96 protein-coding genes and 2 pseudogenes (1 of these 98 running past the window's edge) are annotated in these 114,717 nt (G+C 72.4%); 47 read left to right on the top strand and 51 right to left on the bottom strand.

What is annotated here, in order from left to right:
- Positions 1–704 carry the 5' portion of a helix-turn-helix transcriptional regulator gene (locus Sm713_RS23990; RefSeq protein WP_212911607.1) on the bottom strand. 49 nt of this gene lie to the left of the window's left edge, so the window shows 704 of its 753 coding nt (coding positions 1–704); it begins with the start codon at positions 702–704; the stop codon falls past the left edge of the window.
- A 54-nt stretch (positions 705–758) separates the two neighbouring features.
- Here Sm713_RS23990 and Sm713_RS23985 point away from each other — a divergent pair, with 54 nt between their 5' ends.
- On the top strand, positions 759–1,982 hold the full coding sequence (locus Sm713_RS23985; RefSeq protein WP_212911606.1) for an MFS transporter: 1,224 nt from the start codon (positions 759–761) through the stop codon (positions 1,980–1,982).
- A 246-nt stretch (positions 1,983–2,228) separates the two neighbouring features.
- Positions 2,229–3,374 (top strand): glycoside hydrolase family 88 protein, encoded by a 1,146-nt coding sequence (locus Sm713_RS23980; protein ID WP_212911605.1) that lies wholly within the window; start codon positions 2,229–2,231, stop codon positions 3,372–3,374.
- A 99-nt stretch (positions 3,375–3,473) separates the two neighbouring features.
- Here Sm713_RS23980 and Sm713_RS23975 read toward each other — a convergent pair whose 3' ends face one another.
- On the bottom strand, positions 3,474–5,168 hold the full coding sequence (locus Sm713_RS23975) for an ABC transporter family substrate-binding protein (RefSeq protein WP_212911604.1): 1,695 nt from the start codon (positions 5,166–5,168) through the stop codon (positions 3,474–3,476).
- Between the two features lie 179 nt (positions 5,169–5,347).
- Here Sm713_RS23975 and Sm713_RS23970 point away from each other — a divergent pair, with 179 nt between their 5' ends.
- The 3 genes from Sm713_RS23970 (at position 5,348) to Sm713_RS23960 (ending at position 9,559) form a co-directional block, all read left to right on the top strand.
- On the top strand, positions 5,348–6,328 hold the full coding sequence (locus Sm713_RS23970; protein WP_212911603.1) for an ABC transporter permease: 981 nt from the start codon (positions 5,348–5,350) through the stop codon (positions 6,326–6,328).
- A 76-nt stretch (positions 6,329–6,404) separates the two neighbouring features.
- On the top strand, positions 6,405–7,259 hold the full coding sequence (locus Sm713_RS23965; protein ID WP_283249813.1) for an ABC transporter permease: 855 nt from the start codon (positions 6,405–6,407) through the stop codon (positions 7,257–7,259).
- A complete protein-coding gene (locus tag Sm713_RS23960; protein WP_212911601.1) occupies positions 7,256–9,559 on the top strand; it encodes an ABC transporter ATP-binding protein in 2,304 nt (767 codons plus the stop codon). The genes Sm713_RS23965 and Sm713_RS23960 overlap by 4 nt, the downstream gene beginning before the upstream one ends.
- Positions 9,560–9,789: 230 nt before the next feature.
- On the opposite strand, the gene Sm713_RS23955 is transcribed toward Sm713_RS23960, so the two are convergent.
- Complete coding sequence (locus tag Sm713_RS23955) at positions 9,790–10,209, bottom strand: OsmC family protein (protein WP_212911600.1); 420 nt, start codon at positions 10,207–10,209, stop codon at positions 9,790–9,792.
- 196 nt (positions 10,210–10,405) lie between these two features.
- Positions 10,406–11,908, bottom strand: coding sequence for a cryptochrome/photolyase family protein (locus Sm713_RS23950; RefSeq protein ID WP_212911599.1), 1,503 nt, complete (start codon positions 11,906–11,908; stop codon positions 10,406–10,408).
- A gap of 346 nt (positions 11,909–12,254) precedes the next feature.
- Between Sm713_RS23950 and Sm713_RS23945 the strand changes: the two genes are divergently transcribed.
- Positions 12,255–12,773 (top strand): GNAT family N-acetyltransferase, encoded by a 519-nt coding sequence (locus tag Sm713_RS23945; RefSeq protein ID WP_212911598.1) that lies wholly within the window; start codon positions 12,255–12,257, stop codon positions 12,771–12,773.
- Between the two features lie 42 nt (positions 12,774–12,815).
- Here the strand turns inward: Sm713_RS23945 and Sm713_RS23940 are convergent, their stop codons facing one another.
- Together Sm713_RS23940 and Sm713_RS23935 are read right to left on the bottom strand one after the other, a co-directional pair.
- Positions 12,816–14,048 carry a serine hydrolase gene (locus Sm713_RS23940; RefSeq protein ID WP_249416466.1) on the bottom strand — a complete coding sequence of 411 codons (1,233 nt, stop codon included), beginning with the start codon at positions 14,046–14,048 and terminating at the stop codon, positions 12,816–12,818.
- Positions 14,045–14,899, bottom strand: a complete 855-nt coding sequence (locus tag Sm713_RS23935; protein WP_212911597.1) for an IclR family transcriptional regulator — start codon at positions 14,897–14,899, stop codon at positions 14,045–14,047. Before Sm713_RS23935 ends, Sm713_RS23940 begins: the two co-directional genes overlap by 4 nt.
- A gap of 270 nt (positions 14,900–15,169) precedes the next feature.
- Here Sm713_RS23935 and Sm713_RS23930 point away from each other — a divergent pair, with 270 nt between their 5' ends.
- From Sm713_RS23930 to Sm713_RS23910, 5 genes are read left to right on the top strand one after another with little or no spacing between them, the layout of a single operon-like run.
- A complete protein-coding gene (locus tag Sm713_RS23930) occupies positions 15,170–16,687 on the top strand; it encodes an ABC transporter substrate-binding protein (protein WP_212911596.1) in 1,518 nt (505 codons plus the stop codon).
- A complete protein-coding gene (locus tag Sm713_RS23925) occupies positions 16,684–17,667 on the top strand; it encodes an ABC transporter permease (RefSeq protein ID WP_212911595.1) in 984 nt (327 codons plus the stop codon). The genes Sm713_RS23930 and Sm713_RS23925 overlap by 4 nt, the downstream gene beginning before the upstream one ends.
- Positions 17,664–18,578 (top strand): ABC transporter permease, encoded by a 915-nt coding sequence (locus Sm713_RS23920; protein WP_212911594.1) that lies wholly within the window; start codon positions 17,664–17,666, stop codon positions 18,576–18,578. The genes Sm713_RS23925 and Sm713_RS23920 overlap by 4 nt, the downstream gene beginning before the upstream one ends.
- Positions 18,575–19,486, top strand: a complete 912-nt coding sequence (locus tag Sm713_RS23915) for an ABC transporter ATP-binding protein (RefSeq protein WP_212911593.1) — start codon at positions 18,575–18,577, stop codon at positions 19,484–19,486. The genes Sm713_RS23920 and Sm713_RS23915 overlap by 4 nt, the downstream gene beginning before the upstream one ends.
- Positions 19,483–20,487 carry an ATP-binding cassette domain-containing protein gene (locus tag Sm713_RS23910; RefSeq protein ID WP_212911592.1) on the top strand — a complete coding sequence of 335 codons (1,005 nt, stop codon included), beginning with the start codon at positions 19,483–19,485 and terminating at the stop codon, positions 20,485–20,487. The genes Sm713_RS23915 and Sm713_RS23910 overlap by 4 nt, the downstream gene beginning before the upstream one ends.
- Before the next feature lie 110 nt (positions 20,488–20,597).
- Here the strand turns inward: Sm713_RS23910 and Sm713_RS23905 are convergent, their stop codons facing one another.
- Complete coding sequence (locus Sm713_RS23905) at positions 20,598–21,554, bottom strand: ROK family protein (protein WP_212911591.1); 957 nt, start codon at positions 21,552–21,554, stop codon at positions 20,598–20,600.
- A 328-nt stretch (positions 21,555–21,882) separates the two neighbouring features.
- Between Sm713_RS23905 and Sm713_RS23900 the strand changes: the two genes are divergently transcribed.
- Together Sm713_RS23900 and Sm713_RS23895 are read left to right on the top strand one after the other, a co-directional pair.
- Positions 21,883–22,695 (top strand): creatininase family protein, encoded by an 813-nt coding sequence (locus Sm713_RS23900; RefSeq protein WP_212912230.1) that lies wholly within the window; start codon positions 21,883–21,885, stop codon positions 22,693–22,695.
- Positions 22,692–23,819, top strand: coding sequence for a mandelate racemase/muconate lactonizing enzyme family protein (locus Sm713_RS23895; RefSeq protein WP_212911590.1), 1,128 nt, complete (start codon positions 22,692–22,694; stop codon positions 23,817–23,819). The genes Sm713_RS23900 and Sm713_RS23895 overlap by 4 nt, the downstream gene beginning before the upstream one ends.
- Before the next feature lie 62 nt (positions 23,820–23,881).
- Here Sm713_RS23895 and Sm713_RS23890 read toward each other — a convergent pair whose 3' ends face one another.
- Positions 23,882–24,586, bottom strand: coding sequence for a GntR family transcriptional regulator (locus Sm713_RS23890; RefSeq protein WP_212911589.1), 705 nt, complete (start codon positions 24,584–24,586; stop codon positions 23,882–23,884).
- 200 nt (positions 24,587–24,786) lie between these two features.
- On the opposite strand from Sm713_RS23890, the gene Sm713_RS23885 reads away from it, so the two are divergent.
- The 9 genes from Sm713_RS23885 (at position 24,787) to Sm713_RS23845 (ending at position 33,728) form a co-directional block, all read left to right on the top strand.
- Entirely contained in the window at positions 24,787–25,668 is an 882-nt protein-coding gene (locus Sm713_RS23885) for an NAD(P)-dependent oxidoreductase (RefSeq protein ID WP_212911588.1), read from the top strand.
- Complete coding sequence (locus tag Sm713_RS23880) at positions 25,655–26,608, top strand: carbohydrate ABC transporter permease (RefSeq protein WP_212911587.1); 954 nt, start codon at positions 25,655–25,657, stop codon at positions 26,606–26,608. The genes Sm713_RS23885 and Sm713_RS23880 overlap by 14 nt, the downstream gene beginning before the upstream one ends.
- Complete coding sequence (locus tag Sm713_RS23875) at positions 26,608–27,498, top strand: carbohydrate ABC transporter permease (RefSeq protein ID WP_212911586.1); 891 nt, start codon at positions 26,608–26,610, stop codon at positions 27,496–27,498. The genes Sm713_RS23880 and Sm713_RS23875 overlap by 1 nt, the downstream gene beginning before the upstream one ends.
- A gap of 12 nt (positions 27,499–27,510) precedes the next feature.
- On the top strand, positions 27,511–28,827 hold the full coding sequence (locus Sm713_RS23870; RefSeq protein ID WP_212911585.1) for an ABC transporter substrate-binding protein: 1,317 nt from the start codon (positions 27,511–27,513) through the stop codon (positions 28,825–28,827).
- Positions 28,828–28,865: 38 nt separating this feature from the next.
- Positions 28,866–30,086, top strand: a complete 1,221-nt coding sequence (locus Sm713_RS23865) for a CaiB/BaiF CoA-transferase family protein (protein ID WP_212911584.1) — start codon at positions 28,866–28,868, stop codon at positions 30,084–30,086.
- Entirely contained in the window at positions 30,083–30,874 is a 792-nt protein-coding gene (locus Sm713_RS23860) for an enoyl-CoA hydratase (RefSeq protein ID WP_212911583.1), read from the top strand. Before Sm713_RS23865 ends, Sm713_RS23860 begins: the two co-directional genes overlap by 4 nt.
- Before the next feature lie 6 nt (positions 30,875–30,880).
- A complete protein-coding gene (locus Sm713_RS23855; RefSeq protein WP_212911582.1) occupies positions 30,881–31,774 on the top strand; it encodes an amidohydrolase in 894 nt (297 codons plus the stop codon).
- 89 nt (positions 31,775–31,863) lie between these two features.
- The gene (locus tag Sm713_RS23850) at positions 31,864–32,628 is read left to right on the top strand and encodes an RraA family protein (protein WP_212911581.1); all 765 of its coding nucleotides are present in this window, start codon (positions 31,864–31,866) and stop codon (positions 32,626–32,628) included.
- 155 nt (positions 32,629–32,783) lie between these two features.
- Entirely contained in the window at positions 32,784–33,728 is a 945-nt protein-coding gene (locus Sm713_RS23845; protein WP_212911580.1) for an NADP-dependent oxidoreductase, read from the top strand.
- A gap of 70 nt (positions 33,729–33,798) precedes the next feature.
- On the opposite strand, the gene Sm713_RS41230 is transcribed toward Sm713_RS23845, so the two are convergent.
- Positions 33,799–34,728: a LysR family transcriptional regulator gene (locus tag Sm713_RS41230; protein WP_283249790.1), complete on the bottom strand. Its 930-nt coding sequence runs from the start codon at positions 34,726–34,728 to the stop codon at positions 33,799–33,801.
- Positions 34,729–34,822: 94 nt separating this feature from the next.
- On the opposite strand from Sm713_RS41230, the gene Sm713_RS23835 reads away from it, so the two are divergent.
- Positions 34,823–35,947, top strand: coding sequence for a YeiH family protein (locus tag Sm713_RS23835; protein ID WP_249416465.1), 1,125 nt, complete (start codon positions 34,823–34,825; stop codon positions 35,945–35,947).
- 139 nt (positions 35,948–36,086) lie between these two features.
- On the opposite strand, the gene Sm713_RS23830 is transcribed toward Sm713_RS23835, so the two are convergent.
- From Sm713_RS23830 to Sm713_RS23810, 5 genes are all read right to left on the bottom strand, one after another.
- Positions 36,087–36,515: a pyridoxamine 5'-phosphate oxidase family protein gene (locus Sm713_RS23830; protein ID WP_212911579.1), complete on the bottom strand. Its 429-nt coding sequence runs from the start codon at positions 36,513–36,515 to the stop codon at positions 36,087–36,089.
- A gap of 139 nt (positions 36,516–36,654) precedes the next feature.
- Entirely contained in the window at positions 36,655–37,491 is an 837-nt protein-coding gene (gene ppk2 / locus Sm713_RS23825) for a polyphosphate kinase 2 (protein ID WP_212912227.1), read from the bottom strand.
- A 270-nt stretch (positions 37,492–37,761) separates the two neighbouring features.
- Entirely contained in the window at positions 37,762–38,973 is a 1,212-nt protein-coding gene (locus tag Sm713_RS23820) for a copper resistance D family protein (protein ID WP_212911578.1), read from the bottom strand.
- Positions 38,974–39,135: 162 nt separating this feature from the next.
- Entirely contained in the window at positions 39,136–40,113 is a 978-nt protein-coding gene (locus tag Sm713_RS23815; RefSeq protein WP_212911577.1) for a threonine/serine dehydratase, read from the bottom strand.
- Between the two features lie 177 nt (positions 40,114–40,290).
- Entirely contained in the window at positions 40,291–41,166 is an 876-nt protein-coding gene (locus Sm713_RS23810) for a MurR/RpiR family transcriptional regulator (RefSeq protein WP_212911576.1), read from the bottom strand.
- A 125-nt stretch (positions 41,167–41,291) separates the two neighbouring features.
- Between Sm713_RS23810 and Sm713_RS23805 the strand changes: the two genes are divergently transcribed.
- From Sm713_RS23805 to Sm713_RS23780, 6 genes are all read left to right on the top strand, one after another.
- Positions 41,292–42,950, top strand: a complete 1,659-nt coding sequence (locus Sm713_RS23805) for a gamma-glutamyltransferase family protein (protein WP_212911575.1) — start codon at positions 41,292–41,294, stop codon at positions 42,948–42,950.
- Between the two features lie 160 nt (positions 42,951–43,110).
- Positions 43,111–45,885 (top strand): aconitate hydratase AcnA, encoded by a 2,775-nt coding sequence (gene acnA, locus Sm713_RS23800; protein WP_212911574.1) that lies wholly within the window; start codon positions 43,111–43,113, stop codon positions 45,883–45,885.
- Positions 45,878–46,645, top strand: coding sequence for an MBL fold metallo-hydrolase (locus Sm713_RS23795; protein ID WP_212911573.1), 768 nt, complete (start codon positions 45,878–45,880; stop codon positions 46,643–46,645). The genes acnA and Sm713_RS23795 overlap by 8 nt, the downstream gene beginning before the upstream one ends.
- 69 nt (positions 46,646–46,714) lie before the next feature.
- On the top strand, positions 46,715–49,039 hold the full coding sequence (locus Sm713_RS23790) for an aminotransferase class III-fold pyridoxal phosphate-dependent enzyme (protein ID WP_212911572.1): 2,325 nt from the start codon (positions 46,715–46,717) through the stop codon (positions 49,037–49,039).
- A gap of 113 nt (positions 49,040–49,152) precedes the next feature.
- Positions 49,153–49,644, top strand: a complete 492-nt coding sequence (locus Sm713_RS23785) for a DUF2975 domain-containing protein (protein ID WP_212911571.1) — start codon at positions 49,153–49,155, stop codon at positions 49,642–49,644.
- Positions 49,644–49,865: a helix-turn-helix transcriptional regulator gene (locus Sm713_RS23780; protein ID WP_212911570.1), complete on the top strand. Its 222-nt coding sequence runs from the start codon at positions 49,644–49,646 to the stop codon at positions 49,863–49,865. The genes Sm713_RS23785 and Sm713_RS23780 overlap by 1 nt, the downstream gene beginning before the upstream one ends.
- A gap of 13 nt (positions 49,866–49,878) precedes the next feature.
- On the opposite strand, the gene Sm713_RS23775 is transcribed toward Sm713_RS23780, so the two are convergent.
- Complete coding sequence (locus tag Sm713_RS23775; protein ID WP_212911569.1) at positions 49,879–50,490, bottom strand: TetR/AcrR family transcriptional regulator; 612 nt, start codon at positions 50,488–50,490, stop codon at positions 49,879–49,881.
- 79 nt (positions 50,491–50,569) lie between these two features.
- On the opposite strand from Sm713_RS23775, the gene Sm713_RS23770 reads away from it, so the two are divergent.
- Entirely contained in the window at positions 50,570–51,532 is a 963-nt protein-coding gene (locus Sm713_RS23770) for a zinc-binding dehydrogenase (protein ID WP_212911568.1), read from the top strand.
- A gap of 78 nt (positions 51,533–51,610) precedes the next feature.
- On the opposite strand, the gene Sm713_RS23765 is transcribed toward Sm713_RS23770, so the two are convergent.
- The 4 genes from Sm713_RS23765 to Sm713_RS23750 all read right to left on the bottom strand — a co-directional run bounded on the left by Sm713_RS23765 (position 51,611) and on the right by Sm713_RS23750 (position 55,800).
- A complete protein-coding gene (locus Sm713_RS23765; RefSeq protein WP_212911567.1) occupies positions 51,611–53,092 on the bottom strand; it encodes a serine hydrolase in 1,482 nt (493 codons plus the stop codon).
- Positions 53,093–53,188: 96 nt separating this feature from the next.
- Positions 53,189–53,989, bottom strand: a complete 801-nt coding sequence (locus tag Sm713_RS23760; protein WP_212912226.1) for an amino acid ABC transporter ATP-binding protein — start codon at positions 53,987–53,989, stop codon at positions 53,189–53,191.
- 2 nt (positions 53,990–53,991) lie between these two features.
- Positions 53,992–54,786, bottom strand: coding sequence for an amino acid ABC transporter permease (locus tag Sm713_RS23755; protein ID WP_212911566.1), 795 nt, complete (start codon positions 54,784–54,786; stop codon positions 53,992–53,994).
- A 174-nt stretch (positions 54,787–54,960) separates the two neighbouring features.
- Positions 54,961–55,800, bottom strand: coding sequence for an alpha/beta hydrolase (locus tag Sm713_RS23750; protein WP_212911565.1), 840 nt, complete (start codon positions 55,798–55,800; stop codon positions 54,961–54,963).
- 182 nt (positions 55,801–55,982) lie between these two features.
- Here Sm713_RS23750 and Sm713_RS23745 point away from each other — a divergent pair, with 182 nt between their 5' ends.
- Entirely contained in the window at positions 55,983–56,651 is a 669-nt protein-coding gene (locus Sm713_RS23745) for a GntR family transcriptional regulator (RefSeq protein WP_212911564.1), read from the top strand.
- A gap of 81 nt (positions 56,652–56,732) precedes the next feature.
- On the opposite strand, the gene Sm713_RS23740 is transcribed toward Sm713_RS23745, so the two are convergent.
- From Sm713_RS23740 to Sm713_RS23725, 4 genes are read right to left on the bottom strand one after another with little or no spacing between them, the layout of a single operon-like run.
- Complete coding sequence (locus Sm713_RS23740; protein WP_212911563.1) at positions 56,733–57,701, bottom strand: cyclase family protein; 969 nt, start codon at positions 57,699–57,701, stop codon at positions 56,733–56,735.
- Positions 57,702–57,716: 15 nt separating this feature from the next.
- Complete coding sequence (locus Sm713_RS23735) at positions 57,717–58,457, bottom strand: cupin domain-containing protein (protein WP_212911562.1); 741 nt, start codon at positions 58,455–58,457, stop codon at positions 57,717–57,719.
- Positions 58,454–59,878 carry an NAD-dependent succinate-semialdehyde dehydrogenase gene (locus Sm713_RS23730; RefSeq protein ID WP_249416464.1) on the bottom strand — a complete coding sequence of 475 codons (1,425 nt, stop codon included), beginning with the start codon at positions 59,876–59,878 and terminating at the stop codon, positions 58,454–58,456. The genes Sm713_RS23735 and Sm713_RS23730 overlap by 4 nt, the downstream gene beginning before the upstream one ends.
- On the bottom strand, positions 59,875–60,960 hold the full coding sequence (locus Sm713_RS23725; protein WP_249416463.1) for an isocitrate/isopropylmalate dehydrogenase family protein: 1,086 nt from the start codon (positions 60,958–60,960) through the stop codon (positions 59,875–59,877). The genes Sm713_RS23730 and Sm713_RS23725 overlap by 4 nt, the downstream gene beginning before the upstream one ends.
- Before the next feature lie 350 nt (positions 60,961–61,310).
- Between Sm713_RS23725 and Sm713_RS23720 the strand changes: the two genes are divergently transcribed.
- The 3 genes from Sm713_RS23720 to Sm713_RS23710 all read left to right on the top strand — a co-directional run bounded on the left by Sm713_RS23720 (position 61,311) and on the right by Sm713_RS23710 (position 64,811).
- Positions 61,311–62,195: an ABC transporter substrate-binding protein gene (locus Sm713_RS23720; protein ID WP_212911561.1), complete on the top strand. Its 885-nt coding sequence runs from the start codon at positions 61,311–61,313 to the stop codon at positions 62,193–62,195.
- A gap of 175 nt (positions 62,196–62,370) precedes the next feature.
- Positions 62,371–63,582 (top strand): ornithine--oxo-acid transaminase, encoded by a 1,212-nt coding sequence (gene rocD / locus Sm713_RS23715; protein ID WP_212911560.1) that lies wholly within the window; start codon positions 62,371–62,373, stop codon positions 63,580–63,582.
- A 77-nt stretch (positions 63,583–63,659) separates the two neighbouring features.
- Positions 63,660–64,811, top strand: coding sequence for a GDSL-type esterase/lipase family protein (locus Sm713_RS23710; protein ID WP_249416462.1), 1,152 nt, complete (start codon positions 63,660–63,662; stop codon positions 64,809–64,811).
- Between the two features lie 46 nt (positions 64,812–64,857).
- Here the strand turns inward: Sm713_RS23710 and manD are convergent, their stop codons facing one another.
- The 4 genes from manD to Sm713_RS23690 all read right to left on the bottom strand — a co-directional run bounded on the left by manD (position 64,858) and on the right by Sm713_RS23690 (position 70,227).
- On the bottom strand, positions 64,858–66,099 hold the full coding sequence (gene manD / locus Sm713_RS23705) for a D-mannonate dehydratase ManD (RefSeq protein ID WP_212911558.1): 1,242 nt from the start codon (positions 66,097–66,099) through the stop codon (positions 64,858–64,860).
- Between the two features lie 272 nt (positions 66,100–66,371).
- Entirely contained in the window at positions 66,372–68,192 is a 1,821-nt protein-coding gene (locus Sm713_RS23700) for a sulfatase (protein ID WP_212911557.1), read from the bottom strand.
- A gap of 40 nt (positions 68,193–68,232) precedes the next feature.
- Positions 68,233–68,988, bottom strand: a complete 756-nt coding sequence (locus Sm713_RS23695) for a PadR family transcriptional regulator (protein WP_212911556.1) — start codon at positions 68,986–68,988, stop codon at positions 68,233–68,235.
- Positions 68,989–69,462: 474 nt separating this feature from the next.
- The gene (locus Sm713_RS23690) at positions 69,463–70,227 is read right to left on the bottom strand and encodes a Clp protease N-terminal domain-containing protein (protein WP_212911555.1); all 765 of its coding nucleotides are present in this window, start codon (positions 70,225–70,227) and stop codon (positions 69,463–69,465) included.
- 151 nt (positions 70,228–70,378) lie between these two features.
- On the opposite strand from Sm713_RS23690, the gene Sm713_RS23685 reads away from it, so the two are divergent.
- Positions 70,379–71,173 (top strand): SDR family NAD(P)-dependent oxidoreductase, encoded by a 795-nt coding sequence (locus Sm713_RS23685; RefSeq protein WP_212912223.1) that lies wholly within the window; start codon positions 70,379–70,381, stop codon positions 71,171–71,173.
- A 93-nt stretch (positions 71,174–71,266) separates the two neighbouring features.
- Here the strand turns inward: Sm713_RS23685 and Sm713_RS23680 are convergent, their stop codons facing one another.
- The 4 genes from Sm713_RS23680 to Sm713_RS23665 all read right to left on the bottom strand — a co-directional run bounded on the left by Sm713_RS23680 (position 71,267) and on the right by Sm713_RS23665 (position 74,881).
- On the bottom strand, positions 71,267–71,809 hold the full coding sequence (locus Sm713_RS23680; protein WP_212911554.1) for an MOSC domain-containing protein: 543 nt from the start codon (positions 71,807–71,809) through the stop codon (positions 71,267–71,269).
- Between the two features lie 103 nt (positions 71,810–71,912).
- Complete coding sequence (locus Sm713_RS23675; protein ID WP_212911553.1) at positions 71,913–72,692, bottom strand: alpha/beta fold hydrolase; 780 nt, start codon at positions 72,690–72,692, stop codon at positions 71,913–71,915.
- A gap of 69 nt (positions 72,693–72,761) precedes the next feature.
- Positions 72,762–73,574 (bottom strand): pectate lyase, encoded by an 813-nt coding sequence (locus Sm713_RS23670; protein WP_212911552.1) that lies wholly within the window; start codon positions 73,572–73,574, stop codon positions 72,762–72,764.
- A gap of 476 nt (positions 73,575–74,050) precedes the next feature.
- On the bottom strand, positions 74,051–74,881 hold the full coding sequence (locus tag Sm713_RS23665) for a M55 family metallopeptidase (RefSeq protein WP_212911551.1): 831 nt from the start codon (positions 74,879–74,881) through the stop codon (positions 74,051–74,053).
- A gap of 230 nt (positions 74,882–75,111) precedes the next feature.
- Here Sm713_RS23665 and Sm713_RS23660 point away from each other — a divergent pair, with 230 nt between their 5' ends.
- Entirely contained in the window at positions 75,112–76,149 is a 1,038-nt protein-coding gene (locus Sm713_RS23660; RefSeq protein ID WP_212911550.1) for a hypothetical protein, read from the top strand.
- Positions 76,150–76,194: 45 nt separating this feature from the next.
- The gene (locus Sm713_RS23655) at positions 76,195–76,491 is read left to right on the top strand and encodes a hypothetical protein (RefSeq protein WP_212911549.1); all 297 of its coding nucleotides are present in this window, start codon (positions 76,195–76,197) and stop codon (positions 76,489–76,491) included.
- Between the two features lie 104 nt (positions 76,492–76,595).
- Here Sm713_RS23655 and Sm713_RS23650 read toward each other — a convergent pair whose 3' ends face one another.
- The 4 genes from Sm713_RS23650 to Sm713_RS23635 form a co-directional block, all read right to left on the bottom strand.
- Positions 76,596–77,405, bottom strand: a complete 810-nt coding sequence (locus tag Sm713_RS23650; RefSeq protein WP_212911548.1) for an SAM-dependent methyltransferase — start codon at positions 77,403–77,405, stop codon at positions 76,596–76,598.
- 35 nt (positions 77,406–77,440) lie between these two features.
- Positions 77,441–78,037 (bottom strand): hypothetical protein, encoded by a 597-nt coding sequence (locus tag Sm713_RS23645; RefSeq protein WP_212911547.1) that lies wholly within the window; start codon positions 78,035–78,037, stop codon positions 77,441–77,443.
- Positions 78,038–78,197: 160 nt separating this feature from the next.
- The gene (locus Sm713_RS23640) at positions 78,198–78,443 is read right to left on the bottom strand and encodes a DUF397 domain-containing protein (RefSeq protein WP_212911546.1); all 246 of its coding nucleotides are present in this window, start codon (positions 78,441–78,443) and stop codon (positions 78,198–78,200) included.
- Positions 78,444–78,446: 3 nt separating this feature from the next.
- Positions 78,447–79,268: a helix-turn-helix transcriptional regulator gene (locus tag Sm713_RS23635; protein ID WP_212912222.1), complete on the bottom strand. Its 822-nt coding sequence runs from the start codon at positions 79,266–79,268 to the stop codon at positions 78,447–78,449.
- A gap of 367 nt (positions 79,269–79,635) precedes the next feature.
- Here Sm713_RS23635 and Sm713_RS23630 point away from each other — a divergent pair, with 367 nt between their 5' ends.
- A complete protein-coding gene (locus Sm713_RS23630) occupies positions 79,636–81,066 on the top strand; it encodes a hypothetical protein (protein ID WP_212911545.1) in 1,431 nt (476 codons plus the stop codon).
- A 52-nt stretch (positions 81,067–81,118) separates the two neighbouring features.
- Here Sm713_RS23630 and Sm713_RS23625 read toward each other — a convergent pair whose 3' ends face one another.
- Both Sm713_RS23625 and Sm713_RS23620 read right to left on the bottom strand, forming a co-directional pair.
- Positions 81,119–82,519, bottom strand: a complete 1,401-nt coding sequence (locus Sm713_RS23625) for an IS4 family transposase (RefSeq protein WP_249416017.1) — start codon at positions 82,517–82,519, stop codon at positions 81,119–81,121.
- A 360-nt stretch (positions 82,520–82,879) separates the two neighbouring features.
- On the bottom strand, positions 82,880–83,710 hold the full coding sequence (locus Sm713_RS23620) for an SDR family NAD(P)-dependent oxidoreductase (RefSeq protein WP_212911544.1): 831 nt from the start codon (positions 83,708–83,710) through the stop codon (positions 82,880–82,882).
- Positions 83,711–84,070: 360 nt separating this feature from the next.
- Between Sm713_RS23620 and Sm713_RS23615 the strand changes: the two genes are divergently transcribed.
- Positions 84,071–84,490, top strand: a complete 420-nt coding sequence (locus tag Sm713_RS23615; protein WP_212911543.1) for an ATP-binding protein — start codon at positions 84,071–84,073, stop codon at positions 84,488–84,490.
- A 35-nt stretch (positions 84,491–84,525) separates the two neighbouring features.
- On the top strand, positions 84,526–85,032 hold the full coding sequence (locus tag Sm713_RS23610; RefSeq protein ID WP_212912221.1) for a DUF6624 domain-containing protein: 507 nt from the start codon (positions 84,526–84,528) through the stop codon (positions 85,030–85,032).
- A gap of 28 nt (positions 85,033–85,060) precedes the next feature.
- Here Sm713_RS23610 and Sm713_RS23605 read toward each other — a convergent pair whose 3' ends face one another.
- Entirely contained in the window at positions 85,061–86,272 is a 1,212-nt protein-coding gene (locus Sm713_RS23605) for a Gfo/Idh/MocA family protein (protein ID WP_212911542.1), read from the bottom strand.
- Between the two features lie 951 nt (positions 86,273–87,223).
- Between Sm713_RS23605 and Sm713_RS23600 the strand changes: the two genes are divergently transcribed.
- Complete coding sequence (locus tag Sm713_RS23600; protein ID WP_212911541.1) at positions 87,224–87,688, top strand: hypothetical protein; 465 nt, start codon at positions 87,224–87,226, stop codon at positions 87,686–87,688.
- Positions 87,689–87,806: 118 nt separating this feature from the next.
- Here the strand turns inward: Sm713_RS23600 and Sm713_RS23595 are convergent, their stop codons facing one another.
- From Sm713_RS23595 to Sm713_RS23565, 7 genes and pseudogenes are all read right to left on the bottom strand, one after another.
- On the bottom strand, positions 87,807–88,481 hold the full coding sequence (locus Sm713_RS23595) for a GntR family transcriptional regulator (RefSeq protein ID WP_212911540.1): 675 nt from the start codon (positions 88,479–88,481) through the stop codon (positions 87,807–87,809).
- 82 nt (positions 88,482–88,563) lie between these two features.
- Positions 88,564–89,220 (bottom strand): amino acid ABC transporter permease, encoded by a 657-nt coding sequence (locus Sm713_RS23590; RefSeq protein WP_212911539.1) that lies wholly within the window; start codon positions 89,218–89,220, stop codon positions 88,564–88,566.
- On the bottom strand, positions 89,220–89,900 hold the full coding sequence (locus Sm713_RS23585; protein WP_212911538.1) for an amino acid ABC transporter permease: 681 nt from the start codon (positions 89,898–89,900) through the stop codon (positions 89,220–89,222). Before Sm713_RS23585 ends, Sm713_RS23590 begins: the two co-directional genes overlap by 1 nt.
- Positions 89,901–89,902: 2 nt before the next feature.
- Positions 89,903–90,811, bottom strand: coding sequence for a transporter substrate-binding domain-containing protein (locus Sm713_RS23580; RefSeq protein WP_212911537.1), 909 nt, complete (start codon positions 90,809–90,811; stop codon positions 89,903–89,905).
- Positions 90,812–90,842: 31 nt separating this feature from the next.
- Entirely contained in the window at positions 90,843–91,568 is a 726-nt protein-coding gene (locus tag Sm713_RS23575; RefSeq protein ID WP_212912220.1) for an amino acid ABC transporter ATP-binding protein, read from the bottom strand.
- 182 nt (positions 91,569–91,750) lie between these two features.
- A complete protein-coding gene (locus Sm713_RS23570; RefSeq protein ID WP_212911536.1) occupies positions 91,751–94,183 on the bottom strand; it encodes a M14 family zinc carboxypeptidase in 2,433 nt (810 codons plus the stop codon).
- A gap of 722 nt (positions 94,184–94,905) precedes the next feature.
- Positions 94,906–95,895, bottom strand: a pseudogene (locus tag Sm713_RS23565) (PHB depolymerase family esterase); the annotation flags it as partial.
- Between the two features lie 610 nt (positions 95,896–96,505).
- Between Sm713_RS23565 and Sm713_RS23560 the strand changes: the two are divergent.
- The 5 genes from Sm713_RS23560 to Sm713_RS23540 all read left to right on the top strand — a co-directional run bounded on the left by Sm713_RS23560 (position 96,506) and on the right by Sm713_RS23540 (position 103,611).
- Positions 96,506–98,890, top strand: coding sequence for a phosphoketolase (locus Sm713_RS23560; protein WP_212911534.1), 2,385 nt, complete (start codon positions 96,506–96,508; stop codon positions 98,888–98,890).
- 275 nt (positions 98,891–99,165) lie between these two features.
- Positions 99,166–100,155, top strand: coding sequence for a nitroreductase (locus tag Sm713_RS23555; RefSeq protein ID WP_212911533.1), 990 nt, complete (start codon positions 99,166–99,168; stop codon positions 100,153–100,155).
- A gap of 133 nt (positions 100,156–100,288) precedes the next feature.
- Positions 100,289–100,714, top strand: coding sequence for an Hsp20/alpha crystallin family protein (locus Sm713_RS23550; RefSeq protein WP_212911532.1), 426 nt, complete (start codon positions 100,289–100,291; stop codon positions 100,712–100,714).
- Between the two features lie 147 nt (positions 100,715–100,861).
- Complete coding sequence (locus Sm713_RS23545) at positions 100,862–102,583, top strand: GAF domain-containing protein (protein ID WP_249416460.1); 1,722 nt, start codon at positions 100,862–100,864, stop codon at positions 102,581–102,583.
- Positions 102,584–102,933: 350 nt separating this feature from the next.
- Positions 102,934–103,611, top strand: a complete 678-nt coding sequence (locus tag Sm713_RS23540; RefSeq protein ID WP_212911531.1) for a CBS domain-containing protein — start codon at positions 102,934–102,936, stop codon at positions 103,609–103,611.
- A 236-nt stretch (positions 103,612–103,847) separates the two neighbouring features.
- Here Sm713_RS23540 and Sm713_RS23535 read toward each other — a convergent pair whose 3' ends face one another.
- Together Sm713_RS23535 and Sm713_RS23530 are read right to left on the bottom strand one after the other, a co-directional pair.
- Positions 103,848–105,191 carry a nicotinate phosphoribosyltransferase gene (locus Sm713_RS23535; RefSeq protein WP_212911530.1) on the bottom strand — a complete coding sequence of 448 codons (1,344 nt, stop codon included), beginning with the start codon at positions 105,189–105,191 and terminating at the stop codon, positions 103,848–103,850.
- Positions 105,192–105,483: 292 nt separating this feature from the next.
- The gene (locus Sm713_RS23530; RefSeq protein WP_212911529.1) at positions 105,484–105,765 is read right to left on the bottom strand and encodes a DUF1876 domain-containing protein; all 282 of its coding nucleotides are present in this window, start codon (positions 105,763–105,765) and stop codon (positions 105,484–105,486) included.
- Positions 105,766–106,638: 873 nt separating this feature from the next.
- Here Sm713_RS23530 and Sm713_RS23525 point away from each other — a divergent pair.
- Entirely contained in the window at positions 106,639–108,564 is a 1,926-nt protein-coding gene (locus tag Sm713_RS23525) for an ABC transporter ATP-binding protein (protein WP_212912218.1), read from the top strand.
- An 83-nt stretch (positions 108,565–108,647) separates the two neighbouring features.
- Here Sm713_RS23525 and Sm713_RS23520 read toward each other — a convergent pair.
- The 4 genes and pseudogenes from Sm713_RS23520 to Sm713_RS23505 form a co-directional block, all read right to left on the bottom strand.
- Positions 108,648–109,970: pseudogene (locus Sm713_RS23520) on the bottom strand (sensor histidine kinase); the annotation flags it as partial.
- A gap of 21 nt (positions 109,971–109,991) precedes the next feature.
- On the bottom strand, positions 109,992–110,924 hold the full coding sequence (locus Sm713_RS23515) for an SAM-dependent methyltransferase (protein ID WP_212911528.1): 933 nt from the start codon (positions 110,922–110,924) through the stop codon (positions 109,992–109,994).
- A 167-nt stretch (positions 110,925–111,091) separates the two neighbouring features.
- Positions 111,092–111,835 (bottom strand): DNA-3-methyladenine glycosylase, encoded by a 744-nt coding sequence (locus Sm713_RS23510; RefSeq protein WP_212911527.1) that lies wholly within the window; start codon positions 111,833–111,835, stop codon positions 111,092–111,094.
- A gap of 139 nt (positions 111,836–111,974) precedes the next feature.
- Positions 111,975–114,554 (bottom strand): ATP-binding protein, encoded by a 2,580-nt coding sequence (locus Sm713_RS23505; RefSeq protein WP_212911526.1) that lies wholly within the window; start codon positions 114,552–114,554, stop codon positions 111,975–111,977.
- Between the last annotated feature and the right edge of the window lie 163 nt (positions 114,555–114,717).

Raw genomic sequence — 114,717 nt, 5'->3', positions numbered from 1 at the left:
CGGTGGAAGACGTCGATGAACGCGCTGGCGGACGACCACCCGCACCGGTGGGCCACGGTCGTCACCGGGGTTCCTTCCGCGAGCAGCACGAGGGCGTGGTGCAGGCGCAGTTGGGTGCGCCACTGGGGGAACGTCATGCCGAGGTCCGCCTGGAACAGCCGTGAGAGGGTGCGGTCGCTCGCGCCGACCGCCCTGCCCAGCGTGGCCAGCGTGCGGTTGTCCGCCGGATCGGCGTGGAGCAGGGCGCACACTTCCCTGAGGCGGGGCGAGGTGGGCGCGGGCAGCCGGAGCGGCTGCTGCGGCGAGGCCCGCAACCGGTCCAGCAGGACGGCGCGGAGCCGGGTGCGCTCGGGGCTGTCCTCCAGCGGCGGCCGGGTGTGGGCGAGGAGGAGCTCGCGGAGCAGGGGGGCGACGGCCAGCACGGTCGGCTCGTCCAGCGCGAGCGGGTTGTCGGCGGCGGGCAGGCCGACGAGGTGGAGTTCCACGTCGCCGTGCGCCTGGTGGGCGTGCACGGTGCCCGCGGGTATCCAGATGGCCCGCGTCGCCGGGGCCACCCAGGTGCCGGTGCTGGTCGTCACGGTCAGCACGCCGCGCCCGGCGTAGGCGATCTGGTGGTCGTCGTGCCGGTGGGCGTCGATACCGGTTCCGGTGGTCAGCCGCTGGGTCCGGGTGGGGGCGAGCGGCACATGGCGGGTCTGCGTCATCGATTGGCAGTTTATTGGAAGTACGACAGGGGGTGTGCCGCCGACGATGGTGCGGTGCGCAGGAACACGTCGATCCTCATGTTGTCGGTCGGGCACGGCTGCGTGGACGTCTACCAGGGTGCGGTGGCGTCCCTGGTGCCCTTCTTCGTGGCCGAACGCGCCTACAGCTACGCCGCGGTGTCCGGTGTGGTGCTCGCCGCGTCGGTGCTCTCCTCGGTGGTGCAACCCGTGTTCGGGCTGCTCACCGACCGTTGGGCGATGCCGTGGCTGCTGCCGGTGAGCACCTTGCTGGGCGGTCTGGGGGTCGCCGTGAGCGGGGTGTGCGAGGGCTACGTGCCGACGCTGGCGTGTGTGGCCGCCTCGGGGCTGGGGGTGGCGGCCTACCACCCCGAGTCCGCGCGCGTCGCGCGGCTCGCCAGCCGCGGCAGCCACAGCGGGATGAGCTGGTTCTCCCTCGGCGGGAACCTCGGCTTCGCGCTGGCGCCGCTGCTGGTCTCGGCTGTCGTCTCCACCGGCTTCGGCCTGCGGCTGTCGCCGCTGCTCGTGGTGCCCGCCGTGGCCGGGAGCGTGCTGTGCCTGCCGGTGCTTCGCTCCCTGCGCGTCCCGGGCGGCGCCGGCGGCGGCTCCCGGGTGCCGGCGGGCTCCGACGACCGGGCGTCGTTCGTGAGGCTGTCCCTCGCGGTGGTCTGCCGGTCGGTCGTCTTCACCGGACTGAGCACCTTCGTCTCGCTCTACGCCGGCCAGCGCCTGGGGGGCGGCACGGCGGCCGGCACCGCGGCGCTCTTCGTGCTCTACCTCGGCGGTGCGGTGGGCTCGGTGCTGGGCGGGAGGCTCGCCGGACGCTGGGACCGGGTGGCCGTCGCCCGCTGGTCCTATCTGGCCGCGGCCGTCGCCGTGGCGGGGCTGGTCACCGTGCCGGGCCCGGTGCTCTATCTCTTCGTGGCGCTCGCCTCGATCGGGCTGTACGTGCCCTTCTCACTTCAGGTCACCCTCGGCCAGGACTATCTGCCGTCCCGCGTGGGCACCGCCAGCGGCGTCACCCTCGGACTCACCGTCAGCGTCGGCGGCCTGGCCAGCCCCCTCCTCGGAGGCCTCGCCGACGCGACCTCCCTCCAGGCGGCGCTGCTGCCGCTGTCGCTGATGCCCGTACTGAGCTGGTTGCTGTTCCGGACGCTTCCCGAGCCCCGGGTGCCGGCGCATCTGGCGGGGGCACGGGAGCCGGACCCCGGCGAGGGCGCAGGGCAGCTCCCGGTTCCGCCCCGGCAACCGGGAGCCTGAGCGCCGTTCCGGGCGGAGCCCCGCGCGGGACCGTAGCCCCCGGTTCCCTACCCGGCCTGCTGGCCGCCACCGAACCCCGGCAAGTTCCGCCATGTGAACGTCACTTAACAGAATGAATCCATCCAGGATGCGCCGGGGGCGCTCCCCCGGCGCGCGCAAGTAACGCGCAAGTGACCGCCGCACCATGGACGAACAAAGGTACGGACCTTCATGATGTGTGATCCCCCACTCATGAAGGTGGTTCACATGGATAGACGACGGCTCCTGCTCGGAGGCGCCGCGCTGGCGGTGGCGGTTCCGGTCCTCGGCGCCTTCCCGGGCACCCGCCGCAGCGCCGCGGCGGCCGAGCCCCCGTCCGGCCGGCTGCCCTCCCGTGCCGAGATCACCGACGTCCTGCGGCGGGTCGCGGACCACTGGATCTCCTCGAACGGGGCAGGCGACAACGCCTGGGCCCGCGCGACCTTCTACAGCGGGCTGATGGCCCTGTACACGCTCACCGAGGACGACCGCTACCTCGACTACGCACGCACCTGGGCCGAGCAGCACTCCTACGGCATCTCCGGCGGCACCAGCACCCGGAACGCGGACAACCACACCGCCATCCAGGTCTACCTCGACCTCTACGAGGCCGAGCCCGACGAGCAGAAGCTCACCGCGGCGGAGGCGACGCTGCGGCACATGCTCACGGACCAGCCGGACAAGAACGACGACTGGTGGTGGGACGACGCCCTGCACATGGGCATGCCGCCCTTCGCACGCTTCGGGCGGCTCCGCGAGGACACCGCGTTCTGGGACAAGCTCCACAAGCTCTACGACCACACCAAGAACGCCCAGGGCGGGCCCGGCCTCTACGACACGGGCACCGGCCTGTGGTACCGCGACGACAACTTCCTGCCCGGCGGGATCGAGTCGCCGAACGGAAAGCCGGTGCTGTGGGCCCGCGGCAACGGGTGGGTGGCCGGAGGGCATGTGAAGACCCTCAAGGCCCTGCCCGAGGACGCGGATCACGCGGCGGAGTACCGCGACACCCTGGTGCGGCTGGTGACGGCGCTGGGGCCCCTCCAGCGCGAGGACGGGTTCTGGAACGTCAACCTGGCGGATCCGGACCACTTCCCCGGCCCGGAGACCAGCGGCACCTCCTTCTTCACCTACGGCACGGCGTACGCGGTCGGTGCGGGGCTCGTCGACCGGGACACCTGGCTCCCGGTGGCCGCCCGGGCGTGGAACGGGCTGGTGGCGACCGCCGTGCACTCCGACGGTTTCCTGGGCTACGTGCAGGGCGTGGGCGACCGGCCGGACTCCAGCCAGCCCGTCACCTACGACAGCACCGCGGACTTCGGCGTGGGCGGCTTCCTGCTGGCCGGCGCGGAGCTCGCCGGGCTGGCTTCCTGATCCGGTCCCGGCCCGACCAGCACCTGACGAGGTGCTGCCAGGGGGCCGACTCGCCGTTCCACCGGCGGGTCGGCCCCCTGAAAAGGCTCCCAGGAGCCCCTACTTCTGCCACCCCATCTTCACGAAGTCCCAGTCGCCCAGCCCGCTGGCGCCGAAGTTCGCGAGCCCGGCGCGGACCGCGTAGATCTGAGGCCGCTGGTAGAGCTCGATGGAGTGCACCTCGGCCCAGATCTTGACGTCGGCCTCGTTGTAGAGGGCGTTGGACTTCGCGACGTCCGTCTCGCCCGCCGCCCGGCCGAGCAGCTTGTCGATCTCCGGGGAGCCGATGCCGCCGAAGTTCAGGTAGGTCTGCTTGCCCTTCGGCTGCCGGAACGTCGGGTAGAGCTGGGTGTGGAAGACGTAGTCGACGTTGCGGAAGCTGGTCAGGTCGAAGTCGCCGCGGTCCAGGTACTTGTCCGAGAAGTCCTCGGTCGGCACCTTCTGGATATTGATCTTGAATCCGGCCTGGCCGAGCTGCTGCTGCACGATCTGGGCCTGGTCGAGCGCAGAGGACGACGAGCCGGCCGAGATGACGTACTGGAGGCTCAGCTGCTGCCCGCCCTTGGTGCGCGGCTTGCCCGGCCCGTTGTCCTTCCAGCCCGCCTCGTCGAGCAGCTTCCTGGCGCCGTCGAGGTCGAAGGTGCCCCACTTGCCGGCGTTGGCCTTGTAGCCGGCCTGGTTCGGCATGAAGAAGTGGTTGTCGAGCGTCTGGACCGGGAAGTCGAGGTCCTTGGCGAAGGCCGCCACGATGCCCTTGCGGTCGGTGGCGAGGTCCACGGCCTGGCGGACCTTCAGGTCCTTGAGGGGACCGCGGTCGCCGAGGGTGATGTGCACCTCGTCCCAGCGGGCGCCGCGCCTGATGTCGGTGCCCGGCGCCTTGGCGAGCCGCTTGTAGTCCTCGGGCAGGATGGCGGGCGCCTCGTCGATCTCCCTGTTGAGGTAGGCCTCGGTGTCCGCGGGCTGATCGAGGGCGCGCCAGGTGATCGAGTCCAGCTTGGGCTTGGGGCCCCACCAGTTGGGGTCGGGCACGGTGGAGACGGTCTGGCCCGTCTTGTCGAAGGACTTGATCTTCCAGGCGCCCCCGGTGATCGGGATCCGCTCGATCCAGCCCTTGTTGAACTTCTCCGGCGTGTCGATGCCGTCCGCCGGCAGCAGCGGGCGGAAGAGCCGCTGCCAGTCGGTGTACGGCTTGCCGAAGGTGACCTTGACCTCCTGGTCGTCGGCGCCCCGGGCCACCTTCGAGATCTGGTCGTATCCGCTGGAGTCGGCCACCAGGTACTGGTCGTTGCTGCCGTTGACGGCCTTCCACACGGCCTGGAAGTCGCGGTAGCCCATCTGCTTGCCGTTGGACCACTTGGCCTTCGGGTTGAGCTTGTACGTCACGACCTGCGGGCTGGTCGAGGTGACCTTCGCCGAGAGAAGGTAGTTCGGGTCCGGGTGCGGGACGCCCTTGGCGTCGCGCGGCAGCAGCACCGGCTCGACCTGCTCCAGGATCGCGACGGCGTCACCGTCGGTGCCGTCCACCTGGTACCAGTTGTACTGGTGCACCCACTTCTGCACGGAGAGCTTCAGCCGGCCGCCCTGGCGAACGTTCGACATGGGCTGGGCGTTGATGGCCTGGGCGTCGACGGCGGGCGCCGCGCCCTTCTTCCGGGCGTTGTCCGAGGAGTCGTCGGAGGAGCCGCATCCGGCCATCACCAGCGCCGCCGAGACGGCGGCGACGGTAAGGGTGATATGTCTTGATCGTCTGGACATGACGTTCCTCCGGATGCCTACAAGCGCCTGCACGGGGGGTGTGCGGCGCAGCCGAGGGGATGGTAGATCCACAACAGCCGGTCCGTATGCAGTTCCTGGCATCTGACATGCTCTCTTAACAGACCGGCGATATTCCGATACGAAGATCGGAATATGCGCGAGCGGAGAGGAAGCACCCTGTGACGGCCTATCTGGCCAGAAGGCTCGGCTACTACGCGATTCTGCTGGTGGCCGCCGTCTGCATCTCCTACGTGCTCGCGTCCACGGCGCTCGATCCGCGCGCCTACTTCGAGGGCCGCCGCCCGCCGCCGTCGCCCGAGGCGGTCAGCGCCCAGCTGACGGTGCTGGGCATCAACGGCGACACCCCGTTGCCGGAGCGGCTGTGGCACTGGATCACCGGTGCGGTGCACGGCGACTTCGGCCGGACCATCGACGACACCTCGGTGACGGCCGAGCTGGGCCGCCGGCTGGGAGTCAGCATGCGACTGCTGATCACGGGCACAGTGCTGGGCACGGTGGTCGGCGTGCTGGCCGGTGCCTGGACGGCGGTGCGGCAGTACCGGATCTCCGACCGTGCGGTGACCCTCGCGTCGTTCCTGCTGCTGTCGACGCCGACGTTCCTGCTCGCTGTGCTGTTGAAGATCGGCGCCATCAAGCTGAACTCGGTGCTGGGCACCGACCTGATCCAGTTCACCGGCGAGAAGGACCCCGACCTGCACGGCGGCCTGCTGGCGCAGCTGCGCGACCGCGGCGTGCACCTGCTGCTGCCCACGCTCTCCATCGGCCTGGTGACCATCGCCGCCTACAGCCGCTACCAGCGCAACACCATGCTGGACGTGCTCGGCGCCGACTACCTGCGCACGGCCCGCGCCAAGGGGCTGAGCCGGAGCCGGGCGCTGCTGAGGCACGGCCTGCGCACCGCGCTGATCCCGATGTCGACCTACTTCTCGTACGGCTTCCTGGCGCTGTTCACCGGGGCCACCTTCACCGAGATCGTCTTCGGGTGGCACGGCATGGGCGAGTGGCTGGTGGAGTCGATCGGCAAGGACGACATCAACTCGGTGGTGGCCGTCTCCACCTTCGCCGCCGTCGTCGTCCTGCTCTCCGGGTTCCTCTCGGATGTGCTGCACGCGGCGCTCGATCCGCGGGTACGGGCCTGAAGGAGCTGACGTGACGACAGAGAGTGTGGTGGCGGCCGCCGCCGACGCCGTGGAGGCGCCGCTCAGCGCGGTCGCCCTGCCGAGTCGCGGCAGGACCGTGCTGCGCCGGTTCATTGCGCGCAAGAGCGCCCTGGCCGGACTGGTCGTGGTGGTGCTGCTGTTCGTGCTGGCCTTCGCGGGGCCGTTCCTGACGCACTGGTCCTACTCGGACATCGACTACACCGCGCTGCGTGCGGCGCCCTCCGCGGACCACTGGTTCGGCACCAACCGGATCGGCCAGGACGTCTTCGCGCAGACCGTGCGCGGGCTCCAGAAGTCGCTGCTGATCGGGTTGCTGGTGGGCCTGGTGGCGACCGTGCTCGCGGCCGTGGTGGGGGCGGGCGCGGGCTACTTCGGCGGCTGGACCGACCGGGGCCTGATGTTCCTGGTGGATCTGCTGCTGGTGTTCCCGAGCTTCCTGATCATCGCGATCGTGGCGCCTCGGCTGAGGGCGACGGGATGGCTCGCGTTCGTCGGCCTGCTCACCCTCTTCGCGTGGATGATCACGGCCCGGGTGGTGCGGTCGATGACGCTGTCGCTGCGCGAGCGCGAGTTCGTGCGCGCCGCCCAGTACATGGGGGTGCGGCCGGCGCGCATCATCGCCCGGCACATCCTGCCCAACATCGCCTCGTTCCTGATCATCGACGCGACCATCGCGGTCGGCGGGGCCGTGATGAGCGAGACGGCCCTGTCGTACTTCGGGTTCGGCGTGCAGCCGCCGGACGTCTCCCTGGGCACCCTGATCGCCGACAACACCGGTGCCGCGGTGACCTATCCCTGGATGTTCTTCTTCGCGGCCGGGCTGCTGGTGGTCTTCGTGCTCGCGGTCAACCTCATCGGGGACGGGCTGCGCGACGCCTTCGACCCGACGGCGCGAAAGGCACGGGAGTGACCGCTCTACTGGAGGTCCGTGACCTCACCGTCCGCTTCGGCAGCGCCGCCGCGGTGCGGGGCGTCGACCTCACCCTGGAGCGCGGCGAAGTCCTCGGCATCGTCGGCGAGTCGGGGTCCGGAAAGTCCGTGACCGCTCTCGCCGTGCTGGGGCTGCTGCCGGACGGCGCGACGGCGACCGGCTCGGTGCGCCTCGACGGCACCGAGCTGCTCGGGGCGGGCGAGAGCCTGATGAACACCGTCCGCGGCAACCGCGTCGCCATGGTCTTCCAGGACCCGCTGTCGGCGTTCACACCGGTCTACCGGATCGGCGAGCAGATAGCCGAGGCGATACGCGCGCACCAGGACGTGCCGAAGGAGAAGGCGGCGCAGCGCGCCGTGGAGCTGCTCGACCTCGTCGGGATACCGGAGCCGCACCTGCGGGCCGCCGCGTTCCCGCACGAGTTCTCCGGCGGCATGCGGCAGCGGGCCATGATCGCGATGTCCGTCGCCAACGACCCGGACGTGATCCTCGCGGACGAGCCGACCACGGCGCTCGACGTCACCATCCAGGCCCAGGTCCTCGACGTGCTGCGCACCGCTCAGCGCGAGACCGGGGCGGCCATGGTGCTCGTCAGCCACGACCTGGGGGTGATCGCGGGCAGCGCGGACCGGGTCGCCGTGATGTACGCGGGCCGGGTGGTGGAGACGGCGCCGGTCGACGAGCTGTTCGCCCGGCCGCGGATGCCGTACACGCTCGGCCTGCTCGGTGCCGTGCCCCGGCTGGACGGGGCGCTGCCGGCAGCCGAGCGGACCGCCGGGGCGCGTGCGGACGGCGGGGAGCCGGCCGAGGAGGCCCCCGGCGACGGATCCCCGGGTGACGTGGTCCCGGCCGAGGGCGGACCGGGTTCCGCGCCGGCTGCCTCCGCCGGGCGGTCCCCCGCCGTCCTGGTGCCGATCCCGGGGGCGCCTCCCCGGGCGGGCGCGCTGCCTCAGGGATGCTCGTTCGCGCCACGCTGCCCGCTGGCCGAGCCCGCCTGCCGCGCCGCCGAGCCGGAGCTGCTGCCCGCGGGCCGAGCCGGGAGCGGCGGCCCGCCGCCCGCAAGCGCTCCCGCTCAGACCCAGGAGCGCGACTCCGGCGACGCGCCACCGGCCACCGCTCCGTCCCGGATCCAGGAGCCGGATTCCCGCGAGGCTCATCTCGCGGCCTGCGTGCGGGCCGACGAGATCCTGCAACGGCGCCTCGGCCCCACCGACGTGTTCCCCGTACCGCCGGTCCCCGCGCCCCTCGCGGAGCAGGAGCGGGACGGCGACGACGGCCCGGTGCTCAGCGTGCGGGGGCTGCACAAGACGTTCCCGCTGTACAAGGGCAGCGTCTTCAAGCGCAGGACGGGCAGCGTGTACGCCGTCGACGGTGTCGAGCTGGAGATCGGCCGGGGCGAGACGCTGGGACTGGTGGGCGAGTCGGGGTCGGGGAAGTCGACGACGCTCTACGAGATCCTGGGGCTGCGGCCGCCGGAGAGCGGCGTGATCGAGGTGCTGGGCAGGTCCACCGCGCAGCTCACGCGGCGTCAGGAGCACGAGCTGAGGGGGCAGCTCCAGATCGTCTTCCAGGATCCGATGGCCAGCCTGGATCCCCGGATGGCGGTCGCCGACATCATCGCGGAGCCGCTGCACGCGCTGGGCGGGGACCGTGACGCGGTACGCCGCCGGATCCCGGAGCTGCTGGAACTCGTGGGCCTCGAACCGGCCCACGCGACGCGCTTCCCGCACGAGTTCTCCGGCGGGCAGCGGCAGCGCATAGGCATCGCGCGGGCGCTGGCGGTGGACCCCCGGCTGCTGGTACTCGACGAGCCGGTGTCGGCGCTCGACGTGTCGATCCAGGCGGGCGTGCTCAACCTCCTGACGCAGCTCAAGGCGGAACTGGGCCTGGCCTACCTCTTCGTCTCCCATGACCTGTCCGTGGTGCGGCACATCGCCGACCGGGTCAGCGTGATGTACATGGGGCGGACGGTGGAGGCGGGCGCGGTGGACGAGGTGTTCGCCGCGCCCCGGCACCCCTACACGCAGGCGCTGCTGTCCGCGGTGCCCCTGCCGGATCCACCACGCGAGCGCCGCCGGGAGCGGATCCTGCTGGCCGGCGACCCGCCGAGCCCCACGCACCGCGACCCCGGCTGCCGGTTCCGGGGCCGCTGCCCCGTCTTCGCCCGGCTGGATGCCGGGGACCGGACCCGCTGCGAGACGCAGCGCCCCGCGCTGCTCTCCCACGGCCCGGACCAGGTGGCGGCCTGCCACTTCCCCGAGGTGCGCACGGTTGTCTGACGCCGGCCGGGCCTGGCCGGGGCCCCGGCCCCGGCCAGGTGGCCGGGTCCTGGGCTGAAGGTCCGGCCAGGGCGCGCGCCCCGGTCGTGTACTCCGGTGGCGTGCACCGGCAGTGGGGCGTGCGCCGGCGGTGGCGCGTGCTTCGGTCGATGGCGCGCGCTTCGGTCGATAGCGTGCGCGGTCGATAGCGTGCCCCACCCCGGCCCGTGCCGTGCCGGCCGGGGCGCCGCCTACGGTGTGCCGGCCTCGTCCATCCGGATGTCGGCGGCCATGGGGCAGCTCCTCAGCGCCTGCTCGATCAGGGCGGGCCGCCGGGCCGCGTCGATGCGCGGGAGGTGGACGCTGACCCGGGTGGAGAAGTCGTAGCGCAGCGCCCCCACATGCTCCAGGGTGACCGCGGCGTGCACCTCGCTGCCGGTCAGGTCCGCGCCGGTCTCGCTGGCCACGACGCCCAGCGCCTGGTGCAGGCAGGAGGCGACGGCGGCGGCGTAGAGCTGTTCCGGATTCCACGCCTGGCGGTCCGCGGACTCCAGGGCGGGCGGCGCGTTCATCATCAGCCGGTGCGTCCCGTCCCCCACGGCCTCCACCCGGTCGGGTCCGCCGAGGGACGCCATCGTGGTCGTGTACAGGGCCCGGTCCGTGTCCGTCATCTGGTCTCCCGCGTCGCCTTCGCCCTCCGCGGCCACCCGCCTGTGCCACCGCCGCGCACCCGGCTCGCCGGCCGGGGACGCGTGGCGGCCCCTGAGGAGGTGCCATGCGTCATTCGAGCACCGGCGCTGGCGTGCCGCGCGCCGACACAGGGTCAGGGCGGCCATCCGGCGTACCCGCCGGTGCGCGGGCCGTCCGTCAGGGCGGTCCGCGCCGGCCGTCCTCCTCGCGCAGCAGGTCCCCGAGGTCGCCCAGCCGGTCGAGGCCGTGTACGGCCTGCGCCATCCGCGGGTTGTGCTCCAGACGGGCGCGGTGCCGGTGCAGGAAGGCCCAGTAGCCCGCCGTGTACGGGCAGGCGCCGGCTCCGGTGCGCCGCGCCGGCCGGTAGGCGCAGGGGCCGCAGAAGTCACTCATCCGGTTGATGTAGGCGCCGCCCGACACGTAGGGCTTGGTGACCATCCGGCCGCCGTCTGCGTACTGGGACATGCCGATCACGTTGGGCTGCATCACCCAGGCGTAGCCGTCCACGAAGCACCGGTGGAACCAGTCGGTCACCGCCGCGGGGTGCCAGCCCTGCTGGAGGGCGATGTTGCCGAGCACCATCAGCCGGGGGATGTGGTGCGTCCAGCCGTGCGCGCGCACCTGTGCGAGGACCGTCGCCAGGCAGCGGGCGGTGACGGCGTCGGCGTCGAGGTCCAGGAACCAGTCGGGCAACGGCCGGCGGTGACCGAGTTCGTTGCTGCGGGCGTGGTCCGGGCCGAGGTGCCAGTACAGCTGCCACACGTACTCGCGCCAGCCCGCGACCTGGCGGACGAACCCCTCCACGCTGTTCAGGGGTGCTTCCCCCGCGCGCCAGGCGGCCTCGGCGCCCTCCACGCACTCCGCGGGATCGAGCAGGCCGAGGTTGAGCGAGGACGACAGCAGGCTGTGGCTCATCACCGGGTCCCCGGCGAGCATCGCGTCCTCGTGCGGGCCGAAGCCGGCGAGCCGGTGCGCGACGAAGCGGCGCAGGGCCGCGCGTGCCTCGCGACGGGTCGCGGGGAACATCCGGGGGCCGTCGCGGCCCACGAAGCGCACGTCGCCGTCGCGTTCCCAGCGGTCCAGGTCGTCGCGGACCTCGGCGTCGATCGCGTCCTCGCGGGGGCGGTAGGGCGGCGGGGCGCCGAGGGTGCGCGCTTGTCCCGGCGGCGGCTCCCTGTTGTCGTGGTCGTGGTTCCAGCGGCCCCCGGCCGGCTCCTCGCCGTCCATCAGCAGCTCGTGCCGGCGGCGGACCCATCGGTAGAAGGCCTCCTGCAGGAGCCGCCCGCCGTCGCGTGCGCCCACCCATGCCGTGAAGTCGTCGTGCGCGACGAGGAAGCCGCGCGCGGGCAGCACGGTCACGCTGTCCAGGGCCCGTACGAGACCCAGGGCCGCACGGGAGGTCGGATGGTGCACGGTCACCGGTTTATCTCCAACGGCCATGTGTAGACCCTGCCGATACGTGTCGGCCTGTACGTAGCGCACCCTGTCGCCGAGCTCCGCGGCACGGTGCCGCATCGCGGAGAGCATCAGGTGCGCCTTGGCACGGTGGAAGCGTCGGCGGCGGAACACCGCACGGGACTCGACCATCACCACCGGCGCGTTCCGGTCGGGACCGTCCGGGCCGGGCCTGAGGAAGTGCGGGCCGAGCTGGTCGCCGAAGAGCCAGTGGGCCCGCTTCATGCCTACCTCCTGCCGTGCCGATCCCGTGACCGGGCTCCGGAGTCCGTGCGGCCCGGGCGGGGCGGCGCGCCCCGCAAGGCGGCGTACCGCCTGGTCCAGGCTCTCCCGGACCGGCTCCTCGCGCCTCCTCCGGGTGGCCGGGCGACGGAGGTATGGGGCCGAACGTGTGAGCCGTACGTGTGGCCGCGGCGCTCCAGCGGGCCGGCGTCGCGGGCGCCGCCACCGTCCGGGCGTGCCTCCGAAAAGCCCGGTCGGCCCGGAGCCACGGCCCGCACCGCGAGCGGCCCGGTGTCGCCTCGCCCTGCGTTTCGACGAGGAGCGGGAGCCATCTCCTAGGGTGGCCGCCATGGACAACGCGAATCCGAGGCGGGTGGGCCTGACGCCCTGGGGCGAGGGCGACTTCTGGCTCCTGCGGCGGACCAACGCGCGCGAGATGACCGAGTACCTCGGTGGCCCGGAATCCGACGCCCGGCTGGTGGCGCGCCACAGGAAGTACGTGGAGCTCCAGGGGCCGGGGCGGATGTACCGGGTCACCCTGGCGTCCACCGGCGAGACGGTCGGGTCGATCGGCTTCTGGGAGCGCGAGTGGCACGAGGAGACGGTGTGGGAGACCGGGTGGGGCGTGCTGCCCGAGTTCCAGGGCCGGGGGCTGGCGACCAGCGCGGCCCGGGCCCTCGTCGACGTGGCGCGGTCGGCCGCCTCGCACCGGTACCTGCACGCCTTCCCGCGCGTGGATCACGCCGCGTCGAACACGGTCTGCCGCGGGGCCGGGTTCGAGCTGCTCGGAGCCGTCGGCTTCGAGTACCCGAAGGGGCAGTGGATCACGTCCAACGACTGGCGGATCGATCTTGGAACCGGGCGGTGAGCGTCCGGTCCGCCCGGCCGGACCGTGCCCCTCACGTCATCGTCACCGCTTGGGTTCCCGCCCCGGCGCCGCCGGCAGGGCCATGGCGCGGTCGTGGAAGGCGTGGCGCACGGCCTCGATGCCCTGGCCGTCGCGGGTGGGGTGCACCCGGTTGGTGAGGAGCACCGCGTAGCGGCCGGTCGCCGGGTCCAGCCAGATGCTGGTGCCGGTGAAGCCGGTGTGCCCGTACGCCTCGGGCCCGAAGGAGCCCCCGACCGGGGAGCCCTCCGCGTCCTGGCCCTGCCAGGCGAGGCAGCGGCGGAGGTTGAGGGCGTCGGTGTGCGGGGCCGTCATCAGGGCGAAGGTGTCGGAGTGCAGGAGCGATCGCGCGCCGCCCGCGAGGGACCGGCCCAGGCGCTCCAGGTCGGCGAGCGGCGCGAAGAGGCCGGCGTGCCCGCAGACGCCGCCGAGGACCGCGGCGTTCTCGTCGTGCACCTCCCCGACGACGGTGCGGCCCCGCCAGGGGCACCGCTCGGTGGCCACGGCGCGCGCCCGGCCCGCCGCGCCGGGCGTGAAGACCGTGCCGGTCATGCCGAGCGGCGCGCAGACGGCGTCCGCCACCAGCTCGTCCAGGGGGCGGCCGGCGGCGGCCTCGGCGACCAGGCCGAGCAGCATGAAGCCCTGCGAGGAGTACTCGACCCGGGTGCCCGGGGCGGCCCTCAGCGGCAGCTTGCCGAGCGCCCGCAGCAGGTCCGCCCTGGTGGGGTGGGTGCGGTAGAGGGGGATCTGGCCCGGCAGTCCCGAGGTGTGCGTGAGGAGCTGATGAACCGTCAGGTCGGCGGAAGTGCCACCCCGGTACTCCGGGCGGTGGGTGCCCACGGTGTCGGTGAGGGCGAGCGCGCCCTGCTCGACAAGGGCGAGCACGGCAAGCCCCACGATCGGCTTGGTGACCGAGGCGAGATCCCACAGCGCGTCGCCGTCGAGGTCAGGGCCGCCCGGATCCCCGCCTTCCGACGGGCCGTCACCCGCGGCACCCGAAGGGCCGTCGCAAGCAACGCCTGAGTCGCCGTCACCAGCAGCACCCGAGGCGCCGTCACCCACAGTGGCACCACCCGGGGTGGCGTCACCCGGCACGCTGCCCTCCGCGGCGCCGCCGTCCAGACCTTCGCCGCCCCAGCTCCTGGTGCCCGTCCAGCCGCGGTCGAGGGGCCCGTCGGCGGTGCCGACCGACCAGGCGGCGCCGGAGTACACGCGCCGCCGGCGCCCCTCCGCGAGCAACTCCCCGAGCGCGCTCACGACCGGCCTCCCTTCGGAAGCTCCCCCGGCACCGGACCTAGGTACGGCGCGGTGCCGCCGAGGCCCGTCGAGACCGCGCGGGCGGCGGCGCGCACCATCGGGCCGAACACCGCCACGCTCGCGTCGTCGAGCGCGAACGTCAGCCCGGAGAGGCCGACGGCGCCCACGACCTGCCCCTCGGCGCCGAGGACGGGCGCGGCGACGGAGCGCACGTCCGGCTCGTCGTACTCGTCGTCGACCGCGTAGCCGCGCCGGGCGGTCTCCGCCAGTTCGGCGCGGAGCGTCGCGGGGTCGGTGAGGGTGGCCGCGGTGCGGGCGGGCAGCGCGGTGCCGTCGAGCAGGGCGCCGGCGAGGACCGCGTCGGCCTCCGGCTCCGGCAGCGCCGACAGCATGGCGAGGCCGACAGCGCTGGAGTGCAGCGGGGCCCGGCCGCCGGGAGCGACGCTCATCCGGTACTCCCCGGCCGGCTCGGACAGCTCCAGGTGGACGGCCTCGGCACCGTCCCGTACGGCGTAGTGCGCGAGCTGGCCGGTGCGGCGGCGCAGGTCCGCGAGGACGGGGCGGGCGAGCCGGAGGTCGGGGCCGGCGTGGAGGGCGGCGGCGGCCAGCCCCAGCAGGCGCGGCCCCGCGCGGTACGCGCCGCCCTCGGCGGGCTCCGCGAAGCCGCAGTCGGCGAGCGTGCGCAGGTGGCGGTGGACGGTGGGCTTGGTGAGGCCGGTACGGCGGGCGATCTGGGCGAGCCGCTGCGCCCCGCCTTCCCGTGCCAGGGCTTCGAGCACGTCCATCGCCTTGTCGACGGGGCCCTTGCCGGGTTCTTGCTCGCTCGCGGAGGTGTTGACCGGTTTCACCATGTCGCCTAGCTTAACCCCACCGCGTTCCGGAATCCGGAACGTTTGTCATGTTGAATGGAACGATCGTCCCGGAGGTGGACCGTGGGCCAACGCAAGGCGCCGGACGAAGCCGGTCCACCGGGCCCGAGCGAGAGGCTGGGCCCGGGCAGGACCTCGTATCCCCCGTGGGGCAGAACGCCGGACACCGCGGACGGCCGCCTGGGGCCGGAGGTCTCACGGGCCAGGACTGGAGACGGCGCCCCGGCCCCGTCACGGGCCTCCCGGCGGAGCGTGCTGCGCCTGGGCGGGCTGCTCGTCCCCGCGCTCTCCGCGCCGGCACTGCTCACCGGATGCGGTGCCTCCCCGGGCACCGGCGCCGGCAACGTGCTGCGGGTGTCGCAACCCGCGGATCCCGAGACGATGGATCCCCAGAAGCAGGGTGACATGGTGTCGATGAACGTCCTCATCAACATCTTCGACACGCTGACCACCCGTGGCCGGGACAACAGGTTGCACCCAGGGCTCGCACTCTCCTGGAAGGCTACGAGCCCCTTGGTGTGGAGGTTCAGACTCCGTCCCGGCGTACGGTTTCACAACGGGGAGCCGTGTGACGCGGCAGCGGTGAAATTCAGCATCGAGAGACTGCTCGACCCGGCGACCAAGTCACCGATCGTGGAGCTGCGGTACGTGAAGGGCGTGACCGTCGTCGACCAGCTGACGGTGGACCTGCACACCACGCTGCACGACCCGATCCTGCCGGACAAACTCTCCCTGTTCGGCGGTGTCGCGGTGCCGCCGCGCCACCTGGCCCAGGTCGGCGACGAGGCGTTCGCGGCGCACCCCGTCGGCACCGGGCCGTTCACCTTCGTGCGCTGGCAGCGCGACCACGAGCTCCGGTTGCGGGCCTGGTCCGGGCACTTCAGCGGCCGGCCCCGCGTCGACGAGCTGGTCTTCAGCCCGGCGCCCAACGCCTCGTCGTCGCTGGCGGCGCTCCAGAGCGGCGGCGTCGACCTGGTCACCGGGCTCACCCCGGACGCCGCACAGCAGCTCGCCGGCTACACCGGTGTCACGCTGGAGAGCCACACCGGCATCCGCACCTCGTACCTCTCGCTGAACACGCTGGACGACGGGCCGCTGAAGGACCGGAGGGTGCGCCAGGCCCTCAACCACGCGATCGACGTACCGCTGCTGATCAAGGCGGTGCTGGGCGGCAAGGCGCGTGAGGTGCCTGCGATGATCCCGCGCGGCGCCTTCGGGTTCGACCCGGCCCTCAAGCCGTTCACCCGCTCCGTGGCCACCGCGCGCAGGCTGCTCGCCGAGGCCGGCTACCCGCACGGCTTCACCACCACGCTGACCGCCTCCAACATCGACTCGAACGTCGCCGAGGCGCTGTCCGGGCTGCTGGCCAGGGCGGGCGTGCACGCCAAGGTCGACCTGCTCGACCCCGGCACCTACTCCGAGCGGCTGACCAGCACCAACCACGGCGCGCTCGGGCCGATGTACCTGGCGGCCAGCACCGTGTGGACGCTGGACGGCGAGAGCATGGTGCAGTCCAACGTCCGCAGCGACCGGCGCCAGAGCCGCTGGCACTCCAAGGAGGCGGACCACCTGGTCGACCTGGAGGAACTGTCCGTGGACCCCGCGCGGCGGGTGCGGGCCTTCTCAGACCTCCAGCGGCTGATGCGCGAGGAGGCGCCGTTCGTCTTCCTCTACCAGATCGACAACATCTACGCCCGCAACGACCGGCCGCGCTGGCGGTCCGGGTCGGCGGGAGTGCTCGACATGGCGAGTGCGGAGGTCTCCCGATGAGCGGACTCTCCTCCCGGCCCGGCGGTGGCGGCAGCCGCCCGGACGGCCACTGGGCGGGCATCCTGAGGGTGGTGCTCACCCGGGTCGCCGGCGCGGTGTTCGTGCTGCTGTGCACGGCGACCGTCTCGTTCTTCCTCGTGCGGCTCTCCGGAGACCCCGTCAAACTGCTGCTGCCGCCGGACGCCACCGCCCACCAGGAGGCCGTGCTCCGGGCCGGGCTCGGCCTGGACCGCCCGCTGTTCGCCCAGTACCTGGACTACCTGTGGGGGCTGCCCCGGCTGGACCTCGGCACCTCGCTCTTCTACCACGAGCCCGTCAGCCACGTGCTCGCCGACCGGCTGCCCGCCACCCTGCAACTGGCCGCGGGGGCCCTGGTGGTGACGCTGGCGGTGGCCCTGCCCGCGGGTGTCGTCGCGGCGATGCGGCGCGGCCGGGCCACCGACCGGGGGGTGATGACGGGTGTGCTGCTCGGCCAGTCCACACCGCCGTTCTGGGTGGGCATCCTGCTGATCCTGGTGTTCGCGGTGGGCCTGCACGCCCTGCCCGCCTCCGGGTACGGCACGTTCGCCAACCTGGTCCTGCCGTCCGTGACGCTCGCCGTGTACTCCGTCGCCGTCGTCGCGAGGCTGCTGCGCTCGTCGCTGATCGACGTGCTCACCAGCGACCACATCCGCACCGCACGGGCCAAGGGCTTCGGCCCGCTCAAGGTGGTGCTCACGCACGGCCTGCGCAACGCCTCGCTGCCGGTGGTGACCGTCGTCGGCCTGGAGATCGGGGGCCTGCTCGGCGGGGCCATCCTCACCGAGCAGGTGTTCTCGTGGCCCGGCGTCGGACAGCTCACCATCGAGGCCATCTCCCACCGCGACTTCCCGCTGGTGCAGGCGGCCGTGCTGTTCTTCGCGGCGACGTTCGTCGTGGTGAACCTGCTGGTCGATCTCTCCTACCGGCTGCTCGACCCGAGGGTGAGGGCTTCCTCATGACCGTCACATCCACCACCGTCCCGGCCGGCGCCCCCGCGGCCGCGAAGGCTCTCGGTCCCGGGTCGGTCGCGGTGCGGGCCCTGCTGCGCAACCGGCTCGCCGTGGCCGCGCTGGTGCTCCTCGCCCTGCTGGTGATCGCGGCGCTGTTCGCCCCGCTGCTCGCCCCGGCGGACCCGAACGCGCAGGACCTGCTGATGCGGCTGCGCCCGCCCGCGTGGCAGGCCGGCGGCAGCGGCGCCCATCCGCTCGGCACCGACCAGCTGGGCCGGGACATGCTCTCCCGCGTCATCTACGGCACCCGGGTCTCGCTGCTGGTCGGGGCGGGCGCGGCGCTGCTCGCCGGGGTGCTCGGCACCGTGATCGGCCTGGCGTCCGGGTACTTCGGCGGCTGGCCGGACCGGGTCCTGATGCGGGTCGCGGACGTCCAGCTCGCGTTCCCGCCGATCCTGCTGGCCCTCGCCATCGTGGGCTTCACCGGCTCGGGCCTGTGGTACGTGATCCTGGTGCTGGGCTTCACCGGCTGGGTGTCGTACGCCCGTGTGGTCCGCTCGGAGGTGCTGTCGCTGCGCTCGCGGGACTTCGTCACCGAGGCCCGCGCCATCGGTGCCACCGACGCCGCGATCATGCGCAGGCACCTGCTCCCGAACGTCATGGCGCCGCTGGCGACCATCGGCACCCTGCACATCGCGGCGGCCATCGTCGCCGAGGCGTCCCTCAGCTATCTGGGGCTCGGGGTGCCCAAGGAGACCGTCACCTGGGGCTCCATGCTCGCGGACGGCCAGCTCTACCTGGGCACGTCCTGGTGGGTCGCGGTCTTCCCGGGCGTGGCCCTGATGCTCACCTCGCTCGCCGTCAACATCACGGGCGACGCCCTGCGGGACGTCGCGGACCCGAAGGCGTACCGCCGATGACCGAACCGCACTCCACCACACCGCCGCGGCCCGCCGCACCGGCAGGGCCCACCACACCGTCCCGGCACAGCACATCACCGGACGCCGGGCAGCCTCCGCACCCGGCGGACACTGATCCCCTGCTCGACATCGCCGGCCTCAGCGTCGACTTCCGCCTCGGCTCCTCGGTGGTGCACGCCGCCAGGGACGTGGACCTGCGCGTGTCGGCCGGTCAGACCGTGGCCGTCGTCGGCGAGTCCGGCAGCGGCAAGACCGCCACCGCGCTGTCCGTGCTGCGGCTGAACCCCGAACCGCCGTGCGTGTACGCGGGCGGCGAGATCCGCTTCGGCGGACGCGACCTGCTCGCCCTGCCCCCGAAGGAGCTGGGCCGGATCCGGGGCCGGGACATCGCGATGGTCTTCCAGGACCCGATGACCAGCCTCGATCCGCTCCAGCGGGTCGGTGCGCAGGTCGCCGAGGTGCTCCGGCACCACCAGCACCTGCCGCGCGCCAGGGCGCGGGAGCAGGCACTCGCGGCACTGGCCGAGGTGGGGATTCCCGAGCCGGAGCGCCGCTACGCGCAGTACCCGCACGAGCTGTCCGGGGGGCTGCGCCAGCGGGTGATGATCGCCATGGCGCTGGTCGGCCGGCCCCGGCTGCTCATCGCCGACGAGCCCACCACGGCCCTGGACGTCACCGTGCAGCGGCAGATCCTGGACCTGCTGGTTGACCTGCAGCGCCGGCACGGCATGGCCGTCGTCCTGATCACCCACGACCTGGGCGTGGTGGCCGAGACCGCCGACCGCGTCCTGGTGATGCACCAGGGCCGGGTCGTGGAGAGCGGACCCGTCCTCGACATCTTCGACCACCCCGCGGACGGCTACACCCGCCGCCTGCTGGACGCCACCCCACGTCTGGAGCGGGCATGACACCCCCTGTGATCGGCGCGACTGAGCCCGCGGCCGGCCCCGCGTCCCCGGTGCTCGTCGAACTGGCCGGGCTGCGCAAGGAGTTCGACGGCCGGGGCGGCGGCGTCGCCGTCGACGACGTGTCCCTGACCGTGCACGAGGGCGAGACCCTGGCGCTGGTCGGCGAGTCCGGCTGCGGCAAGACGACGCTCACCCGGCTCCTGCTGCGGCTGCTCACCCCGACCGCGGGCCGGGTCGCCTTCGACGGCCAGGATCTGGCGGAGCTCTCCCCCGCCGGGCTGCGGCGCCTGCGCCGGCAGATGCAGGTGGTCCTCCAGGACCCGTACTCCAGCATGAACCCGCGCTGGCGCATCGCCGACATCGTGGCGGAGCCGCTGCTCACGCACGACCCGGCGGCGCGCGGCCGGCGGGGCAGGGCGCGCACCCGCGAGCGGGTCGGCGAACTGCTGGAGGCGGTCGGCCTGGAGCCCGCGATGCGGGACCGCTATCCGCACGAGTTCTCGGGCGGGCAGCGGCAGCGGGTCTCGATCGCCCGCGCGCTCGCCCTGGAGCCCCGGCTCGTGGTGCTCGACGAGCCGACCAGCGCCCTGGACGTGTCCGTGCAGGCCAGGATCCTCGAACTGCTGGCCGAGCTCCAGCGGCGGCACGGCCTGACCTACGTCTTCGTGTCGCACAACCTCGCCGTGGTCCGCCAGGTGGCCGACCGGGTCGCCGTGATGCGCCGGGGGCGGCTGGTGGAAGTGGGCGACGCGGAGCGGGTGTTCCACGCCCCCGAGCACCCGTACACGCGGCAGTTGCTGGACGCCGTACCGGTCCCCGACCCGCGCCGGGCCCGGCGGGCGGGCGGTGCGGCGCGCGAGGCGGCGGGAGGTGGGGCGGCGGTGAGCGGGGCGCAGGCCGCGGCGGGCACGGCGGCCGCCCCGGCGGCGAACCCGGCAGGGTCCGCAGCGCAGGGCCCGGACGAGGGCGGGGCGGGTGCCGACGCGGGCGGAGCGCCGTGAGCGGCGCCCGGCGCGGGCGCGGATCCGGGCAGACCATGCGCCGCGAGCGCACACCCGGATCCGGGCGCCTCATCCTGTTCCCTTGCCGGCGACCGCTCCGGCAAGCGCGGCTACAGGTGCGACAGCACGAGCCCCGCGCCGCCCAGCAGGGCGACGTCGTCGACGGCCGCGTCGCTGACGATGACGCGTGGCTCCTCCGCGCCCGCCGCCACGCCGGACCGCAGCCGCCGCTCGATCAGCGCACGGAATCGCTCCCCGCCCTCGCGCGCCTCGCCGTGCAGGACGAACAGGCCCGGTGCGAAGAGCTGCTGGACGTTCGCGAGTCCGAGGGCGAGGTTGTCCGCGTACTCGGCCACCACGCCGCGCGCCCGCTCGTCGTCGCGGCCGGCGAGCGCGGCCAGCGAGAGGTCCGCGCCGAGGCCGGCCGCCCGGGTCCGGGCGCGCAGCCAGCGTGTGGTGGCGAGGGTCTTCCAGCAGCCGCGGCTGCCGCAGGTGCAGCGTTCTCCGCTGGCCGACACGGTCATGTGGGCGCCGCTGCGGCCACCGTGCGGGGCAAGCACCTCGCCGTCGTAGAGGATGCCGACGCCAAGCACCTCGCCGGTCGACACCGACGCGAAGGTGCGCCGGCCCCGGCCGGGGCCGAACCACCGGTCACCGAGGGCCTGAAGGCGCGCCCGGTGCTCGACCCGTACCGGCGCTCCGGTCAGCGCCCGCAACCGCTCGCCCACCGGGTAGCCGTGCAGCGCGGGCACGTCGTTGACCTCGGTGATCACACCGGCGTCGGGATCGACGAGCCCGGCGGCAGCGATGCCCACGCCCACGGGAGCCCGCCCGGCGAACACCCGGGCGGACCGGGCGAGTGCCGCGTCCACCTCCGCGGGACCCGGTGCGCCCGGGTCGTACGCCTCCTCGGTCCGCTCCAGGACCCGGCCGGAGACGCTCAGAACGGCCGCACGGATGCGCCCGGGCAGCAGCTCGACCGCGCCCAGCACCCGGGGAGCGGGCGGTGTGACCGGTTCCGGCGCGGGCTCGGGCACCAACCGCAGCGGAGGACGTTCATGCACCATGACCCGACTCTGCCACGCGCGGCATTTCGGGAGGTAGAGCCGTGAGATTACGGAAGGGACCGCAATGAGCCGACAGGACCACTCCGATCAGGACCGTACTCCCATGACCGACGCCACCGGCGCCCCGCGCGCCACCCGCACCACACCCTCCACGGACGGCCCGGAGGCAACCGGCCCGGACGCAGCCGGCCCGGCCGGCGCCGCACGCAGCCGGCCCCGCGAAGACGCCGCCCCGGACACCTCCGACTCCCCCGGCGCCGGCACCACCGGCTCCCGAGCCGCAGGTGCCCGAGCCACAGCCACCCGAGCCACAGGCGCCTCCACAACCGTGCGCCTCACCGAGCTCACCTGGCGCCAGGTGCGCGACGCCGGGGAGCAGGCCGTCGCCCTGCTCCCGATCGGCTCCCAGGAGCAGCACGCCGGCCACCTGCCGATGGGCACCGACACCCTGCTCGTCGAGGCCGTCACCGACCGGGCGACCGCGCTGCTCGACGCCGAGCCGGCCGCGCCCGCGCTGGTGCGGCTGCCCACCCTGCCGTTCGGGCACAGCCCTCACCACCTGTTCGCGGCGGCGCTCTCGCTCTCCGCGCCCACCCTGGCAGCGGTCCTCGACGACCTGCTGGACTCGCTCGTGACCAGCGGCTACCGGCGGATCATGATCGTCAACGGGCACGGCGGCAACGACGAGATCATGCGCCTGGCGGCGAAGCGCTTCGCGCTGCGCGCGCGGGCGACGGTGGCCACCTGCTCCTACTGGACGCTGGCCACGGGCGAGGCGGCCGGCGAGCGTCCGGAGCGCACGCCGGGGCACGCGGGCTGGTTCGAGACGTCGCTGATGCTGGCGGCCCACCCCGGCCTGGTGCGCACGCCCGTGCCGCCGCGCCCTCCCGTGGAGCCGCCGCCACTCTTCGACCGGCCACCGCACCCGGGTCTCACGGTCGAACGGCACGGGGAGTGGGCGAGGGTCGGCGGTTCCACCGACGACGCCTCCGGTGCCGACGCCGCGCAGGGGATGCGGCTGCTGGACGACCGGGCCCGGGGGCTGGCCCGGGCGATCCTCGCGTTCGACGCGGCGACCGCCACGGACCCTGTGAGCCCGGCCCAGAACGCCCCCGTCCGCGCCGCCCGAGGAGAGTCATGAAGATCACAGACGTTGACGTGCAGGTCGTGAACCTGCCCCTGACCAACCCGTTCACCAGCTCCTTCGAGACCAAGACCGGCGAGACGCGGACGGTGGTCCGGCTCCGCACGGACGAGGGCGTGGAGGGCTGGGGCGAGACGATGTGGGGCAGCCCGGTGGCCGCGATCGTCCGCTCCATCGCCGGGGACCTGATCGGCACCAGCCCGTTCGCCCTGGAGCGGTTCCACCGCAAGCAGCACATGGTGCCGTTCTTCTACGGCTACCTCGGCTACGCGGCCATCGCCGCCCTGGACGTCGCCTGCTGGGACCTGATGGGCAAGATCACGGGACAGTCGGTCACGGACCTGCTCGGCGGCCCGGTACGCGACGAGGTGCCGATCACCGCGCTGGTCACGCGCGCGGACGCGCCCCGGGCGGACGCCGCCGGGCTGCCGCGGGCGCTGGCGGAGCACGCGGCACGGGTGGTCGCCGAGGGCGGCTTCACGGCGGTCAAGCTGAAGGGGACCCGGGACGTCCAGGGCGATGTGGCCATCATGCGGGCGCTGCGGGACGCGCTGCCGGGCGTGAACCTGCGGGTCGACCCGAACGCCGCGTGGTCGGTGCCGGACGCGGTGCGCGCCGGGATCGCCCTGGAGGAGCTCGACCTGGAGTACCTGGAGGACCCCTGCGTCGGGATCGAGGGCATGAGCCAGGTGGCCGCCAAGGTGCGCATCCCGCTGTGCACCAACATGTGCGTGGTCCGCTTCGAGGACTTCGCACCGGCGGTGCGGCTGAACGCGGTGGACGTCGTGCACGGAGACGTCTACAAGTGGGGCGGCATCGCGGCGACCAAGGCGCTCGCCGCGCACTGCGAGACGTTCGGGCTCGGCATGAACCTGCACAGCGGGGGCGAGCTGGGTATCGCGACCGCGGCGCACCTGGCCGTGGTGGCCAGCACGCCCGTGCTGTCCCGGGCCATCGACAGCATGTACTACCTGCACGCCGATGACATCGTCGAGCCGCTGCGGCTGGAGGCGGGACGGCTCAGGGTGCCCACGGGACCGGGGCTCGGCGTGCGGGTGGACGAGGAGAAGGTGCGGTACTTCGCCTCCGTCAACGAGCGCGAAGGGGATCTGACGGGGTGAGCACGGGGTGAGGGGTGGGGGCCCGGAGAGGGCCCTGCTCCACAGGCCCTGCTGCACGGGCCCTACTCCTTACCCCGCGGAGGCCGGGCCTCCTCGAACGACCGCTCGCCATGGGACTCCAGCTCGGCCAGCGCAGCGCGCACATCGCCCGCCCGGACCAGCTCAAGGAGCCCCCGGTGACGCGCGGCGTGCTCCTCCAGGTCCTCGTAGAACCGTTCGCGGGCGAGCAGGTTCCGTGACATGCACAGAAGCAGTTGCTGCTGCACGGAGGCGTAGATCGCCTCAAGCCGGCCGTGCCGCGCGATCTTGATGAGCCGGGAGTGGAAGTCGTAGCCGTCCTGTACCAGGGCACCGCGGTCCCCCGCCGCCGCGTGCTCCTCCATCTTCTCGAGCGCGGCCTCGGCCGGCGCGAGGAGCGCCGGGTCGGCGACGGGGATCCCGAGCTCGAACGCCATCCGCTCCAGCGCGGACCGCAGCGTCAGGATCTCGTAGACGTCCTGGTCGGTGAGGGTGGCGACGAAGGCACCGCGCCGGGGCTGCGAGGTCACGAGCCCCTCGTTCTCGAGGAGCCGGAGCGCCTCCCTCAGCGGCGGCCGGCTGATCGCGAGCTCGTCGGTCAGCCGCTCCTCGAACAGGCGCTCCCCGGGCTGGAACCCACCGGCGAGGATCCGGTTCCGGATGGACTGCGCGGCCAGGGACACGAGGCTCGGCGCGCGGAGAACGCGGTCATCTCCTTCGGTTCCGCCGTTTCCGCTGCTCGACGCCATGCCGCTTCCTCCCGCTGCTGGATTGCTCACTGTATCCGTGTGAAAGGTCTTGCCGTGGTTCCTTGTCTGTTGTAGACAATAGACGCCAGCAACTTGTAGACAATAGACAGGATCGGTGAGACGACGCCGTCGAGCTGAGCACCACCGCGGCCTCGCCCCCCGGAAACGCATCCAACTTCAAGGACGAGGGAGGATCACGCGTGGCGCCGACAACGGACGAAGGGGCCGTCGGTCTGGTGGGACTCGGGAACCTGGGCCAGGCCATGGGGTTGCGCCTCCTGGCGGAAGGGTGGCGCGTACGGGCGTTTGACCGTTCGGCCGAGCGGACTGCCGTGCTGACGGATGCGGGTGCGCGGGAAGCGTCGCCCGAGGAGCTGGCGGCGTGTCGCGTCGTGGCGTTCGCCGTACCCGACGAGCGGGCGATCCTTGAGGTGTTCGAGAGCGGGCTCCTCGACCGTCTCGGCGCGGACCACCGTGTCGTCGTGCACAGCACGGTGCTCCCCGAGCGGACCCGGGAGCTGGCGGACCTCGTGACGGCGCGCGGCGCGGGATACGTCGACGCGCCGGTCACCGGCGGGGCGGACCGGGCCAGAGCGGGCGATCTCACCGCGTTCGCGGGTGCTGACCGTCCCTCGCTGGACGGCGCCCGGCCGTACCTCGGCACGGTCGCTTCCGTCGTGCACCACCTCGGTCCGGTCGGCGCGGGTGCCGCGGTCAAGCTCGCCAATCAGCTCGTCATGTTCGCCGCGCTCGCCGGTGCGTTGGACGGTATCCGGATCGGGGCCGCGTACGGCGTCGAGGAGGAGGCGCTGCTCCGGGCGATCTCGACGGGGACGGCCGACACGTGGGTCGTCAGGAACTGGGGGTTCTTCGACCGCGTCGCGCGTGACTACGACGCGGCCGGGGTCGCGCCGGAGGACCGGCCCTGGCGCAAGGACCTGCGCGAGATCGTCGAGGCGGGCGGCACCGCCGGCGCTCCGAGCGCCCTCGCCGCGCTCCTCTCGGACACGGTCGCCGAGGCGCTCGAAGCCCACGCCGCGGGAACCGTCCGCCAGGAGGCGGGGGCCCATGACCACCGATAGCCTCGCCCCTTCCGTCACGGGCGCACCGGAGTCCTTCCGTCCGCGCCGGCGTCGCGGCCGGTCGGGATCGCGGGACTCCCTCGCCGCCCTCGGCTTCCTCACGCCCTGGCTGATCGGCATGGCCTGCCTGACGCTGGGCCCGATGGCCTACTCGCTCTACCTCTCGTTCACGCGCTACGACCTGTTGAGCAGCCCCCGCTGGGTCGGTCTCGCCAACTTCACCCAGCTCTTCTCGGACCCCAGGTTCGACAGCGCCGCATGGGTCACGATCATGTACGTCGTCGTGTCGGTGCCGGTCGTCCTCGTCGTGTCCATGCTCGTGGCGCTCCTGCTGAACACCGGCATCCGCTTCATCACCGGCTATCGCGCGCTGATCTACCTGCCGTCGCTGCTGGGTGCGAGTGTCGCCATCGCGACTCTCTGGCGGCAGATATTCGGGGCGAGCGGCCTCCTCAACAACGCGCTCCAGGCCATCGGCATCGAGCACCGGAGCTGGATCGGTGATCCGAACACCTCGCTCCTGGTGATCATCACCCTCAACGCCTGGGCGTTCGGCTCGACGATGGTCATCTTCCTGGCGGGGCTCCGGCAGGTGCCACGCGACCAGTTGGAGGCGGCCCTGGTCGACGGGGCCGGACCTTTCCGCCGGTTCTTCAGCGTCACGCTCCCGCACATGAGCCCGCTCGTCTTCTTCAGCGTGCTGCTCGACACGGTCCACGCGTTCCAGGCGTTCACCAGCGCCTATGTCGTGAGCGGGGGCGACGGCGGCCCGGCCGACTCGACGCTCTTCTACACGCTCTACCTCTACCAGCAGGGCTTCACCCAGCTGAACATGGGCTACGCGTCGGCGATGGCGTGGTTCCTCGTCGTGGTCCTCGCCGCGTTCACCGGGGTCCTCTTCCTGACCTCGCGCTTCTGGGTGCACTACGGAGACCGGTGATGGCGACGACGACATCTTCCCGGGGCCCTCTGGTCATGCGGCGCATCCGCCCCGTCCGGAGCCCGATCGCCGTCGGCGTCATCCGGCACGCGGTCCTCGTGATCGTGCTGATCGCGATGCTCTACCCCTTGCTGTGGATGATCGCGGCGTCGTTCCGGCCGAACTCCGAGATCTTCTCCAGCCTCGGTCTCCTTTCGAGCCACTACACCCTCCAGAACTACGTCTCCGGATGGGCGGGCGGGTCGTTGCGGTTCTCCCGCTACTTCCTCAACTCGTTCGTGATTTCCGTGCTCACGGTGGCCGGGAACCTGCTGGCCTGCTCGTTGACGGCCTATGCCTTCGCGCGGCTGGAGTTCCCCTTCAAGCGCCTGCTGTTCGCACTGCTGCTCGGGACGCTCCTGCTGCCCTACCACGTCACCCTCGTCCCGCAGTACATCCTCTTCAACAAGCTGCATCTGGTGAACACGTTCGCGCCGCTGGTCGCACCGCACTTCCTCGCCACGGACGCGTTCTTCGTGTTCCTGATGGTGCAGTTCATCCGCGTGCTGCCACGCGAACTCGACGATGCGGCACGTATGGACGGATGCGGCCACTGGGGCATCTTCTCCCGGGTCATCATGCCGCTCTCGCTCCCGGCGATCGGGACGACCGCGCTCTTCAGCTTCATCAACTCCTGGAACGACTTCCTCGGGCCGCTGCTCTACCTGAGCAACGCGAACCTCTGGACGGTTCCCCTCGGGCTCAACTCCTTTCTGGACTCGACGGGTGGCCAGTCGTCCTACGGTGCGCTCTTCGCGATGGCCACGCTCTCGCTGGCGCCCCTCGTCGGTTTCTTCGTGGCCTTCCAGCGCCTTCTGATCGAGGGAATCGCCACCTCCGGAATGAAGTAAGGGGGCACTGCCATGACGCTGTCGAACCGGAACGGGAGGGCATTCGCCGCGGCGGCCGCGGTGTCGGCTCTGCTCGCCGGGTGCTCCACCCCGTCGAACGACTCCGCCCTCCCGGCGGCGGGCGCCCCCGTGGCCGGATCCCTCCAGATGTCGTACTGGGGCTCCTCGACCCGTGTCGAGAAGACCGACCGGATCAACGCTCTCTTCGAGCGGAAGTATCCGAAAGCGTCCGTACAGACGCAGGTCGGAGACTTCGCGACCTACTTCGACAAGCTGAACGTGCAGGCCGCGAGCTCGTCGATGCCCTGCGTCACCGGACTCCAGACCCGCCAGCTGAACGACTACACGCACGACGGCCTGCTCCAGCCACTCGACCCCCTCGTCGCGTCCGGAGCGATCGACGTCGGCTCGATCCCGAAGAACCTGCTCGACACCGGTCGCGGCCCGGACGGCAAGCTCTACATGGTCCCGTACGGCGCCGCGTGGAACGCGCTGATGGTCGATCAGGAAATGGCGCGCAGAGCGGGTGTGAAGCCGCTTCCGATGCGTTACAGCTGGACCGATTTCGTCTCCTGGCTCAAGGACGCGAAGTCGAAGCTGCCCGCCGGTGTCGCTCCGACGACATCGCAGGGCGGCAATGAACCGGTGTTCTCGGCGTACGTCATCGGCAGCGGCGAGAAGATGTTCGACGACGACGGGAAGATCGCCTTCTCGAAGAAGACGCTGACCGAGTACTGGAAACTCTGGGAGCACCTGCGCGAAGCCGGTCTGACGAACTCCGCGGAAGACGCGGCAGACGAACCCGCCCAACCCGAGCAGTTCTACGTCACCACCGGCAAGGTGCTCAGTGAGCCCACCGCGGGCAACGCCCTGGTGGCCGCGTCCGCGGCGGCACCCGATGAGCATCTCACGACGGTTCCGTTCCCCACCGGGTCGGCCGGACTCGGCAATGCCTTCTTCAACAGCGGATGGTCGATCCCCGCGCGATGCGGCAACAAGGCGACGGCCGCGGCGTACATCGACTTCTTCACGAACGACGACAGAGCGGCGGCCGTCTACGACTCCGACAACGGCGCGGTCGCCAACAGAAGCCAGTTGAAGCAACAGCTCGACAGGCCGTCGTCACCGGCGCTCCAACAGGAGCTCCAGGTCTACGACTTCATCCTCGGAGAGAAGGTGCCGCAACCACTGATCCCGTCCGGATACAACACGACGTTTGAGCAGGCGTTCACCCGTGGCTACGAGAACATCGAGTTCGGCAGGAAGTCGATCTCCCAGGCGGTCGACGACTTCTTCGCCGAGGCGGAGATCAATCTCGGCACCAGGTGACGGCTCGGAGTACGACGAGGAGCGAGGAGGAACGGACGATGCCTGATCCCGACGCCGGCCGGGCGCAGACGGGTCAGCTGCCCATGGCACTCGAAGGAATCCGGGTCGTGGACCTGACGCAGGTGATGTCGGGTCCGTTCTGCACGATGGTCCTGGCCGACCTGGGCGCGGACGTCATCAAGGTGGAGAACCCCGACCACGGCGACCAGACCAGGAAGTCATGGGGCAGGTCCGTCGTCGGGGACGACAGCCGGGCGTTCCTGTCCCTCAACCGGAACAAGCGCAGCGTCGTGCTGGACCTGAAGGGCGATCAGGACCGGGAGACCTTCATGACGCTCGCACGGACCGCCGACGTCGTCATCGAGAACTTCCGGCCGGGCGTCGCTCGGCGCCTCGGCGTGGACTACGACGCGGTGCGGGCCGTGAACCCGGGGATCGTCTACGCGAGCATCTCGGGGTTCGGCCAGACCGGGCCCTACGCGTCCTACCCGGGCTACGACCTCATCGCGCAGGCCATGACCGGGATCATGAGCGTGACGGGTGAGACGGGACGGCCACCCGTGAAGTCGGCGATTCCGGTGGCCGATCTCGGCTCGGGCCTGTTCTGCGCCATCGGGATCCTGGCGGCGCTCCGCGTCCGGGAGGCCACCGGCACGGGCCAGTACCTGGAGACGTCGCTGTTCGACTCTGCGCTCGCGCTGTCGGTGTGGGAGTCGACGGAGTTCTGGTCCACGGGAGAGCCCCCGGTCCCGCTCGGTTCGGCCAACCGCATGTCGGCGCCGTACCAGGCGCTCGAGACCCGTGACGGGTATCTGACGGTCGGCGCGAACAACCAGCGCCTGTGGCAGCGGCTCTGCGCAGTGCTCGAAGCACCGGACCTCCTCACCGACCCGCGGTTCGCGGACAACGACCACCGGATGGCGAACCGGCTGGAACTCGTCGAGGAACTGCAGCGGGTGCTCGCGTCGCGTGACACGGACGAGTGGGTGACCGCCCTCCTGGACGCGGGTGTGCCCGCCGGACCGATCCGTGACTACCGGCAGGTCCTCACCGAGGACGAGCACGTCCGCGCGCGCCAGATGGTGACGTCGTACCGGCACCCCGTCGAGGGCGAGACGAGCGTGCTCGGATCGCCCCTGAAGCTCTCGGCCACGCCGGTGCGGTCCGCGGCTCCGGCGCCGCTGCTGGGACAGCACACGCAAGAAGTCCTCGCGGAGCTGGTGAGGCGGGACGTGCACGTCGAGGAGGGGCCGGCATGAGCAGCGACACCCGCGGGGACGGGGTCGACCTCGTCGTCACCGACGGCATAGCCGAGGTGCGGCTACGGAATCCGGGGCGCCGCAACGCGTTCACCTGGGCGATGTACGACCGCCTCCGGTCCATCGCGGCAGAGGTGGGGGGCCGGGACGACGTCGCCGCGGTCACCATCCGCGGCAACCCCGGCGACGGGTTCGCGGCCGGGACGGACATCGGGCAGTTCACCGGCTTCGAGGACGGGCGCGACGGCGTCGCCTACGAACGCCGTATCGGCTCCGTCGTCGCCGACCTCCTGGCGATCGACGCCCCGGTGGTGGCGCTCGTCGAAGGTGCCGCCGTCGGCGCGGGCCTCGTCGTGGCCGCGTGCTGCGATCTCGTGATCGCGGAACGGGGCGCGCGTTTCGGCGCTCCGATCGCGCGGACCCTCGGCAACTGCCTTCCCGCCGCGATCGTCGCACGGCTGCGCGCCCGGGTCGGCGCCGCCAGGACCGACGCGATGCTCCTCGGGGCGGCCCTCCTGCCGGCCGAATCGCTCGCCGAGGCCGGATTCGTGACGGCGCTCGCCGAGCCGGGACGCATCGAGGAGACGGCCGAGCCCTTCCTCCGCCGCATGCGCCAAGCGGCCCCGCTCACCATCCGGGCGCTCAAGGAGACGGGGCGACGGCTCGACGCCGCGCAGGTCGTCCCCGAGGACGAGGACCTCCTCATGCGCTGCTACGGCAGCGCGGACTTCCGCGAGGGCGTGAGCGCGTTCCTCGCCCACCGCCATCCCGTCTGGACAGGGAGCTGACCGCCCATGGCCCTTCGCATCGACAGCCATCAGCACTTCTGGCACACGGCGGCGCAGACGCAGCCGTGGCGGCACGCGTCGCACACGGCGCTGGCGCGCGACTTCACGCCGGACGACCTCGTCACCGAGCTGGACGCGGCCGGCATCGCGGCGAGTGTGCTCGTGCAGTCGGTGGACGAGCCGGAGGAGAACGCCCGGCTCGCCCGGTACGGCACTCATCCCCGCGTCGCCGGTGTGGTCGCGTGGCTGCCGCTCACGGACGCCGCAGCCGCCCGCGCCGCACTCGATCGGCTCGACGTGCCGAAGCTCGTCGGGGTGCGGTGCCTCATCGCGGACGACCCGCTGGCGTGGCTCACGGAGCCGGACTCCGTGGCGCTGTTCGCCGAGATCGCCCGGCGCGGACTGGCCTGGGACGTCGTTCCGATCACGCTCGACCAGACCCGGCAGGTGATCCGGCTGGCCGAGACGGTCCCGGAACTGCGCATCGTCGTCGACCACCTCGGCCGCCCGCCGGTCGAGTCGCTCGGCTGGGAGCCGTGGGCGTCCCACATACGGCAACTCGCCGGCTGCCCGAACGTGGCCATGAAGGTCTCGGTCGGCATCAACGCGCTGACGGCGTGGGACGGCTGGGAGGCGGGTGCCCTGGAACGCTACGTCCGCTTCGCCGCCGAGCTCTTCGGCGCCGAGAGGCTGATGCTCGCCAGCAACTGGCCGGTCGTGCTGCTACGCGCCGAGTACGGCCGGGCCTGGGCCGATCTCGCCGATCTCGTCGCGGCGGCGTGCCCGGACGGAGACGACCGTGAAGCCGTCTTCGGCGGAACGGCCTGCCGGTGGTACGGACTCCACCGGTTCATGCCGGACGGGACGGCCGAGGGGGTGGTCGCGCAACACCCCGCCTGACCGGACCACGAGGCACCGACGACACCGACCGCACCGACCGCACCGACCGCACCGACCGCACCGACCGCACCGACCAGGATGGGAAGATCGTGACGACCGCAGGCGAACCTCCGCACCAGTTCGAGAAGGCGTCGGCCGACAAGCTCAGCAGTCTCTACCAGCCGCTCCGTGTGTGCGACGTCGTCGACGCGCTCGACGGCATCGGCTATTTCAACATCGGCCTCATGGACCGCGAGGTCCGGCCGCTCTGGCAGGGCATGCGGTTCTGGGGCGAAGCCGCCACGATCCGTGCCGTTCCCTCGAACAAGCCGATGTGGAAGCTCGATTCCACGCAGGACATCGTCGAGGCGCACCGGATCTGGTTCGAGCAGAACAGCCCCGCGCGCCTGCCGGACGACCTGGAGCCGGGCCACGTCGTCGTCATGGACGCCGGCGGCGGCCCGGAAGTGGGCTTCTGGGGCAGCGAGAACTCCATGGGCGCCGTGCTCGGCGGCGCCGTGGGGATCGTCACCGACGGCTACTGCCGTGACACCGCGGAGGTGGTGGCCCAGCGCACCCCGGTCGTCGCACGGTACCGCGGGCGCACGATCATCCCGGGCCGCATCATGGCGATCGAGACGCAGGTGACGATCGCGTGCGGCGGCGTGCAGGTCAACCCGGGCGACATCGTCGGTGCCGACGACGACGGGGTGGTCGTCGTACCGAACGAGGTCGCGGTCGAGGTGGCCGGGCACGCGCGCGCGATCCTGCTCGCCGACATGCGGTCCCGCCGCTCCACATACGAACGCCTCGGCCTGCCGGCGGACCGCACGGTCGACGTCGAGGCGATCGAGGCCTACTTCGCGGAGGTGTGACATCCCGCTGTGTCTCTCGCGGCCGAGGCCGGCAGGTCACGTGCGGGGCACGGGCCTTCGCCGGCCGCGGGACACACGGCGGCACCCCGGCCCGGGGGCGCCGGAACCCGGCACGCGCCCGCCGCCCGCGCCGCCCGGCGTGATTGGCTGGGGTCATGAGGGCTATTGGTTTCACGGAGTTCGGTGGTCCCGAGGTACTCCACGAGGTGGAGCTGCCCACTCCCGAACCCGGCGCCGGTGAGGTGCGGATACGGGTGCGGGCGGCGGCGGTGAGCCCGACGGACACCGTGCGGCGCAGCGGCGCACGCGCACAGGAGGTCCGGGAGGTCCCGGGGCCGTACGTGGTCGGGATGGACGTGGCGGGAGTGGTCGAGAGGATCGGCACGGGCACCGCCACGGACCTGGCCGTCGGAGAGCACGTCATGGGCGTCGTCGTGCCGCGGGGCACGCACGGCGGCTACGCGGAGCAGGTGGTGCTGCCCGTCGACTCGGTGGTACGGGTCCCGTCCGGTGCCGACGACGTCTCTGCGTCGACGCTGCCCATGAACGGGCTCACCGCGCGGCTGACCCTCGACCTGCTCGGCCTGCGGGAAGGGCAGACGATCGCGGTCACCGGGGCCGCCGGTGTGTACGGCGGCTACGTGGTCCAGATGGCCGGGGCCGAGGGGTTGCGCGTGATGGCCGACGCCGCTCCGCACGACCGTGACCTGGTGCGGGAGTTGGGGGCCGACATCGTCGTCGACCGGGGTGACGACGTCGCCGAGCGCATCCGCCGGGCCGTGCCCGAGGGGGTGGACGGACTCGCCGACGGGGCCGTCCTGGACGACAAGGTCATCGGCGCGGTGCGCGACGGCGGAGGCATCGCGACCGTCCGGTTCTACACGGGCACCTCCGAGCGCGGCATCACCTACCACCCCGTACGGGTCCGCGACTACGCCACCGAGCGGGCCAAGCTCGACGGGCTGAGGGATCTGGCCGAGAGGGGCGGGCTGACCATGCGGGTCGCCGGAACCTACCCGGCAGCGCAGGCCGCCGAGGCCCACCGGCGGCTCGCGGCCGGGGGCACCCGCGGCCGGCTCGTCCTTACCTTCGGGGACTGACGACCGGACCTCCGGGCACTGAGGACCGGACGGCCCCATCGGTGTCGCCCGCGGCGAACGGTCCTGCGGCCTACCGCATACGGGCGGCCACCGCGACCAGGTCACGCAGGGGTCCCTGCGGCGGCTGGGAGCCGCCGATCCAGACCGCCCGCAGGTCGCGGACCAGGTTCAGCCCGGCGACGCGGACTGCGCGCAGCCGGCCCAGCGTGATGTCGTCGGCCACGGCGAGCGAGGACAGCGCTCCGGGCCCCGCGCCCGCCGTGATCGCCGACTTCACCGATGCCGTGCCCGTCAGTTCGAGCACCGGATCCGCCTGGTGCGTGCCGGGCAGCGCCTCGGCGAGCGCCGCGGTCAGGGCCTCGCGCGTGCCGGAGCCCGCCTCGCGCATCACCAGCGGTGTCGCCGCCAGCTCCGCTGCGGTGATCGGGGCACGCCGGCGCGCCCAGGGGTGCGTCAGGGCGACCACGACCAGCAGCTCGTCCCGGGCGACGGTGCGGGAGCGCAGCCCGCGCGGTACGCGCGGCCCCTCGACGAAGCCGAGGTCGGCGTCGCCGCGCGCGACCGCCTCGGTGACGGCGACGCTGTTCGTCGCCTCCAGTTCCACGCTCGTCACCGGACTTCCCATCAGCACCTGCTGGTCGCGCAGGGCGACCATCCAGCGCGGCATCAGGTGCCCGGCGATGGTCAGGCTCGCGGCCACGGTGATGTGCCCGGCCCGGTCCAGGCGCAGCGCGGCGATTCCCGCGTCCAGCTCGGCCGCAGCGTCCAGCACCTTCGACGCCCACTGCTCGACGAGCCGCCCCTCCGCGGTGAGCACGGATCCGCGCGGCCCGCGTGCAAGCAGCGGGATGCCGACGCGTGCCTCGAGGGCGCCCACCCGCTGCGACAGCGCCTGCTGGGTCACCTGCAGTTCCAGGGCGGCCATCCGGAGGCTGCCGGTGCGGGCGACGGTGGCCAGCATCTGGAGGCCGGCGAGGTCGGGAACGTGGGGGCCGAGCACGGCGCCCGCCTCCCTCCTGTGACAAGCTTCTCTTGTCACTCGACAAGTAATTGCAGGTTACCCCCGGGCCTCGTGCGGTGCGCAGTGTGGAGTGGTGACCACCTCGCATCCCCGCACAGGCACCCGTCCGCGTACGCGCACCCGCGCTCGCACCCGTGTGCTGCTCACCGAGGCGGCACGCTCCCGGCCGGCGTGGGGCCCGGGGATCGCGGTGACGGCCGCCGCGGTCGCCGCCGCCTACGCGGTGGCGCACTGGAGTGGGGGGCTCAACCCGTCGATCGTCGCCGTGTTCCTCGGCGCGCTCGTCGCCAACCTGCGGCTGCACCACCCCGTGCTGCACGCCGGGACCGGGTTGGCCGGCAAGCGCCTGCTGCGCGGTGCCGTGGTCCTGCTCGGCCTCCAGCTGTCGCTGCCCGAGCTCGCGAGCCTCGGCGGGCGCGGCCTCGCCGTCGTGATCGTGACGGTGGCGATCACCTTCGCCGGCACGCAGGTGCTGGCGCGGTGGCTCGGCGTGCCGCGGGCCCGGGGGCTGCTCGTCGCCACCGGCTTCTCGATCTGCGGCGCCTCGGCCGTGGCAGCTATGGAGCCGGCAGCCGAGGGGGACGCGGAGGACACCGGTGTGGCGGTCGCCCTGGTCACCTTGTGCGGGACGCTCGCGATCATCGTGCTGCCGCTGCTGCGCGGGCCGCTCGGACTGGACGTGGACGCGTTCGGCGCGTGGGTGGGGGCGAGCGTGCACGACGTGGGCCAGACCGTGGCGACGGCACAGCGGGTTCCGGGGGCCCTCACCACCGCGGTCATCGTGAAACTCACCCGGGTCGTGCTGCTCGCGCCGCTGGTGGCAGGGGTGACCCTCACCGGGCGCCGCCGACGACGCCGCACCGCCGCCGGCCCGGAAGCGGGCGGGTCCCCGACTGACGGCGCCCGGGTCGACGGCGCCGCCACCGAGATGCGCACGCCGCCGCCCGTCCCGCTGTTCGTGGTGGGCTTCCTTGCCGCGATCGCGCTCAGGAGCAGCGGCCTGCTCCCTCCGGAGCTCGTCTCGTACGCGAAGACGGTGCAGTCGGCTCTGCTGGTGGCGGCGCTGTTCGGGCTCGGCACCGGGATCCGGGTCCCGGACCTGGTGCGCACGGGACGCCGCTCGCTCGTCCTCGGGCTCGCCTCCTGGATCCTGGTGGCCTCGGTCGCCTACGCCGGAGTCAGGATCGCGGCGCCGTGACCACTGACTCCGCGCGACCAGGGCGGAGCGGCCCCGGCCATCGTCACGCCCCGCGCGAACCGGAAACGCCGTCGGCCCCAGCCGCACCCGTGGGTACGTGACCCCTGCCCGGTACGGCTCGGCCGCACGTCACCTCAGGTCATGCGTCTGGGCCCAGATCGGCGCTGAACCAGCGTTCCGGCCGCATGCGGACGACGACGTGATCGGCGAGTTCCGCCTCCGCCATTGCCGCAAATCTGTCGAGTGCCTCACCCGAGAGGTAGCGGGCGGCCATCTCACGGTGGAGCGCGCCGGTGCCCTCGGTCATGCCGGCCACCGGCCCTTCGACCGAAACGTACCGGGGCGTCGGCTCCGTGCGCTGGACGAGCAGGCTGAAGCGCCCCGCCGCCCTTATCAGCGCCATCTTCCGGGAGTCCGCGCCGGTGAGGATCCACGGCAGACCGCCGGGCTCGTAGGCATACCAGATGGGAACCACCAACGGCCCGCGGTCGTCACCGGCCGCGACGCCCAGCGCGGCCACGTGCGGCTCGGCAAGAAAGCTCTCGCGTTCTTCACGTAGAAGTGCCATGTCCTGACCCTAGGTCCGGCCACTGACATCGCCGCCGCGGGAAAGGGCTCAGAGGTCCGGGGATCAGGACCGCCGACATCGACGACACCGGCGGACAGGGATCCGAGGGGGCCGGCACGACCGAGGTGTGAGCGGCGGCCTATCCGGGGGTGCGCCCCAGCCTGGCGGCGTGGTCGGGCACGTACGTCTGGGTGTCGCGCGGGGGGCGCCGGTACCCGGTGGACGGCGGCCGCGACGGTACCGCGAGGTCCGGCGGCGCGACCTCGTGGTACGGCACGGTGGAGAGCAGGTGCGCGATCATGTTGAGGCGGGCGGCGCGCTTGTCGTCGCTCTCCACCACGTACCACGGCGCCTCGGGGATGTCGGTGTGCGCGAACATCACGTCCTTGGCACGGGAGTACGCCTCCCAGCGCGTGATGGACTCCAGGTCCATCGGTGAGAGCTTCCAGCGCCGCACCGGGTCCTCCAGGCGGCTGCGCAGCCGCTGCTCCTGCACGGCGTCGCTGACCGAGAACCAGTACTTGCGCAGCAGGATGCCGTCCTCGACGAGCAGCCGCTCGAACACGGGGCACTGCCGCAGGAACCGTTCGTACTCCTCCTGGCTGCAGAAGCCCATGACGTGCTCCACTCCGGCGCGGTTGTACCAGCTCCGGTCGAACAGCACGATCTCGCCCGCGGTGGGCAGCTGCTCCGCGTACCGCTGGAAGTACCACTGCCCGCGCTCCCGGTCGGTGGGCTTGGGCAGGGCGACGATCCGGGCGAGGCGCGGGTTCAGGTGCTCGGTGACCCGCTTGATCACACCGCCCTTCCCGGCCGCGTCCCGCCCCTCGAAGACGACCACGAGCCGTGCCCCTTCGGCCCGCACCCACTCCTGCATCCGCACCAGCTCCACCTGGAGCCGGCGCAGCTCCGCCTCGTAGTCGGCGCGGCGCAGCCGCCGCCTCGTCCGCTCTCCGTCGGTGCCCTTCACCGGCATGACCGTCCGCCTCCCGATGCCCGCCCGCGTCTCCAGCCGGCCGCCGCCGGGCTCCCGTCCGTTGCCGGCGACAGCGGCCACCGCGTGCGACACCACCATCGGACGTGCCGTACCCGGCTGCATCCCGAGCGGATGCCGGGCCTGGCGAGCGGCGCCCCGGGCCGCTCGCCGCGGTGCACCGGACGCCGCCCGAACGGCGGCCGGACCACCTCGTCCCCTCGGCACCCTCCCGGACGACGGCGTCGACGGAAGCGCCGCCCGCTCACCGCTTCAGGAGTCCGCCCCCACCGTGCTCCGGGCCGACTCCTGCTGCGGCGCGTGCGGGGTGCGGGAGAGCCGGTCCGACACCTTGGACGTGGCCACGAACGAGACCGCCAGCAGCACCACGAGCACGGCGCCGATGGCGAAGATCCCGCCGCTGAGGGCCGGATCGGGGTCGTGTGCCTCGTCGCGGGCGGAGCCCGAGAGGAAGGAGAGGACGAAGAGGACGCCCACCGCGAGCGCCACCTCCACGGCGACCAGCGAGGGGAAGACCTTCAACGCCAGCCGGAACACCGATCCTTCCTCGCCCGCGCCGCGCGCTCTGGCGATCCGGGGCATCAGCACGAACTCGTTGACCGCGCCGACCGCGATCATCGCCGCCACCAGGGAGACCTTGATCAGCAGGAAGCGGCCGAAGCTGGTGCTGAGCAGCTCGCCGGGGCTGCCGACGAACGTCCAGGCGAGGAAGAGGCCGCTGACGAGGACGCAGCCCACGGCGGTGAGCGCCAGCGTGCTGAACCGGGTCCACAACTGCGCCCAGGTGCCGCCCGCGGCCGGAGTGAGCCGGCGCCGGCCGGCGGCGAGGACCACCAGCACGGTGATGCCGCCCACCCAGGTGGAGATGGCGAAGACGTGCAGGTGGTCGAGGAGGGAGTCGACGACGTCGTAGGCGGTCTGCCCGGCGGGGTCGGTGGGCAGCAGCGTGACCTGGTAGGCCAGGAACGCCGTCACCAGGCCGGCCCAGACCACCGTCGTGAGCCGGGCCCGGACCCTGGGCGCCCACAGCAGCATCAGCAGCACGGCCGACAGGCCCCACATGAGGTACTGGACCAGCGCGAGGGTGCCGCTGGAGACCCATTCGCCCGCTTCGGCCGGCACGCGGACGAAGTGCCAGACGCTGCCGGGCTCCAGGGCCCGTCCGTAAGGTATCTCCCCGCCCTTGACCCGGGCCGCCTTGCCGGCGAGCTGGAAGTACAGCGCGACCAGGAACCAGGTGCCGACCATGGCCAGGTAGAGGCTCGTCCGCCGGTGCAGCGCGGCGGTGTCCCGCGGGTCGACCGAGCTCCTGCGCAGGACGGGCCTCAGCACGATCAGGTGGGCCATGCAGCCGCCGATCACCGCGATGAGACCGGCGAAGTACGCCATCTTGGTGATGATCCGCCAGGGGGCGGGTGTGGGGTTGTAGGCATTGGCGAGCACATCGGTGAACAACGGGGACACGTCGGCCGTACCTCCTCGCGTGGGGCATCGACAGGGTGGGGCGGCTCGACAGTAGCGGACACAACCGTTTCTCAGGAAGACGAAATAGTTGCTACATCAATAATTGAACATCAATAAGTTAGTAGGGGAGGCGTCCCCCGGGCCCGGATCCGGGTCTCGGCGTCATGTGGCGTCGGCCAGGAGGGTCGCCAGCAGGCCGGGGGCTATGTTGCGACCCGAGATGGTCAGGACGACCGGGCGGTCGGCGGGTACGAGCCCGGCACGCAGGGCGGCCAGCGCCGCGGCGGACGAGCCCTCCGCCACCAGGCCCGCGGCCAGGGCGAGTTCGCGGACCGAGCGCCGGATGGCCGCCTCGTCCACGCTCACGAGGCGGGTGCCGCACTCCCGGATGACGAGCGGGGTGAGCGAGTCCGGCTCGATGTTGCCCACCAGGCCGTCGGCGATGGTGTCCCCGATCGGCACGCGCACCACGTGCCCGGCCGCGACCGCCGCGGAGAGTGCGTGGCAGGCGTCCGACTCCACCCCCACCACCCGGATGTCCCGCGGTGTCCGGCGCGCGCCGAGCGCTGTGCCGGCCACCAGCCCGCCCGCTCCCGCCGGGACGACGACGGTGAAGTCCTCCCCCAGCTCCGCCGCCACCTCCCGCACGAGGGTGCTCTGCCCGGCGACGACGTACGCGTTGTTGTACGCGGAGACGTAGGTCATGCCCCGCGCGGCCAGGGCGAGCGCATGCCGCTCCGCCCCGTCGTAGTCGTCGCCCTCCTGGACGAGCTCGACCGGATACCCGGCGAGGGCGCGGAGCTTGGCCGCGGAGGCGTTCCGCGGGACCACCACCGTGGCGTCGACGCCGAGCAGCTGCGCCGCGTGCGCGATGCCCAGGGCGTGGTTGCCCGCGGACGCGGTCACCACCCGGGCGCCGTCGGCCGCGTACGCCTCCAGCGCCGTGACGGCGCCGCGGACCTTGAAGGAGCCGGTGGGCTGGGCCCCTTCGTACTTGAGGTGCACGGGCACGGGCAGGCCGGCCGCGTGGAACGGGACGAGCGGGGTGGGTGCAAGGTGGCGCCCCACCGCCTCCCGGGCGCGGTCCAGGACGTCCTCAGCGATGAGTTCTGAACGCGGCGGTGTGCCGGATGGCTTCATCTCACTCCTCGACGGGGCACTCCTCAATGGGGCCCTCCTCAATGGCGCACTCCTCGGTGGAGTGCGGGCCGGCCCCGGATTCGGGCCTTCCCCAGGGCTTCGACAGGACTTCGGCAGGGCATGGGCTTCGGGCCGGCGCCGGACTTCGGCGCGGCCCACGGCTTCGGGGCGGCGCGCTCAGACGTCCGGGACGATCTCTTTCCTGAGCCTCGTCAGCAGGGCGTACGTGTCGACGGCACGGTCCTTGCCGACCGACATCATGGCGAGGACGAGCATGTCGGCGAGGAGCATCGCGCACAGCGGCTCCGCGGTCAGCCCGCCCGGGGAGCCTCCGTCCCCCAGGACGACGTCCACGTCCGCGGCGATCTCCTGATCGAGCCGCTCCGTGACGAGGATCGTGCCGACGCCCGTCGCCTTCGCGTGGTCGACGAGCAGGCGCAGGTCCGGAAGGGCCCGGCCGGGCGCGAACAGCACGGCGGCGTGCCGGGAGGTGAGGGTCAGCAGGTCGTCGGCCAGCGTGAAGCCCGTGGTGCCGCAGTGGCGGGAACGCTTGCCCGCGCGGTTGAGCTTGAGCGCGAGGTACCGGGCGCTCAGCTCGTTGGAGCCCCAGCCGTAGCAGAACACCTCCTCCGCCGAGACGATGAGTTGCAGCGCCTCGGTGAGCCGGGCGACGTCGAGGGTGCGCCCGAACTGCCGGATGCGCTCCACCGCGTCGTCCACCACGGCCGATGAGGTGGCCGCCAGGTCCTCGGAGGCCTCGGACACCTCCAGACGGATGCTGATCTGCGGTGCGCCACCGGCCCCGAAGTGCGCTCCGAGGGAGCTCTTGAGGTCCGGCAGGCCCGCGTAGCCGAGCCGCCTGGCGGTGCGCACCACCGTGGCGTCGCTCGTGCCGGTCCGCTGGGCGATGTCACCGGCGGCCGCCAGCATCACGTCCTGAGGGGCGGCGGCCACCAGGTAACGAGCCACCTTGCGCTCGGTCCTGGTGAGGCGGCTCCACTCGTGGTTGACGCGGCTCGCCAGCGAGTGACCGCCCTCTTCTGAAGCATTCATATCAACCGTTGCCATTTCTGTCGAGGCTGCTACAGTACCGGACTTGTTCGACTCTGCCCCATCACGGCCCCGCCGCCGACACTCCGGTCGCCAGGCCGCCGACACGCTTGGTTGAGGAGCCCCCGTTGGCACGGACATTCGGCGCGATCGCGACGCCCCACCACTTGGCCAGCGACGCCGGCGAGCAGGCCTTCCGGGCCGGGGGCAACGCCCTCGACGCCGCGCTGGCGGCGGCCACCGTGCTCACGGTCGTCTACCCGCACAACACGGCACTCGGCGGCGACCTCGTGGCGCTCGTCCGCGATCCGCGGGGCACGATCGTCTGCGTCAACGCGACCGGCACGGCCCCCGCCGCCCGCGACGCCGCGAAACTGCGCGGGAAGCACGGCGACCGCCTGCCGGCCAAGGGGCCCGACACGATCACCGTGCCCGGCGCGGTGCGCGGCTGGCAGGAGATCCGGCGGCTCGGCGCCGCCCTGGAGTGGGCCGACCAGTTCCAGGCAGCCGTCGCCCACGCCGCCGACGGCGTCCCGGTGGCCCCTTCCCTCGCCGCGGCGCTCACCGCCGGCCGCGACATGCTGGTCAAGGACCCGGGCGCCCGGCAGGTGTTCGCGCCCCGGGGCGATGTCCTCGCCGAGGGCCGGCCCCTGGTCCAGCCTCGACTCGCCCAGACACTCCGGGAGATCGCGTCGAACGGTCCCGACGAGCTGTACGCGGGAGCGGTCGGCGCGGCACTGGCGGCGGGCCTTCAGGCGGCCGGATGCCCGCTGACGGTCGACGACCTCACGGCGTACGCCGCGCGCACCACGTCCGCGATCTCTGCGCCGTTCGCGGGCCTCCGGGTCCACACGAGCCCGCCCAACACCCAGGGCTTCGCGCTGCTGCGCACGCTGCGGGCACTGGCCGAACTGGGCCTGGACGCCTCCGTGTCGGACCTTCCCGCCGGCGTGCTGGCCCGGCTGTTCCTCGACGGCACCCACGTGCGGGACACGCTGCTGGCCGATCCCGACTCCGCCACGGCCGACGTCCTGGAGCACGGCTTCGACGACCTGGTCCGCGACCTGCGCTCCCGTGCGCCGCGCCCGGCCGCGGCGGTGGTGCCCCCACCGGCCCCCAGCGGTGACACCGTGGGCGTGGCCGCCGCGGACTCCTCGGGATACGCCGTCTCCCTCATCCAGAGCGTCTACGGCAGTTTCGGATCCGCGGTACTGGAGCCCGCCACCGGAATCCTCATGCAGAACCGCGGCACAGGATTCTCCCTCGATCCGGCCTCGCCCAACGTGATCCGGCCCGGCAAGCGGCCCAAGCACACGCTGATGCCCGTGCTGGTGACGGAGGGCGAGCGCGTCCGCTGGATCAACGCCACGATGGGCGGGCACGGCCAGCCGCAGATCCATGCCCAGGTGCTCGCGCAGCTCCTGGACGGCCGCTCACCCGCGGAGGCGGTGAGCGCACCGCGATTCGTGGTGGGCGCCAGGCAGCCGGGTGACACCGCCGACACCGTCCACCACGAGGCCGACCTGTCCCCCGCCGCGGTGGCCGAGCTGGCCGCCGACGGCTTCCCGGTGCGCGAGGTCCCCGTCCACACCGAGTTCCTCGGGCACACCAACGTCGTCTGCGTCGGCGCGGACGGCACGCTGACCGCCGGCAGCGACCCGCGCTCCGACGGCCGGGCCGCCGTGGTCGCCCTGCCCGGCGGGCCGGCGACCCCCCTTCCGGGCACGGCACCGGACGCCCTCCCGGACACGGCACCGGACGGCTCAGAGCCGCCGGCCGTCCGGTAGGGCACGCGAAACCCGCCGCCCCATCCGCTGCTGCCACACGGCAGTCGCGCCGGCGCAGCCCCGCACCTCCCTCAGGCCCTGGACCGCACCGCGGACCAGGGCCTACTGGTTTTCACCCTCCGGACTGCTATAGCCTATAAGCTATTGCGGAAGGAGCACGATGCAGACAGCAGGGCCGTTGAACAGCTACCAGAGCCTGGCGCGTCTCGACCTGGCAGGTCAGAGCTTTCGAGTGCACCGGCTCGATGCCATCCCCGGCGCCGGGCTCCTGCCGATGAGCCTCAAGATCCTCCTGGAGAACCTGCTCCGCCACGAGGACGGCAGTGCGGTGACGGCCGACCAGATCGCCGCCCTGGTAGGCGGCTCGGGCGACGGGACCGGCGACACCCGGGAAGCGGTCTCCTTCTCGCCGGCGCGGATCCTCCTGCACGACACCAACGGCGTGCCGGTGCTCACCGACCTCGCCGCACTGCGCGACGCGGTCGCGGCGGCGGGCGGCGACCCGCGCCGCGTCAGCCCGCGCATCCCCAGCCATCTGACCGTCGACCACTCGATCGCCACGGAGGTCTCGGGCCGCCCGGACGCCCTGCGCATCAACGTCGAGGCGGAGTACGCGCGCAACGCGGAGCGGTACCGCTTCCTGAAGTGGGGCGAGCGGCTGGACGGCGTCCACATCGTCCCGCCGGGCGCCGGGATCATGCACCAGATCAACCTGGAGTTCCTCGCCCCGGTGGTGGAGCGGCGCGACGGCTGGGCCTTCCCCGACACCTGCGCCGGCACCGACTCGCACACCACGATGGTGAGTGCGCTGGGCACGCTGGCGTGGGGCGTGGGCGGTGTCGAGGCGGAGGTGGCCCTGCTCGGCCAGCCGCTGAGCATGGCGGTGCCGCCCGTCGTCGGTGTCGAACTGGTGGGCGACCTCTCCCCCGGGGTCACCGCGACCGACCTGGTGCTCACCGTCGCCCAGACGCTGCGGGCGCACGGGGTGGTGGGCAAGTTCGTCGAGTTCACCGGCGAGGCGATCGCCCGGCTCCCGCTGGCGCACCGGGCGACGATCTCCAACATGTGCCCGGAGTTCGGTGCGACGACCGCGCTCTTCCCGATCGACCGCGCCACGCTGGACTACCTGCGGCTGACCGGCCGCACCCCCGACCACGTGGCCACCGTCGAGGCGTACGCGAAGGAACAGGGCCTGTGGCACGACCCGGCCCATCGCCCGCGCTACGACGAGCACCTGCGCATCGACCTGTCGGCGGTGACGGCCTCGCTGGCCGGCCCGAGCAGACCCCACGACCGGCTGCCGCTGGCCGCCGTTCCGGCCGGTGCCGCCGCGGCCATCGCGGACCTGACCGCCCGCCGCCGGGGACGGACCGAACCGGGCGCCGCACGCGCCGAGGAGCCGGGCGGCGAGCGCGGTCCGGCCGGCGCCTCCGGCGCGATCCGCGACAGCAGGGTCCGCGACGCCGCGGTCGGCGACACCTCCATCCACGAGAGCACGATCCGCGACGGCGCCGTGGCCATCGCCGCGATCACGTCCTGCACCAACACGTCCAACCCTCACGTCATGATCGCCGCGGGGCTGCTGGCCAGGAACGCACGGGCGCGGGGACTCACCTCGAAGCCGTGGGTGAAGACGAGCCTCGCACCCGGTTCCAGGGCCGTCACGGAGTACCTCGGCAGGGCCGGCCTGTCCGAGCCGCTGGACGAACTCGGCTTCCAGCTCGCCGGCTACGGCTGTATGACCTGCATCGGCAACTCCGGGCCGCTCCTGCCGGAGGTCGCGAACGCCGTCGCGGAACGCGATGTGGTGGTCGCCTCCGTGCTGTCGGGCAACCGCAACTTCGACGGCCGGATCAACAACGACGTGTCGATGAACTACCTGGCCTCGCCGCCCCTGGTGGTGGCCTACGCGCTGGCCGGCTCGATCACCCACGACCTGCTGACCGAGCCCCTCGGGCACGACGCCGACGCGCATCCCGTCTATCTGGCCGACCTGTGGCCGACCGACGCCGAGATAGACAGGGAGGTCGCCACCCACCTCGCCGCGGAGCTGTTCACCGACGCCCGCTCAAGGGTGTTCGAGGGCGACGAGCGCTGGGCCGCCGTGCCCGCGGCGACGGGTGAGCTGTTCGACTGGCCCGAGGACTCCACCTACCTGCGCCGGCCCCCGTTCCTGGACGGGATCGCCGAGGAGGCGCAACCGCCGCGGGACGTCCTGGGCGCCCGCCCGCTCCTGCTGCTCGGCGACTCCGTGACCACCGACCACATCAGCCCGGCCGGGCGCATCCCCGCCACCAGCCCGGCCGGACGCCACCTCGTCTCCCTGGGCGTCACGGAGCTCAACACCTACGCCTCGCGGCGCGGCAACCACGACGTCATGGTGCGCGGCGGGTTCGCCAACCCCCGGCTGCGGAACCTGCTCGCCCCGGAGGCGACCGGCGCGGTGACGCCCGACTTCACCCGCGGCGGCACTCTCGTGCCGGTCCACGAGGCGGCCCGCTCCTACGCCGCCGCGGGCGTCCCCCTGATCGTCGTCGCCGGCCAGGAGTACGGAACGGGGTCGTCCCGGGACTGGGCGGCCAAGGCGACGGCGCTGCTCGGGGTGAGGGCCGTCGTCGCGCGGTCCTTCGAACGGATCCACCGGGCCAACCTCGTCCAGCTCGGCGTCCTGCCGTTGCAGTTCGCCGACGGCCAGAGCGCCGAGTCCCTGGGCCTGGAGGGCACCGAGACCTTCGACATTCTCGGGATCGAGGAGGCGGTGCGGGGTGTGCGCTCACCGGTGACGGTCCGGGTCAGTCCGGGGGAAAGCACCCGCGCCCCCTTCGAGTTCACGGTGACGGCGCGTCTGGACACTCCGCAGGAGGCCGGGTACTACGCCCATGGCGGCGTCCTGCCGTTCGTCTACCGGCAGTTCCTGAGGGGCGACCTTGACTGAGGGGCGCGCGAGCGAAGGCGACGAGGGCCGGGACCGGCCGGCCGCGCCCGAGGTGGACACGCTGCTGACCGGCCTCGGGCTCTCCTGGGAGCAGGGAAGCATCGGCTTCGGCGCGGTCTACCTCGTCACCGCCGGATCGCGCCGGATCCTGTTCGACTGCGGGCACACGGGACGCAGGAGGGCCCTGCTGGGGGCGCTGGCCGCGCGCGGGCTCGGCCCCGGCGACATCCATGTGCTGGTGCTGTCCCACGGCCACTGGGACCACGTCCAGAACGCCGACCTGTTCGCGGGCGCCGACGTCCTGCTGCACCCGGCCGAGTCCGAGCACCTGGCCGCGGCGCCCACCGGTGATCCGTTCACTCCCCCGTGGTCGGCGGCCGTCCTGCGGTCGTCGTCGGTGCGCGGCGCCCAGGACGGCCTGACCCTGGCCCCCGGCGTCACCGTCACCGGCCTGCCGGGACACACCGCGGGCTCGATCGGCCTGACCGTACGCACCGCCCGTGGCACCGCGCTGCTCACCGGCGACGCCGTGTCGTCGGCGCGGGCGCTGCGCGAGGGCCGGTGCACCACCGTGCTCGCGGGTGAGGCGGACGCGGCGCGGTCGCTGGACCTCGTGCGCTCCCGGGCCGACCTGGTCTACCCCGGCCACGACAGGCCGTTCGCGGTGGTGGCCGGGGCGCCCGGACGCTACCTGCTCCCGCCCGCCTGGCCCGGTGGACTCGCGCCGGGCCAGGCCGGTTCCGCCGTCCCGGGGCCATGACCACCGGGCGGCCCGCCACGAGGAGGACCCGGGACCGCCGGGACCGCCCACGAGAGGAGAGTCGTCATCATGACCACGGAAACGGCCGGCCTCGACGGCGCGGCGACCGGTGTCTTCACCGAGCCCGCGCCCACGGTGTCGTCGGAGCGGCTCCAGCAGGCGCTGCTCAGGCACTGGGCGCTCGCCGGCCCCCGGCTGCGCCCGCTCGACAGCGAGCGCGACCTCAACGTCCTCGTCGACCGCGAGTTCGTCCTGAAGATCACCAACCCGGCCGAGGACCCCGGCGTCGTCGACATGGAGGTGCGGGCGCTGGAGCACGTCCGCGCGTGCGACCCGTCGCTCGCCGTGCCCGCCCTGGTCCCCACGCAGGCGGGGAAGCCGGTCGCGCACCTGCGCGACGACTCGGGCCGCGAGTGCCTGGCACGGCTGATCACCGTCGTCCCCGGGGCGCCGCTGGAGGGCACGCGGCTCGATCCGGACCTCGCCGCGCGGGTCGGCGAGGTCTCCGGCCGGGTGTCGGCCGCCCTGCAAGGCTTCTTCCACCCGGTCGCGGGGCGCACCCTGATGTGGGACATCCGGCGGGCGCCCGAGGCGGTGCGGGCCGCCGAGGGGGATGTCGCCGTCCGGCTGGGCGGCCTTGCCGACCGGGTGCGTCCCGCGCTGGAGGCGACGCGCGCCCTGCCGTCCTGGGTGCAGCACGGCGACGTCACGCTCACCAACGTGCTGGCCGGGGACGACGGGCGCATGGGGCTGATCGACTTCGGCGACATGCACCACACGGCGGCCGTCTGCGAACTCGCCGCCACCCTCACCTCCGTCCTGCGCGGCACCGGCGGGTCGCCCGAGCGGCTGTGGCCCCTGACGGAGGCCGTGCTCCGCGGCTACCAGCGGCGACGCGTGCTCTCCACCGCCGAGGCGGAGATCCTCGGTGAACTGGTCATCGCCCGGCTGCTGTCGACCCTGGCGGTGTCCGCCACCCGGCGCGAGCGGCACCGCACGAACCACCGTTACATCACCCAGTACGACACGGGCAGCGAGCAGCTCCTGACCGCCCTGTCGGCCCTGGAACCGGCCGATCTCGCCGACCGGATGGTGCGGCTCGCCGGAGCCCGCGACCTGGCCGGCGCCATCGCCCCTCAGGCCCTGCCGGAGCGGCGCGCGGCGGCGATGGGCGGCCCGCTCTCCCCGCTGTTCTACCGGCGGCCGCTGGAACTGGTCCGCGGAGAGGGGCCCTGGCTCCTCTCCGCCGACGGCAGCCGGTACCTGGACGCCTACAACAACGTCGCCGTGGTCGGACACGCGCACCCCACGGTCACCAACGCCGTCGGGACCCAGCTGGCCGCCCTCAACACCCACTCCCGCTACCTGCACGCCGGCATCGTCGACCTCGCGGAGCGGATCCTCGCCACCATGCCGCCCCCGCTCGACACCTGCCTGTTCACCACCTCGGGAACCGAGGCGAACGAGCTCGCCTGGCGCCTGGCCGTCGCCGCCACCGGCGGTGACGGGGCGATCGTGGCGGAGCACGCCTACCACGGTGCCTCGGCGTGGATGGCGGACCTCAGCTCGAACGAGTGGCCCGAGGGATACCGGCCGCGCCGGGTCGCCACCTACCGCGCCCCGCACGGCCCCGCGGCCGGGCTGACCGCGGAGGTGGCGGCCGGGCGGATCGAGGGGGCCGCGGCGGCACTGGAGGCCGAGGGCGGCAGGGCCGCGCTGGTGGCGGCCGACTCGCAGTTCACGTCCGAGGGCATCCTCGACGCGCCCGCGTCCTTCCTCGCCGGCCTCGTCGAGGGCGCCCGCACCGCGGGCGCCCTCAGCCTCGCGGACGAGGTGCAGTCCGGGTACGGCCGCAGCGGTCCGCGGTTGTGGCGGTTCGCCCTCGCGGGGATCACCCCCGACATCGTGACGCTGGGCAAGCCGATGGGCGCCGGATACCCGATCGGCGCGGTGGTCACCCGGCGGGACATCGCACGGACGCTGGCGCGCGACTACGAGTACTTCTCGACGTTCGCCGCGACACCGGTCGCAGCGGCGGCCGGCCACGCGGTCCTCGACGTGCTGGAGGCCACCGGCCTGCCGGCGCGGGCGGTCGAGGTGGGGGCGCTGCTGCGGGAGCGGATGCGCGAGGTGGCCGCGGCGCAGCCGCTGCTGGGCGAGGTCCGCGGCACCGGACTGCTCGCCGGCGTCGACGTGCTCTCCGACGGCACGCGGACGTCCCGCGCCGTGGCCGGGGAGCTGCTGGACGCCCTGGTGGCCGAGGGGATCCTCGCGGGCCGGACCGGCCCGCGAGGCGATGTCCTCAAGGTGCGCCCGCCGCTGGTGTGGGAGGCGCGGCATGTGGAGGTGTTCGTGGAGGGGCTGTCGGGGGCGCTTCGCCGGTTGGGCGGGTAGCGCCCTCGCACGGCCGGGCGCGAAGACGTCGTCTGCCTTCCTGCTCGCAACCCCTTGCCTTTACCTATCGAGAATCGATAGGTTCCCATCGTGAATCGATGGAAGGGCAGGCCATGGGAAAACTGACAGTGGGTGCGCTGCGCGCCGTGCTCGCGCTGGTGCTCGCCGGCACCGTGTTCGTACAGGTAACGATGGCGTGGGTGCTGGTCAGCGGAAACGACCCGGAGGACGGATCGCTCCCGCTGACGCCGCTGCGCGTGATCACGATCCTGGGCATGGTGTCGGTCCAGGTCGCCCTGGTCTGCGTATGGCGGCTGGTGACGATGGTCCGACGCGGAACCGTGTTCTCCCACGCCGCATTCCGGTACGTGGACGTCGTGATCGGAGCGATCGTGGCGGCTGCCCTCGTGTGGTTCGCGGTCACGATCATCAATGCCCCCGGCCAGCGGGACGACCCTGGCGTCACCCTCATCATGGGCGGGATCGGCGTGGCCATCCTGGGAGTCGCGCTCATCGTGCTCGTGCTGCGGATGCTCCTCGCCCAGGCGGTCGCGCGCGACGTCCAGGCGTCGCGGATGCAGGCCGAGCTGGACGAGGTGATCTGATGCCGATCGCCGTCGACATCGACGTGATGCTGGCCAAGCGGAAGATGTCCGTGGGCGAGCTGGCGGACCGCATAGGGATCACGCCCGCCAACCTGGCGGTACTCAAGAACGGCCGCGCCAAGGCGGTGCGCTTCGCGACGCTCGCGGCGCTCTGCGAGGTGCTCGAATGCCAGCCGGGCGACCTGCTGCGCTGGGAGGCCGGGGGCGCGGGGGGCGAGTGAGCCCCGGCCGGTCTCAGGCCAGCCGAGGCACCGGCGGCAGCGGCCCGTGCGTCGGGGAGGCCCGGAACGCCTGGATCACCAGCGCGGCGAAGCGCCGGGACGCCGCGACCCGGGCGGCCTGAGACGCGGCGTGGACGCCCCTGTGGGCCATGAGCATGAGGATGAGGTCGTCCAGGACGAAGTCGGGCCGCAATTGCCCGGTGTCCTGGGCGCGCCGGGCCAGCTTCGTGATCGAGGCCAGCGCGTGGGCGCGGTCCCCGGCGATGTCCAGTGCCCTGGGGAAGGCCGACGTGAAGGCGTCGGCGAAGCCCTGGTCGTGCGCGTGCAGCTCGCAGACCTTCTCGATCACGCGGCGGAACCCGCGCCACGGATCCTGATCGGCGAGTCCCTCGTCGACGATGGTGCGGCACTCCCGCATCTGGTCCGCGAACGCCTCGGTGACCAGCGACTCCTTGGTCGGGAAGCGGCGGTACAGGGTGGCGGGGCCCACCCCGGCGCTCCGGGCCACCTCGCGCATCGGCACGTTCAGACCCTCGGTGGCGAACAGCACGCGGGCCGCGTCGAGGATGCGTGCACGGTTGTCCTGGGCGTCGGAGCGCAGGGTGTGAGGCAAACGGTCGGTCATCGCTCTCACTTTAGCCAACCGGACGGGGGCGTCCACTAGCGTCCGGAGCTCCGATCGATACCAGAACCTGGAGAGCAGAGTGAAGGCAGTCACGATCCGGACGTTCGGAGGCCCCGAAGGCATGGCCGTCACCGAGCTCCCGGCCCCGCGTCCCGCCGAAGGGCAGGTCCTCGTCGCCGCCGAGGCGATCGGCGTCGGAGGGGTGGACGTCCTGATGCGGAGCGGTGCCCTGTCCGGCTACGGCATCGCGCCGGGCCATGTCCCGGGCAGCGAGGTGGCGGGCACCGTGACGGCGGTGGGCGACGGCGTCGACACGTCGTGGATCGGCCGGCGCGTGTGGGCGTTCACCGGCCGTGGCGGTGGCTACGTGGAGCAGGCGGTCGTCCCGGTCGGGGAGATCGCCCCGCTGCCCGTGGCGCTGTCCGCCGCCGACGCGGTGGCGCTCGGCAACTCCGGCGTGGCGGCCCATTTCGGCCTCGCCCATGCCCGCTTCGCCCCCGGCGAGTCGGTGCTGGTGCGCGGTGCGGCCGGCAGCATCGGGATCACGGCGGTCCAGCTCGCGGCGCGTGGTGGCGCCGGCGCGGTGGCGGTCACGACGTCGTCGGCCGAGCGCGGAGACCGCCTGCGGGCGCTCGGCGCGACGCACGTGCTGGACCGCTCGGGTGCGTCGGACGGGGACGCTCCCGCGGGCTACGACGTGATCATCGACATCGTCGCCGGTGCGGACATGCCCTCGTTCTTCGACAGGCTCCTGCCGAACGGTCGCATGGTGGCCGTCGGCATGGTCGCGGGACTGCCGCCCGCGGACTTCGGGATGAGCATGATGGCGGCGTTCCTGAAGTCGATGTCGTTCGCCACCTTCAGCTCCGACACCGTGAGCACATCCGATCGAGGTGCCGTGCGGACCGCGCAGTTCGCCGCCGCGGAGCGCGGTGACCTGCGCACGGTGGTACACGAGGTACTGCCGCTGGAAGAGGCGGTAGAGGCTCACCGGAAGATGGACGCCGGTGAGGTCTTCGGCCGGATCGTGCTGGCGCCGTAGGCCCCGGCGCGGACGGTGCCCGGGGCATCCGGACCCGGCGCCCCGGGTCCGGATGCCGGTCCTGCCGGGCGCGCGCCCTCACCCGCGACCCACCCCGTGGGCAACGGGAAGCGCGGTCGGCCCGGAGTTGACGTTGACCGCCCGGTCGACGGACACGGACCCGTCCGAGAACCGCAGGACAAGACGGTCGATGAACGGGCCCTCCGCGAAGTGCCACGTCAGCGTGAGGACGTCCGCGTCACCGCCGGACCACTCCGCCGCCGCCAGCACGAGGGCGGCCTCCTCCTGGTAGGAGTGGTGCAGCCGCCAGGTGCTGACCCCGGTGTGCCCGGGGACCCAGTGGCCGAGGCCGTGCTCGATGGGGTGCCGGCCGCGGTCGTCCTCGACGGTGAGGAGAACGGAGCCGGCGCGCGCCTCGATCGAGAGCGAGCGCAGGCCCTGGTCGTTGGGCTCGAAGTCGTAGGTCTCCAACCGCCCGACCCGCCGTGCCGTGGGGTCGAGCCGTTCCGGCTCGCGGGCGCGCCGTATCCACTGCTCCACCTCCTCGCGTTGCGCCGCCTCCGCCGCGGGGTCGGACTCCGGGCCCTGGAATGCCTGCCTGAAGGTGGTCCTGAGCATGTCGGGCAGGTCGTGGTACGTGCCGTCCCCCATCGCTCCGTTGACGACGACGACACCGCCGTGCCGGGGGAAGACCATGCACTCCTGCCCGAAGATCCCCGAGGCGTTGTAGATGCCGTCCTCGGTGGTCCAGAACTGGTAGCCGTAGCCGGAGTCCACCGGGGCGTCGGCGGGCGGCGGCACGAGTTCCGAGCCGTTCCACGTCCCGCTGACGGCCCTCAGCACGTGCAGGGCCGACGCCTTCTGCGGCCAGCCGGCGGGCAGCACGCGCCGGCCCTGCCACATCCCGTCCTGGAGGTACAGCACGCCGAAGGAGAGCAGGTCGTCGGGGCGCATCGACAGCCCGTTGCCGCCGCTCGCGACCCCCTCCGGGTCGTGCTCCCACTCGACGTCGGTGATGCCCAGGGGCTCGAACAGGCGCGGACGCAGGTACTCGTCCACGGGCACGCCCGACACCTCCTGCACGATGGCGGACAGCACGTGACTGGTGGTGCTGCTGTACTGGAAGGCGAGGCCCGGGGCCTCGCGGACCGGCTCGTCGAGGAACTCGCCGACCCAGCCCGTGGCGCGCAGCCGCGTCGTGGCCCCCGAGAGGCCCCTGGCATGGCCGGTCCGCATGGTCAGCAGGTCGCGCACCCGCATCCGGCCGAGGTGCTCGCCGGGCGGCCCGGGCAGCCGTCCGGGGAAGAAGGAGACGACCGGGTCGTCCAGGTGCAGCAGCCCCTCGGCTTCGGCGAAGCCGACGGCCGTGCCGGTGAAGCTCTTGGTCGCCGAGTGCGTCTTGTGCTTGAGGCCGGCTTCGTGGGGCCACTGGCGCAGGTCGAGCACCGCCCGGCCGCGGAAGTGCACGAGCAGCGTGTGCAGCCGCATGCCCCGGGCCGACAGGTCGCGCAGCAGGGTGTGGATCGGGCGCATGCCGAGGGCACGCACGTCGTTCGTCATGGTCACCATGGATCGTCGGGTGGCAGGGGTGACCGGGCGCGCCGGGTGTGTGGGGCGGCGCGCCTGATCATGGGACCTGCCAGCGGGGAACGGGGGTTACAGCACCTGGGAGAGGAAGCTCCGCAGCCGGGGGGTCCGGGGGTCGGAGAGGAGCTGGCGTGCCGGGCCCTCCTCGGCGACGACACCGCCGTCCATGAAGAGGACCCGGTCGGACACTTCGCGGGCGAAGTTCATCTCGTGGGTGACGACCACCATGGTCATGCCCGAGTTCGTGGCGAGGTCCCGCATGACGTCGAGCACGCCCTTGACCAGTTCGGGGTCGAGGGCCGAGGTGGCCTCGTCGAAGAGCATGATGTCGGGCTCCATGGCGAGCGACCGGGCGATGGCGACCCGCTGCTGCTGTCCGCCCGACAGGCTCCCGGGCCGCGCCGACGCGAACGCCCGCAGCCCCACCTTGTCGAGCTGCGCGAGCGCGCGCTCCTCGGCCTCCTGCTTCGCGATCTTCCGTACCCGGCGCAGCGCGATGGTGATGTTGTCGAGCGCGCTCCGGTGCGGGAAGAGGTTGAAGTGCTGGAAGACCATGCCGATCCGGGACCGGACCTCGTTCACGTCCACCTTCGGATCGGTGATCGCCTGGCCGTGCACGCGGATCGTCCCGGAGGTGGGCGGCGACAGGAGGTTGATGCAGCGCAGCAGGGTCGACTTCCCGGAGCCGGAGGCGCCGATGAGGCACACGGTCTCGCCGGGGACGACGCTCGCCGAGACGCCGCTGAGGACCTCGGTGCTGCCGAAGGACTTGCACACGTCGAGGAGCTCGACGGCGGGGTGATCCGCTGCGTCCGGCCGGCCCTCGGCCTGCTGGTCCGCCGTCGCGCTGCCGGAGGCTGTCTTCTCCATGGTCATGCTCCCGCTTCCATGCCGGCGCCCAGCGGCGTCAGTGGCTCCGTGCCCAGGGGATCCTTGGGGCCCTGGTCCAGGGGGTTCTTGCCCGCCGAGGGGCGCCTGCCGTCCCGCATCCGCCGGTCGAACCAGTTGACGAGGTGGGTCAGCGGCACGGTGAACGCGATGTAGACCAGGCCGGCGGCGATGAACGACGAGGAGTTGTAGCTGACGGCCTGCGCCTGCTGGGCGATGAAGTACAGCTCGCGCTCCCCGACGGCCAGGCCGAGCAGGTAGACCAGCGAGCTCTCCTTGACGGCGACGATGAACTGGTTGGCGAGCGCCGGGAGGACGTTCCTGATGCCCTGTGGCACGACGATCAGCATCAGTGTCGTCAGGTGGCTCATGCCGAGGCTGCGCCCGGCCTCCGTCTGGCCGACCGGCACGCTCTGGATGCCGGACCGGAAGATCTCCGCGATGTAGGCCGCGTTGATGAGGCCGATCGCGAGGATGGCGTAGCCCGTGGGCGACTCACCGAACGGCCGGACGTTGGCGGACGGCAGGCCGATGCCGATGATGCTGACGGTGACGATGGCCGGCAGCCCGCGGAAGACGTCGACGTAGATCCGGGCCGGCGCCCGCACCCACCAGTGCGAGGCGATGAGCAGGATCGACAGCACGAGCCCGAAGGCCAGGCCGAGGATCAGCGAGAGCGACGCGATGATCAAGGTGTTGCGCAGCCCCTCGCTGAGGAGCGTGGGCATCACATGGAGTATCTGGTGGATATCGAAGAACGTGTGGAGGAAATCGCCCATGGAACACGGTGTCCTTACCTTTGGTCTGCCGGCGCCGCGAACCCTCTCGGCGGCTGCCGGCCGGCTGGGTCCGAAGCCTCGCCCCGGACCCCCTCGCCGACGGTCCCTACGGCACCCGGCGGTGGCCGTAACGTAACAGCGACGACAGGATTGTCAATAGCCGAAGCGAACGCTTCAGACCACGGAGCCCCGTGCGAGCACGTCGGCCACGAACTCCTGGACCGCGGGGACGACGCCGACCCCCTGGTGCGCGACACCGGGGACGAGGTCGAAGCGCACCTTGATGCCGTGCCCCTCGAAGTTGGCGCACAGCGTCCTGAGCCGCTCGATGCGGGTGCGGCCGGTGTTCTCCACGCCCTCCATCCAGTTGGACCCGCCGACGTTGTTGATCTCCCAGGTCTCCACGTCCTCGGCGCCCACCACCATCTGCACCGGGACCCCGCGCAGGGCGTCGAGGTCGACGGGAACGCCGAAGCGCTCCTCGAAGCCCTTGGTGCCGATCCACCACGGCAGGCCGTCGTCGAGCTGGGTGATCCGGCCCGGCGCCCCGATCGAGACGCCCGCGAGCCGGTCGGGGTGCACGTAGAAGAACCGGTGCACGAACTGCCCGCCGCCGGAGAAGCCGTGCAGCACGAACCGCTCCGTGCGGGCGTTGAACCGCTCCCCCACCTCGTCGACGATGTGCAGCAGCTCCTCGTCGAACCGCATGTCGCCGTACTTGAGGAACTTGAAGTTGTGCAGCTCGCCCGGCTCGCCAAGACCCGCGGGGAACAGCGGCGTCAGGATGATGCAGCGGTGCTCGATGGCGAACGCCTTCCACCGGTCGCGGTAGAGCTCCGCCGAGCGCCCCGTGCCGTGCTGGATGACCACGAGCGGCAGCGCGGGCGCCTCGGGGGTGTGGTCCTTGGGCACGTAGAGGGCGTAGGACAGCCGCTGGTCGTGCTGCGAGGCGAAGAACGGGGTGCCGCCGATGAAGTGGGCTCCCTCGGCGTCGGTTTCAGCAGTCTGGGACATGTGCGCGTTCCTTGGGGATGCGATCCGGCTATTTCATATAGCCTATAGGGAAGGGGGTGGCAGGACCAGGTGCAGGCGCACACGCACCGAGGTTGCAGGCCGTAGCGAACGGCCTGCACAGTGCGTCGGCCTCTGTATCCTTGGCCCTCACCCCGCCCGCCGGAGAAGAGATTGTCAGGTTGATGAGTGTCGAACCCCGTCCAGCCCTCACGAAGAGCGCCTACGCCTACCAGGAGCTGCGGCGCCGCATCCTCGCCGGTGAGCTGAGGCAGGGCCAGTCGATCTCCCAGGAGCAACTGGCCGTGGAGCTCGGTGTGAGCACCACACCGCTGCGGGAGGCGCTGCGCCGGCTGGACGCCGAGGGGCTCGTCACGATCGACGCCCACCGCGACGCGCGGGTCACGGAGCTGAGCGCCGAGGAGGCCCGCAGCCTCTACGAGGTGCGCGAGCAGCTCGACCCGCTGGCCGCGCGGCTCGCCGCCACCCGGCGGACGGAGGCGGACACCAGCACCATCAAGACGGCCCTGAAGGGCCTCGAACCCCTCAGTGCCTCGGCGGACTTCGAGAACCTGCTCGCCCACCGGGCCTTCCACCGCAGTGTCTACACGGCCTCCCACAACCCCCTGCTGATGTCACTGCTGGAAGGGCTCTGGGACAAGGCCGACCGCTACCGGCAGCTCCGGCTCCAGGCGGGCCCGGACTCCCCCGAGGACCAGGAGCGGGTCCGCGACGAGCACAACGCCATCGCCGAGGCCGTGATCGCCGGGGACGCGAAGGCCGCGGAGACCGCCATGCGCAAGCACGTGCGGGCCAGCCTCGGCAAGCGCGCCATCGACGCCCTGAAAGGCTGAACCCCCGGCATCCGCAGGGCTGAGCCCCCCCGGTGTCCGAGGGGCTGAGCCCCTGTGCCTGCGGGGTCGAGCCCGCTGGCGTCAGAACAGCGCGAGCGGGTTGGCGGGCGAGCCCGTGCCTCCCTCGACCACGAGCGGCGCGAGCATGAACATGAACGCGTACCGGCCCTCGGCGGCGCAGGCGGCGGCGAGCGGGGCGAGCTCGCAGTTGTCCACGACGGCGAGCCCGTACGCGAAGATGGCGCCGTGCACCGTCCAGGGGATCCCCCAGTCGTTGGGCGCGTGGTCGAGCATGTCCCAGGCGAGCGCCGCGCAGTCGTTGTCGCGCAGGAAGCCCAGGCAGGAGGCGTGCAGCCCGGGTCTGCGCTTCTCGCCTGCGGCGGTGCGCCCGGTCCCCCAGGCGGGGTTCTCCCGGTCCCACCGGTCGCGTCCCGAGTAGACGACCAGCGCGTCGCCCGCGGTGACGTCCACCCCCTGCGCGTGCGCCACGGCCTCCAGCTCGTCGCCGTGCACCGGCCTTTCGTGGGTGACGTACGGCTCGCCGCGGAAGGCGGGCACGTCCAGCAGGACCCCGCGGGTGACGATGCCGTGGCGCCAGTGGTCGATCGAGCCCCAGCGGCTGCCCCGGGAGGTCAGCTCCGCGGCGGGGTCACGGCCCTGCCACATCCCCCGCTCGTCCCAGACGTGGCAGAGCGCGTCGACGTGCGTGGACGCGGTGCCGTGGTACTCGATCCCGTAGTAGTCGCCGGCGATGCCCCCGGTGCCCCGGGGCGCACGCGTGGTGTAGTGCGCCGCGGGGCGGGGGTTGCCGGCGCCCGGCCGGGTCGGGAACGGCCGGCTCAGGGAGACCGCCCGGCCCGTTCGCACCAGCGCGGCGGCCTCGGCCCGCTTGCGGTCCGTGATCAGGTTGACCGTGCCGACCTGGTCGTCCTCGCCCCACCGGTGCCAGTTGCTCCGCCGGTGCAACAGGTCGAGGACGTCCTCACGGCGCCAGACGCGCTGGCCGGCGTCCCGTTCTCCCTGCTCGTCGTCGCGTTCGTCGTGCGCCATGTCGGACTCCCGGTCCTAGAACGCGGTCAGGACGTGCCGGAAGTGCGTGACCTCCGGCGGCCGGGCCACGCAGTGCGCGATGAGCCGGCGCCACTCCTCGAAGTCCGCCGAGCCGCGAAAGCCCGTGACGTGGTCCTCCACCGAGTCCCAGACGATGTCGAGGCGGTACTCCTGCGGGTCCTCGTGAGAGCGCTCCAGGGTCAGGGTGCGGGCCCCGTGCGCACGCTGGAACAGCTCGGCCGCCTCCGCGACCGCGGCCTCGAAGTCCTCCGCGCGACCGGGCAGCACGGTGATCCGGGCGACCTCGCGGACCAGGGACGGCGGTGCCCCGGGCCCGCCCTGCCCCTCGGGGCCTTCGGCGTCGATGCGGGAGTGCTCGCCCGACGGCAGGAGGGTCCTGGTGCTGTGCAGCGAGGCGTACGTCCAGAAGATCTTCATGGGCTCGGTGGACGAGGCGTTCTCGAAGTGGTGGGGCACGCCTGACGGCACCAGCGTGGTGTCGAAGCGCCGCAGCCGCGTGCGCTCGCCGTCGATGTCGACGACGGCATCGCCCTCGATGACGATCACCGACTCGGTGACGTTGTGCATGTGGTGCCCGATCACCGCCCCAGGTTCGAAGCTGGTGATGCCGTTGAGGAACGAGGTGGCGCCCCGAGCTGTCGTGGCCAGCGGCACGGTGCGCGCCCCCGTGCCGCGGTCCCTGGCGGCGAGCTCGTCCGGCCGCAGCACCTTCCCCCTGCCCGCCTGTGCGCTCATGACGCCACCGCCGGGCCGAACCAGACCGTCTTCACGTTGACGAACTCCCTGATCCCGTACTCCCCCAGTTCACGCCCGTACCCGGACTTCTTGATGCCGCCGAAGGGCAGGCGGGGGTCCGAGGCCACCTGGCCGTTGACGAAGACCGCGCCGGCGTCGATGAGCGGGACGATCCGCCGGGCCTCGTCGAGGTCGGCGGTCCACAGCGCGGCGCCCAGGCCGAACGAGGTCCGGTTGGCCAGTTCGACCGCCTCCTCGGCGCCGCTCACCCGGGTCACCCCGGCCACGGGACCGAAGGTCTCCTCGGTGAAGGCGGCCATGTCGGGGGTGACGTGGTCGAGGACCGTGGGCGGGTAGTAGAAGCCCGGGCCCGGCACCGGCCGCCCGCCGAGCCGCAGGGTGGCTCCCGCCTCGACCGTGCGGAGCACCTGGTCGTGCAGGGTGTCCCTGAGGTCCCCGCGGGCCAGCGGCCCGATCTCGGTGGCGGTGTCGAGCGGGTCGCCCACCGCGAGCGCGGCCGCCTTGCGCACCACGAGGTCGACGAACGCGTCCGCGACCCGCTCGTCCACGATGAGCCGCTTGGCGTTGACGCAGCTCTGGCCGCAGGTGTTGAAACGGGACCGGACGGCGACCGTGGACGCCTCGTCGAGGTCGGCGTCCGCGAGCACGATGAGCGGGTCGGAGCCGCCGAGCTCCAGGACGTGCTTCTTCAGGTGCGCGCCCGCCTGCGCGGCCACGATCTGGCCCACCCGGGTCGACCCGGTGACGGTGACCGCCGCGATGCGGTCGTCGGCGATCAGGCCGGCGACCTTCTCCGGCTGCACCAGCAACGAGCCGCACAGCCCCGCCGGGGCGCCGGCCTCGCGGACGATCTCTTCCAGCAGCACCGCGCAGGCGGGGACGTTGCCGGCGTGCTTGAGGATCGCCGCGTTGCCCGCGGCGAGCGCGGGTGCGAGGAAGCGGAAGAACTGCCAGAACGGGTAGTTCCACGGCATCACCGCGAGCAGCACGCCGAGGGGCTCGAAGACGACGGTGCTCTCGGTGGCGCTGGAGGGCACGGGCTGGGGCGCGAGGTAGCTCTCGGCGTGCTCGGCGTAGTGGTCGAGCGTCCACGCGCACTTCTCGACCTCCGCCCGCGCCTCGGTGAGCGGTTTGCCCATCTCGCGGACGATCAGACGGGCGAAGGGCTCCCGGTCGGCGCGCAGCCGGCGGGCGATGGCCCGCAGCAGCGGCAGCCGCCGCTCGATCGGCGTGGCCCGCCAGGTCCGCTGGGCCAGCGCGGCGGCCGTCAGCGCGGCCTCGACCTCCTCGTCGGTGTGTTCCTCGTACTTCTCGACGAGTGCCTCCGTCGCCGGGTTGACGGACTGCAGCATGCCGGCTCCCTTCGGGTTCTGGTCCTGGCCCTGGTCGGCTCTGGTCATGTCCGCTCCGGTGCGGCCCCGCGCAGCGCGGCGACGACCCGGTCGGTGAACTCGGTGGTGCCGAGGCGGCCGCCGAGGTCGGGGGTGCGCGAGGCGGGGTCGTCGAGGACCCGGTCCACGGCCGACTCGATGGCCGAGGCCGCCGCGGTCAGCGCCGTCTCGCCGCTGCGCCGCCCCCGCCAGTCGAGCAGCATGGCGGCCGACAGGACGAGCGACACCGGGTTGGCGACACCGCGCCCCGCGATGTCAGGAGCGGAGCCGTGCTGTGCCTGGGCGACCGCGATGTCGTGCCCGGCGTTGAGCGAGCCGCCGAGCCCGAGGCTGCCCGAGAGCTCCGCGGCCTCGTCGGAGAGGATGTCCCCGAACATGTTGGTGGTGACGAGCACGTCGAAGTCGTCCGGCCTGCGGACCAGCGCCGCCGCGGCGGCGTCGACGATCAGCTCGTCGAGCCGGATGCCGGGGAACTCCTCGGCGACCCTCCGCACCTCGCGCAGGAAGAGGCCGTCGGAGAGCTTGAGGACGTTCGCCTTGTGCACCGCCGTCACCTTCTTGCGGCGGCGCGCGGCGAGCTCGAACGCGGCCCGGGCGACCCGCTCGCAGCCGCGTGCGGTGATCTTCCGCAGGCTGAACGCCTGGTCGGGGTCCGGCATGAACTCACCGCTGCCCGCGTACATGTTGCGGTCCGAGTAGAAGCCCTCCGTGTTCTCCCGGACGATGACGAGGTCCATAGGGGCGCGCAGCACGCTCAGGTCGCCACGGGACCGGCACGGGCGGACGTTCGCGAACAGCTCGAACCTCACCCGCAGTTCCGCAGAGGGATTGATCCCGCCTTCGGCCCGGGGCGGGTACTCGTAGTGCGACACGGGGCCGAGGATCACGCCGTCCGCGGCAGGGACACGGTCGAGCACGTGCTGCGGAAGCGTGGTGCCCTCCGTGGCGAGGGAGGCGAGTCCGATGTCCTCGGTCTCCATCCGGAGGCCGAGTCCGTGGACGTCGTCGACGGCTTCGAGCACGCGCAGGGTGGCGGCGGTGATCTCGGGGCCGATCCCGTCTCCGGGCAGTACGAGCAGTTGCATGGCCATCCAGTCGTCCTCCGGATGCTCGGCGCGGTCCTCGGCGAAGACCGGAGACCTCGTTTCTCATAGCCTATAGGCTATGGACATCGTGCAGTGGGCTCAGGAGCCTGTCAACGCCGGACACCCGGGAAACGAAGGACGCGCGGACCCCTCGGACGTCAGGCCCTCCCGGGGCGGCGCGGTCGCGCGACGGAAACACCCCGGAAACGGCCGGTCGACAGGGGCGGCCGCCGGGGAATCGATCATTGACGGGCTATTCCCTATAGCCTATAGTCACGCACCATCTTGCACCTTGCGGCGCATCCCCGCAGTTCAGTCCGGTCGGTCCAGTCACCTGGCGACTTCGAAGGAGAAGCATGAACCGGCACATCAAAAGACGAATCGTCAGCGGGCTGTCCGTCGTCGCCGCCACGGTGATGACCCTCACCGCGTGCGGCGGTAGCGGCGACAGCGACTCCAAGTCCTCGGGCTCGGGCAAGGACTACGGCCTGATCAAGCCCGGCACGATCAACGCCGCCGTCACCGCCGGCGACTTCCCCTGGGCGTCCCCCGACCAGAGCGGCAAGCCGGTGGGGCTGCTCATCGACCTGAACGAGCTGATCTCCAAGCGGATGGGCTTGAAGATCACCTACAAGACGACCACCGTGCAGGCCGGCCTGCCCGCCCTCACCAGCGGCCAGTACGACATGCTGGCCATCGGCCTGGTGGCCACCCCGGAGCGGAAGAAGAGCGTCGCCTTCACCAAGCCGATCTTCTGGGGAACGAACGTCATCGTCGTGCCGAACGCCTCGAAGGCGAAGACGCTGGACGACTTCACCGGCAAGCGGGTGGGCGCCGGCGCGAACAGCACTCAGGAGGACTTCGCGAAGAAGAAGCTCACCAAGTCGAAGCTGGTGTCGGAGCCCACCGACAGCGTGTGCGTCAGCCAGTTGCTGGCCGGCAACCTCGACGCGTGCGTGCTCGGCTCCACCCACGTGGGCAAGATCTACGACGAGCACCCCGGCAAGCTGAAGTCCGCGGTGCAGGAGCCGCAGGAGCAGCCCGGCGCCATGGCGGTCAACAAGAAGCTGACCACGTTCCTCGCCGCCTACAACAAGCAGCTCACCGCCCTGGCCGACGACGGCACGTTTCTGAAGCTCTACGAGAAGTACTTCCCGAACCTTCCCTTCCCGACGGCGATGTACGACATCTGGCCCTCGATCAAGAAGCAGGTCGAAGCGGAGCACAAGAAGGCCTCGTAGCCATCGGCCCCGTCCAGAGCCTCATCCGCGTGTGACGGGGCCGGGAGAGAACGCCCGGCCCCTCATGCGTCCTCGACCACACCTCAGGCGCCACCTGGACCGCTCGGGTCCGGCGGTGGCCGCATACCGTGAGTCCCGTCCCCACTCACCCCACCACCATCGCCGGAGGGCCCGCATGTCCCTGACCACCGACGAGATCACGCGCGCCGACGCGAGCGTGGCGCACAACTACCATCCGCTGCCCGTCGTGATCAGCCGCGGCGAAGGGGCCTGGGTCACCGATGTGGAGGGCCGGCGCCTGCTGGACATGCTCTCCGGGTACAGCGCCCTGAACTTCGGCCACGGCGACAAGGACCTCCTCGGCGTGGCCCACGCGCAGCTCGACCGGCTGACGCTCACCAGCCGGGCCTTCCACCACGACGGCCTGGCCACGTTCTGCTCCGAGCTCGCGGAACTGGCGGGCATGGAGATGGTGCTCCCCATGAACACCGGGGCCGAGGCGGTGGAGACCGCCGTCAAGACGGCCCGCAAGTGGGGGTACCGGGTCAAGGGCGTGCCCGACGGCCGCGCGAAGATCGTCGTCATGGGCGGCAACTTCCACGGCCGCACCCTGACCATCGTCAGCTTCTCGGACGACCCGGACGCCACCGCGGACTACGGGCCGTTCACACCCGGGTTCGTCCGAGTCCCGTTCGGTGACATCGACGCGGCGCGGGCGGCGGTGGACGACGACACCGTGGCCGTGCTGGTCGAGCCCGTCCAGGGCGAGGGCGGGGTCATCCTGCCGCCGCCCGGATACCTTCGGGGGATCAGGGAGTTGTGCACCGAGCGCAATGTCCTCATGATCGCCGACGAGATCCAGTCCGGGCTCGGCCGCACCGGCCGCACCTTCGCCTGCGACCACGAGGACGTCGTCCCCGACGTCTACGTGCTCGGCAAGGCGCTGGGGGGCGGCATCGTTCCGGTCTCGGCGGTCGTCTCCCGCGCCGACGTGCTCGGGGTCTTCCGCCCGGGCGAGCACGGCAGCACCTTCGGCGGCAACCCGCTGGCCTGCGCGGTGGGCACCGCGGTGGTGCGCAGGCTGCGGGAGGGCAGCGCCCAGCGGCGCGCCGCCGAGCTCGGGGAGGTCCTCGCCGGGTTGCTGTCCGCGCTGCCCGGGGACGCCGTGGCGGAGGTCCGCTCGATCGGGCTGTGGGCGGGGATCGACCTGCGCGAGCGTACCGGCCGCGACGTCTGCGAGGGGCTGCTGCGCCGTGGCGTGCTCTGCAAGGACGCCCACGGGCACACGCTCAGAATCGCCCCTCCCCTGGTCGTCGAGGAGGACGACCTCCGCTGGGGGATGGCCCGGCTCGCCGAGGAACTGGCTGCCGGACCGGGCGCGGCCTGAACGCGACGGCCCCCGGGGGCCGTCGCCGGCCGGCCCGTTCGTCTCGATGACGTGGAATGGGAAGGAAGAAGGCTCCGGTGTACGAGATACCGCTGGAGGACGGCCCGGTCCGGTTCGCCGGTGCGCTGGACCTGGAGCGGCGGCCCGGCGGCGGCCTGCTGCCGCGCCGGCTTCCGGCGTGGACGAGGCAGCAGTACCCGGACGCGTTCATGGACTACGTGGCGGCCATGCCCTCCGGGGTTCGGCTCGCCTTCCGCACCGCGGCCCGGACGCTGGAGGTGGACCTGCTCACCACGGTGCGGCACTTCGACAAGGCGGCACGCCCGGCGCCCGCGGGCGTCCTCGACCTCCTGGTGGACGGCAGGCTCGCGGCGCAGCAGCCCGCGCCCACGGGCCGGGTGCTGCGCCTCGCGCACGCCCGCGCCGAGGGCCGGGAGGTGCCGGGCGAGCCGGGCACCGTGCGCTTCACCGAGCTCCCCGAGGGCATGAAGGAGGTCGAGTTGTGGCTGCCCCAGCAGACGCCCTGCGAGTTGCTGGCGCTGCGCGCCGACGCGGCCCTGTGTCCACCGGTCCCGTCCGGCCGGCGCCGGTGGGTGCACCACGGGAGTTCGATCAGCCACTGCACCCAGGCGGACCATCCGACCGGCACGTGGCCCGCGGTGGCGGCATCGCTCGTCGCGCTGGACGTGGTGAACCTGGGCCTGGCGGGCAACTGCATGCTGGATCCGTACGTCGCGCGCACCATCCGTGACCTGCCGGCCGACCTGATCAGCCTCGAACTGGGCGGCAATCCCGTGCTGAAGGGCACGTTCAAGCTCCGCACGTTCACTCCCGCGGTGCACGGCTTCCTCGACACCGTTCGCGAGGGGCATCCGGACACCCCGCTGCTGGTGGTGTCGCCGATCATCTGCCCGCGCGTCGAGGACACCGTGCCCGGCGCGGCCCCGACGCCCCCGCCGGAGAACGGCGCCGAGGAGCCGGGCGATCCCGGTGAGATCGGGCTCGGGCCGCTGACCATGCCCCTGGTCCGCGACGCGCTGAAGAGCATCGTGCGGCAGCGCCGCCGCGACGACCCCCACCTCCACTACCTCGACGGCCGGGCGCTGTTCGGCCCCGCGGACGCGGCGGACATGCCGGACGGGGTGCATCCCAGCGCGAAGGGCTACCTGACCATCGCGGAGCGCTTCGCGGAACGGGTCACCGGCGCCGAGGGCGCGTTCGGCGGATAGCCGGGCTTCCGGCCGCGCCTCGCACGGACGCCGCCGGCCCGACCGCTCACCAGTCGTGGACGGTCCCGTCCTTCAGGCGGTTCACCGGCAGGTAGGCCGGGGTGTACGGGAAGGCGGCGGCGGCCTCGTCGTCGAGCTCCAGGCCGAGGCCGGGGGTGTCGGAGGGGTGGAGCAGTCCGTCGGTGAAGGTGTAGGAGGTGCGGAAGACCTCAAGGGTGTCGGCGGAGTGCCGCATGTACTCCTGGATGCCGAAGTTGTGCACGGCGAGGTCCAGGTGGAGCGCCGCGGCCATGCCGACCGGGGAGATGTCCGTGGGGCCGTGCAGGCCGGACCTGATGCCGTACACCGCGGCGTGGTCGAGGAGCTTGCGCATGGCGGACACGCCGCCGGTGTGCGTGACCGCGGAGCGCACGTAGTCGATCAGACGCTCGCTGAGCAGGGTCGTGTAGTCGTACACGGAGTTGAAGACCTCGCCGATGGCGAGCGGGGTGGTGGTGTGCTGGCGGATGAGCCGCAGGGCGGCCTGGTCCTCGCCGGGCGTGGCGTCCTCCAGCCAGAACAGGTCGTAGGGCTCCAGCGCCTTGCCCAGCTTGGCGGCCTGGATGGGCGTCATCCGGTGGTGGCCGTCGTGCAGCAGGGGCAGTTCCGGGCCGAACTCGGCGCGCACCGCCTCGAAGACGGCCGGCACGTGCCGCAGGTAGGCGCGGGTGTCCCAGGTCTCCTCGACGGGCAGGGCCCGGTCACCGCCGGAGCGCCTGGCCGGCTCGTAGTCGTAGCGCTCGCCCCCGGCCGCGGAGGAGGCGGCCACGCCGTACACCGAGTCCAGGCCGGGGATGCCGGTCTGGATGCGGATCGCGCGGTATCCCTGCGCGAGGTGGGCGCGGACCGAGTCCATCAGCTCGGGCAGGTCCCGCCCGGAGGCGTGCCCGTAGGCGAGCGCGCCGGTGCGGCTGGCGCCGCCGAGGAGCTGGTAGAGCGGCATCCCGGCGGCCTTCGCCTTGATGTCCCACAGGGCGGTGTCCACCGCGGCGATGGCCGCCATGGTCACGGGGCCGCGGCGCCAGTACGCGCCGCGGTACAGGTACTGCCAGGTGTCCTCGATCCGGCTCGCGTCGCGGTCGATCAGCAGGGGGGCGACATGCTCGGTCAGGTAGCCGGCGACGGCCAGCTCGCGGCCGTTGAGCGTGGCGTCGCCCAGCCCGGTGAGACCGTCGTCGGTGGTGATGCGCAAGGTGACGAAGTTGCGTCCCGGGCTGGTCACGATGACATCGGCCGAGCGGATCTTCATGGGGGCGACTCCTGTCGGATCGGTGCGGGGCGCCCTGGCGGGCGTGCGCGTGCGGTCTGCCGTGGGTCCCTGGCCGTCTCCGGTGGTGGCGGGTCATGACGGGTCCCGGCGCCCGCGCGCCCGCGGGTCCGCGGCGGCCACCTCGGCGGACCCGCCAGATATATCTATTTCCTCGGGTGGTGTCGAGGGTGCCGATCACCCGTGGAGACGGTGCCGGAGGCCCGGGTGGGCCGCCCGTTCAGGATGCACCCGGGTGCCGCCCGGCCTTGCCGTCAGGCCGGGGTAGGCGCGGAGCCGGTGCCGTCGGGGGTGCCGAGGGCCGCGAGGTCGGCGTCCAGGGCTCGCAGGGCCGTGGCCGAGATGCCCGCCGTGGTGACCGCGAGCTGCCAGGGCGTCCGGTCGGCGATCCGGTCGGCGAAGTCCGGGTTGGCGACCAGCGGGAGGTGCCGCAGCACGACCGCGCGGGCACCGTCGTGGGCCAGCAGCCGGGCGAGCGGGGCGGTGACGCTCAGCTCGCCCGCGCCGAACTCCTCGGCGGCGGGCAGCTCCTCGTGGGCGGCGACCACGTGGCCGTACTGGGCACGGGCCAGCAGGTGCGCTCCGGTGACCGGGCCCTCGGACGGCAGCCCGAGCCGGGTGAACTGGCTCTCGGGCGCGTCACAGGCGCGCATCCGCTCGGTCAGCAGCCGGGCCATGCGCAGTTCGGCCGCGTCGTCGAGCAGCGGACGCCGCTGCCCCGGGTCGTCCTCCAGATCGAACAGCATGGTGCCGTAGGCGTGGGCGTTGCCCCAGGTGCGGCCGGGCAGCCGCAGCACGGGAGCGTCCTTGGTGAAGGGCAGCGGGCCGATCAGCTCCGCGTCCCGCAGCTCCTCCGGCGCGAACCGGCTCGCCATGTGCGTGGGCATCAGGGTGTGCTCGTACAGCGGTTCGTTGGACGCGCTGACCGGTGCGCGCATGTAGACGTAGCGGCCGTCGGTGACGTTGACGTGCCCGCCGAACGAGCCGAAGAGCCCGGCCTCCCGCACCGGCGCGTCCCCGGCCACCGTGCCGGCGAGCGCGCTGCCCTGCATCAGCTCGGGCGCCGGGACCTCGAAGTAGTCGAGCAGGGTCGGGCCGAAGTCGACGGTCTGCACCAGGCTCGCCCGGCGCTCGTCGCGCGCGCCGCTGCGTGGGTCCCAGATGAACAGCGGTGTGTGGATGTTCTCGTCGTACCAGGGCTGGATGTTCTTGCCCCACCAGCCGTGCTCGCCGAGCAGCAGCCCGTGGTCGGTGCAGACCATCAGGAGGGTGTCGGACCACAGGTCGTGCTCGTCCATGGCGTCGAGGACCCGGCCGAGCGAGGCGTCGCACATGGTGAGCAGGGCGGCGTACTCGGCGCGCACCCGCTGGACGCCGTCCTCGCCCTCGGTGACCCTGCGGTAGTCGGGCCAGTCGGCCTCCACGCCCGGGACCTGCTCGGGGGGCATGCCGTGCAGGTAGTGCGCGCGGTGCTCGTCGTAGGTGAAGAAGGGCTCGTGCGGGTCGAAGCACTCGATCTGGAGGAACCACCGGTCGGCGGCGGCGTTGGTGGCGATGAACTCCAGGCCGGCGTCGAACGTGCGGGTCTGGGAGTGCCGGTCCTCGGTGGCCATGTACTGGCGGTTGACGAGGTCCTGGCGGCGGGCCGCGTCGGAGCGCCAGCTCAGGCTGGGCGGGAACTCGGGGTCCGCCACGTGCCCCTTCCACTTGTCGCCTTCCTGGCCGCGGAAGAACTCGTAGGTGTCGTAGCGGTTGTGGTACGTGGCGCCGCCGTCCTCCCAGTAGTGCTGGTGGTCGGTGGCGAGGTGGGTGTGGACGCCGGCGCGCGAGAGGATCTCGGGCACGGAGTCGTCGAAGGGCTCCAGCGGCCCCCAGGAGCGGTGCAGGAAGTTGTACCGGCCGGTGTGTATCTCACGGCGGGCCGGCATGCAGGGCATGCTGCCCGCGTAGGCGCGGTCGAAGACGACGGCCTGGCGGCTCAGCCGCTCGAAGTTGGGTGCGTGGATTCCCTCGGCTCCGTAGGGGGGCAGGAAACGGCGGTTGAGCGTGTCGAACATCACCATGATCGCGCGCACGGATACGGACTCTCCTCACAGGTGGGTGGTGCTGCCCGGGTCAGGGAGCGGGGGGCGCCGCAGGGGGCGGGATGGCCCCGGGCGGGGTGTCCGTCGGCCGGACCCCTCCCGGTGGGGTGTCGATCGCCGGGGAGGGCCGGGCCTCGGGTTCTCCCGGAGTGGCCGGGAAGGAGTCGCGGACGGTCTCGGCCGCGGCTGCGCAGACGGCCCCCGATGCGGGTTCCGGCGGGATGGTGCGGGAGGCGTCCAGCGTGACCAGCATCTCCTGGAGCCAGGCGATCCATGAGTCGACCTCGGCCATGCCCCGGATGTGGGCGAGTTCGAGGAGCAGTCCGGCGCGGTCCGGGTCCACCTCGGGGATGGCGTCGACGAAGTGGTGGGTGCGGTCGCGGCCGCGGTGCCGGGCCACCTGCTCCCTGCGCGCGGCCAGCTCGGTCTCCAGCAGGCTCCGCAGCCCCGCCGGCTCGACGATGCCGCCGAAGAGGAAGCGCACCATGAAGTCCGGGTCCTGGAAGCGCGCGGGGGGCGTGTACGGGGAGCGGGCCCAGGCCAGCAGTTCGGCGCGGCCCCGCTTGGTCAACGTGTACACCTTCGCGTCCGGGCGCTTCTCCCGCGCGTCGACGGTGTGCGTGATCCAGCCGTGCTCCTCCATACGGGAGAGCAGCCGGTAGATCTGGCTCTGGTCGGCGTTGGACCGGAGGAACTTGCCGCCCTCGGACAGCCATTTCCGGAGGTCGTAGCCGCTCCAAGGGCGCTGCGCGAACAGCCCCAGCAGGATGTGCTCCAGCTTGACCACCCGGGCGGCACCTTCCCCTCGAACGCGCCTCTCACGGCCCGCTATAGGATTCGTCACCTGTAGGCTGCCGCATTCCGCGTGGGAAGGCGACCGATAGCCGTAGATCCGTGCCTGCCACCGGCCTGTTCGGCCGACCTGTTCGGCCACCGTGTTCGGCCACCCGGGGGAGGCAGTAGGGGAATCGTCCTACCGAGGGTCGCCCGTACGGACGTCCGCCACCCGGGGGAGCCCGGTACGAAGGCCCCTTGGCCCGAAGGGGCCGCTCCCCCGCAGTCCGGCCGGAGGCCGCTCGCCCCGACGGCAGCCGCGCGGAGCCCGTCACGGACAGGGGCTCCGGCGCGCGGGACGCGCGTACCGGAGCCCGGGTGGGTGGTGGAGAGGGGCGACGGCAGGCTGTCGGCCGGTCCCACCCTCCTGGTTACGCCGAGGGGTCCGCTCGTTCCTGGAATCCCCCTTCCGGCCTGGAATCCCCTTCTATTCGCCCTTGTGGCCGCTCTGCTGCTCGTTGCTCCGCTCGGCGACGATCTCGGAGAGCATCGTCGTGATGGACTCCTCCGTGGCCTCCTTGGTGATGCCGAGCCCGCTCAGCACGCCCTCGCCGTCCTCGCACTCCAGGAGGGCGAGCAGGATGTGCTCCGTGCCGATGTAGTTGTGGCCGAGCCGCAGGGCCGCACGGAACGTCAGCTCCAGGGCCTTGCGCGCGGTCGCGTCGAACGGGATGAGGGCGGGCATCTGCTCGGCCGCCGGAGGAAGGGTGTCCTCGGCGGCCTGCCGGACGCTCTCCGCCGATACACCCTGTTCGGTGATCGCCTTGGCGGCCAGCCCCCTCGGTTCACTCAGCAGGCCCAGCACCAGGTGGGCGCAGAGGATCTTGTCGTGACGGGCGGTGTGGGCCTCGTTCTGGGCGGCCACCACCACATGGCGGGCGCGCGGGGTGAACCTGCTGAAGCCCTCGCTGGGGTCGAGTTCCGAGAGGCTGCCGAGGTCCTTGGGGACGAACCGCTTCTGGGCTGCCTGCCGTGTGACGCCCATGCTCTTGCCGATCTCGCTCCACGAGGCGCCGGAACGGCGCGCCTGGTCCACGAAGTGGCCGATGAGGTGATCGGACAGCTCACCCAGGTGCTCGGCGGCCAGGACCGCGTCGGTGAGCTGGTCGAGGGCCTCGGTATGGACCTTCTTGATGGCGTCGATGAGGTCGTCGAGACGGACGGATGTCTGGATGCGTGTGGGCTGCTCCATGGGGCAACCCTAGGTTGACACCCAGAGGGTGTCAACCCGAAGTTGACATGTGTGGGAGGCCGGATGCGGAGCCCCGGTTCCGCTCATACTTGAGCAAGATCGGGTACGAGCAGGCCGGCAGCGGTCACCGACGTGAGGAACTGTGCTGATGATGCAGATCGATCTGTCCGGGCGCACGGCGCTGGTCACGGGATCCACGCAGGGCATCGGGGCCGCCATCGCGGCGGGCCTCGCCCGCGCGGGCGCCCGGGTCGCCGTCAACGGCAGGAGCGAGGAGAGCGTGGCGCAGGCGGTGGCGCACCTGTTCTCGCTGGTGCCCGGCGCGGACTTCGTCGCCGCGCCGGCGGACGTGGCGACGGAGGAGGGTGCCGGCCGGTTGACGGAACAACTGCCGCGGGTGGACGTCCTCGTCAACAACCTCGGCATCTTCGGCGCGCAGCCCGCACTGGAGATCAGCGACGCGGAGTGGCGGCGCTACTTCGAGGTCAACGTGCTGGCCGCGGTACGGCTCACCCGGGCGTACCTGCCCGGGATGATGGAACGCGAGTGGGGACGCGTCCAGTACATCGCCAGCGACTCCGCCGTGGTCACCCCGAAGGAGATGATCCACTACGGCATGACGAAGTCCGCGCTGCTCGGGGTCAGCCGGGGCTTCGCCAAGGAGGCCGCCGGCACCGGTGTGACGGTGAACTCCGTGATCGCCGGCCCCACCCACACCGGGGGTGTCGAGGACTTCGTGTACGAGCTCGTCGACCGCGACCTGCCCTGGGACGAGGCCCAGCGCGCCTTCATGCGCCAGTACCGGCCGCAGTCGCTCATCCAGCGGCTGATCGAGCCGGAGGAGATCGCGCACATGGTGGTCTACCTCAGCTCGAACCAGGCGTCGGCGACGACGGGCGGCGCGCTCCGGGTGGACGGCGGCTACGTGGACTCGATCCTGCCCTGATCCGGTCCCGCGTCGCTCCTGGCGTGGCGGGCGTTCCGGTAACCCGCTCAGGGGCATGGCGCGCGCCCGTTCAGGAGCGTTGCGCGAACCGGCTCAGACCCGTTCCAGCGGACGGTGGGGCGGCTCGGGCAGCAGCACGGTGATGGCGTCACCCGGTCGGACCATGCCGCCTTCCACCACGATCCCCATGATCCCCGCCTTGCGCACCAGGGCCCCGGTCCCGTCCCGGCCGACGACCTGCTTCAGCAGCCCCTGCTGGAAGCGGTCGATCTGCACGCAGGGATTGCGCAGCCCTGTCACCTGCACCACGGCGTCCGGTCCGAGGCCGAGCAGGGTCCCGGTGGGCAGGGCCAGCAGGTCGATCCCGCGGGTGGTGACGTTCTCGCCGAGTTCGCCGGGCGCCACCGTGAACCCGGCGGCTGCGACCTCGGCGAAGAGCTCCTCGTGGATGAGGTGGACCTGGCGCAGGTTCGGCTGGGTCGGGTCCTGCGCGACGCGGGAGCGGTGTTTGACGGTCACGCCGCAGTGCACGTCGCCTTCCACGCCCAGCCCGGCGAGCAGGGTGATGCCGGCCCGGTTCGGCTTGGTGAACGAGTAGGTGGAGTTGCTGCTGACCGCCGTCACCGTTCCGGTCATCCCGATCTTCCCTTCCGCGATCCGCCCCGGCTCCGCCGCAGGGTGCCATATCGAGCGTAACCGCAGGCGCGGTCCGCCGGTCCGGGACGGCCGCACCGGCCGGCTACCCCGTCAGGAACTCCAGCACGGGCGGCGTGGCCACCTTCGCGAACTCCTCGAAGTAGGCGTGCCGCGCGCCGGGGACGAGGTGCAGCCGGGCACCCGGTACGCGGCCCGCGATCAGGGGCGCGTTGGCCGCGGGGTTGAACGTGTCGTCCGTGCCGTGCACCACGAGGGTGGGCGCGACGATGCGCGGCAGGGCGTCCCAGGCGTCGTGCCGGGCGCTGGCCCGCAGGTGCCGGCCGCGGGCGTGGCCGGGCATCGTCGGGTCGCCGAGGGTGTGGAACGGCCCCTGGTGGACGGCGAGCCAGTCCGGCGTGTACATCAGCTCCAGCAGCACGCGCCGGGCGGCGGCCGCGTCGGGCTGGGCCAGGGCGCGGCGGATGTCCGGGCCGCGTTCCACGCCGTGCGGGGCACCGGGCGAGGTGCAGCCGAGCACCAGCCGGTCGACGCGTTCGGGGTGGTCCGCGGCGATCCACTGCGCGACCCGCCCGCCCATCGAGGTCCCGTAGACGTGGGCGCGCTCGATGCCGGCGTGGTCCAGGACCGCCAGGACGTCGCGTGCGAACCCGGGGGTGCTGTACGTGTCCGTGTCGGGCCGGTCGCTGCCGCCGGTGCCGCGGTAGTCCAGGACGACGGTGGCGAACTCGGCCGCGAAGTCGTCCCGGACGGCGTCCCACCAGTGCAGGTCGTTGGCCTGCCCGCTCAGCAGGACCAGCGGCCGGCCGGCGCCGTGCACCTCGTAGTGGAGTGCGGCGCCGTCGGCCGCCCGTGCGTGAGGCATGATGCGGTCATTTTCGCACCTGCCGCCGGGGCCGGGCGCACGGGCCGGACCCGGCGGCGGGGCGGCCTGTCACTGGTAGCTGATGTCGGACGTCTTGTAGAGGCAGTTGGTGCTGTCCGGACCGCTGCCGATCTCGGAGGGCTCGCCACTGGTGACGCCCTTGTACTTCAGGCACGGCACGATCTTGTGGCTGCTGTCGCCGACCACGGTGATGCCGGAGAGCCGGGCGGTGTCGCCGTAGTTGGTGTTGATGCCGACGATGGCCTTGCCCGGTGCGGTGACCGTGACGTTCTGCACCTGCACGTTCCGTGCGTACTGCGAGCCGCAGTTGCCGCAGGAGCGGTAGAGCTTGCCGAAGTCCTGCACCTGGAAGTTGCGGATCACCATGGTGCCGGGGCCGTTGTGCTGGAAGACCTTGTCGCTGGCCTTGCGGGCGCCACCGCCGTCGATGGTCATGGTCTGCGACGAGGACTTGCCCTTGAGCGTGGCGGCGTCCTCGCCGACGTCCTCCCACCACACGTTCTTCAGCGTGCAGGTGCCCTCGCAGTGGATGCCGTCGGCGGCGGGCGAGCCGATGACGACGTTCTGCAGCGTGGCACCGTTCGCCAGGTCGAAGAGCGGGTCCTGGCCCTCGTCCTGGCCGCCGTCGCCGAGGTCACCGCTGCCCACGTAGCGGACCAGCCTGCCGTCCATCGTGCCGCTGACCTGGATGGTGGAGCTCACGTTCTGCTGCCCCGTGGGGGTGGGCCATCCGGCTGCCGCCGCCTGGAGGTGGGGCCCGGTGCCCGCCGCGGCCGGCACCGCGAGGAGGGCCGCGGGCACGGCGAGTACCGGTACGAGAACCGCGCGGGCTCGCCGCCAGTGGTGTCTTTTCGGTGTCATGAGGCTGCTCCTGGGAAGTGGGGGAAGGGCGCCGTGCACGGCCGTGGCCATGGCGGGTTGGCGGCCCGCCATGGCACCGCGGAGGTCCCCGCCACCGCCGCCGCTGCCGGTCGTCAGGGGCCGGGCACCCGGCCTCCGGCATCCCGGACGCGGCACCGGCGTCCGGCGGGGACTGTGGGACTGTGCCATCGGGGGCGTGCACATTCCCGCGCAGTGCGTGGACTCCGCCGATCCGCGCCGGTGCGCACCGGCGCCGGCCGTCCGCGGCACACGCCGGCCGGCAGCGTGGCAGCGGCTCCATTCGGCCCCCGGTGGCTTGTTCGATCGCTGCGGGTGCCCGCTCCGCCCCGACCCTCCGGAGCGCCGGCTCGTCCCGCCCCGTCCGGAGCGCCGGCTCGTCTCGGCGCTCCGGGCACGGCTCGGCTTCCCCGCTACCGCTGCTGATGCGACCCCACGGTACGGACGCCGGCTTCGGTTCAGCAGTACGGCCGCTGGTTCGCCAGGGACGACGCCACCCTCGTCCACACCCCGAACTGCCGGTACAGCGCGGGGAGTTCGCCCTGCGCCCGTACCGTGCGGCTGTCGGTCGCGGTGACCCCGGGGATGCCCAGCAGGACGGCGGCCACGGACGCCGACTGCCAGCGCACCGCAAGGGTGGCCGAACCCGCCGTCGCGGCGCGGGCCTTCGGCACGGCGGACAGGCCCGTCGCGACCGTCTCCTCGATGTCCCTGCGCGCCTCCGCCGGCGGCCGCAGCTCCGCGGCGAAGCGGTCCCGTGCCTGCTTCACGGCCACGGTGCGCACCCCGCCGGCCCAGGCGGACATCTCCGCACAGGCCGCGTCGTCCCCGGTCAGCGCCACCACGGGCACGCCCAGCCAGGCGGCCGTCGCATGGGCGAACCCGATCTCGCCCACCGGCCGCCCGTCGAGCCAGATGTCCTCGATCTCGTGCCCCATGAAACTGTGGCTGAGCACGCCGAGCACGCCGGCCCGCGAGTGGTAGCCGACGCACACCATGGCGTCGTGCTCCGCGGTGAGCCCCTCCAGCATGCCCATCGGCTTGGGTCTGCCGCGCACCATACGGGCCCGGGGGTCCAGGGCCTCGGGCGGGATGTTGCGCATCGGGCCGTGCGCGTCGTTGACGAGGATGTCGGTGGCGCCCGCGGCGACGGCGCCGCGGACGGCGGCGTTCACGTCCTCCGCCATCATCAGCCGCCCCCGCTCGTAGTCCCTGCCGTCCGGCTGGACGTCGGCGGCATCGACGAGGCCGGTGATGCCCTCCATGTCCGCGCTGATGTAGATACGCACTGCGATGCACTCCTCGGGCCCGACGGCCCCGTAGACGCTGATCCCCCATGACGCACGCGGATCCCGTACCGCGCGGTTCCCGGCCGCCTCCGGGCTCCCGAGGGCCCCTGGCTCGGCGCATCCCCCGCTCATCCGCTCCGGCGGGGCGGGGCCCGGCGTTCGCGGCTACGCTGGTGTAGGTACGAACGCGTGTGACCGGTAATAAATCGCAGCATGATGGGCTTTCCACCATGAACCATGCCGAGGATGCCGACGAGACGTACGACGACCAAGAGGAAGACGGCGGGTACGCCGAGTACGCGGACGAGGCCGGCGAGTACGAGCAGGACGAGTACGGCGACGAGGCCTCCGCGTACGCCGACGAGGAACTGCCTGCCCGGCGGCCTTCCGGCGATCCCGATGTGTATCTGGACGTGCCGGTGGTCAAGGTCGACGAGATCGCACTGGACGTGGAGGACCTGCGCGCCCGGGTGTCACTCCAGGCGGAGGTGCTCGACCTGCTGAAGCTCAATGTGGGCGCCGATGTGGCGCTGGGCGGCGTCCACCTGGACATCAAGGGCGTCGAGGCGCAGGCCCTGCTCAAGGTGCGCCTTGACAACGTCTCGGATGTGATCAACAGGGTCCTGACGACGATCGACCGCAATCCGGAGATCCTGACCCAGCTCGCCTCGGGGCTCGGGTCCGCGGCCGAGGAGGTCGGCACCGGCGCCCGGGAGGCCGTCGGCGAGCTGGGCCAGGGCGCCGGCACGGCCGTGGAGTCCGTCGGCGAGCACGCGGGCGACGCGGTCGGCGAGGTCGGCAAGCACGCGGGCCGGGCGGTCGAGGACGTGGGCGGCGGGACGCGGGAGGCCGTCGGCCAGGTGGGCAGGGGCGCCGGGCAGGCGGCCGGCGACGTCGGGAAGGGGGCGCGGAAGACGGTCGAGGATGCCGGAGAGGCCGTCGGAGAAACCGCCGGGGAGGCCGGCCGGGCTGCCGGGAAAGGACCCGACGAGATCGGCGGGGCCGCGCGGAAGGCCGGCGACCTGGCCGGGCAGGCCGTGCGGGAGGCCGGCGGCGGGGCGGGTGAGGCGGTGGAGGAGGCCGGGGAAGAGGCCGAGGAGACGACCGACCGGGCTGCCGGAGCCGTACGCAGGGGCCCGGTACGCAAGCCCGCGGGACCCCCGACCGGCAGGTCGTCCGGCCGTGCCGGCGGTACCGGTACGGAGCGACCGCGCCGGACGATGCGCAGGCGCGAGGCCCCGGAGCGGCGGGAGAGCCGTCCGCCGTGAACGCCACGCGAGGACGGCGCCCCGGACATCGAACTCACCTCGGACGTGCGCGCCGACGAGCTGCGCTTCCGTGACAGGCCCCGCACCGGCGTCCGTTTCAGCGGCTCGCCGGCCGGCGGCTCGCAGTCCCGCAGCACCCGCGACAACCTGCCCGAGCCGGTGTCACCGGGCGTGGACTACCACGACGTCCACGTGACCTACCTGCTGTCCAACCGCCTCGGTCCCGCCCCCGCGGAGAACGCCGGCCCCCGTGCCCGGAAGGGAGCACGGGCGCCGTCAGCTCCGCGCGGCCGGCGCCCAGGGACCCCACGGCGGCGTACCAGGCCCCACGAGGGACCGTGACCTGCCGGAACACATCCGGCGCACACCGCGACCGCTTCCGCACCGGAACACCGCTCGCCCCACCACCCGGAGGCGAGCGGACCGTGCCGCCACGGCGCAAGCGGCTACGGCTTGCGCGCCACTCCCCCGTGCACGTCGGTCCGCTCGGGGGTGCTCCCCGGCTCGGGCCGCCACAGCGGGCAGGAGACGATTCCGGGCTCCAGTACTTCCAGGCCCTCGTAGAAGGCGGTGATCTGGTCGAGGCTGCGCAGCACGTAGGGGATGGCGCCGGTGTCGTCGTACCCCTGCTGGGCCTCCTTCAGGGCGGTGTCCGTGTCCGTGCTGTCGTAGTGCACGAAGTAGCTGCCGGAGGGCAGCGCGGCCTGGAGGGTGCGGACGATCGACCTGGCCTCGTCGTAGTCCTGGATGTGGCCGAGGATGCCCATCAGCATCAGCGCGACGGGCTTGTCGAAGTCCAGGATGCGGCCGGCGGCCTCCAGGATCCCCTCGGGCCGGTGCAGGTCGGCGTCGATGTAGTCGGTGACGCCGTCCGAGGTGCTGGTGAGCAGCGCCTGCGCGTGCCGCAGGACCAGCGGGTCGTTGTCGACGTAGACGATGCGGGACTCGGGCGCGACACGCTGGGCGACCTGGTGGGTGTTGTCGTACGTGGGCAGGCCGGTGCCGATGTCCAGGAACTGCCGGATGCCGCACTCGGACGCCACGTGGGTGACCGTGCGGATCAGGTAGGCGCGGGAGGCGCGGGCCATCGTCTCGATGTTCGGCGCGGTCTCGCGGTAGGCGTCACCGGCCACCCGGTCGACCTCGTAGTTGTCCTTCCCGCCCATCCAGTAGTTCCAGATGCGGGCCGAGTGGGGAACCGTGGTGTCGATCTTGGACAAAGCGTCCTTGTCGGGTGTCGGCCGGGCGTCTGCCATGGCGGTCTCCTGCCTTGCACGATGAGGGTTCTGGCTCAACCTACCGTCAAGTGGCGTCCGATCCACATGTGTTGGGCTCGCCGTCGGGCGGATCCCGGCCTGACCGGGCCATGGTCTGCGGCGTCGGCCGCGTTCACCCGCACCACGGGAACGTGCTGCGCCAGGGTGCGGAAGACGCGGTCGTAGGCGGCGTGCGCGTCGGCGGCCTCGCCGTCCCGGTCGTTCCCGCGGTCCTCGGGGTGGTGCCGGGTGGCGTCGGCGGGGCGGGAGGTGTCCGACGGCCGGCCCTGGCCCGGGAGGTGGAGCTCGGCGATGTGGAGCAGCGCCCCGTCGCGTTCGGCGACGGCCTCCGCGAAGTCCAGGGCCTGGATCCAGGTCACCCGGGAGCGTCCGTGCCGCAGCGGGCCGTAGACCAGCTCGCGGATGAGGCTGCCGTCGACGGCGAGCCGCCCCGGGCCCGCCAGGAGCTCCCGGAACGGCTGGGTGGGGTCGATGTGGTGCAGTGCCTCGGGTGTCTGCCTGATCAGGAAGCCGTGGTGGACGAGGTCGGCGAGCACTCCACTTCTGTTCAGGCCCTCACGACCGTCGACGACCAGGGTCCGGTACCGGGTCATGGCCTCGTGGAGGTTCATCCGCGCCACCCCCTTCAGAACGCGCCTCGCTGGATCCGGCGGAGACACCCAGTGTGGGCGGGCGCCTGCCGCGGAGGGAGGCCATACAGGGGTTGTCCGGTTGTGCGGCCGTAGTGAGGCGTGTGCGGGGAGAGTTGCGGGGCCGGCCGGCGGATCCGCGTCAGGCGACCAGGAAGTCGGCGGCGCCGTCCTTGACCCCGGCGAGGAAGGTGGCCACCTCGGCCTGCGAGTACACCAGTGCGGGGCCGTCCGGGTCGGTCGACTGGCGGAAGGCGACACTGCCGTCATCAAGCCGCTTGGCCTCGACGCAACTGCCGCCGTTGGTCCCGCTCCAGGGCTTGTGCCAGCCCTCGGCGCCGAGGGCGGTGGCTGGAATGCCGCTGTAGATGGGGCCTTGGGATCCCATGGGTCACAACTCCTCACGCAGTTCGGCCAGGATCTCTCGGGTGCGGGCGACCGGCTCGGCCTGGACGGTCATCCGGTCCATGACCTCGAGGTACGAGCCGACATCGCGCGGCTGGTCGACGTAGACGGCGCCGACCAGGCTCTCCGTGTAGACGACGTCGGGGAGTTCGGTGAAGCCGAAACGGAAGTAGTGGAAGGGGCCGTAGGCGCCCGGATGGGCGCCCGTGGAGAGCCGCATGATCTGGATGCGCACCTTCGGCAGGTCGAGCGCCTCCTCAAGGCGGTCGATCTGGGCCCGCATCACATCGGCTCCGCCCACCGGGCGGCGCAGCACGGCCTCCTCCAGGACCGCCCACAGCGCGGGCGCCTCGGGCTTGGTGAGCAGTTCCTGCCTGCGCATGCGCAGGTCCACGCGGCGTTCGATGTCGTCGTCCGACTCGTTGGGGAAGCCGACGCGCAGCAGCGCCCTGGTGTAGTCGTGCGTCTGGAGCAGACCGGGGACGTAGTGCGGCTCGTACACCCGGATGACGGTGGCTTCGCTCTCCAGGCTGACATAGGCGCTGAACCAGTCGGGCAGCACATCGCGGTACTTGTACCACCATCCGGGCTGGTTGGCCTTGCGCGCCAGCTGGACGAAGTCGTCTGCCTCCGCGCGCGCCACGCCGTAGATCCGCAGCAGCTCACGTACGTAGGGGACGCGCAGGCCGACTTCCGCCTTCTCCATGCGGCGCACCGTCAGGGGCGTGACCTGGATGGCCGCCGCGGCGGCGTCGAAGGACACGCCCGCCTGCTCGCGCAGGTGGCGCAGGCGCTTGCCCAGGACCATCCGCAGGACGGTGGGAGCACTGCCACCCGCGCGGCCCTCGCTCACTCCCCACCTCCGGTCCTGTTGTCAGAGCGCAGTCTGCCACTGCCGCACCTGATACAAACGCACGCGCATCGATCGACATGAAATTATCAGAATGCTGGTTGCGCACTGCTTGTGTCGGGCTGCATAGTGAGCACGTGACCTGTTGCACACCTCGCTGACGGCACGTCAATACGGCGTGTCCGGTGCGGGGTTGGGGCAGGGGGCTTGGTCGTCTCCGCTGCCGTGGCTGAAACCGGGGGGTTCGGGGGAGCGGGGCGGCCGGGAGCGGCCCGGTCTGTTTGCATGACGGACCGGGCCGCATGGACCACGATGCGAGACCTGGATGGCCACCGTGACCAACGGACAGACGAAGAGCCCTGCGAAGGGTGCCGGTGGGACCAACGCGGCACTGGCGGCCTCACTCAAGGACGCCGGATGCTCCTACGCCTCACTGGCCCACCGCGTCAACGAACTGGGCCGCCGCCAAGGCTCGGAGCCGCACTACGACAAAGCATCCGTCACCCGCTGGCTCCAGGGGCAGCAGCCCCGGGGCAACACTCCGGAACTGATCGCGGCCGTGCTTTCGGAGCGCCTTGGCCACTCGGTCTCCCCCGCGGACCTCGGCTTTCTCACCGAACAGCAGCGCCCGGTGGTGAGTCGGGCACTCGTCTATGGCGAGGATCTGGGGGAGACCTTGCACACTCTGGCAGAACTCGGCTCCACCGACATATCCCGGCGCACCCTGCTGGGCACGGTGCCCTTCGTCGCGGGCGCCCTGGCGAGCCCTCAGCGGGCCTGGCTGCTCTGGCTCGTGGAGCACATCGAGGAATCCGGGCCCGGGGGCACCGCCCACCTCGCGGCGGTCTCGTCGAGCGGTCCGGTCGAGCAGGTCCACGCGATGATCAGCATGTTCGACCAGATGGACAACAACTACGGCGGCGGCGGGGTGCGCACCAGCATCGTGCACTACCTCTCCACGGAGGTCGTCCCGATGCTCCAGCAGCGCGGGATGCCCTCGCACCACCAGCGCCAGCTCTTCGCGGCCGCGGCCCGGCTCGCGGCGATGGCCGGCTGGAGCTCCTACGACGCCGGCGAGTACGGCCTGGCGCAGCGCTACATGACGCAGGGTCTGCGGCTCTGCGCCGAGGGACGGGACCGTGTGCTGGGCGGCCAGATCCTGGCCGGGATGTCGCACCTGGCGACCAACCTCGGCCGACCGGACGAGGGAGTGGCGCTGGCCAGGGCCGGTGTCGCCACCGCCAAGCCGGGTGGCAGCCCGCTCGGCCTGATGCGGCTGTACGCCATGGCGGCCCGCGGGCACGCTGCGCAGGGCCACCGCCGCGAGGCGTGCGAGGCGCTGCGGGCGGCGGAGGACCAGTGGGAGGCCAGCCGGGGCCCCGAGCACGAGTCGCCGTGGGTGCGCTTCCTCGACCACCACTACCTTCAGGCCGAGGCGGCGCTGTGCTATCGGGATCTGGGCCTCGCGCCGGACGCGGAGCGGATGGCCATGGAGTCGGTGATCGCCAACGCCGACCGCCGCCGGCGCCAGGCCATCAGCCGGTCCGTGCTGGCCACGGCCCATCTCCAGCAGAACCGTCTCGACGAGGCGATAGGCACCGCCACGGAGGCGCTGGACACCTTGGGCTCGGTGCACAGCGAGCGTTCGATCCAGGCCCTGCGGGACTTCCGGCTGCGCCTGGAACCGCGCCGCAAGGAACCCGTCGTCGAGGAGTTCGAGCGCAGGTCGCGCGCGGTCCTCGGCATGGCGGCCTGAGCCCTGGCTGGGCTCTGGCCGCTCCAGTCGCCCTAGGCCCAATGCCGTTCGGTTAGCCGTATGGCGTGCTTGGCAATGGGTTGATCGCGATGTGGACGGTGGTTCTGTGGGTTCGGTGGTCGATGTCTCGGCCGACGGCGCGGTACTTGGAGTTGATCGCTCGTTTCTTCACGCGGGGCCGGGTTCGGTTGCGGCGGGCGGGCAGGAGGTCGTCGAGGATGGCGGTGCCGATCCGGCCGACGAGGTCGATCCGGGTGTGCGCGACGATGCCGGCGGCCCGGACGATCTGGTCTCGTGCTGCGTGGAGTGCGACGGTGAATGCTGCACGATCGGGGTCGATGTCGGGCCGGTGCAGGACGGCGTCGCTCATCGCGGTGCGTAATGCCTGGTAGGCGACCAGCAGTGCCCAGGTTTCCTGGGTGACGGCTGCTGGATGGCGACCACGGAGGACCCTGCCGCCGAGGATGGTCGACTTCAGCTCGCAGTAGCTGGTCTCGATCTCCCAGCGTTCGTGGTAGAGCCTGGCCAGGGCGGCCGCGGGTGCCTCGTCGGGGTCGAGGAGGCTGGTGACGAGCCGGTAGGCGCAGTGGGTGACGGTGCGTATGGCGGCGTGGTCCGCGGGGGTGACGGTGATCGTCGCGTCGATGACGCGGACGGTGACCTCGCCGATGCGGGAGAGGAACGTGCCGTCCGGCAGACGACGCAGGACCGGTAGCTTGAGTGCTGTGCTGTGGGTCTTGGCGCGTATGAGGAAGTCCGCGCCCGTGGAGGCGACCGTTTCCACGAAGGCGGTGGCCGAGAAGTTCCGGTCGCCCAGCAACAGCATCCCGGGCCGGAGTGTTCCGGTCGCGCCCGCGGTGGTGACCAGGCGGTCGGCGTAGGTCAGCTCCCCGGTCAGATCGGTGCCGAAGACGGCGTCTAGGAGGGTGCGGGTCCCGCAGGCCACCAGTGCGACCAGGCGCAGCATGGGGTAGCCGGCCGGCCCGTTCGGCCCGGCCTTCGCCTTCAGGAACACTGACAGGTTCGCGGGTGTGTCCGGCAGGGCGATCTGGGTGCCGTCGATTGCGACCACCAGCCTGCCCGCGAACCGTGCCGCCTGTGTCGCGGTCACTGCCGCGGGGCCTTTGACCAGGTCGAATAGGGCCTTCAACGGCTTGGGGCCCACCCGTCGCATCGCAGCCGTGATCGATGAAGGCGCCGGTGCGGGCAGCCGTAGGGGCAGCGAGGCCGTCAGCCGGGACCAGACCCGTGACCAGCCCAGGCCGGTGAACAACGCACCTGCGAGGAGGAGGTAGACCACCACCCGGGACGGCAGCCGCCGTATCCGAAGCTGCGGACCACCCGCGGACGCGAGTGCCTCGTCGACGAGGTCGAACGGAACAACCTGGGTCAACTCGCCCAGGTGCCCCACGGCCAGCACACCGGGAGCATGCGTAATGACAGAATCAGACACTGCAGCCCTTGTGGAGGAACACGAGTCTTGGCGGACCCGAGAACCACTACAAGGGCTGCACCCACACCACCAGCCGAAACGCCGAGACTTGCGCCACCGGTCGAACCCTTAACCGAACGGCATTGGCCCTAGGCCGTGTCCGGCGGATCTTCGTGGGCCCGCGACTCCCCCACTGCCTGAAGGGCGTGGGTGGGGATACCTCCCACGCCCGTTCAGGGCAGTGGGGGAGTGCCCCCAGCACCGCACCTCGCCGCGTTGTCGGAGTCATCCGAGTACGCCCCGTACGAGGACGATCCTCCGCCTTGCGATGCACGGCACCAGACGCCGCAGGCTGATCCACGAAGATCCGCCGGACACGACCTAGTAGCCGTCGGGCGTCGGCGCGTTCTGCGCGCGGTCGACGGGGACATGGGCCCCGGAGATGCCGCTGGACCAGTCGGACAGCAGGAAGGCCACCACCCGCGCCACCTCCTGGGGCGTGACCGGCCGGCCGGCCGGAAGCTGCGCCGACACGAAGGCGCCGAAGGCCTCCGGCTGCTCGGTGCGCATCCGGTCCCAGCGCCGGCCGGGGATCAGCATCGAGCCCGGGGACACGGTGTTCACGCGGATGCCATCGGGGCCGAGCTCGCGGGCCAGCGAGGCGGCCAGGTGGATCTGAGCCGCCTTCGCCGTCCCGTACTGGGCGCCCGGCGCCGGCTTCCAGCCGGAGATCGAGGCGATCACCACCACGGACCCGCCTCCGGACGCGCGCAGGTACGGCACGGCCGCGCGGATCAGGCGGACGGTGTGACCGACGTTCACCGCCCAGGTCGATGCCCAGTCGGCGGGGTCGGACCGCTCCAGGCCGCGGCCCCTCGCGCCGCCCGCGCAGGCCACGGCACCGTCCAACCCGTCAAATCGTTTCTGCGCAGCAGCCACGAAGCTCTCCAGCAGGTCGGGCTCGGTGACGTCCAGCGGCTGCGTGTACAACTGCCGCCGCTCCCCCGGGTCCAGCGACGCGGCGAGCGCCGACAGGTCCTCCGGCGTGCGGGCGCAGGTGGCCACCGAGGCGCCCTCGGCCACCAGGAGCCGTACGATCTGCTCACCGAGTCCCCGGCCGCCACCGGTGACCACCACCCGCTTCCCCCGGATGCCCAGCTCCGGGCCGAGCCCTCGCGGGCGCTCGGGGGCCCGGCCCTCGCTCAGATTCATCCCATCATCGAAACATACGGCGTAGATTCCGGCCGGTTCGCGACACCCCGCAGGACGCCGCCACTACGCCCCACCAACCGGACAACCCCCGCACCACCTGGCCCCCGTACCGTCCGAACCTGTTTGCTGCCCGTACAGCCCCTGCGGCTCTCCAGGTCCTGCCGTCCCACTCCCGTCCACCGCGCGAACGGCGAGGGTCCGGCGACAGGGACTGTCCCCCACTTGTGCTGCACGCAGAGAAGGACGATCCATGACGGCATCGGGAGCGCCTCGCCACAGGCCCTCTCCCCCACCGGCCGACCGCGGCCAGCGGTCGGCGCAGCGCACCCGGACCGGCCGGGACTGCGTGGTGAGGCGGCCTTGATTCCGCTGAGCAGGCCGCTGCTCTTCCAGACCGCCGTCCCCGCCCACCCCTCGCACGCCTCTGGGGTACGGCGCATGGTCACCGCGCACCTCAACCTCTGGCGGCTGTCCGAGCTCGTGGACAACGCCGTCCTGGCGACGGCGGAGCTGTTCGCCAACGCGGTGAGGCACGCGAGCAGCAATCCCCGGGACGTCGTCACCCTCACCCTGGAGTGCACCGACCGCGAGCTGCGGGTGACCGTCGCGGACTCCTCCCCGTTGCAGCCGCGGCTGCGGACGCCCGACGCGGCGGCCGAGTCCGGACGCGGGCTGTCCATCGTGGCCGCGCTCGTCGACGACTGGGGCACGGTGCCGCCCGACCCGGGCACTACCGGTAAGAAGGTGTGGTTCACGCTCTGCGTCGAGGGCCGGGGGTGAGCGACACGGCGGTGGCCGGCGGAGGGCGGAGGAAACTGGTCCCCGCCCTCGCGGCCGATCTCGCGGCCGAGCTGATCCGCAGGGCGGACGAGGACCGCCTGCTGACGTCCGAGGCGGGGGCCGCGCCCCGGACGGACCTCGGGCGGCGCCGCGTGGCCGCGTGCCGGCGCGAGAACGGCGAAGCGCTGAAGGCCATCGTCCGGCGGCACGGCTGGCCCACCGCGTGCACCCTCGGCGAGGAGGCGTCGACGGCGGGGCTGATGATCCTGCTGCACACCGCGGACCTCTCCTTCCAGCTCTCCTGCCGCGACCTGATTGCCGAGGCCGCGGCGGACGGCGCCTGCCCCGCAGTGCACCACGCCTTCATCGCCGACCACTGCGCGGTGGAGCTGGGCCAGCCGCAGTTCTACGGCACCCGTGTCGACCCCGCCACCCTGCGTCCGTACGAGATCCGCAGCCCGGGGACGCTCGACGAGCGCCGCCACGACGTGGGACTCGGACCCCTCGAAGAGCAAATGCGGGCGCTGCGGCGGCAGGGCTGACGCCCGGGCCCCGGTCCGCGGTCGCCCGTCATGCGGGCGAGGCCCCGGGGGCGTCGCCGAGGTCGTCGATCGGCAGCCGGGCACCGTGCTGCTGGGCGGACTCGTGCGCGACGATGCCCGGCAGGGTGTAGCGGGCGGCGACCCACGCGTTCACGGGCGGCAGGGTGCGGGTGCCCACGGCGGTCACGAAGTCGTCCGCGAGGAAGTGGTGGCTGCCCTCGTGGCCGCTGGGCAGCAGGTCGAACGCGCGCGGCAGCCGGCCGCGGTCGTGCACGGGCGCGGAACCCGAGGTGAAGGCGGCCCGCAGCGACGGGTCGATGTGCTCCAGCGACGGGTCGTCCGGCGGCAGCGTGGGCTTGGGCCGCAGCTGCTCGGTGATGTCGGTGACCCCCTTCTTGTCCTGCCAGAGGCTCACCGTCGCGAGCTGCTCCATGCTGGCCTCCGTGCCGAAGAACCGGAAGCGCGACTCCTTGATGTGCGAGGGGTATCCGACACGGCGGAACTCGTTGGTGCGGAAGGAGCCGCCGCCGGCCGTCTCGAAGAGGGCGGTGGCGTTCGAGAGGTCGTTGCCGAACTGGCTGACCTCCTTGTCGAAGACCCCGTCGCCGCGTTCGTCGCGCACCCCGATGGCGGAGACGCTCACCGCGTGGGTGTCCCAGGCGCCGAGTATCCCGCCGATGGAGTGGGTGGGGTACATCAGCGGCGGATAGCTGGCGGTCGCCTTCCAGTTGACCCCGCCGCTGTACTGGTAGGCGGCGTAGAACCCGAGGTCCATGTCGTGCACGTAGTCGCCCTCTGCGTAGAAGAGGCGGCCGAAGGCGCCCGAGGCGATCTGGTTGCGGGCGTGCACGGTCGCCGGGTTGTACTGGCTGGTCTCGCCCATCATGTAGGTCAGGCCCGTGCTGCGCACGGCGTCGACGATGGCGGTGATCTCGGCGCGGCTGACGCCCATCGGCACCGCCGAGTAGACGTGCTTGCCGGCCTCCAGGGCCGCCAGGACCAGCGGACCGTGGGTCCAGCGCTGGGTGAAGATCGCGACCGCGTCCAGCTGCCGCGCGGCCAGCATCGCCTCGTAGGTGTCGAAGGTCCCGGCCAGGCCCTTGTCCGCGACGAGCCGTTCGGCGCGCTCCGGCAGGAGATCGGTGACGTACACCTCGCCGACGCCCGGGTGGGCCTGGAAGAGCTGCGCGAAGTGCCCGCTGAACTGCCCGGCGCCGACGATGCCGAGGGAGAACGTCATGGGTGTCCTATCTCTTGATGTGGGTCTGAACTGGTCATTCGTAAGATCGGTGGGGCCCAGGGGCCCTGGGCATGGCTGTCATGGTGGAGCCGCTTGATGGCTTAAGGGACATGGCCGCCCGGGGCCCCACGACGACTCGACCGCCAAGTGGGAGACGCGACTCGATCGCTGCATAGGACAACGTCGGCGAGGTCGTCCCTTCACTGGGTCGAGCTCTGGGTCAGGTTGCTGGATGTCGGGCGCCGGGCCGGGGCGGGGCGCCCTCACGGGGCTGCGGGGCAGGGCCCCCTGAGGCGGTAGGGCCCCTGGGGCGTGGGCTCGGGCCCTGAGGGGTCCTTGCACTGTGCCCGCCCGGGTCGCGCGGCCTGGCTCCGCACCTCGCCGCGTTGCCGGAAAGCCCTGGTAGCTCCTCCCCCACTCTCGGCTTCGCTCGAGCGGGGGGGGGACCCCCATCGAGGACTCTCCGGCGCCTTGCGATGCACGGCACCAGACCACGCGACCTATCGGACGCTCATAGTGCAAGGACCCCTAAGGCACGGACAAGGGTGTGGGCGTGGGCCCCGGGGCGCGGGGCCGAGACATCGATGCCCGTCTTCCGGCAGGTGGAAACGGGCCTCTGAGGGCCCGGTGAGCGTGCCTCGCTCCGCCGCGCGGATCCCGGAGCGGGCCGCATCCGGTGCCGCGGAGGGCGCACGCCGGCCGGTGTCTCCGGGGCGGACCGGCGAGCACGCCGGCGGACGGAAGACGGCTGAATTTGTCTCGCGCATGTCAACAAAGCGGGTCCGCGGTCTTGCCCTGGCCACCGGTGCGTGCCTCAATGGGCAGCGCCTCACGCCACTGGCGGCGCAACGGCCCGCAACTCCCCCATGCTGCACACGAGTTGCCCGTTGCCGGGCGTCAGTGGCGGGATGTGCGACCCCCCACAACCCCCCACAGGAGAGCAGGAAAACCGTGAAACTCCGCTCGCTTGGAATCAGCACCGCACTGGCCGCCGGCGTGGCGGCCGCCGGCCTCACCTTCGCCCCCGTCGCGGGCGCCGTGGCCCCGGAGTCGGCCACCATCGGCTTCGACTGCGGCAGCTTCGGCTCGGGAACGGCGACCCTCACCGCCACCCAGGACGGCACCTCCGCCACCATCGACATCGCCACGGACGCCGTGAAGGCGCCGTTCGACGTCCCGGCGGGCTCCGCCTCGTCCACGCTCACCCTCACCAGGAACGGCTCCGACTCGGTCACGTTCACCGGCAAGTCCAACCCCGACATCCCGGCGGGCAGCGGTGTCGACTCCGGCCCCCTGACCGGCACCGTCGCCGCGGGCGACAGCCTGGAGGCGAAGACCCTGAAGGTCACCGTCATCGGCATCACGGCGACCTGCAACGCCACCACGGCCCAGGACCCGGGTCCGTTCGTGTTCTGATCCCCGCACGGCGTACCACGGAGGGCGGTGCCGCGTTCCGCGGCGCCGCCCTTCGCGCCCGCCGTCGCCGCGCGCGGCAGCACGGGTCCGACCACGCAGCCCTGGCGTGGCCCCATGGCTACCGCGGCTGCTCCGCCGCGCCCGGTACCCCGAGATAGCACCGCAGCGCCTGGCCGGCCGCACGGACGTGACGGCGGATATGGCGCTCCGCGGCGCGCGGGTCGCCCCTGCGGATCGCTTCGAGAACGGCCTCGTGCTCGTCGAGAGCGACCGGTAATCGGCCGGGCGCCCGCGCGGAGAGACGGTTGCCCAGGCGCACCTGGGCGATGAGGTTCTCCGCGATGGGGATGAGCCGCCGGCTGCTCGAACCTTCCCAGATGAGGCTGTGGAACGCGAGGTCCAGTTCCCCGTAGGCGTGCAGGTCGTCCGCCTCGATGGCCTCGCGCTGCTCGGCGAGCAGCCGGTGCAGCCGGGTGGCGATCCGGTCGTGGTCGGGCGAGGCCGCCGTCCGGCGCGCGGCGATCCCGTCGACGGCCTCCCGCAGCTCGTACAGCTCCAGCAGGTCATCGGTGCTGACTTCGGGGACGAAGTAGCCGCGGTGCGGGATGGCGATGAGGAAGCCCTCGCGTTCGAGCGCGGCGAGGGCGGCCTTGATGGGGGTGGGGCTCAGGCCGAGCCGTTCGGTCAGGGGCCGGACGGTGACGCGGGCGCCCGGGGCGAGGGAGCCGTCGAGGATGGCGGCCCGCAGATGGTCGTAGGCGGCGTTCAGCAGGGTGTGGCGCGGGACGGTCATGATCGCCGGTGCCCCCTTTTCCCATGTCGGTGTCGGTACCGAGGGCGCTGCCGCCCTGGAGTCGCACGGCGCGCCGGACGCGTCAGTGGAGCCTGCGCTCGTACCAGCGGGACAGCATCGTCAGCGGCAGGCAGATGACGAAGAAGACGGCGAGTACGGCACCGAGGATCGGTACCGCGTGGGAGGAGCCGCCGGAGAGGGTGAGCCGTTCGATGGACCGTTGTGCCGCTTCGAGGACGTCGAGCAGTCCGATGACGGCGGCCAGCGAGGTCTGCTGGGTGAGGTTGACGACGAGCCCGATCAGCGGGGGCAGTGCTCGCCGCGCGGCCTGGGGAAGGAGGACGTGCCGCATCCGTCCGGTCCAGGAGAAGCCGAGTGCCGCGGCGGCCTCGGCCTGCCCCCGGGGCACCGACTGGACGGCGCCGCGGACCACTTCGGCCATGTTGGCGCTGCCCCACAGGGACAGTCCGATGGCGGCGGCGGTGAAGGTGTCCACCCGTATGCCGATGATGGGCAGGACGAAGAAGATGAAGAACAGGATGATGATGATCGGCAGGCCCCGCCAGACCTCGACGTAGGCGCGGACCACCGCCCGGATTCCTCTGCCGGGCAGGGTGAGTACGGTGCCGAGCAGAGTTCCTGCGACGAGGCTGGCGGCGATGCTGACCAGGGCCAGCAGGGCGGTTTCTCGCAGGCCGCCGGCGAGGTAGCTCGCGACGGGGCCGACCCATGGGGCCATCAGTGTCCTCCCGGAATCGCGAAGCGGCGCTCGACGGCTCCGGCGCCGAGCGACATCAGCCAGACCAGTGCCAGGTAGACGGCGCCGATCGCGAGGAACATCTCGAACACCCGGAAGCTGACGGCGACGATGTCGACCGCGGTCTCGGTGAGTTCCGGGTAGCTGATCGCGACCATGAACGACGAGTTCTTGAAGACGGATATGAGGGTGTTGGTGACCGACGGCAGCGCGATGCGTGAGCCGAGGGGGAGGCTGGTGTGCCGGAAGGCGGCCAGGCGGGGGAAGCCGAGGGCTCGGCAGGCTTCGACGTAACCGCCTTCGACGGCCTCGAATCCGGCGCGGAAGTTCTCCGTGTTGTAGGCGCCGCCCCACAGGAGCAGCGACAGCCAGCCGACGGTGAAGCCGCCGAGCCGCAGCCCGGTCTCGGGCAGCGCGAAGTAGAGGAAGAAGATCTGCACCAGGAGCGGGGTGTTGCGGAACACCTCCACGTACACCGTGATCAGTTGCCGGGCGACCGGTACGCGCAGCGCGCTGACCGCGCCGAGCAGGGCGCCGACGAGCAGGGCGCCGGCCATGCCGATGGCGCTGATCGCCAGCGTGCGCAGCAGTCCGGCGCCGAGATCGCCGAGGTGGTGGGCGAGGAAGCCCACCTCGAAGTGGTAACCGGAGGCGTCGGTCATGCTCAGCACTGCAGGGTGGAGCCGGAGGGGTAGGTCAGGTTGCCGCCCGGGCGGGGCACGTACTTGGCGAACTGCTGCTGCACGGACTTGTCGGTCACCGTCTTCCGGAACTCCTTCCAGAAGAAATCGGCCTTCTGCATGTGGGCGAGGGCGCCGTTGACCCAGGCGAGCATCTTCGCGTCGCCCTTGCGGACGCCCATACCCCAGGGGCTGTCGGCCTTGGCGTCGCCGACGACCTTGAGGGAGGGGTTCTTCGCCGCGAGGTCGAGCAGCAGGGTGTCGTCCTGGGCGAACGCGACGCCGCGGTTCTGGTTCAGCGCGGTCAGTGCCTGGCTGGTCTCGGTGAACAGCGCCTGCTTGACGTCCTTCTCGCACTGGGTCAGCCAGAGGCTGGCGGTGGAGCCGCTGGTGGTGACGACGGACTTGCCGGCCAGCTGGTCGAAGGACGTGACCGGGGAGTTCTTCGGTACCAGCAGTTTCACGCCGCTGTCGAAGTAGGGGCTGGAGAAGTCGATCGTCCTGGCGCGTTCCGGCGTGTAGTTCATCGTCGCTTCGATCAGGTCGATGCGCTTGGAGGTCAGGTACGACACCCGGTTGGATCCGGTCACGCAGGTCAGGTCCAGCGCGTTGGGGTCGCCGAACGCGTAGGACGCCATCTGGTGGGCGATGTCGATTTCGAAGCCCGCGTTCTTCGACGACTCGTCGATGTAACCGAACGGCGGGTAGTCGCACTTGACGCCGACGGTCAGCTTGCCCTTGGCCAACACGTCGGCGGGCAGCGGCGCTCCCACGTTCACGGGGCTGCCGGTGGGGGCGGTGGAACCACCGGAACCGACGGACGAGGAGGAGCAGCCGGCGGCGAGGACCATGGCCATCGCCGCTCCGACGACGATGCCGAATTGCGATCTCACGACACAACTTCCTTCTGCCCGCTCGGGCGGGCTATCGGAGAACCTTGCGCAGGAACTGGCGGGTTCGTTCGTTCTGTGGACGGTCCAGCACATCGGCCGGGCGGCCCTGCTCGGCGATCACTCCACCGTCGACGAAGACGAGACGGTCGCCGAGCTCGCGGGCGAAGCCCATCTCGTGGGTGACGCAGAGCATGGTCATCCCGGAGCGGGCGAGGTCGCGCATCACGTCGAGGACCTCGCCGACCAGCTCCGGGTCGAGTGCCGAGGTCACCTCGTCGAAGAGCATGACGTGGGGGTCCATCATCAGCGCGCGGGCGATGGCGACCCGCTGCTGCTGCCCGCCGGACAGCTGTCTCGGGTACGCGTCGGCCCTGCCGGCCAGCCCCACGCGGTCCAGCAGCGCGGTGGCCCGCTCCCGCGCCTGGTCCTTCGGCATCCGCAGGAGCTTGCGGGGCGCCAGCGTGAGGTTGTCGACGGCGGACAGGTGCGGGAAGAGGTTGAACTGCTGGAAGACCATGCCGATGCGCCGGCGCACCGTGTTGAGGTCGACGCCGGGCCCGGTGAGGTCCTCGTTCTCCAGGAGCACCTGGCCCGAGGTCACCTGCTCCAGCAGGTTGACGCAGCGCAGCAGGGTGCTCTTGCCACCGCCGGACGGGCCGATGACGGCGACCACCTCACCGCGTGCCACGGTCAGGTCGACGCCCTTGAGCACCTCGACACTGCCGTACGACTTGTGTACCGAGCGCAGCTCGACCATCGCCGCCTGCGCCTCGGCGGGTGATCGGGCGAGCGGGCCACCGCTCCCCTCGTCGGGATACAACCGGTGCTTCCTCTCCGTGGGCCGGGAACGGTCGGTTCCGTCGGCGGGAACGGTCGGTTCGGAGGGCCGCGAACGGGTCGGTGGCGGGGGCCGGGCGGACCCGTCCCCCACCACGCGAGCTAGCGTCCGAGGCGCTGGAACCGGTCGGCGGTGAGCTTGGTCGACGGCCCGTAGTAGGCGGCGTTGAAGAGCATCCGCTGCTCGGAGCGGTTCCAGGTGCGGAACCCGATCTCGTTGCCGAAGGTGACGACGTATCCCTTGCCGATCGTCCAGGACAGCCCGTTGACGGCCCCGTTGAGGTGCTCGCCGCCGATCAGCCAGCCGCTCTTCAGCTGGTCTCCGCTGTCCGGGTACCTCGCCACCACGTCCACCGGGTAGGTGCTCGTGCTGGTGATCTTGTACGCGTCGTCCGCCACGAACCACACGGGGTTGTCCGCCGGCACCCCCCATGCCGCCGGGTTGCCCGTGTCGAACTCCTGGCTCAGCAGCGATCCCGGGCAGTAGAAGTCCGAGGAGGAGCCGCCGGGCAGCGCGGAGGTGAGGGGGAGGTCGAACAGCGACCGGGCCGTGGCGGTCCCGCTGCCGTAGGCGACGAGCGTCCCGCCGCCGGTCACGAAGTCGTGCAGCCGGTTCCAGCCGGTCGTGCCGATGCCGAACGCCCAGGCCCAGTCGGGCGGGTAGTCCTTCGGGTCCAGGCCCTCGACGATGGAGTCCTTGCTGACCCCCTCCGGCATGATGATGGCGTCGTACGTGCCGGCGAGGTCGGCGTAGTCGCTCGCCTCCACGACGGAGTACTCCACCCCGTACTGCTCGAACGTCCACATCAGCCAGCCGGACGGCATGTTGTCCGGGGGCTTGAGCAGGCCGATCCTCGTTCCGGGCTTGAGCTGGACGCCGGCCACCGCCGGCACCGTACTCAGGGCGGACACCGGTATGCCGGTGTTCTTCGACTGGGTCTCAAGGAGCTGCCGGGCCCCCGGGGACGGCGGGACGAGGAACGTGCCGGCGGGGAAGGTGCGACCGCCGTCGGTGAACGGGGCGGCGGCGCGGAACGTGGGGATCTTCTGCTTCTGGAGCGCGGCGACGATCCGGAACACCCCGTAGGACTCCGGTCCGATCGCGTACGCCCCGGTGCTCGGCGGTGCGGACGGCGTGGCGACCGCCGGGGGCTTGACGGAGCTCAGCAGCCTCGTGTCGGCCGGGAACGACGATTCGATGAGGTCGGCCTCGAAGCCGAGCAGCATCGGCAGGGTCTGCGCGGTGGTGTCGTACGGCCGCTGCGGCGGGCCACCGGGGTACTGCAGCAGCTGCGGGTACTCCTGCACCTCCAGCAGCGTCTTGGCGAAGGCCGCGTAGGGTTGTTGCAGGTAGATCACGTACGACCCGGCCGGGTACTTCTTGCCGCCCGCGGTGAACGCGGCCTGTGCCTGGCGGATCTCCACGGCGCCGAGCCGGAAGATCTCGAGGGCGTCGTGGACGGCCTGCGGGTCGCGCTGCCCCGCGGGGATGACATAGGCGTACGGGCTGGTCCGGGTGACCGCCTTGGCAGCGACGCGGTAGGAGTTGTAGAGCCAGTTGTAGGTGTCGTAGGCGACCGCCTCCAGGCCCGAGTAGAAGGCCTGGGAGACCCAGTCGACGATGTTGCGCAGCTTCCAGGTGTCGGAGTCGTACGGCTCGATGAAGTTGATGTCGGTGGTCTGCTGGCCGAGCGGGCCCTTGCCCACCTGGGGGTAGGCGAGGTTGGCGGCTGCCGCCGCCTCGGTCAGGATGCGCACCGCGCCGTGGTAGACGCAGTACTGCCGGGACGGGGACCAGTAGTCGTACTCCGAGCCCCAGCCGTTGCCCTTCATGCCGGCGACCGTCATGCCCCGCTGCATCGCCAGGCCCACCGTGTCGGTCTGCTGCACCAGGATGGGGTCGATGTTGGGGTCGTACGGCGACAGGTACGGCGGCGTGAACAGCCGGGGAGCGCTGGCCCCGGCGCCGTGGGAGTCCTGGAAGACCTGGGGCCGGTACTTGTTGAGGATCGAGACGTTGTACCTGCTCTCGATCTGGGTGAGCATGATCCAGTCACGGTTGTCGTCGTGGCCGGTGTACTTGTTGTACAGGTCCGGGTAGACGCGCGAGTAGTCGGTGCCCGCCGTCGCGGCGAAGTAGTCGTTGACGAGGACGAGGCCGTCCGGGTTCTGGCACGGCTGGAGCAGGATGACCAGGTTGTCCAGGATCTTCTCGATGTAGTCGGACCGCTCCGTGGCCAGCCGGTGGGCCCATTCGATGGCGGCCTGGGAGTTGCCGACCTCGGTCGAGTGGATGCCCGCCTGCACGTAGTAGAAGGGCTTGCCCTCGGTGGCCAGCTTCTTCGCGTCGGCCTCGGACAGCCCGCGGGGGTCGGCCAGCCTGGCGTTGGTGGCGACCAGCCTGTCGAGATCGGCCAGGTTCTTCGGCGAGCTGATGGTCAGCAGGACGTACGGGTTTCCCCGGGTGGTCTTGCCGATCTCCTGGTACCTCACCCGGTCGCTGCGGGCACCGATCAGCTCGAAGTACGGGACCATCTTGTGCCATTGGGCCAGGAAGCCATCGGTTCCGATCCTCGTTCCGAAGTACTCCTCCGGGGTCGGGATGGGCCCCTTCCCCTGCGCTCCGGCGGACGGCCGGCCTTGGCCGGCCTCGGGTGGGAGTGTCGCGGGCGCCGCCGATGCGGCGCTCGGTTGGATCACCGTCGTCGCCGCGGCCACGGCGCCGGCCGCCGCACCGGTTCGAAGAAGTGTTCGACGAGAAAGTCTTGAGCCTTCGCTGCTGGTCATCTACCGACATCGCCTTTCACGGTCCGGACCGGGCCGTTGTCCATCGCGGAGTCGAGGGTGGGCCGGCTCCGCTGCTCCAGAGGTGGCGAACAACGCCGCACGTGGCGCAGCACCGCGCCACGACGGTTGAAGCGATGCCCGGGTGCCGCGCACTGCTGTCGGCGGGCCCTCGTGATCCGCGGACCCGGCGGCCCCTGGCGGTGAATTCCTTGCGCGCCAACGCAATGTGCCAGCCGGCGGAGAGCGAAGGCAACGGTTCGACTTTGGATTTAATATTAAATACGCGCGGGGAAACATTCGACCGAGGCGTTGGCGTCACGGTGCGCGCGGGGCGGGCAACCGGCGTTCGTGGAGGGCCCGCTGAGGCACTGTCAGGCTTCTGCTGGGCCGGAAAGGGGCGGCACCGCTTCCGCGGCACCGCCCCTCGTGCGATCGGGCTCGTGCGATCGGCTTGTGCGGTACTGCGCCTACCCGCCCAGTCCCCAGAACTGCGCCGTGTAGTAGCTGGAGCAGATCTTGTCCAGGTAGTAGGCGCCGGTCGTGCCGCACTGGTCGGCGCCCTGGCCGGGATCGACGGCGAGGCCGTGGGTCATGCCCGAGATGGTGTACGTCTCCACGACCGACTGCCCGCCCGCGTCCTTGTAGACCGCCTTGGTGGTGCCGCCCGGCAGGGTCGACGTGGCGGACGGGGTGTTGCTGATGCCCCAGACGTTGGTCCACTGGTCGCGGGACTCGGTGGCGTTCGCGGCCACCACGGTGGTGTCGCTGGTGCCGTGCCAGATCGCCACCCGCGGCCAGGGCCCGTGCCAGCCGCCCGAGGCGTTCCGGACCAGGTTGCCCCAGGCGGCGGGCGTCTTGTTCACCGCGGTGTACTGGCAGGTGGAGGCGTTGATGAGGCTGGTGGCACAGCCGGCCGGGACACCCGAGTCGATGGCGCCGCCGGCGAAGACGTCCGGGTAGGCGGCCAGCATCGCCGCGGTCATGGCGCCGCCCGCGGACAGCCCGGTGACGTAGACCCGGCTGGGATCGCTGCCGTAGTGCGCGACGGCGTAGTCGACCATCTGCCGGATGGACAGCGCCTCGCCCTGGCCGCGGGTGTAGTCGCCCGGCTGGAACCAGTTGAAGCACGAGGTGATGTTGTTGACGGAGGTGGTCTGCGGGAAGACCACGGCGAAGCGGTCGGCGTCGGCGAACTTCGGCCAGCCGGAGTGGCTGTAGTAGTCGTTCGCGCTCTGCGTGCAGCCGTGCAGGGCGAGGACCAGGGGCGCGCCGGACGGCAGCCCGTCCGGGAGGTAGGCGTACATACCGAGGTTGCCGGGGTTCGAGCCGAAGCCCGTCACCTGGGTGAGGCCGGCCGCCGACGCGCTCTGCGGGGCGCCGAGCACTCCGATGAGCAGCGCCACCAACGCCGCCCAGAGGAACCGGGGTCGGAATCTGCGGGTTCGGTCACTGACTGTCATGCGGCCCTCCCGTGCACGAAGGAATGTGGGGGTGCGACCCGGTGCGGTGGTGCCGATGGTGCAGTGGTGCGGTGATGCGGTGTGCGACCGTGCCGTGATGCGGTGGTGCCGTGATGCGGTGGTGCGGCGGCGTCCTTGGCCGGCGCGGCCGGCCACGGCCCTGGCGGCCTTGCGGACGATCGGCCCATCCGCTCGTACGGGCGACCGTTCCGTGCCGCCGACCGGCCTTCGGCCGACCGGTCCCCGCGGCCGACCGGCCCGTGCGGGCCGTCCCTCCCCCGGGTCCGTCCGGAGGACCGGGCCGCCCCAGGTCTCAGCGCACCGTAGGCCCTGCGCAGCGCCCGGCCAGCGGATGCGGCGCACACACCTGGCCCGCCGGACCTGTGGTGCCCCGCCACAGCGGCCGCGACGGAGACCCACGCTCAACGGGGCCGGGACGGGTCACCGCCGCCCGGACGGGGCCCGCCGGAACGCGTCGCAGGGGGCACCGCGCCGGTTTCGGCTCGTCCGGCGCGGCCACCCGCTAGCCCGACCGGCCCTGTCGCTGTCGTGCCGCGGGCAGCCGGTGGAAGAACAGGTGCATGCGTCTGTCACCACGGAAGGAACCCTCATGCTCGACGCTCCGGAGAAGACGGCAGGGTGGCTCTCGGACGACGAGGTGCGCTCGCTCGACGCCCACTGGCGTGCGGCCAACTACCTGGCGGTCGGACAGATCTACCTGATGGCCAATCCGCTGCTGACGGAGCCGCTGCGGCCCGAGCACGTCAAGCCCCGCCTGCTCGGCCACTGGGGCACGACCCCGGGGCTGAACCTCGTCTACACCCACCTCAACCGGGTGATCAAGGGGCGCGACCAGGACGCCCTGTGCGTCTGGGGCCCCGGGCACGGAGGGCCCGCCGTGCTCGCGGGTTCGTGGCTGGAGGGAAGCTACTCGGACACGTACCCGGACGTCTCCCGGGACGCCGAGGGCATGGGCAGGCTCTTCAAGCAGTTCTCCTTCCCCGGCGGCGTGCCCAGCCACGTCGCCCCCGAGACGCCCGGTTCCATCCACGAGGGCGGCGAGCTGGGCTACTCCCTGTCGCACGCCTACGGGGCCGCGCTGGACCACCCGGACCTGCTGGTGGCCTGCGTCGTCGGCGACGGCGAGGCGGAGACCGGGCCGCTGGCCACGTCCTGGCACTCCAACAAGTTCCTCGACCCCGTGCACGACGGTGCCGTGCTGCCGATCCTGCACCTGAACGGCTACAAGATCGCCAATCCCACGGTGCTCGCGCGCCTGCCCGAGGCGGAACTGGACGACCTGCTGCGCGGCTACGGGCACACTCCCCTGCACGTCGCCGGGGACGACCCCGACACCGTGCACCGCGCCCTGGCCCAGGCCATGGACACGGCCCTGGACCACATCGCCCTGATCCAGCGCGCCGCCCGCCACGAGGGCTCCACCGAACGCCCCCACTGGCCGATGATCGTGCTGCGCACCCCGAAGGGCTGGACCGGACCGGCGGAGGTCGACTCGCTGCCCGTCGAGGGCACCTGGCGTTCCCACCAGGTTCCGCTGGCCGAGGTCCGCGAGAACCCCAAGCACCTGCGGCAACTGGAGTCGTGGATGCGTTCGTACGGGCCCCGGGAGCTCTTCGACGAGCAGGGCAGGCCCCGTCCCGAGGTGCTGGCCTGCGTGCCCGTGGGCGCCCGGCGGCTCGGCTCGACCCCGTACGCCAACGGCGGGCTGATGCTGCGTGAGCTGCCCCTTCCGCCGCTGGAACGGTACGCCGTGCCGGTCGAGGAGCCCGGCAGGGCGACGCACGAGCCGACCCGGGTGCTCGGGGGGCTGCTGGAGGAGCTCATGCGTGCCACCGCGGACAGCCGGAACTTCCGGCTCGTCGGCGCGGACGAGACCGCCTCCAACCGCCTGGGGGCCGTCTACGGGGCGACCGGCAAGGCCTGGCAGGAGCAGCAGCTCCCGGTCGACGAGGACCTGGACCGGCACGGCCGGGTGATGGAGATCCTCTCGGAACACACCTGCCAGGGCTGGCTGGAGGGCTACCTGCTGACCGGGCGGCACGGGCTGTTCGCCACCTACGAGGCGTTCGCGCACATCGTGGACTCCATGGTCAACCAGCACATCAAGTGGCTCCGCATCACCCGGGGGCTGCCCTGGCGCGCCTCCATCGCCTCGCTCAACTACCTGCTGACCTCGCACGTCTGGCGCCAGGACCACAACGGCTTCTCCCACCAGGACCCCGGTTTCGTCGACCACATCCTCAACAAGAGCCCGGAGGCCGTCCGGGTCTACCTGCCGCCGGACACCAACACCCTGCTGTCCATCGCGGACCACGTGCTGCGCAGCCGGGACTACGTCAACGTCGTGATCGCCGGCAAGCAGCCCTGCTTCGACTGGCTGACGCTGGACGAGGCGAACGCGCACTGCGCCCGTGGCGCCGGGATCTGGCACTGGGCGGGCAACGAGGACGGCATCCGGGAGCCCGACGTGGTGATGGCCGCGGCGGGCGACGTGCCGACGCAGGAGACCCTCGCCGCGGTGCAGCTGCTCCGCACCCACCTGCCCGAGCTGGTGGTGCGCATGGTCAACGTCGTCGACCTGGCCCGGCTGCTGCCGCAGGAAGAGCACCCGCACGGCATGACCGAGCGGGACTACGACGCGCTGTTCACCAGGGACAAGCCCGTGATCTTCGCCTACCACGGCTATCCGTGGCTCATCCACCGCCTGGCCTACCGGCGCACCGGCCACCAGCACCTGCACGTGCGCGGCTACAAGGAGATCGGCACGACCACCACCCCGTTCGACATGGTGGTCCGCAACGACCTGGACCGCTACCGGCTGGTCATGGACGTCATCGACCGGGTGCCGGGCCTCGCGGTGCGGGCGGCGCCGGTGCGGCAGCTCATGGAGGACGCGCGGCTGCGCCACCACGTGTGGGTGCGGGGGCACGGGCGTGACCTGCCGGAGGTCGCGGACTGGAGCTGGGCGCACTGAGCGGGGCCGGCCGGCCGCTCGGGCGCACGGGCTGAGCGGCCCCGCCGTGGGGGCGACGGGGCCGCGGGCACCGGGTGCCGGACCGGTGCGGGCTCCGGGACCGTCCGGCGGGCCGCTCGGCCCTTCCGCCGCCCACCCCCGCGCGGGGACCCTGACCGTGAGAAGTCTCTTCCGCCGGGGCGCAGGTCGGGGCCCGCCGGCCGGAGCCGCCCGGCACTCTCCACGAGGTGCCGGCCCGCGACCGCCCCCGGCGGGCTGGCACGAAGGAGGACACGGTGTCTTCCCCCAGGCTCGACGAGCCGGCCGTGGTGTCGCTGGTCGGCGACGCCGTCACGGCGCCCTCCCCGCACCACGTGGAACCGTGGCGGTTCCGGCATGTCCGGGGCGGCGACACGGTGGAACTGCGCATGGACGTTCCGGATGCGGAGCGCGCGGGGCCGCGCGAGGAGCGCGCACGTCGGGAGCCACGTCTGGAGTGCGGCGCCGCGCTGTTCAACCTGCGGGTGTCCGCCGCGCACGGAGGGTGGCGGACCCGGACGGAGCTGATGCCCGACCCCGACGATCCCGAGCTGCTCGCGGTGGCCGCCCTGGAACCGGCCGGCGACACGCAGGACGACCTCGCCGCGCTGTATCCGGCCCTCGGCCGGCACGGCGGCGGGCAGCCGTTCGGCGGCCACCAGATACCCGCGGCCCTGCTCGACGAACTGCGCGCCGCGGCCGTCGCGGAGGGCGCCCGGCTGGTGTTCCCCGACGCCCGGCAGGCACAGGCGCTCCTGGACCTCGACGAGGACGCCGAGACGTTGGGGATGTCAGCCGCAGACGCGGGCCGGGTGGCACCCCGGTGGAGTGCCGCCCGCCGCGCCGAGGCCTCCGCCGCGGCCCTCCCCTCGGCCGTGCCCGCGGCCGGCCCGCCCGGCGGTGGCACCGTCCAGGTCGACGTCACCGAGCCCGTGCCGCCGCCCGGCTGCGGCACCGCGGCGTTCGACGAGGCACCGGCGTTCGCCGTCCTCGGCACCCGCGAGGACGGGCCCCGCGACTGGCTCCTGGCCGGCCAGGCCCTGGAGCGGGTGCTGCTGCGCGCGACGCTGGACGACCTGGCCCTGTCGCTCGACGCGGGGGCCGTCGAGCGCCGCGAGCTGCGGTGGGCGCTGCACGGGCCGCTGGCCGCGACGGGCTACGCGCAGATGCTGCTGCGCCTCGGGCAGGGCGCCCAGCCGCCGACGACGCCGCGCAGGCCGGTGGCCGACGTGCTGTCCGTCGTGTAGCCGCACCCCCTGCCGGCCGGGGACGTTCGGGCCGCAAGGCGGGCTCTTCGGCACCAGCACGCGTGCGCCCGGCGCGCTGCACTGGAAGCGCGGTATTCCGGACAAGCCGGTATTCCGGACAAGGAGGCATGCCATGAACGCACTCGCACGCAAGCAGCGGTTCTCGTTCCCCGACCTGCCCGAGTGGTTCGAGGGATTCCCGTCCCGGCTCGCCCTGCCCGGCATGTCCGATCTGTACGCCGTACGGATCGAGACGTACACCGAGGGCGACCGCTACATCATGCGTGCGGAGCTTCCGGGCATCGACGTGGAGGACCTGGATCTGATGGTCGAGGACGGCGTGCTCACCATCAGGGCCGAGCGGGCCGAGCGCGACATCGACAAGGAGCGCAGCGAGATCCGGTACGGGACCCTGATGCGCAGCATGCCGCTGCCCGCCGGGGCCGACGAGAACGACATGGAGGCCACGTACGCAGACGGGATGCTCATGATCAGCATGGGGATGCACAAGGAGGAGTCCGAAGCGAAGCGGATCGAGGTGAAGCGGCGCTCGACGTGAACGGGTGCGCCCGGCCCGAGCCGGGCGCACCTCCGTGTCGCGGGCGCCCCGGCCGGGCTCGGCCGGGGCGCCTGTGCCGGCCGGTGCCGGTAACGTGGCAGGTGAGAGGCGGATTCCATCGGCCGTCCCGGCCGGGAGGAAACAGCGGTGGAGAGCTCCGAAGGCGTACCCGTGCCACTGCCGCAGCTCAGGCTGGACGAGCTGCTGGAGGAGCTTCAGGCGCGTCTCGACGCCGCCCGTGGCACCCGCGACCGGGTGCACCGGCTGCTGGAGGCGGTGCTGTCCGTCGGCAGCGAGCTGGACCTCCAGCAGGTGCTGCGCCGCATCGTGGAGGCGGCGGCGGTGCTCGTCGACGCGGAGTACGCCGCGCTCGGTGTGATCGCCCCGGACGGCAAGCGGCTCTCCGACTTCCTCACGGTGGGCGTCGGCGACGACGAGATTGCCGCCATCGGCCACTACCCCGAGGGCCACGGCATCCTGGGCGAGCTGATCCGCGACCCGCACCCGCTGCGCCTCGCCAAGATCTCCGAGCACCCCTCGTCGTACGGGTTCCCGGAGCACCACCCGCCGATGAGCACCTTCCTCGGGGTCCCCATCCGGGTGCGGGACCAGGTCTTCGGCAACCTCTACCTCACCGAGAAGCGCGGCGGCGCCCACTTCGACGAGGAGGACGAGTCGGTGCTCTCCACGCTCGCCGTGGCGGCGGGCGTTGCCATCGACAACGCCCGGCTCTACGAGGAGTCCAGGCGGCGCGAGCGGTGGCTGCGGGCCAACGCCGAGATCACCTACGGGCTGCTGTCCGGGGGGTCGCGCGGCGCCGTGCTGCATCTGATCGCGGAGCGCGCCAGCGAGATCATGGTCGCCTCGCTGGCCGTGGTCGCGGTGCCGACCGACGACGGCGGGGCGCTGACGGTGGAACTGGCCATCGGTGACCGGGCCGCCGAGCACCAGGGGCTCGTGCTGCCCGTGGAAGGCACCTTCATGGGCGAAGCCTTCGCCGCGGCGGCGCCCGTGATCAGCCCGGACGTCGGGCAGGACAGCCGGGTGTCGCTGGGCCCGCCCCGGCTCACCGGACTGGGGCCGGCGGTGGCGGTGCCCATCGGCACCGGCGCGGGGGTGCGCGGCGTGGTGCTGCTGGGGCGCAGGGCCGGCGAGACGGTGTTCTCGAAGAAGGAGACGGAGCTGCTGCTGGCCTTCGCGGGCCAGGCCGCGGTGGCCATGGAGCTGGCCGACAGGCGCAGCGACGCCGAGCACATCGTGCTCCTGGAGGAGCGCGACAGGATCGCCAGGGACCTGCACGACCTGGCCATCCAGCGGTTGTTCGCGACCGGCATGACGCTGCAGAGCGCCGGACGCTTCGTCGAGCACCCCGGCGCGCTGGAACGGGTGGACCGGGCCGTCAACGACCTCGACGAGACGATCAAGATCATCCGCTCCACCATCCTGGGGCTGCGGGAGCACGACGAGTCGGGCGGGCACGGCCTGCGCTCCCGGGTGATGCACGCCGTGGGCGAGGCGGCGGGCGTCCTCGGGTTCACGCCCGGGGTCCGGCTGGAGGGACTGCTCGACACCCAGGTGCCCGGCAGCGTCGCGGACCATGTGGTGGCCGTGGTCTCCGAGGCCCTGAGCAATGTCGCGCGGCATGCGCGTGCCTCGCGGGCGGAGGTCGTCCTGCACACCGACGGACGGCGGGTACGGCTCACCGTCTGCGACGACGGGGTGGGCATGCCCGAGCGGTATCACCGCAGCGGCCTGCGGAACCTGGCCGAGCGCGCGGACCAGCTCGACGGTGCCCTGGAGCTGGTGGCGCCCGCATCCGGCGGCACCAGGCTGACCTGGGAGGTTCCGCTGCCCGGGAGCGGGGCATGAGGCACGGCCGGCCACGACCGGCCACCAGGTGCCTGCTGGGGGGTACCTCCCACGCCCTTCAGGCAGCGGGAGAGGGCAACCGGGCCGAGCCCCGCACGGCCGCCTGCGCTCGGGTTCCACCGGGCGGTGGAACCCGAGCGCACGGTCCCCCCGCCCTGACGGATCGCGGGATGCCCGCCGGATGGACGGAAGGCCTGGCCCAGGTGGCCCTGCCGTCTGCCCGCCTCACCGTCGCACCCTGACCGCATGGGACTTTCATGCGCTCCGGCTTCGGTTGCGCTCGGCACCGCCCCCGCGTGCGCCACCGGCCCCTGCGCGCGTGTGCCCGGAGCACAGACCGGGGAGTCCGCATGACCTCCCCCGCACCGCACACCGTGAGCGATGTGATGACCCCCACCGCCGTCGCTGTGGGACCCAGGGCGGCCTACAAGGAGATGGTCGAGCTGATGCGGCAGTGGAGCATCAGCGCGCTGCCCGTCCTGGCCGGCGAGGGCAGGGTCATCGGGGTGGTCTCGGAGGCCGACCTGCTGCTCAAGGAGGAGTACCGGGACGAGGAGCCCGAGCTCTCCGCACCGGGTTCACAGGCCTTCGACGAGGCCGCCAAGGCCGCTGCCCAGTACGCCGAGGACCTGATGACCACCCCGGCCGTCACGGTGCACCCCGACGCCACCATCTCCGAGGCCGCGCGGACCATGGCACGGCTGCACATCAAGCGGCTGCCGGTGACCGACGAGGCCGGCCTGCTCCAGGGCGTGGTCAGCCGCGGCGACCTGCTGAAGGTGTTCCTCCGCACGGACGAGGAGATCGCCGCGGAGCTCAGGGAGACCGTGCTCCCCGAGCTGCCGCCGTCCGCCCGGGCAGAGGTCTCCGTACAGGACGGCGTGGTCACCCTGGCCGGCCAGGCCCAGGGCGCCGCACTGATTCCCCTGGTGACCCGGGCCGTGCGGTCGGTGGAGGGCGTGGTGGACGTCCGCTTCGAGCCGGGCGCACGGGAGGGCGGTCACCAGGGCTGCGGGAAGGCGAGCTGAGCAAGGGCGGTGGTCCCGGGGTAGGGCAGGCCGGCGGGGCATGAACCAGGGTGACGGCGCCGGCGGGGTGCCGATGCCGGGCGCGGTCTCCGCGGCGAAGGAAGGGCAGCGCTCGACGACCCCTGCGAGGGACGGATACTCACCCGTCCGCGACCCGCCGGCAGGTCCCCGCACCCGTTCACGGTCCGCCGGCAGGTTCCCGCGTCACGACCACGCCGGCAGGTCCAGCATCACGATCACGCCGGCAGGTTCTGTCGCAGGTTCTCGCGCTCGATCCTGTGGTGCACGTCCTCCGTCAGGTCCCACAGGGCCTCGGAGATGCCGGGGCGCGGAGGTTCCGGGTGCCGGATGCGCCGCGCCGCTTCAGGGAGGCTGGCGGCATCGTGGCCGAACCGCTCGCGCGCCCGCGCCAGCGGGTCCACGTCGTGCGTGCGCCGGCCCCCTGCCATCACCGTCTCCAGCAGCGGATGACCGCCGTCGGGCGGCTCCTCGTCCCGCAACGCGATGACGTCGGTGTGGTCCGCGGTCCGGAACACCTGCTTGGCACCGGGGGCGGTCACCTTCGCTGACGACAGTTTCATCACCGGCCTGCCGTCGTAGGCGGTGAGCTTGTACGCGGAGTCGAGGTAGGGGGCGTCGGCCGAGACGCCCACGCGGGTGCCCACGGCGTAGACGTCGATCGGCGCCGCGGCGCGCACGAGGTCGGCCACCTGGTACTCGTCGAGGCCGCCGCTGGCCACGATGAGCACCTCGGGCAGCCCGGCGCCGTCCAGCATCCGCCGGGCGAGGCGGGCGAGCTCACCGAGGTCGCCGCTGTCCAGCCGCACCGCGGAGTCCGGTCCCAGGCCGAGGTCCTTCATCACGCGGATCGCGGTGGCCACGCCCTCCCGGGTGTCGTAGGTGTCCACCAGGAAGGTCATGGGGCCGGGGTGCGCACGCGCGAAGGCGCGGAACGCGGACTCCTCGTCCGGGAACGCCTCGATGTAGGAGTGCGCCATCGTGCCCCGGGCGCGCAGACCGTGGGCGAGCGCGGCGGACACGTTGCTGGTCCCCGCGAAGCCCACCAGCGCGCCCAGCCGGGCAGCCTGCATGCCGGCCTCGATGCCCTGGGTGCGGCGCAGGGAGAAGTCCACGACGGGCTTGCCCTCGGCGGCGAGGACGCAGCGTGCCGCCTTGGACGCCACCAGCGTCTGGTGGCTGACCATGTTGAGCAGGCAGGTCTCGACCATCTGGGCCTCGGGGAGCGGCGCGGTCACCTCCAGCAGCGGCTCGTCCGCGAGCACCGTCCGCCCCTCGGGCACGGCGCGCACCTCACCGGTGAAGCCGAGCCCGACGAGAGGCCTGAGATCCTCGGGCGACCGGTACAGGGCCGCGGCGTACGCCTCGGTGTCCGCGCGGCCGACCCGGAAGTCCGCGAGGTAGTCCAGCGCGGACTCCAGCCCCGCCGCCACCAGGAAACCGCGCTCGGGCGGCAGGTCCCGGACGAACAGGCTGAAGGTCGCGGGCGCCGTCAGCCCTTCCTCCAGGTACGACAGCGCCATGGTGGCCTCGTAGAGGTCGGTGGTGGTGGCGTCCGGCACGGCGCCGCCTCCCTTCCTGCACGCGGACGGTCCGGGGCGGGTGCACCTTCCGCACGGACGTGCTTTCCCGTACGTAGGGCGCCCTCGGGGCACACATCCTCCGGACGCACCTCTACGGGCGCATCTCTCCCTTGCTCCGTGGCCCGAGCACGTCGAGCCACAGGGGGTGGGTACCGCGTCCGGGCCGGATCAGACCATCCTGCTCAGCCGCGTACTCAGAGCCTGCTCAGCGCCGTGCCCGGAGCCGGCCGACGCCCTGGAGAGCCGGGCCGGTTCCAAGGCGGGCCGGTTCTCACATGGGCCAGGGCTCGCCGGCGCCCTGCTGCGCGGGCGCGTTCACGCTCTCGATGTCGCGCTGCGCCTCGCCCAGGAGCTGCTGGGCGATGTCACGCATGGCGCGCCCGGCCGCCAGCTCGTCGCCGATCTCGGGGATGTCGCGGTCGTTCGGGTTGCAGCGGGCGAGGCCGTTGCCCACGACGGAATTCGCCCCCGTCTCCACCACGGCTCGTGCCTTCGTCGTGCCCTCGTCCTCGAACAGGTGAAGATGTACTTGCCACTCAACTGTGTGTGCCATTGCTCCGCTCCTTCACTGGTCCACCATCACCGTCGAACGCCCAGGGGACCCCAGTCACGGGGCCGAAGGTCCCCGGGACCCCGACAGCCGGGCCAAGGGGCCGGTCAGGGCGGGTGTACCGGTGCGCGGCACCTCCGTGCAGCTGCGGCGCGCGGGCATGTTCACGGCTCCCGTCGCCCCCGGCGAACGAGCCCGCCCCTCTCCACCACCGCAATACCTCGAACGGGTGAGCCACACCGTTCGAGTGCCGGTCGACGGCCCGGGCCCAGCCGGGCCTTGCCCTCCACGCGGCACTGGAACATCCGTTCACAAGCTGCCCCCGGCCGCCCCGTTACGGGCGGTGGACGGGGGCGTTCTTTAGAGCACCTGTACCCATCGCGGCCCCTCCCGGAGGAATCGTGATCACCGTGATCACCGCCGTCTCCCCCGCCCACCGTTCGAATCGCGGTCCGTTCCCCCCACCACGGCTCGCGGACCCGGCCCCCTCGCACCGTTGACGCCCGCCGGGTCACCCGGCACGCCCCCGTAGGACCCGTGGAAGGAGAGCAGGAGCAGATGGCGAGCATGTGGCGCCGCGCCGCGCGCGGCGGACGAGGAGGTGCGGCCCGTGAGGATCGGCGGAGCCGGGAGGAGAAGGGCATCGAAGAGAGAGGCCGAGAGGAACGGGGCACTGACGAACAGGGCCGAGAGGAACAGGACGCCAAGAAGCGGGACCGAGAGGAACAGGACGCCGAGAAGCGCGGCCGAGAGAAACAGGGAGCCGGGAAGCGGGGCCGAAAGGAACAGGACGCCGAGAAGCGCGACCGAAGGGAACAGATCGCCCAGCGGCAGAGCCGGGAGGATGACGGCGCCGAGGCGCAGAGCGGCGAGGAGTTGCGCTTCGTCGACCGCACCGGCAGCCGGGAGCGGGCCATCCGGCAGATCCGGTTGCTGGACATGGCGCGCCGGCTCCCGCAGCTGGTGCGCCGGTCGGTGGCGCTGGCCTGGAGCATCGACCCCTGGGCCGCCCTGGGACTGCTCGTCTGCCAGGCGCTGTCGGGTGCGTTGCAGGCCCTCGGTCTTGTCGCGGTCAGCGGGACCCTCGCCGCGCTGCTGTCCGACGGCGACATCTACCGGCGGCTGCTGTCCGCGTGGCCGTCGCTCGCGCTGCTCGGGGGCGCGGCCGGGGTGCGCGCGCTGCTGGGCATCACGGTGACCTGGCTGGCCGGCCGGCTGGGTCCGCAGATGTCGCGGGAGGCCGAACGCAGGCTCCTCCAGGCCGTGACGGGGGTCGAGCTCGCGGCCTACGACGCGCCCGGCTTCAACCACCGCAAGGAGGCCGCCGACCGCGGCGCCGAGGTGGCCCAGGACCTGGTGTCCGAGGGACAGGACCTGATCGCCTCGCTCGCCTCCCTGATCGCCGGCGCCGGCGTGCTGACCGCCCTGCACCCGATGCTGCTGCCCCTGCTCGCGCTGGCCAGCTTCCCCCAGGCCGTGGCGCAGATCAGCGCGGCGCGGGTGCGGTACCTGGCCCGGCTGCGGTCGAGCGGCGACCACCGGATGCTGTCGATCCTGCGCTGGCACGTGTGCGACCGGTACGCAGCCGACCAGATCCGCGCCGGCACCATGTCCGACTTCCTCGTCGACCGCTACCGGCGGATCACCGGGCGCATCAACGACGCCGACCGGCGCGCCGCTGACACCGGGGCGTGGATGTCGCTGGTGGGCGCGCTCTGCGGCGGTGTCGCCTCGGCGGCCGTGTGGGCCGCGGTGGTGTGGCTGCTGGCCACCGGGCGGATGAGCGTGGGACACGCAGGGACGGCCGTCTTCGCCCTGGGCACGGTCGGCACCGCGCTGCGCGGCCTGGTGACCGGCGGGGCACGCATCATGCGCACGGGCCTGTACATGGACGACTGGTCGGACTTCCTGAAGGAGGCGGGCGGCTTCGGCATGCGGCGCGGCGCGATCGTCCCGGCGGCGCCGCGCGAGATCGCGGTGCGCGACCTCGTCTTCCGGTACGAGGAGGCGGCCCAGGACACGTTGCGGGGCGTGTCCTTCACGCTGCGGCGCGGCGAGATCATCGCGCTCGTCGGGTACAACGGCAGCGGGAAGACCACGCTGGCGAAGCTGCTGAGCGGCCTCTACCTCCCCACCACGGGATCGGTGACCTGGGACGGCGTCCGCACCGGCGACCTGGACCCGGGAGCCATGTGGTCCCATGTCGCCCTGGTCCCCCAGGACTACGCGCACTGGCCGCTCACCGCCCGCGAGAACATCACCCTGGGCCAGCCCGCCCCGGGCGGCGACGCCCGCATCCACACCGCGTGCGCCGCGTCCGGCGCCGACGAGGTGGTCACTGAACTGCGGTCCGGCCTGGACACGGTGCTGGCGCGGGACTGGCTCGGCGGGCAGGAGCTCTCCGGCGGCCAGTGGCAGCGCATCGCGCTCACGCGCGCCTTCTACCGCCCCGCCGGCCTGCTGGTGCTGGACGAGCCGACCGCCGCCCTCGACCCGCTGGGCGAGCACCGGATCTTCGCGGGGCTGCGCCGGCTGGCGGAGACCCGCGCCGTCGTCCTGATCACCCACCGCCTGACGAACGTCGCCGTCGCCGACCGCATCCTGGTCATGGACAAGGGGTTCGTCGTCCAGCAGGGCACCTTCCCGGAACTCGTGGCGCGGGACGGGCTGTTCAGGGACCTGTGGGCCTACCAGCACGCACGGGAGACCGCCGCGCCGGACACCACCGGCACACAGGTCCCGGCAATCGCCCCGGGCGTGCCGTCGCAGGTCCCGCGGGCCGGTGAACAGGACGCGTCCTGACGCGGCGCCATCCCAAGTGCGCCGGCGGGGGAGGCCCACCGCGCGTGCCTCTCCCCCACGGCCCCGGCAACGCGGCCCGTATGTCAGGATGCGGCGCCGGTCGCCGAGGAGCCGCCCCCGACGGGTGTGTCGGGGGCGGAGGCACCGTCCGCCTGGGGCGCGCCCTCGGCCGCCGTACCGTCGCCCGCCGCAGGAGAGCCCACGGCCACCGTCGCCTCACCCGCCTCCGGTGAACCCGCGGCGGCCGTACGCATCGTGAGGACCATCGTCAGACCGCCGCCCGGCGTGTCCTCCGCGGCGAGGGCGCCTCCCCTGGCCTCGGCGAAGCCGCGGGCGACAGCCAGGCCGAGGCCGGCGCCCGCATCGCCGTGGGTGTCCCCGTACCGCTGGAAGGGCTCGAAGATGCGGTCCTTGGCCTCGTCGGGCACGCCGGGCCCGCGGTCCGCGATGCGCACCTCCACCCGGTCGCCCAAGGCGCTCGCGGAGATCCGTACGGCGGTGCCGGCCGGGCTGTGCTGCACGGCGTTCTCCACGACGTTCGCGACCGAGCGCTCCAGGAGGCCGGGGTCGGCGACGATCATCGGTAGCGTCTCGGGGATGTCCAGGGCCACGCTGCCCTCCGGCACGCCCCCGAGCGCCATCGGGACCACCTCGTCGAGGTCCGTTCCGCGGATCAGCGGGCTGACGGTGCCGGTCTGCAGGCGGGACATGTCGAGGAGGTTGCCCACCAGGCCGTCGAGCCGGTCGGCGCCCTCCTCGATGGCCGCGAGCAGCGCCGCCCGGTCCCCCGGCGACCACTCGACGACCCCGGAGCGCAGGGACGTCACCGACGCCTTGATGCCGGCGAGCGGGGTGCGCAGGTCGTGGCTGACGGCGGCGAGCAGGGCGGTGCGGATGCGGTTGCCCACGGCCAGGATCCGGGCCTGCTCGGCCTCGGTCTGAAGGCGTGCGCGGTCCACCACCACGGCGGCCTGGGCGGCGAAGGCCGCGAGCACCCGGCGGTCCTCCGCGGGCAGCACCCGGCCGGAGAGCACGAGCGCCATGTTGTCGCCGACGGGCATGTCCACGTCGGAGTGCTCGGGGCGGTCCTTCTCGGGGCGGGGGCCCACGCTGCCCGCGCAGGTCCAGGGCGCCACCTCGCTCTCCCGCTCCAGCAGGGCGACGGACTCCATGCCGAACGTCTCGCGGACCCGCTCCAGGAGCTCCGCGAGGCTGTTCTCGCCGCGCAGCACGCTGCCCGCGAGGAAGGAGAGTATCTCCGACTCGGCGCGCAGCCGGGCCGCCTGGTGGGTGCGCCGGGCCTCCAGGTCGACCACGGAGGCCACCGACACGGCCACCCCCACGAAGATCACGAGGGCGAGGATGTTCTCGGGGTCGGAGATGGTGAGCCGGTGCACGGGCGGTGTGCAGCCCGGCGCGGTGGTCCGCTACGGCGTGCCGCCGGCCTCGTCGAGGGTCCCGGTCGCCAGCCAGAGGTTCACCTCGTGGGGGCGGCCGGGCTGGAACATCAGGGGAAGCCGCCGGCCCGCGGCGGTGATCTCGGCGGCCAGGGTCGTGACCTCGGGCCGCCAGCCGTGGGAGGCGAACCACGGGCCCGGAGGCAGGCCGGGACCCGGCTGGAAGAAGCTGAGTATCCGGGCGATCACGGCGTCCTCGACGGCGTCGGTCACGCCGGCGTCCTCGTGCCGCGGGTTGTCCTCGTAGTACTCCAGCGCGATCCGGCTGCCGGGGGCGCTGAGCTCGGTGAGCCGGTCGAGCAGGGCGTCGCAGTTCTCGGTGGAGAGGTACATGAACAGCCCCTCCACCAGCCACACCGTGCGCAGGCCCGGGTCGAACCCGGCCCCGGTGAGCGCCTCCTGCCAGGGCCCGCGCAGGTCGGCGGATATCGTGCGGCGCCGTGCGGTCGGCGCGAGGCCCGCCTGGTCGAGCACCCGGTCCTTGAACGCCAGCACGGGCTCCGTGTCCATCTCGAACACCACGGTGTCCGGGGGCAGGTCGAGCCGGAAGGCCCGCGAGTCCAGGCCCGCGGCGAGCAGCACCACCTGCCGGACGCCGTCCTGAGCGGCGTCGCGCACCACGCGGTCGTAGAAGCGCGTGCGGACGCCCAGGTACGTGGCGAGCATGTACCAGGCCTCGGTGTGCGGGCCCGCCAACCGGGCGGGGCCGGTCGGCAGGACGGCGTCGTCACCGGTTCGGACCGTGTTCCCCAGCATCTCGACCAGGGCCGTGGCAAGCGGGTCGGTGAAGAGCCGGTCGTCGCGTGCCGACTCTACGGCCCGCATGTGGGCGGTCATCAGCCCCGTCCACCCGACGTCGGACGGCACGCTCATCCGGTCCTGCCCCAGCACGTCCTCAGCCACCGCTGTGTTCCCTCTCTCCTGGCCACCGGGTCTTCTCCCGGCCACCGGACCCGCGCCGTCCGGCTGCGCCGGACGGTACCCGGACCCGCTGTCCGCCCGGTGTGGATCAGCTTGCCATGACGGAACGGAGCGGTGCGCGGGGAGTCGGGGGTGCGGCCCGGGGCAGGTCATGCACCTCGGGAACGCTTCCGGCCGCCGGCCCGCTGCTTCCTGGCGGGACGGCCGCCGTCCCGGCCCCCGGGGCCGGGGTGCGCCTGGCCCTGGCCGTCCGCCGGGGCGGGCAGCGGCGAGCTTCCGAGGGAGGTCCACAGAAGGCCGGCGGCGTAGCTGCGGTACGGCGCCCAGGGCCGGGCGCGGTCGCGGGTCTCCTCGACGGAGGGCGGCTCGGGCAGCCGCCAGGCCCTCCCCACTGCGCGGCGCAGGCCGCTGTCGCCCGCGGGGAAGATGTCGGTCCGCTTGAGCTGGTGGAGCAGGAACATCTCGGCCGACCACATGCCGATCCCGCGTACGGCGGTCAGGTCGCGGAGCGCGGTTTCGTCGTCCACCCCGCTCATGTGCTCCAGGTCGATCACCCCGTCGGCCTGCCGCCGCGCGAGATCGTGCAGGTAGCCGGCCTTGGCGCGGGAGAGGCCGACCGCACGCAGCGCCTGCTCGTCGAGCGCCAGGAGGGCTTCGGGGGTCACCCTGCCGCCGGCCGCGGCGGCGAGGCGGCCGTGGATGGCGAAGGCGGCGGCCGTGGAGATCTGCTGGCCGACGACGTGCAGCACCATGGACTCGAAGTACGTCGACCTGCCGAAGTGCCGTTCGGCCCAGCCGAACGGATCGGGGCGGCCGAGCCGCTCGATCAGCTCCTGAAGCAGCGGGTCGGCCGCGGCGAGGTGGCGGTAGGCGGCTGCGTTCCGGCGTGTCATGGCGTACTCCGTCGCTCATGCGGGAGAGCCGCTTCGGCGGCTCGCGGTGAACCCACTCCTTCCACGGCGGGCGCGCGCCGATCGGGCCAGTCACCGTTCGGCGGACACCCGCCGCGCTCTCGACGGCGCCCGGCCGCGGTCAGCCGCCTTGTGCCCCGCCCAGTTGCCGGACGCCGGGGGGACGGAAGGTGCGGTCGGCGAACGGCAGGGACAGCACCATCGTCAGGCCGCCGCCCGGGGTGTCCTCCGGGGCCAGGGTGCCGTCCATGGCCTCGGCCAGGCCCCGGGCGAGTGCGAGGCCGAGGCCGAGGCCCGCGCTGTTGTCGGTGTCGCCGAGCCGCTGGAAGGGCTCGAAGAGGCGGTCGCGGTCGCCCGCCGGCAGGCCGGGGCCGCGGTCGACGACCCGGAGCTCGACACGGCCGGCGAGGGCGCTCGCGGTGACCAGGACCCGGCCGCCCGCGGGCGTGTACCGGGCCGCGTTGCCGATGAGGTTGGCGATCACCCGCTCCAGCAGCGGGGGGTCGGCGAGGACGTCGGGTATCTCCTCCATGTCCCGTACCACGACTCCGGGGGCGTCGCCGGGCAGCGAGTCCAGGGCCGGCGGCAGCACCTCCTCGAGCGCCGTGGCGCGCAGGTTCAGGGTGAGCGCGCCGGCCTGGAGGCGGCTGAGGTCGAGGAGGTTCTCCACCAGCCGGTTGAGCCTGGCCATCGACTCGTCCGCGGTGGCCAGCAGCTCGTCCTGGTCCTCCGGGGAGAACTCCACGTCCCGGCTGCGCAGCGAGGTGACGGCGGCCCAGCCGGAGGCGAGCGGGGTGCGCAGGTCGTGTCCGACCGCGCGCAGCAGTGCGGTGCGCATCCGGTCGGCGGCCTTCACCGGCTCGACCTCGGCGGCGGCCTCGGCGAGCCTGGCTCGCTCGACGGCGGCTCCGACGTGCGCGGCGAACGCGGCGAGGACACGCCGCTCCGACGAGCCGAGGGCGCTTCCGCGCAGCACCAGGTACCGGCCGGTGCCCGCGGGCACGGCCGTGACCTCGCCGCCGCCGTGCCCGGGATGCTCCGCGCCCTCCTGGGAGTGGTCGGGGGGTTCCTCGACCAGTTCGGCGCTCGCCACGCCGAACGTCTCCCGGGTGCGTTCGAGCAGCGCCGGGATCGTCTGCCCGCCGCGGACGATGGTGCCCGCGAGCGACGACATGGTCTCCGCCTCGGCGGTGGCGCGCGCCGAGCGCCGGGACAGGCGCAGGGAGCGGTCCACGACCGCGGCCACCGTCGCCGCCACCACCGCGAACACCGTCAGCGCCACCAGCGCGTTGGGGTCCGCCAGCGTGAACTGCCCGCGGGGCGCGACGAACCAGTAGTTCAGCAGCAGGGAGGCCGTGACCGACGCGATCACAGCCGACACCACTCCGCCGATGCAGGCGACGCCCACGACGGCGAGCAGGAACAGCAGGGACTCGCTGGTCAGGTTGAGGTGCGCGCGCACCGTGTCGAGCTGGAGCAGGCCGGTGAGCGCGAGGGGCAGGAGCAGTCCGGCCACGGGTCCGCCGACGCGGCGCGGCCCGGACAGCGTCCGCCGCCGGGAGGGCAGCAGGGTGCCGTGCCCCGCTCGTTCGTGGGAGACGATGTGCACGTCGATGTCGCCGGAGATCCCCACCACCGTGTCTCCGGTGCCGCGCCCGGTCAGGAAGCGCTCCAGGCGCCTGCGCCTGCTGGTGCCCAGCACGAGCTGGGTGGCGTTCTCCGCGCGGGCGAACTCCACCAGGGCGGTGGGCACGGAGTCGCCGACGACCGAGTGGTAGCTGCCGCCGAGGTCCTCCACCAGGCGCCGCTGCCGGGCGAGCAAGGCGTGCGAGGTGCCGGTGGCGAGGCCGTCGCTGCGGGTGACGTGCACGGCGAGCAGGTCGCCGCCCGCGGACCTGTCGGCGATCCGGGCGGCCCGCCGGATGAGGGTGTCGCCCTCGGGCCCGCCGGTGAGGGCGACGACGACCCGCTCGCGGGTCTCCCACACCCCGCCTATGCCGTGCTCGGAGCGGTACGACTGGAGCGCCTCGTCGACCCGGTCGGCCACCCAGAGCAGGGCGAGCTGGCGCAGGGCGGTCAGGTTGCCGGGGCGGAAGTAGCTGGCGAGGGCCGCGTCGATCTTCTCGGGCGCGTAGACGTCGCCGTGGGCCATGCGGCGGCGCAGCGCCTCCGGGGGCATGTCGACGAGTTCGATCTGGTCGGCGCGGCGCACCACCTCGTCGGGCACCGTCTCGTGCTGCGGCACGCTGGTGATCTTCTCGACCACGTCGTTGAGGGACTCCAGGTGCTGGATGTTGATGGTCGTGACGACGTCGATGCCGGCGGTCAGCAGCCGGTCGATGTCCTGCCACCGCTTGGGGTTGCGGCCGTCGCCGGGCACGTTGGAGTGCGCGAACTCGTCGACGAGCGCGATCTGGGGGCGCCGGGCGAGCAGCCCGTCCAGGTCCAGTTCGGTGAACGCGCCGCCGCGGTAGCTGCACCGGGCGCGCGGCAGGATCTCCAGGCCCCCTAGCATCGCCTCCGTCCCCCGCCGGCCGTGGCACTCCACGAGGCCCACCACGACGTCCGCGCCCCGCGCCACCCGGCGTCTCGCCTCGTCGAGCATGCGATAGGTCTTCCCCACCCCCGGGGCCGCCCCCAGGTAGACCTTCAGACGACCTCGCCGTCCGCCACCCGGTGGGGTTTCGAGCTCTGGGCTCACCGCCGCTCAACTCCTCTGGCGATCTCCTCCGATGGTCCAAGCGAAGCGGTTCCCGCGCCCGGCGGGCACCCGTCTTGTCGCGACCCTGGCGCCTGTGACGTGGACTTTGACACTCCCTTTACGCGAACGGGCCGTATAGGCTGAATGCGGTGTGCCGGGAAGT

This window comes from Streptomyces sp. TS71-3 (assembly GCF_018327685.1).
Lineage (GTDB): Bacteria > Actinomycetota > Actinomycetes > Streptomycetales > Streptomycetaceae > Streptomyces.
The sequence above is the reverse complement of the archived record's forward strand: the minus strand, read 5'-3'. Positions and strand labels throughout refer to the sequence as shown.

Bases quoted from the DNA above. Each gene is read 5' to 3' on its own strand.
- Sm713_RS23635 (WP_212912222.1), bottom strand. From the start codon at position 79,268: ATGGTCCTGGGCAAGCGCCTGCGCCACCTGCGCGAGCAGGCGGGCGTG.
- Sm713_RS23810 (WP_212911576.1), bottom strand. From the start codon at position 41,166: ATGAATGCTTCAGAAGAGGGCGGTCACTCGCTGGCGAGCCGCGTCAAC.
- Sm713_RS23575 (WP_212912220.1), bottom strand. From the start codon at position 91,568: ATGGTCGAGCTGCGCTCGGTACACAAGTCGTACGGCAGTGTCGAGGTG.
- Sm713_RS23620 (WP_212911544.1), bottom strand. From the start codon at position 83,710: ATGAATCTGAGCGAGGGCCGGGCCCCCGAGCGCCCGCGAGGGCTCGGC.
- Sm713_RS23890 (WP_212911589.1), bottom strand. From the start codon at position 24,586: ATGGCGTCGAGCAGCGGAAACGGCGGAACCGAAGGAGATGACCGCGTT.
- Sm713_RS23560 (WP_212911534.1), top strand. From the start codon at position 96,506: ATGCTCGACGCTCCGGAGAAGACGGCAGGGTGGCTCTCGGACGACGAG.
- Sm713_RS23660 (WP_212911550.1), top strand. From the start codon at position 75,112: ATGAACCATGCCGAGGATGCCGACGAGACGTACGACGACCAAGAGGAA.
- Sm713_RS23870 (WP_212911585.1), top strand. From the start codon at position 27,511: ATGACGCTGTCGAACCGGAACGGGAGGGCATTCGCCGCGGCGGCCGCG.
- Sm713_RS23730 (WP_249416464.1), bottom strand. From the start codon at position 59,878: ATGACCAGAGCCGACCAGGGCCAGGACCAGAACCCGAAGGGAGCCGGC.
- ppk2 (WP_212912227.1), bottom strand. From the start codon at position 37,491: ATGCCGGTGAAGGGCACCGACGGAGAGCGGACGAGGCGGCGGCTGCGC.
- Sm713_RS23510 (WP_212911527.1), bottom strand. From the start codon at position 111,835: ATGACACGCCGGAACGCAGCCGCCTACCGCCACCTCGCCGCGGCCGAC.
- Sm713_RS23950 (WP_212911599.1), bottom strand. From the start codon at position 11,908: ATGAAGCGGGCCCACTGGCTCTTCGGCGACCAGCTCGGCCCGCACTTC.
- Sm713_RS23895 (WP_212911590.1), top strand. From the start codon at position 22,692: ATGAAGATCACAGACGTTGACGTGCAGGTCGTGAACCTGCCCCTGACC.
- acnA (WP_212911574.1), top strand. From the start codon at position 43,111: ATGCAGACAGCAGGGCCGTTGAACAGCTACCAGAGCCTGGCGCGTCTC.
- Sm713_RS23750 (WP_212911565.1), bottom strand. From the start codon at position 55,800: ATGTCCCAGACTGCTGAAACCGACGCCGAGGGAGCCCACTTCATCGGC.
- Sm713_RS23935 (WP_212911597.1), bottom strand. From the start codon at position 14,899: ATGGTGAAACCGGTCAACACCTCCGCGAGCGAGCAAGAACCCGGCAAG.
- Sm713_RS23690 (WP_212911555.1), bottom strand. From the start codon at position 70,227: ATGGAGCAGCCCACACGCATCCAGACATCCGTCCGTCTCGACGACCTC.
- Sm713_RS23650 (WP_212911548.1), bottom strand. From the start codon at position 77,405: ATGGCAGACGCCCGGCCGACACCCGACAAGGACGCTTTGTCCAAGATC.
- Sm713_RS23815 (WP_212911577.1), bottom strand. From the start codon at position 40,113: ATGAAGCCATCCGGCACACCGCCGCGTTCAGAACTCATCGCTGAGGAC.
- Sm713_RS23630 (WP_212911545.1), top strand. From the start codon at position 79,636: ATGGCCACCGTGACCAACGGACAGACGAAGAGCCCTGCGAAGGGTGCC.
- Sm713_RS23550 (WP_212911532.1), top strand. From the start codon at position 100,289: ATGAACGCACTCGCACGCAAGCAGCGGTTCTCGTTCCCCGACCTGCCC.
- Sm713_RS23880 (WP_212911587.1), top strand. From the start codon at position 25,655: ATGACCACCGATAGCCTCGCCCCTTCCGTCACGGGCGCACCGGAGTCC.
- Sm713_RS23775 (WP_212911569.1), bottom strand. From the start codon at position 50,490: ATGACCGACCGTTTGCCTCACACCCTGCGCTCCGACGCCCAGGACAAC.
- Sm713_RS23675 (WP_212911553.1), bottom strand. From the start codon at position 72,692: ATGCCTCACGCACGGGCGGCCGACGGCGCCGCACTCCACTACGAGGTG.
- Sm713_RS23570 (WP_212911536.1), bottom strand. From the start codon at position 94,183: ATGGTCCCGTACTTCGAGCTGATCGGTGCCCGCAGCGACCGGGTGAGG.
- Sm713_RS23945 (WP_212911598.1), top strand. From the start codon at position 12,255: ATGGACAACGCGAATCCGAGGCGGGTGGGCCTGACGCCCTGGGGCGAG.
- Sm713_RS23920 (WP_212911594.1), top strand. From the start codon at position 17,664: ATGACCGTCACATCCACCACCGTCCCGGCCGGCGCCCCCGCGGCCGCG.
- Sm713_RS23975 (WP_212911604.1), bottom strand. From the start codon at position 5,168: ATGTCCAGACGATCAAGACATATCACCCTTACCGTCGCCGCCGTCTCG.
- Sm713_RS23855 (WP_212911582.1), top strand. From the start codon at position 30,881: ATGGCCCTTCGCATCGACAGCCATCAGCACTTCTGGCACACGGCGGCG.
- Sm713_RS23765 (WP_212911567.1), bottom strand. From the start codon at position 53,092: ATGACGAACGACGTGCGTGCCCTCGGCATGCGCCCGATCCACACCCTG.
- Sm713_RS23590 (WP_212911539.1), bottom strand. From the start codon at position 89,220: ATGGCCCCATGGGTCGGCCCCGTCGCGAGCTACCTCGCCGGCGGCCTG.
- Sm713_RS23530 (WP_212911529.1), bottom strand. From the start codon at position 105,765: ATGGCACACACAGTTGAGTGGCAAGTACATCTTCACCTGTTCGAGGAC.
- Sm713_RS23745 (WP_212911564.1), top strand. From the start codon at position 55,983: ATGAGTGTCGAACCCCGTCCAGCCCTCACGAAGAGCGCCTACGCCTAC.
- Sm713_RS23680 (WP_212911554.1), bottom strand. From the start codon at position 71,809: ATGACCGGAACGGTGACGGCGGTCAGCAGCAACTCCACCTACTCGTTC.
- Sm713_RS23865 (WP_212911584.1), top strand. From the start codon at position 28,866: ATGCCTGATCCCGACGCCGGCCGGGCGCAGACGGGTCAGCTGCCCATG.
- Sm713_RS23910 (WP_212911592.1), top strand. From the start codon at position 19,483: ATGACACCCCCTGTGATCGGCGCGACTGAGCCCGCGGCCGGCCCCGCG.
- manD (WP_212911558.1), bottom strand. From the start codon at position 66,099: ATGAAGATCCGCTCGGCCGATGTCATCGTGACCAGCCCGGGACGCAAC.
- Sm713_RS23725 (WP_249416463.1), bottom strand. From the start codon at position 60,960: ATGGCCATGCAACTGCTCGTACTGCCCGGAGACGGGATCGGCCCCGAG.
- Sm713_RS23670 (WP_212911552.1), bottom strand. From the start codon at position 73,574: ATGACACCGAAAAGACACCACTGGCGGCGAGCCCGCGCGGTTCTCGTA.
- Sm713_RS23830 (WP_212911579.1), bottom strand. From the start codon at position 36,515: ATGGCACTTCTACGTGAAGAACGCGAGAGCTTTCTTGCCGAGCCGCAC.
- Sm713_RS23980 (WP_212911605.1), top strand. From the start codon at position 2,229: ATGGATAGACGACGGCTCCTGCTCGGAGGCGCCGCGCTGGCGGTGGCG.
- Sm713_RS23755 (WP_212911566.1), bottom strand. From the start codon at position 54,786: ATGGGCGATTTCCTCCACACGTTCTTCGATATCCACCAGATACTCCAT.
- Sm713_RS23905 (WP_212911591.1), bottom strand. From the start codon at position 21,554: ATGGTGCATGAACGTCCTCCGCTGCGGTTGGTGCCCGAGCCCGCGCCG.
- Sm713_RS23605 (WP_212911542.1), bottom strand. From the start codon at position 86,272: ATGACGTTCTCCCTCGGCATCGTCGGCGCCGGGCAGTTCAGCGGGCAC.
- Sm713_RS23845 (WP_212911580.1), top strand. From the start codon at position 32,784: ATGAGGGCTATTGGTTTCACGGAGTTCGGTGGTCCCGAGGTACTCCAC.
- Sm713_RS23955 (WP_212911600.1), bottom strand. From the start codon at position 10,209: ATGACGGACACGGACCGGGCCCTGTACACGACCACGATGGCGTCCCTC.
- Sm713_RS23685 (WP_212912223.1), top strand. From the start codon at position 70,379: ATGCAGATCGATCTGTCCGGGCGCACGGCGCTGGTCACGGGATCCACG.
- Sm713_RS23735 (WP_212911562.1), bottom strand. From the start codon at position 58,457: ATGAGCGCACAGGCGGGCAGGGGGAAGGTGCTGCGGCCGGACGAGCTC.
- Sm713_RS23585 (WP_212911538.1), bottom strand. From the start codon at position 89,900: ATGACCGACGCCTCCGGTTACCACTTCGAGGTGGGCTTCCTCGCCCAC.
- Sm713_RS23640 (WP_212911546.1), bottom strand. From the start codon at position 78,443: ATGGGATCCCAAGGCCCCATCTACAGCGGCATTCCAGCCACCGCCCTC.
- Sm713_RS23760 (WP_212912226.1), bottom strand. From the start codon at position 53,989: ATGGAGAAGACAGCCTCCGGCAGCGCGACGGCGGACCAGCAGGCCGAG.
- Sm713_RS23595 (WP_212911540.1), bottom strand. From the start codon at position 88,481: ATGACCGTCCCGCGCCACACCCTGCTGAACGCCGCCTACGACCATCTG.
- Sm713_RS23925 (WP_212911595.1), top strand. From the start codon at position 16,684: ATGAGCGGACTCTCCTCCCGGCCCGGCGGTGGCGGCAGCCGCCCGGAC.
- Sm713_RS23740 (WP_212911563.1), bottom strand. From the start codon at position 57,701: ATGGCGCACGACGAACGCGACGACGAGCAGGGAGAACGGGACGCCGGC.
- Sm713_RS23790 (WP_212911572.1), top strand. From the start codon at position 46,715: ATGACCACGGAAACGGCCGGCCTCGACGGCGCGGCGACCGGTGTCTTC.
- rocD (WP_212911560.1), top strand. From the start codon at position 62,371: ATGTCCCTGACCACCGACGAGATCACGCGCGCCGACGCGAGCGTGGCG.
- Sm713_RS23720 (WP_212911561.1), top strand. From the start codon at position 61,311: ATGAACCGGCACATCAAAAGACGAATCGTCAGCGGGCTGTCCGTCGTC.
- Sm713_RS23780 (WP_212911570.1), top strand. From the start codon at position 49,644: ATGCCGATCGCCGTCGACATCGACGTGATGCTGGCCAAGCGGAAGATG.
- Sm713_RS23915 (WP_212911593.1), top strand. From the start codon at position 18,575: ATGACCGAACCGCACTCCACCACACCGCCGCGGCCCGCCGCACCGGCA.
- Sm713_RS23860 (WP_212911583.1), top strand. From the start codon at position 30,083: ATGAGCAGCGACACCCGCGGGGACGGGGTCGACCTCGTCGTCACCGAC.
- Sm713_RS23645 (WP_212911547.1), bottom strand. From the start codon at position 78,037: ATGAACCTCCACGAGGCCATGACCCGGTACCGGACCCTGGTCGTCGAC.
- Sm713_RS23540 (WP_212911531.1), top strand. From the start codon at position 102,934: ATGACCTCCCCCGCACCGCACACCGTGAGCGATGTGATGACCCCCACC.
- Sm713_RS23785 (WP_212911571.1), top strand. From the start codon at position 49,153: ATGGGAAAACTGACAGTGGGTGCGCTGCGCGCCGTGCTCGCGCTGGTG.
- Sm713_RS23875 (WP_212911586.1), top strand. From the start codon at position 26,608: ATGGCGACGACGACATCTTCCCGGGGCCCTCTGGTCATGCGGCGCATC.